108 protein-coding genes, 1 tRNA gene, 1 pseudogene and 1 riboswitch (1 of these 111 cut by a window edge) are annotated in these 111,934 nt (G+C 62.9%); of the genes and pseudogenes, 69 read left to right on the top strand and 41 right to left on the bottom strand.

All coding sequences use genetic code 11. The features are described from left to right. The 4 genes from P3T43_RS24770 to msrQ form a co-directional block, all read left to right on the top strand. Positions 1-1,863, top strand: partial view of a cytochrome c biogenesis protein ResB gene (locus tag P3T43_RS24770; RefSeq protein ID WP_429283682.1) — the 3' portion only. It extends 345 nt beyond the left edge of the window; only the last 1,863 of its 2,208 coding nucleotides appear in the window; its start codon lies beyond the left edge, outside the window; its stop codon occupies positions 1,861-1,863. Positions 1,864-1,867: 4 nt separating this feature from the next. Next, the gene (ccsB, locus tag P3T43_RS24765; protein ID WP_429283681.1) at positions 1,868-3,094 is read left to right on the top strand and encodes a c-type cytochrome biogenesis protein CcsB; all 1,227 of its coding nucleotides are present in this window, start codon (positions 1,868-1,870) and stop codon (positions 3,092-3,094) included. A gap of 271 nt (positions 3,095-3,365) precedes the next feature. Continuing rightward, a complete protein-coding gene (gene msrP / locus P3T43_RS24760; protein WP_429283680.1) occupies positions 3,366-4,361 on the top strand; it encodes a protein-methionine-sulfoxide reductase catalytic subunit MsrP in 996 nt (331 codons plus the stop codon). 12 nt (positions 4,362-4,373) lie between these two features. After that, positions 4,374-5,066: a protein-methionine-sulfoxide reductase heme-binding subunit MsrQ gene (gene msrQ, locus P3T43_RS24755; protein ID WP_429283679.1), complete on the top strand. Its 693-nt coding sequence runs from the start codon at positions 4,374-4,376 to the stop codon at positions 5,064-5,066. A gap of 113 nt (positions 5,067-5,179) precedes the next feature. On the opposite strand, the gene lysA is transcribed toward msrQ, so the two are convergent. Both lysA and lptM read right to left on the bottom strand, forming a co-directional pair. Continuing rightward, entirely contained in the window at positions 5,180-6,442 is a 1,263-nt protein-coding gene (gene lysA, locus P3T43_RS24750) for a diaminopimelate decarboxylase (RefSeq protein ID WP_429283678.1), read from the bottom strand. 9 nt (positions 6,443-6,451) lie between these two features. Further along, positions 6,452-6,796 carry an LPS translocon maturation chaperone LptM gene (lptM, locus tag P3T43_RS24745; protein WP_429283677.1) on the bottom strand — a complete coding sequence of 115 codons (345 nt, stop codon included), beginning with the start codon at positions 6,794-6,796 and terminating at the stop codon, positions 6,452-6,454. 35 nt (positions 6,797-6,831) lie between these two features. On the opposite strand from lptM, the gene cyaY reads away from it, so the two are divergent. Further along, positions 6,832-7,149: an iron donor protein CyaY gene (gene cyaY, locus P3T43_RS24740; RefSeq protein WP_429283676.1), complete on the top strand. Its 318-nt coding sequence runs from the start codon at positions 6,832-6,834 to the stop codon at positions 7,147-7,149. Between the two features lie 86 nt (positions 7,150-7,235). On the opposite strand, the gene P3T43_RS24735 is transcribed toward cyaY, so the two are convergent. After that, complete coding sequence (locus P3T43_RS24735) at positions 7,236-9,653, bottom strand: penicillin-binding protein 1A (RefSeq protein ID WP_429283675.1); 2,418 nt, start codon at positions 9,651-9,653, stop codon at positions 7,236-7,238. A 297-nt stretch (positions 9,654-9,950) separates the two neighbouring features. On the opposite strand from P3T43_RS24735, the gene pilM reads away from it, so the two are divergent. The 7 genes from pilM (at position 9,951) to P3T43_RS24700 (ending at position 17,217) form a co-directional block, all read left to right on the top strand. Then, positions 9,951-10,943, top strand: coding sequence for a pilus assembly protein PilM (gene pilM / locus P3T43_RS24730; RefSeq protein WP_429283674.1), 993 nt, complete (start codon positions 9,951-9,953; stop codon positions 10,941-10,943). A gap of 5 nt (positions 10,944-10,948) precedes the next feature. Beyond that, entirely contained in the window at positions 10,949-11,626 is a 678-nt protein-coding gene (locus P3T43_RS24725) for a fimbrial assembly protein (RefSeq protein WP_429283673.1), read from the top strand. Continuing rightward, on the top strand, positions 11,623-12,531 hold the full coding sequence (locus P3T43_RS24720) for a hypothetical protein (RefSeq protein WP_429283672.1): 909 nt from the start codon (positions 11,623-11,625) through the stop codon (positions 12,529-12,531). Before P3T43_RS24725 ends, P3T43_RS24720 begins: the two co-directional genes overlap by 4 nt. Next, positions 12,528-14,129 (top strand): type IV pilus secretin PilQ, encoded by a 1,602-nt coding sequence (locus tag P3T43_RS24715; protein WP_429283671.1) that lies wholly within the window; start codon positions 12,528-12,530, stop codon positions 14,127-14,129. Before P3T43_RS24720 ends, P3T43_RS24715 begins: the two co-directional genes overlap by 4 nt. Positions 14,130-14,224: 95 nt before the next feature. Next, positions 14,225-14,776 (top strand): shikimate kinase, encoded by a 552-nt coding sequence (locus tag P3T43_RS24710; RefSeq protein ID WP_429283670.1) that lies wholly within the window; start codon positions 14,225-14,227, stop codon positions 14,774-14,776. A 7-nt stretch (positions 14,777-14,783) separates the two neighbouring features. Then, positions 14,784-15,860, top strand: a complete 1,077-nt coding sequence (gene aroB, locus P3T43_RS24705) for a 3-dehydroquinate synthase (protein ID WP_429283669.1) — start codon at positions 14,784-14,786, stop codon at positions 15,858-15,860. 136 nt (positions 15,861-15,996) lie between these two features. Beyond that, positions 15,997-17,217, top strand: coding sequence for a deoxyguanosinetriphosphate triphosphohydrolase (locus P3T43_RS24700; RefSeq protein WP_429283668.1), 1,221 nt, complete (start codon positions 15,997-15,999; stop codon positions 17,215-17,217). Positions 17,218-17,334: 117 nt separating this feature from the next. Here the strand turns inward: P3T43_RS24700 and P3T43_RS24695 are convergent, their stop codons facing one another. Then, entirely contained in the window at positions 17,335-17,712 is a 378-nt protein-coding gene (locus tag P3T43_RS24695) for a DUF883 family protein (protein ID WP_429283667.1), read from the bottom strand. 57 nt (positions 17,713-17,769) lie between these two features. Here P3T43_RS24695 and P3T43_RS24690 point away from each other — a divergent pair, with 57 nt between their 5' ends. Beyond that, positions 17,770-17,931 (top strand): hypothetical protein, encoded by a 162-nt coding sequence (locus P3T43_RS24690; protein ID WP_429283666.1) that lies wholly within the window; start codon positions 17,770-17,772, stop codon positions 17,929-17,931. Between the two features lie 68 nt (positions 17,932-17,999). Here P3T43_RS24690 and P3T43_RS24685 read toward each other — a convergent pair whose 3' ends face one another. Continuing rightward, positions 18,000-18,722 (bottom strand): OmpW/AlkL family protein, encoded by a 723-nt coding sequence (locus P3T43_RS24685; RefSeq protein WP_429283665.1) that lies wholly within the window; start codon positions 18,720-18,722, stop codon positions 18,000-18,002. A 189-nt stretch (positions 18,723-18,911) separates the two neighbouring features. Here P3T43_RS24685 and P3T43_RS24680 point away from each other — a divergent pair, with 189 nt between their 5' ends. The 4 genes from P3T43_RS24680 (at position 18,912) to thpR (ending at position 27,021) form a co-directional block, all read left to right on the top strand. Continuing rightward, positions 18,912-19,619: a transposase gene (locus tag P3T43_RS24680; RefSeq protein ID WP_429283664.1), complete on the top strand. Its 708-nt coding sequence runs from the start codon at positions 18,912-18,914 to the stop codon at positions 19,617-19,619. A gap of 288 nt (positions 19,620-19,907) precedes the next feature. Continuing rightward, entirely contained in the window at positions 19,908-24,611 is a 4,704-nt protein-coding gene (locus P3T43_RS24675) for a glutamate synthase-related protein (protein WP_429283663.1), read from the top strand. A gap of 98 nt (positions 24,612-24,709) precedes the next feature. Further along, entirely contained in the window at positions 24,710-26,176 is a 1,467-nt protein-coding gene (locus tag P3T43_RS24670) for a glutamate synthase subunit beta (protein WP_429283662.1), read from the top strand. Positions 26,177-26,451: 275 nt separating this feature from the next. Then, positions 26,452-27,021: an RNA 2',3'-cyclic phosphodiesterase gene (thpR, locus tag P3T43_RS24665; RefSeq protein ID WP_429283661.1), complete on the top strand. Its 570-nt coding sequence runs from the start codon at positions 26,452-26,454 to the stop codon at positions 27,019-27,021. Positions 27,022-27,137: 116 nt separating this feature from the next. Here thpR and P3T43_RS24660 read toward each other — a convergent pair whose 3' ends face one another. Then, positions 27,138-28,889 (bottom strand): ABC transporter ATP-binding protein/permease, encoded by a 1,752-nt coding sequence (locus P3T43_RS24660; protein ID WP_429283660.1) that lies wholly within the window; start codon positions 28,887-28,889, stop codon positions 27,138-27,140. 348 nt (positions 28,890-29,237) lie between these two features. After that, a riboswitch (TPP riboswitch) is annotated at positions 29,238-29,349 on the top strand. Between the two features lie 215 nt (positions 29,350-29,564). Here P3T43_RS24660 and P3T43_RS24655 point away from each other — a divergent pair. From P3T43_RS24655 to tatC, 29 genes are all read left to right on the top strand, one after another. Further along, positions 29,565-30,713 carry an FAD-dependent oxidoreductase gene (locus tag P3T43_RS24655; RefSeq protein WP_429283659.1) on the top strand — a complete coding sequence of 383 codons (1,149 nt, stop codon included), beginning with the start codon at positions 29,565-29,567 and terminating at the stop codon, positions 30,711-30,713. Between the two features lie 72 nt (positions 30,714-30,785). Beyond that, positions 30,786-30,983 carry a sulfur carrier protein ThiS gene (thiS, locus tag P3T43_RS24650; RefSeq protein ID WP_429283658.1) on the top strand — a complete coding sequence of 66 codons (198 nt, stop codon included), beginning with the start codon at positions 30,786-30,788 and terminating at the stop codon, positions 30,981-30,983. Between the two features lie 63 nt (positions 30,984-31,046). After that, positions 31,047-31,862 (top strand): thiazole synthase, encoded by an 816-nt coding sequence (locus tag P3T43_RS24645; RefSeq protein WP_429283657.1) that lies wholly within the window; start codon positions 31,047-31,049, stop codon positions 31,860-31,862. After that, on the top strand, positions 31,859-32,971 hold the full coding sequence (gene thiE / locus P3T43_RS24640; protein WP_429283656.1) for a thiamine phosphate synthase: 1,113 nt from the start codon (positions 31,859-31,861) through the stop codon (positions 32,969-32,971). Before P3T43_RS24645 ends, thiE begins: the two co-directional genes overlap by 4 nt. 98 nt (positions 32,972-33,069) lie before the next feature. Further along, complete coding sequence (locus P3T43_RS24635) at positions 33,070-33,891, top strand: ABC transporter ATP-binding protein (RefSeq protein ID WP_429283655.1); 822 nt, start codon at positions 33,070-33,072, stop codon at positions 33,889-33,891. Next, positions 33,888-34,655 carry a lipid asymmetry maintenance ABC transporter permease subunit MlaE gene (mlaE, locus tag P3T43_RS24630; protein WP_429283654.1) on the top strand — a complete coding sequence of 256 codons (768 nt, stop codon included), beginning with the start codon at positions 33,888-33,890 and terminating at the stop codon, positions 34,653-34,655. Before P3T43_RS24635 ends, mlaE begins: the two co-directional genes overlap by 4 nt. Before the next feature lie 94 nt (positions 34,656-34,749). Continuing rightward, positions 34,750-35,295 (top strand): outer membrane lipid asymmetry maintenance protein MlaD, encoded by a 546-nt coding sequence (mlaD, locus tag P3T43_RS24625; protein WP_429283653.1) that lies wholly within the window; start codon positions 34,750-34,752, stop codon positions 35,293-35,295. A gap of 11 nt (positions 35,296-35,306) precedes the next feature. Continuing rightward, positions 35,307-36,302: an MlaA family lipoprotein gene (locus P3T43_RS24620; protein ID WP_429283652.1), complete on the top strand. Its 996-nt coding sequence runs from the start codon at positions 35,307-35,309 to the stop codon at positions 36,300-36,302. A 119-nt stretch (positions 36,303-36,421) separates the two neighbouring features. Further along, positions 36,422-37,051 (top strand): MlaC/ttg2D family ABC transporter substrate-binding protein, encoded by a 630-nt coding sequence (locus P3T43_RS24615; RefSeq protein ID WP_429283651.1) that lies wholly within the window; start codon positions 36,422-36,424, stop codon positions 37,049-37,051. Next, positions 37,048-37,350 carry an STAS domain-containing protein gene (locus P3T43_RS24610; protein ID WP_429283650.1) on the top strand — a complete coding sequence of 101 codons (303 nt, stop codon included), beginning with the start codon at positions 37,048-37,050 and terminating at the stop codon, positions 37,348-37,350. Before P3T43_RS24615 ends, P3T43_RS24610 begins: the two co-directional genes overlap by 4 nt. 228 nt (positions 37,351-37,578) lie before the next feature. Beyond that, positions 37,579-38,511 (top strand): ABC transporter ATP-binding protein, encoded by a 933-nt coding sequence (locus tag P3T43_RS24605; protein ID WP_429283649.1) that lies wholly within the window; start codon positions 37,579-37,581, stop codon positions 38,509-38,511. Next, complete coding sequence (locus P3T43_RS24600; RefSeq protein ID WP_429283648.1) at positions 38,508-39,272, top strand: ABC transporter permease; 765 nt, start codon at positions 38,508-38,510, stop codon at positions 39,270-39,272. Before P3T43_RS24605 ends, P3T43_RS24600 begins: the two co-directional genes overlap by 4 nt. Positions 39,273-39,286: 14 nt before the next feature. Continuing rightward, positions 39,287-39,526, top strand: coding sequence for a BolA family protein (locus tag P3T43_RS24595; RefSeq protein WP_074262648.1), 240 nt, complete (start codon positions 39,287-39,289; stop codon positions 39,524-39,526). A 111-nt stretch (positions 39,527-39,637) separates the two neighbouring features. Beyond that, positions 39,638-40,900: a UDP-N-acetylglucosamine 1-carboxyvinyltransferase gene (gene murA, locus P3T43_RS24590; RefSeq protein WP_429283700.1), complete on the top strand. Its 1,263-nt coding sequence runs from the start codon at positions 39,638-39,640 to the stop codon at positions 40,898-40,900. Next, positions 40,897-41,595 carry an ATP phosphoribosyltransferase gene (gene hisG / locus P3T43_RS24585; protein WP_429283647.1) on the top strand — a complete coding sequence of 233 codons (699 nt, stop codon included), beginning with the start codon at positions 40,897-40,899 and terminating at the stop codon, positions 41,593-41,595. The genes murA and hisG overlap by 4 nt, the downstream gene beginning before the upstream one ends. 87 nt (positions 41,596-41,682) lie before the next feature. After that, positions 41,683-43,005, top strand: a complete 1,323-nt coding sequence (hisD, locus tag P3T43_RS24580) for a histidinol dehydrogenase (protein WP_429283646.1) — start codon at positions 41,683-41,685, stop codon at positions 43,003-43,005. Between the two features lie 112 nt (positions 43,006-43,117). After that, the gene (gene hisC / locus P3T43_RS24575; RefSeq protein WP_429283645.1) at positions 43,118-44,188 is read left to right on the top strand and encodes a histidinol-phosphate transaminase; all 1,071 of its coding nucleotides are present in this window, start codon (positions 43,118-43,120) and stop codon (positions 44,186-44,188) included. A gap of 93 nt (positions 44,189-44,281) precedes the next feature. After that, entirely contained in the window at positions 44,282-44,869 is a 588-nt protein-coding gene (gene hisB / locus P3T43_RS24570) for an imidazoleglycerol-phosphate dehydratase HisB (protein WP_429283644.1), read from the top strand. Positions 44,870-44,922: 53 nt separating this feature from the next. Beyond that, the gene (locus P3T43_RS24565; RefSeq protein ID WP_429283643.1) at positions 44,923-45,543 is read left to right on the top strand and encodes a MarC family protein; all 621 of its coding nucleotides are present in this window, start codon (positions 44,923-44,925) and stop codon (positions 45,541-45,543) included. Then, positions 45,540-46,181, top strand: coding sequence for an imidazole glycerol phosphate synthase subunit HisH (gene hisH / locus P3T43_RS24560; RefSeq protein ID WP_429283642.1), 642 nt, complete (start codon positions 45,540-45,542; stop codon positions 46,179-46,181). The genes P3T43_RS24565 and hisH overlap by 4 nt, the downstream gene beginning before the upstream one ends. A gap of 216 nt (positions 46,182-46,397) precedes the next feature. Beyond that, the gene (gene hisA, locus P3T43_RS24555; protein ID WP_429283641.1) at positions 46,398-47,150 is read left to right on the top strand and encodes a 1-(5-phosphoribosyl)-5-[(5-phosphoribosylamino)methylideneamino]imidazole-4-carboxamide isomerase; all 753 of its coding nucleotides are present in this window, start codon (positions 46,398-46,400) and stop codon (positions 47,148-47,150) included. 199 nt (positions 47,151-47,349) lie between these two features. Then, positions 47,350-48,123: an imidazole glycerol phosphate synthase subunit HisF gene (gene hisF, locus P3T43_RS24550; RefSeq protein ID WP_429283640.1), complete on the top strand. Its 774-nt coding sequence runs from the start codon at positions 47,350-47,352 to the stop codon at positions 48,121-48,123. Between the two features lies 1 nt (position 48,124). After that, positions 48,125-48,535: a phosphoribosyl-AMP cyclohydrolase gene (gene hisI, locus P3T43_RS24545; RefSeq protein WP_429283639.1), complete on the top strand. Its 411-nt coding sequence runs from the start codon at positions 48,125-48,127 to the stop codon at positions 48,533-48,535. After that, positions 48,532-48,906, top strand: a complete 375-nt coding sequence (locus P3T43_RS24540; protein ID WP_429283638.1) for a phosphoribosyl-ATP diphosphatase — start codon at positions 48,532-48,534, stop codon at positions 48,904-48,906. Before hisI ends, P3T43_RS24540 begins: the two co-directional genes overlap by 4 nt. Positions 48,907-48,964: 58 nt before the next feature. Further along, a complete protein-coding gene (locus P3T43_RS24535) occupies positions 48,965-49,360 on the top strand; it encodes a DUF4870 family protein (protein ID WP_429283637.1) in 396 nt (131 codons plus the stop codon). A 40-nt stretch (positions 49,361-49,400) separates the two neighbouring features. After that, complete coding sequence (locus P3T43_RS24530) at positions 49,401-49,766, top strand: histidine triad nucleotide-binding protein (RefSeq protein WP_429283636.1); 366 nt, start codon at positions 49,401-49,403, stop codon at positions 49,764-49,766. 271 nt (positions 49,767-50,037) lie between these two features. After that, a complete protein-coding gene (gene tatA, locus P3T43_RS24525; RefSeq protein WP_074301476.1) occupies positions 50,038-50,277 on the top strand; it encodes a Sec-independent protein translocase subunit TatA in 240 nt (79 codons plus the stop codon). A gap of 38 nt (positions 50,278-50,315) precedes the next feature. After that, positions 50,316-50,852, top strand: a complete 537-nt coding sequence (tatB, locus tag P3T43_RS24520; RefSeq protein ID WP_429283635.1) for a Sec-independent protein translocase protein TatB — start codon at positions 50,316-50,318, stop codon at positions 50,850-50,852. 34 nt (positions 50,853-50,886) lie between these two features. Then, positions 50,887-51,666 (top strand): twin-arginine translocase subunit TatC, encoded by a 780-nt coding sequence (tatC, locus tag P3T43_RS24515; RefSeq protein WP_429283634.1) that lies wholly within the window; start codon positions 50,887-50,889, stop codon positions 51,664-51,666. 20 nt (positions 51,667-51,686) lie between these two features. On the opposite strand, the gene P3T43_RS24510 is transcribed toward tatC, so the two are convergent. Further along, positions 51,687-52,904: a Do family serine endopeptidase gene (locus tag P3T43_RS24510; protein ID WP_429283633.1), complete on the bottom strand. Its 1,218-nt coding sequence runs from the start codon at positions 52,902-52,904 to the stop codon at positions 51,687-51,689. Positions 52,905-52,923: 19 nt separating this feature from the next. Between P3T43_RS24510 and P3T43_RS24505 the strand changes: the two genes are divergently transcribed. From P3T43_RS24505 to P3T43_RS24475, 7 genes are all read left to right on the top strand, one after another. Further along, entirely contained in the window at positions 52,924-53,670 is a 747-nt protein-coding gene (locus tag P3T43_RS24505) for a Nif3-like dinuclear metal center hexameric protein (protein ID WP_429283632.1), read from the top strand. 207 nt (positions 53,671-53,877) lie between these two features. Beyond that, complete coding sequence (gene petA / locus P3T43_RS24500; RefSeq protein ID WP_429283699.1) at positions 53,878-54,498, top strand: ubiquinol-cytochrome c reductase iron-sulfur subunit; 621 nt, start codon at positions 53,878-53,880, stop codon at positions 54,496-54,498. Then, on the top strand, positions 54,499-55,878 hold the full coding sequence (locus P3T43_RS24495) for a cytochrome b (protein ID WP_429283631.1): 1,380 nt from the start codon (positions 54,499-54,501) through the stop codon (positions 55,876-55,878). Between the two features lie 23 nt (positions 55,879-55,901). Next, positions 55,902-56,669: a cytochrome c1 gene (locus P3T43_RS24490; RefSeq protein WP_429283630.1), complete on the top strand. Its 768-nt coding sequence runs from the start codon at positions 55,902-55,904 to the stop codon at positions 56,667-56,669. 94 nt (positions 56,670-56,763) lie between these two features. Continuing rightward, positions 56,764-57,375 (top strand): glutathione S-transferase N-terminal domain-containing protein, encoded by a 612-nt coding sequence (locus tag P3T43_RS24485; RefSeq protein ID WP_006052302.1) that lies wholly within the window; start codon positions 56,764-56,766, stop codon positions 57,373-57,375. Between the two features lie 90 nt (positions 57,376-57,465). Further along, positions 57,466-57,993 (top strand): ClpXP protease specificity-enhancing factor, encoded by a 528-nt coding sequence (locus tag P3T43_RS24480; RefSeq protein WP_429283629.1) that lies wholly within the window; start codon positions 57,466-57,468, stop codon positions 57,991-57,993. Between the two features lie 430 nt (positions 57,994-58,423). Beyond that, a complete protein-coding gene (locus P3T43_RS24475; RefSeq protein WP_429283628.1) occupies positions 58,424-59,158 on the top strand; it encodes a GNAT family N-acetyltransferase in 735 nt (244 codons plus the stop codon). Positions 59,159-59,287: 129 nt separating this feature from the next. Here P3T43_RS24475 and P3T43_RS24470 read toward each other — a convergent pair. Continuing rightward, positions 59,288-59,363: transfer RNA gene (locus tag P3T43_RS24470), tRNA-Thr, on the bottom strand. Between the two features lie 116 nt (positions 59,364-59,479). Here P3T43_RS24470 and P3T43_RS24465 point away from each other — a divergent pair. Further along, positions 59,480-60,628, top strand: coding sequence for a methyltransferase (locus P3T43_RS24465; RefSeq protein WP_429283627.1), 1,149 nt, complete (start codon positions 59,480-59,482; stop codon positions 60,626-60,628). 37 nt (positions 60,629-60,665) lie between these two features. On the opposite strand, the gene P3T43_RS24460 is transcribed toward P3T43_RS24465, so the two are convergent. Then, the gene (locus tag P3T43_RS24460; protein ID WP_429283626.1) at positions 60,666-61,937 is read right to left on the bottom strand and encodes a TIGR03862 family flavoprotein; all 1,272 of its coding nucleotides are present in this window, start codon (positions 61,935-61,937) and stop codon (positions 60,666-60,668) included. A gap of 240 nt (positions 61,938-62,177) precedes the next feature. Further along, positions 62,178-62,498 carry a DNA-binding protein gene (locus tag P3T43_RS24455; RefSeq protein WP_429283625.1) on the bottom strand — a complete coding sequence of 107 codons (321 nt, stop codon included), beginning with the start codon at positions 62,496-62,498 and terminating at the stop codon, positions 62,178-62,180. Positions 62,499-62,889: 391 nt separating this feature from the next. Here P3T43_RS24455 and P3T43_RS24450 point away from each other — a divergent pair, with 391 nt between their 5' ends. Then, positions 62,890-63,729: a class I SAM-dependent methyltransferase gene (locus P3T43_RS24450; protein ID WP_429283624.1), complete on the top strand. Its 840-nt coding sequence runs from the start codon at positions 62,890-62,892 to the stop codon at positions 63,727-63,729. A gap of 59 nt (positions 63,730-63,788) precedes the next feature. On the opposite strand, the gene P3T43_RS24445 is transcribed toward P3T43_RS24450, so the two are convergent. Both P3T43_RS24445 and P3T43_RS24440 read right to left on the bottom strand, forming a co-directional pair. After that, a complete protein-coding gene (locus P3T43_RS24445) occupies positions 63,789-64,355 on the bottom strand; it encodes a DUF1415 domain-containing protein (protein ID WP_429283623.1) in 567 nt (188 codons plus the stop codon). A gap of 99 nt (positions 64,356-64,454) precedes the next feature. Continuing rightward, positions 64,455-65,099, bottom strand: a complete 645-nt coding sequence (locus P3T43_RS24440; RefSeq protein ID WP_429283622.1) for a TetR/AcrR family transcriptional regulator — start codon at positions 65,097-65,099, stop codon at positions 64,455-64,457. Positions 65,100-65,257: 158 nt separating this feature from the next. Between P3T43_RS24440 and P3T43_RS24435 the strand changes: the two genes are divergently transcribed. Next, positions 65,258-66,541, top strand: coding sequence for an MFS transporter (locus P3T43_RS24435; protein WP_429283621.1), 1,284 nt, complete (start codon positions 65,258-65,260; stop codon positions 66,539-66,541). A 173-nt stretch (positions 66,542-66,714) separates the two neighbouring features. Then, on the top strand, positions 66,715-67,308 hold the full coding sequence (locus P3T43_RS24430) for a nitroreductase family protein (RefSeq protein WP_429283620.1): 594 nt from the start codon (positions 66,715-66,717) through the stop codon (positions 67,306-67,308). A gap of 100 nt (positions 67,309-67,408) precedes the next feature. On the opposite strand, the gene P3T43_RS24425 is transcribed toward P3T43_RS24430, so the two are convergent. Next, a complete protein-coding gene (locus P3T43_RS24425; protein ID WP_429283619.1) occupies positions 67,409-68,881 on the bottom strand; it encodes an MFS transporter in 1,473 nt (490 codons plus the stop codon). A gap of 225 nt (positions 68,882-69,106) precedes the next feature. Between P3T43_RS24425 and P3T43_RS24420 the strand changes: the two genes are divergently transcribed. Continuing rightward, positions 69,107-70,357 (top strand): Hsp70 family protein, encoded by a 1,251-nt coding sequence (locus P3T43_RS24420; protein ID WP_429283618.1) that lies wholly within the window; start codon positions 69,107-69,109, stop codon positions 70,355-70,357. Between the two features lie 184 nt (positions 70,358-70,541). On the opposite strand, the gene P3T43_RS24415 is transcribed toward P3T43_RS24420, so the two are convergent. Beyond that, complete coding sequence (locus tag P3T43_RS24415; protein WP_007180251.1) at positions 70,542-70,745, bottom strand: cold-shock protein; 204 nt, start codon at positions 70,743-70,745, stop codon at positions 70,542-70,544. A gap of 630 nt (positions 70,746-71,375) precedes the next feature. On the opposite strand from P3T43_RS24415, the gene P3T43_RS24410 reads away from it, so the two are divergent. After that, the gene (locus P3T43_RS24410) at positions 71,376-72,971 is read left to right on the top strand and encodes an APC family permease (protein WP_429283617.1); all 1,596 of its coding nucleotides are present in this window, start codon (positions 71,376-71,378) and stop codon (positions 72,969-72,971) included. Between the two features lie 134 nt (positions 72,972-73,105). On the opposite strand, the gene P3T43_RS24405 is transcribed toward P3T43_RS24410, so the two are convergent. The 7 genes from P3T43_RS24405 to P3T43_RS24375 form a co-directional block, all read right to left on the bottom strand. Further along, positions 73,106-73,891, bottom strand: a complete 786-nt coding sequence (locus P3T43_RS24405; RefSeq protein ID WP_429283616.1) for a DODA-type extradiol aromatic ring-opening family dioxygenase — start codon at positions 73,889-73,891, stop codon at positions 73,106-73,108. Between the two features lie 112 nt (positions 73,892-74,003). Further along, a complete protein-coding gene (locus P3T43_RS24400; RefSeq protein WP_429283615.1) occupies positions 74,004-74,630 on the bottom strand; it encodes a UbiX family flavin prenyltransferase in 627 nt (208 codons plus the stop codon). 33 nt (positions 74,631-74,663) lie between these two features. Beyond that, positions 74,664-74,975 (bottom strand): Grx4 family monothiol glutaredoxin, encoded by a 312-nt coding sequence (gene grxD, locus P3T43_RS24395; RefSeq protein WP_429283614.1) that lies wholly within the window; start codon positions 74,973-74,975, stop codon positions 74,664-74,666. A gap of 85 nt (positions 74,976-75,060) precedes the next feature. Further along, positions 75,061-75,924 (bottom strand): peptide chain release factor N(5)-glutamine methyltransferase, encoded by an 864-nt coding sequence (gene prmC / locus P3T43_RS24390; RefSeq protein ID WP_429283613.1) that lies wholly within the window; start codon positions 75,922-75,924, stop codon positions 75,061-75,063. 32 nt (positions 75,925-75,956) lie between these two features. Continuing rightward, positions 75,957-77,039 (bottom strand): peptide chain release factor 1, encoded by a 1,083-nt coding sequence (prfA, locus tag P3T43_RS24385; protein WP_429283612.1) that lies wholly within the window; start codon positions 77,037-77,039, stop codon positions 75,957-75,959. 120 nt (positions 77,040-77,159) lie between these two features. Continuing rightward, positions 77,160-78,446, bottom strand: a complete 1,287-nt coding sequence (hemA, locus tag P3T43_RS24380; protein WP_429283611.1) for a glutamyl-tRNA reductase — start codon at positions 78,444-78,446, stop codon at positions 77,160-77,162. 65 nt (positions 78,447-78,511) lie between these two features. Continuing rightward, complete coding sequence (locus P3T43_RS24375; RefSeq protein ID WP_429283610.1) at positions 78,512-79,219, bottom strand: response regulator transcription factor; 708 nt, start codon at positions 79,217-79,219, stop codon at positions 78,512-78,514. A gap of 194 nt (positions 79,220-79,413) precedes the next feature. On the opposite strand from P3T43_RS24375, the gene P3T43_RS24370 reads away from it, so the two are divergent. From P3T43_RS24370 to P3T43_RS24360, 3 genes are read left to right on the top strand one after another with little or no spacing between them, the layout of a single operon-like run. After that, entirely contained in the window at positions 79,414-79,668 is a 255-nt protein-coding gene (locus P3T43_RS24370; RefSeq protein WP_429283609.1) for a hypothetical protein, read from the top strand. Positions 79,669-79,687: 19 nt separating this feature from the next. Then, the gene (locus P3T43_RS24365; protein ID WP_429283608.1) at positions 79,688-81,502 is read left to right on the top strand and encodes an aminopeptidase P family protein; all 1,815 of its coding nucleotides are present in this window, start codon (positions 79,688-79,690) and stop codon (positions 81,500-81,502) included. A gap of 55 nt (positions 81,503-81,557) precedes the next feature. After that, positions 81,558-82,181, top strand: coding sequence for an HAD family hydrolase (locus P3T43_RS24360; RefSeq protein ID WP_429283607.1), 624 nt, complete (start codon positions 81,558-81,560; stop codon positions 82,179-82,181). A 103-nt stretch (positions 82,182-82,284) separates the two neighbouring features. Here P3T43_RS24360 and P3T43_RS24355 read toward each other — a convergent pair whose 3' ends face one another. From P3T43_RS24355 to ychF, 7 genes are all read right to left on the bottom strand, one after another. Next, complete coding sequence (locus P3T43_RS24355; protein ID WP_429283606.1) at positions 82,285-83,013, bottom strand: SDR family NAD(P)-dependent oxidoreductase; 729 nt, start codon at positions 83,011-83,013, stop codon at positions 82,285-82,287. 63 nt (positions 83,014-83,076) lie between these two features. Continuing rightward, entirely contained in the window at positions 83,077-84,378 is a 1,302-nt protein-coding gene (locus tag P3T43_RS24350; protein ID WP_429283605.1) for an MFS transporter, read from the bottom strand. 56 nt (positions 84,379-84,434) lie between these two features. Further along, complete coding sequence (locus P3T43_RS24345) at positions 84,435-84,962, bottom strand: 2,4'-dihydroxyacetophenone dioxygenase family protein (RefSeq protein WP_429283604.1); 528 nt, start codon at positions 84,960-84,962, stop codon at positions 84,435-84,437. Between the two features lie 127 nt (positions 84,963-85,089). Continuing rightward, positions 85,090-86,211 carry a DUF748 domain-containing protein gene (locus P3T43_RS24340; RefSeq protein ID WP_429283603.1) on the bottom strand — a complete coding sequence of 374 codons (1,122 nt, stop codon included), beginning with the start codon at positions 86,209-86,211 and terminating at the stop codon, positions 85,090-85,092. Positions 86,212-86,343: 132 nt separating this feature from the next. Beyond that, complete coding sequence (gene ettA, locus P3T43_RS24335) at positions 86,344-88,008, bottom strand: energy-dependent translational throttle protein EttA (protein ID WP_429283602.1); 1,665 nt, start codon at positions 88,006-88,008, stop codon at positions 86,344-86,346. 267 nt (positions 88,009-88,275) lie between these two features. Next, a complete protein-coding gene (locus P3T43_RS24330; protein WP_429283601.1) occupies positions 88,276-89,184 on the bottom strand; it encodes an NAD-dependent epimerase/dehydratase family protein in 909 nt (302 codons plus the stop codon). A 170-nt stretch (positions 89,185-89,354) separates the two neighbouring features. Continuing rightward, a complete protein-coding gene (gene ychF / locus P3T43_RS24325) occupies positions 89,355-90,449 on the bottom strand; it encodes a redox-regulated ATPase YchF (protein WP_429283600.1) in 1,095 nt (364 codons plus the stop codon). Between the two features lie 378 nt (positions 90,450-90,827). Here ychF and P3T43_RS24320 point away from each other — a divergent pair, with 378 nt between their 5' ends. The 4 genes from P3T43_RS24320 (at position 90,828) to P3T43_RS24305 (ending at position 95,495) form a co-directional block, all read left to right on the top strand. Further along, the gene (locus P3T43_RS24320; RefSeq protein ID WP_429283599.1) at positions 90,828-92,000 is read left to right on the top strand and encodes a UbiH/UbiF family hydroxylase; all 1,173 of its coding nucleotides are present in this window, start codon (positions 90,828-90,830) and stop codon (positions 91,998-92,000) included. Positions 92,001-92,133: 133 nt separating this feature from the next. Then, positions 92,134-92,862 carry a DsbC family protein gene (locus P3T43_RS24315; RefSeq protein WP_429283598.1) on the top strand — a complete coding sequence of 243 codons (729 nt, stop codon included), beginning with the start codon at positions 92,134-92,136 and terminating at the stop codon, positions 92,860-92,862. Positions 92,863-92,944: 82 nt separating this feature from the next. Next, the gene (locus P3T43_RS24310; protein ID WP_429283597.1) at positions 92,945-94,735 is read left to right on the top strand and encodes a M61 family metallopeptidase; all 1,791 of its coding nucleotides are present in this window, start codon (positions 92,945-92,947) and stop codon (positions 94,733-94,735) included. Positions 94,736-94,898: 163 nt separating this feature from the next. Then, positions 94,899-95,495, top strand: a complete 597-nt coding sequence (locus tag P3T43_RS24305) for an FMN-dependent NADH-azoreductase (protein WP_429283596.1) — start codon at positions 94,899-94,901, stop codon at positions 95,493-95,495. A gap of 236 nt (positions 95,496-95,731) precedes the next feature. Here the strand turns inward: P3T43_RS24305 and P3T43_RS24300 are convergent, their stop codons facing one another. The 8 genes from P3T43_RS24300 to rpe all read right to left on the bottom strand — a co-directional run bounded on the left by P3T43_RS24300 (position 95,732) and on the right by rpe (position 103,028). Beyond that, the gene (locus P3T43_RS24300; RefSeq protein WP_429283595.1) at positions 95,732-96,475 is read right to left on the bottom strand and encodes a uracil-DNA glycosylase; all 744 of its coding nucleotides are present in this window, start codon (positions 96,473-96,475) and stop codon (positions 95,732-95,734) included. Between the two features lie 136 nt (positions 96,476-96,611). Continuing rightward, positions 96,612-97,238 carry a CYTH domain-containing protein gene (locus P3T43_RS24295; RefSeq protein ID WP_429283594.1) on the bottom strand — a complete coding sequence of 209 codons (627 nt, stop codon included), beginning with the start codon at positions 97,236-97,238 and terminating at the stop codon, positions 96,612-96,614. A 23-nt stretch (positions 97,239-97,261) separates the two neighbouring features. After that, positions 97,262-98,047, bottom strand: coding sequence for an indole-3-glycerol phosphate synthase TrpC (gene trpC / locus P3T43_RS24290; protein WP_429283593.1), 786 nt, complete (start codon positions 98,045-98,047; stop codon positions 97,262-97,264). Between the two features lie 18 nt (positions 98,048-98,065). Next, positions 98,066-99,097, bottom strand: a complete 1,032-nt coding sequence (trpD, locus tag P3T43_RS24285) for an anthranilate phosphoribosyltransferase (protein WP_429283592.1) — start codon at positions 99,095-99,097, stop codon at positions 98,066-98,068. 17 nt (positions 99,098-99,114) lie between these two features. Next, positions 99,115-99,708 carry an aminodeoxychorismate/anthranilate synthase component II gene (locus tag P3T43_RS24280; RefSeq protein WP_429283591.1) on the bottom strand — a complete coding sequence of 198 codons (594 nt, stop codon included), beginning with the start codon at positions 99,706-99,708 and terminating at the stop codon, positions 99,115-99,117. A gap of 13 nt (positions 99,709-99,721) precedes the next feature. Continuing rightward, entirely contained in the window at positions 99,722-101,215 is a 1,494-nt protein-coding gene (gene trpE, locus P3T43_RS24275) for an anthranilate synthase component I (RefSeq protein ID WP_429283590.1), read from the bottom strand. 383 nt (positions 101,216-101,598) lie between these two features. Then, complete coding sequence (locus tag P3T43_RS24270; RefSeq protein WP_429283589.1) at positions 101,599-102,342, bottom strand: phosphoglycolate phosphatase; 744 nt, start codon at positions 102,340-102,342, stop codon at positions 101,599-101,601. Further along, entirely contained in the window at positions 102,339-103,028 is a 690-nt protein-coding gene (rpe, locus tag P3T43_RS24265; RefSeq protein WP_429283698.1) for a ribulose-phosphate 3-epimerase, read from the bottom strand. Before rpe ends, P3T43_RS24270 begins: the two co-directional genes overlap by 4 nt. A gap of 210 nt (positions 103,029-103,238) precedes the next feature. On the opposite strand from rpe, the gene apaG reads away from it, so the two are divergent. Further along, positions 103,239-103,613 carry a Co2+/Mg2+ efflux protein ApaG gene (gene apaG, locus P3T43_RS24260; protein ID WP_429283588.1) on the top strand — a complete coding sequence of 125 codons (375 nt, stop codon included), beginning with the start codon at positions 103,239-103,241 and terminating at the stop codon, positions 103,611-103,613. 88 nt (positions 103,614-103,701) lie between these two features. Beyond that, the gene (gene mltA, locus P3T43_RS24255; RefSeq protein ID WP_429283587.1) at positions 103,702-104,931 is read left to right on the top strand and encodes a murein transglycosylase A; all 1,230 of its coding nucleotides are present in this window, start codon (positions 103,702-103,704) and stop codon (positions 104,929-104,931) included. A gap of 183 nt (positions 104,932-105,114) precedes the next feature. On the opposite strand, the gene paaK is transcribed toward mltA, so the two are convergent. From paaK to paaN, 5 genes and pseudogenes are all read right to left on the bottom strand, one after another. Further along, positions 105,115-106,419, bottom strand: a complete 1,305-nt coding sequence (gene paaK / locus P3T43_RS24250; protein WP_429283586.1) for a phenylacetate--CoA ligase PaaK — start codon at positions 106,417-106,419, stop codon at positions 105,115-105,117. A gap of 78 nt (positions 106,420-106,497) precedes the next feature. Next, positions 106,498-106,890, bottom strand: a complete 393-nt coding sequence (paaI, locus tag P3T43_RS24245; RefSeq protein ID WP_429283697.1) for a hydroxyphenylacetyl-CoA thioesterase PaaI — start codon at positions 106,888-106,890, stop codon at positions 106,498-106,500. A 100-nt stretch (positions 106,891-106,990) separates the two neighbouring features. Further along, on the bottom strand, positions 106,991-107,782 hold the full coding sequence (gene paaG / locus P3T43_RS24240) for a 2-(1,2-epoxy-1,2-dihydrophenyl)acetyl-CoA isomerase PaaG (RefSeq protein WP_429283585.1): 792 nt from the start codon (positions 107,780-107,782) through the stop codon (positions 106,991-106,993). Positions 107,783-107,838: 56 nt separating this feature from the next. Continuing rightward, positions 107,839-109,040 (bottom strand): annotated as a pseudogene (gene pcaF, locus P3T43_RS24235) (3-oxoadipyl-CoA thiolase). A gap of 128 nt (positions 109,041-109,168) precedes the next feature. Next, a complete protein-coding gene (paaN, locus tag P3T43_RS24230; RefSeq protein ID WP_429283584.1) occupies positions 109,169-110,869 on the bottom strand; it encodes a phenylacetic acid degradation protein PaaN in 1,701 nt (566 codons plus the stop codon). 137 nt (positions 110,870-111,006) lie between these two features. Here paaN and P3T43_RS24225 point away from each other — a divergent pair, with 137 nt between their 5' ends. Beyond that, positions 111,007-111,783 (top strand): enoyl-CoA hydratase, encoded by a 777-nt coding sequence (locus P3T43_RS24225; protein WP_429283583.1) that lies wholly within the window; start codon positions 111,007-111,009, stop codon positions 111,781-111,783. Positions 111,784-111,934 lie beyond the last annotated feature (151 nt).

Raw genomic sequence — 111,934 nt, 5'->3', positions numbered from 1 at the left:
CGCGAATCGAGCCTGCGCGCTTTCCATCACAAGGGCGAGTTTGCGGTGAGCGGCACACGTCAGGAGGCGACCGCCACGCTAGCGAAACTGTCGGGCCGGCTCGGCTACAAGTTCGTGACGCGTGAATCGGACGGCGCCACGCTGATCGCCGCCAAGCGCGGCGCGCTCACCAAGCTGGGTTATATCTCCGCTCACCTTGCGATCGTCATCATCTGCCTGGGTGGTCTGCTCGACAGCAATCTGCCGATCAAGCTGCAGATGTGGATGTTCAACAAGACGCCAATCAACAGCAACACGGTCATCAACGACATTCCGCCAGAGCACCGTCTGTCGGAATCGAATCCGACCTTCCGCGGTTATGCGTGGGTGCCGGAAGGCGAGCATGTCTCGACGGCGATTCTCAACCAGCCAAACGGTTCGCTGATTCAGGACCTGCCGTTCTCGATCCAGTTGAACAAGTTCATCGTTGACTATTACTCAACGGGCATGCCGAAGCTGTTCGCGAGCGACATCGTCGTGATCGATCACCGAACCGGCGAGAAGATTCCGGCGCGCGTCGAAGTGAACAAGCCGTTCGAGTACGACGGCGTATCGATCTACCAGTCGAGCTTCCAGGATGGCGGCTCGCAGATGCAGATGACGGCCTATCCGATGACCGGCGTCAGCGCGAAGGCCGCGCCATTCGGCGGCACGATCGGCAACTCGGCGCCGTTGGGCAATGCCGTGCCCGGCGCCGACGGCCAGACCATCGAATTTGCCGACTTCCGCGCCATCAACGTCGAAAATATCTCGAACGGCAGCGGTACGAACGACGCCCGCGGCGTCGCCCATCAGACGCTGAAGGAAGCCTTCGACGAACGGCTCGGTTCGGGTGCCAAAACCTCGAAGCCGCTCGATCTGCATAACGTCGGCCCCTCGGTGCAGTACAAGGTGCGCGGAAAGGACGGCCAGGCGCGCGAATACAACAACTACATGCTGCCGGTCGAGGTGGGCGGTGAGAAGATGTTCCTCGCCGGCATGCGCGTCAATCCGGACGACGCATTCCGCTATCTGCGCATTCCCGCTGACCAGGGCGGCACGGTCAAGGAATGGATGAACCTGCGCGCCACGCTGGAGAATCCGGCCATGCGCACCGCCGCGGCGCACCGTTTTGCGCAGCGCTCGGTGCCGTCGTCCAACGCGGAACTGCAGCAGCACCTCGAGGAGAGCGCGCTGCGTGTGTTGACGCTCTTTGCCGGAGGCGACAGCAGCGTCGGCATGATGCAGGGCGGTCAGAATATCGGCGGCTTCCAGGCCATCGCCGCATTCATTGATCACTCGGTGCCGAAGGGCGAGCAGGAAAAGGCGGCCTCGCTGCTGCTGCGCATGCTCGAAGGGTCGACATGGGACCTGTGGCAATTGGCCCGTGAGCAGGCCGGCGAGCCCGATGTAGCGCCGTCGGCGGACACGAGCCTCTTCATTCAGAGCTCGATTAACGCCATTTCCGACAGCTTTTTGTATGGTTCGCCGGTCTATTTACAACTTGACTCATTCAGGCAGGTGCAAGCTTCGGTATTTCAGTTGACGCGCGCGCCGGGCAAAAAAGTCGTGTATCTTGGCAGCCTGCTCCTCGTATTGGGCATCTTCTCGATGTTCTACGTCCGCGAACGCCGCCTGTGGTTCTGGATTAAAGATACCGGTCACGGTACGAACGTCGTGATGGCAATGTCGAGCGCGCGCAAGACGTTCGACTTCGACAAGGAGTTTGCTCAGACGCGCGATACTGTCGGTGCTACGCTGGGTGCTACTCCCACCGACGCGACCGACAAGGCTGGCGCCTCCGGCGCCGCACCGTCCGCAGGCTCACAGGATTCGACCCGGTAAGATCATGGACTTGACTCAGGTTTCCTCATCCCCATCGCGCGGTAGCGCGCCGGCCAAGAACGCGGCATCGAACGCGGCACCCACCGGGGCGCAGCCGCCGGTGCTGTTCGACGAGCGGCCGTTCTTCAGGCGCCTCGGCGGATTCGACTGGTTGTTTGCTCTGGTGATGGTCGCGGGCGCGGGTTTTGCGCTGTGGCGCTATCACCCGTTCATGAACTACTACGACAAGCTGGTGCTGGTATGTGCCGTGCCGGTTTTCATTACGCTCGGCTGGCGCTGGAAGCCGGTGCGGCTTCTGATCGCGAGTATCGCGGTGCTGTCGCTGTTGGCCATCCAGACCTATCAGGGCGACCTGGCGCGGGCCGATAGCGCGTTCTTCCTCAAATATTTCCTGTCGAGCCAGTCCGCCATTCTGTGGATGAGCGCGCTCTTCGTGCTGGCTACCGTGTTCTACTGGATCAGCTTGCTGACCCGTTCGTCCACGGGCGCGGCGATCGGCTCGAAGATGACGTGGGCAGCGGTGCTGATGGGTTTCGTCGGCCTGATGGTGCGCTGGTACGAGTCGTATCTCATCGGTTCGGACGTTGGTCATATTCCTATCTCGAACCTCTACGAAGTGTTCGTACTGTTTAGCCTGATTACCGCGCTCTTCTACCTGTATTACGAACAGCACTACAACACGCGCGCGCTCGGCGCATTCGTGTTGCTGGTAATTAGCGCCGCGGTCGGCTTCCTGATGTGGTACTCGATTTCGCGTGACGCGCAGCAAATCCAGCCGCTCGTGCCGGCGCTGCAAAGTTGGTGGATGAAGATCCACGTGCCGGCGAACTTCATCGGCTACGGCAGCTTTGCGTTGTCGGCGATGGTCGGTGTCGCCTATCTCGTCAAGGAGCACGGCATGCTGGCTGACCGCCTGCCGCCGCTCGACGTGCTCGACGACCTGATGTACAAGTCGATCGCGGTGGGTTTCGCATTCTTCACCATTGCGACGATCCTCGGCGCGCTGTGGGCAGCGCAAGCCTGGGGCGGCTACTGGAGCTGGGATCCGAAGGAAACCTGGGCGCTGATCGTCTGGCTGAACTACGCGGCCTGGCTGCATATGCGGCTCATGAAGGGGCTGCGTGGCGCCGTCGCCGCATGGTGGGCGCTGACGGGGCTGCTGGTGACCACGTTCGCATTTCTCGGCGTCAATATGTTCCTCTCCGGCCTGCATAGTTACGGCAAGCTGTAATATTCGCCGTTCTGAAGCGACCAAGAACCGCCGGGTGCGTTGCACCGGCGGTTTTTTCTTGGATGCGGGAATATCTGTGCAGCCAGCGTGTTCATCAGAACAGGACCTCTGGATGAACAGTCGAAGCATCATCAATGTGGCCCGCGGGTCAGTAGCAATCAACGTGCATGGGATCCGGGTGGCGTGCTTTGTATGAGGCCCGAGTGGCGCGCTCAAGCGCGAACTCAGACCGACAGCTAAAACGCAAACTCTGGTTGAGAGGAGCAGCATCATGTGGATCAGGCGAAACGACAGGATTGCGCTGCGGGGCGACGATATTGCACGCAGCGAAATCACGCCGCAAGGTGTGTACGAGAACCGGCGGCGCGTGCTGCGCGCTGCCGGCGCGATGGCGGTAGGCAGCCTGTTGGGCGCGAACGGCGAAGCGTTCGCCATGTACACGTCACCCGATGCCAAGGGGCAGAAGCTGGCGGCGAAGACCAATCCGCAGTTTGTCGCGCAGGATAAGGTGAGTCCTTACAAGGACATCAGCACCTACAACAACTTCTACGAGTTCGGCACGGACAAGAGCGACCCGGCACAAAACGCCGGCACGTTGCGGCCGCATCCCTGGCGGGTGAGTGTCGAAGGCGAGGTGAAGAACGCCAAGGTCTACGACATCGACGATCTGCTGAAGATGGCGCCGCTCGAGGAGCGCGTGTACCGGCACCGCTGCGTCGAAGGCTGGTCGATGGTGATGCCCTGGATCGGCTTCCCGCTTTCGGAGCTCATCAAGCGGGCCCAACCCAACGGCAACGCGAAATACGTGCAGTTCATCACGCTTGCCGATCCGTCGCAGATGCCGGGCCTGTCGACGCCGATTCTGGATTGGCCCTACTCCGAAGGGCTGCGGATGGACGAAGCGATGAATCCGCTGACGCTGCTGACGGTGGGCATGTACGGAGACGTGCTGCCCAACCAGAACGGCGCGCCGTTGCGGATCATCGTGCCGTGGAAATACGGTTTCAAGAGCGGCAAGTCGCTGGTGAAGATTCGCTTTGTCGACAAGCAGCCGGCTACGAGCTGGAGTACCTACGCGCCGACCGAATACGGCTTTTACTCGAATGTGAATCCGAACGTCGACCACCCGCGCTGGAGTCAGGCAACCGAGCGGCGCATCGGCGAAGACGGATTCTTCACGCCGAAGCGCAAGACGCTGATGTTCAACGGCTATGGCGATCAGGTGGCCTCGCTGTATCAGGGCATGGACCTGAAGAAGAATTTCTGAGGAGGAATCGCGATGGCCTCGGAAACGCAAACTGTGTCCGATTCCTCCGCGCGGCGCCGGTCGAGCGCGGCGCCGCGTCCGCCGGCAGCGGGCGCGCGCTGGGTCGTGTCCGCGAAGATCGCCGTGTTCGTGGCGGCGTGGTATCCGCTCGCGCGCATCGTGTTGCTCGGCTTGACCGACCGGCTCGGCGCCAATCCGATCGAATTCATTACCCGCTCAACTGGCCTGTGGACGCTGGTGTTCCTGTGCATCACGCTGGCCGTGACGCCGCTGCGCCGGTTGACGGGGGTGAGCGCGCTGGTGCGGTTTCGGCGCATGCTCGGTCTGTATACGTTTTTCTACGCCACGCTGCATTTCACGACCTATCTGTGGTTCGACAAATGGTTCGACGTGGCGGCGATCCTGAAGGACATCGGCAAACGTCCGTTCATCATGGTCGGCTTCGCGGCGTTCGTGCTGCTGATCGCGCTGGCCGTCACCTCGCCGCGCGCCATGGTGCGCAAGCTCGGGCGCCGCTGGCAGACGCTGCATCGCGCAATTTACGCCATCGGCGTGCTCGCGATCCTGCATTTCTGGTGGATGAAGTCCGGCAAGCACGATCTGCTGCTGCCGAAAATTTACGGCGCAATCATGCTGGCGCTGCTCGGATGGCGCCTTCTGGCGTGGTTGCGCGAACGCAGGGCGTTGTCAGTTCGGAAGCGGTGAGCGGGGTTCTACGTGCGCTGTCCGTTACGGACGCCTGCTGCTAACAAAAAAGGCGATGCCACCGTGGCATCGCCTTTCTGATTTTTCCCGCGTAGTGCGTTTGCTTCGCGCGGTCAGGCCGGCAGGATAGATTCGCCCGCGAACAATTGCTTGACCTCTTCGCGCGCGCGGACCACATACGCCTTGTCACCGTCGACCATGATTTCGGCCGCACGCGTACGCGTGTTGTAGTTCGAGCTCATCACGAAGCCGTAAGCGCCGGCCGAACGCACGGCGATCAGATCGCCCGGCTCGATGGCCAGCAGCCGCTCGCGGCCGAGCCAGTCGCCGCTTTCGCAGACCGGGCCAACCACGTCGTACACGTGCGCCGGCACATCACGCCGCACGACCGGCTCCATGCCGTGATACGCCTCATACATGGCGGGGCGCGCGAGATCGTTCATCGCCGCGTCGACGATGGCAAAGTTCTTTTCCGCGCCGGGCTTCAGAAACTCGACGCGCGTAAGCAGAATGCCGGCATTGCCGACCAGCGAGCGGCCCGGCTCGAAATACACTTCGCGATGCCCATGACCGCGTGCTTCGATGCGATCGAGTACCGTGCGCACGAACTCGCCGATGTCCGGCGGGGTCTCGTCGTCGTAAGTGATGCCGAGGCCGCCGCCTACGTCGATGTGGCGAATCGTCAGACCGTCCGCTTCGATCTGTTCGACCAGTTCGAGCACCTTGTCGACCGCATCCAGATACGGCGCGACTTCGGTAATCTGCGAGCCGATATGGCAGTCGATCCCCACCACCTGCAGATGCTTCATGGCCGCGGCGGCACGATAGGTGGCACGCGCTTCATCGAACGCGACACCGAACTTGTTCGACTTCAGGCCGGTGGAGATATAAGGATGCGTTTTCGCGTCGACGTCCGGATTGACGCGCAGCGACACCGGCGCAATCTTGCCCACGGAGGCCGCGACGGCATTCAGGCGATCGAGTTCGGGAATCGATTCGACGTTGAAGCACTTGACGCCTGCTTCGAGCGCTTCGCGCATTTCTGCGGCACTTTTTCCGATACCCGAAAACACGACGTTTTCGGCCTTGCCGCCGGCGGCCAGCACGCGCGCCAGTTCACCACCCGAGACAATATCGAAGCCCGCACCGAGCCGCGCAAACACGTTCAGCACAGCCAGATTGCTGTTCGCCTTGACGGCAGCGTGGACGGTGGCGCGGCGGCCCGCACATGCTCCCGCGTAGGCTTGCCATGCGTTGGTCAACGCCGCGCGTGAATAGACGTACAGCGGCGTGCCGAACTGCTCGGCGAGGGAAACGGCGGACACGTTTTCAACGTGCAATACGCCGTGGACATAGGCAAATGCGGATTGAGTCATGCGAAAGTCTTATTGAGCGGAGGTGCTACCGGAGGCCGGCTGTTGCGGTTCTGAAGCAGCGGAGTCGGGTACGGTACGGAGTTCGGTTTCCGGCGACAGCGACAAGGGCGTGCCGGATGTGTCGGGTACAGCGCCCGATACTGCTTCTGGATCGGGCCTGGCTGCGTCAGGCGACGGCGCCTGGGTTTCGTCGGTGGGTTTGGCCGGCAACGGCGGCACGGTCGGCAAGTAGAGCGCGCCGCGCTGCCCGCAGCCGCCAAGAGCGCAACCTGCGACAATAACCAAAGCCGATACAATCGCGCGGGGCGTCCATACGCTGGGCGCCACTGCGCGCATCCGAGAAACAACTCGCATGACTGTCCCTGAAAAAATGATCGTTGGAGTTTAGCATGTCCGATAGCGAATACCTGACCCGCGCCGAGGCTGCGCTCACGGCCATCGAGCGCACGCTCGACGATATAGAAACCGACATCGAATTCGAGCGCAGCGGCAATGTTCTGACGCTCGAATTCGAGAACGGCACGAAGATCATCGTCAATCTGCAGCCGCCGATGCGCGAAATCTGGATCGCCGCCAAGGCCGGCGGTTTCCATTTCCGTTTCACCGACGATGCATGGCGCGATACGCGCAACGGTACGGAGTTTTTTTCGGCACTATCCGACTACGCGACCCAGCAGGCGGGCGAACCGGTTCACTTCGAAGCGTAAGCGGTGGGTTCGACGCAGCGGCTTGAATGCCACGATCTCGTCAACGCGCCTTGGCTGGTGTTTGAGGCGCGTGACGAATTGGTGGTTTAGTGGCCGCGGAACAGGTTCATGATGTCCTGCTTTTCCTGCTCGCCAACCTGCTCCGGTGCAGGCGCATCGGTCGCGCCAGAGGCCGCGTCGTTCGAGTTCGCGTCGAGATCGGCCTGACTCACGCCAACGGTCGCAACGAAACCGTTACCCGGCGTGAAGTTGTCGAAATACAGCTCGTCGCCTAGCGTGACGACGCCATCGGGCATCGGCATCCTGTATTCCGGCACGCCCTTCAACGCCTTGGCCATATAGTCGATCCACACCGGCAGCGCGAGACCGCCGCCGGTCTCCTTGTCGCCGAGGCTGCGCGGATTGTCATAGCCGATCCACGCGATCGCGGTGAGCGTGTGCTGGTAGCCGGCAAACCAGGCATCCCGTGAGTCGTTGGTCGTGCCGGTTTTACCGGCTAGGTCGGTGCGTTTCAGGACATTGGACTTGGCGCCGGTGCCGCGCTGCGCGACGCTTTGCAGCAGACTGTTCATCACATAGGCATTGCGCGCGTCGATCGCATGCGGCGCGCTTTGTCCGGCCACGAGCGGTTTGGCTTGCGCAACGACGCTGCCGCGCTGATCCGTCACCTCCGCGATCAGGTACGGGTTGATCCGATAACCGCCGTTGGCGAACACCGAAAAGCCGCCCGCCATCTGCAGCGGCGTGACGAGCCCTGCGCCGAGCGCCATCGGCAGATAGGCCGGATGGCGATCTGCATCGAAGCCGAAACGCGTGATGTAGCCCTGAGCGTACTTCGGTCCGATCTGATTCAGGATACGAATCGAGACGAGGTTTTTCGACTTTTGCAGCGCCGTGCGCATCGTCATTGGACCGTCGAAACCGCCGCCATAGTTCTTCGGCTCCCACGCCTGGCCGCCGGTTTCGGCGGCGGTAAAAAAGAGCGGCGCGTCGTTGATCACCGTGGCCGGTCCCAAACCTTTTTCCAGCGACGCCGAATAGATAAACGGCTTGAAGCTGGACCCCGGTTGCCGCCATGCCTGAATGACGTGATTGAACTTGTTCTTGTTGAAATCGAAGCCGCCCACCAGCGCGCGAATCGCGCCGTCCTGCGGCACGACCGAGACGAACGCGCCTTCCACCTGCGGCAACTGCGTAATCGACCAGTTGCCGTCGTCTCCCTTGACGACGCGGATGATTGCGCCCGGACGAATGCGCTGATTCGGTTGCGCGCGCGAGCCGAGCGCAAATGAGGCGAAGCGCAGGCCGTCGCCTTGCAGCGTGGCGACGTTGCCGTCGGCGAGGGTTGCCTGGATCTGCTTCGGCGTTGCGCTGGTCACTACCGCCGCGATGATCTCGCCGTTGTCGGGATGTTCGAGCAAGGCGTCGTCGATCGCCTGTTCACGCTCGTCCGCGTCCGTGGGTAGATCGATGAACGCTTCCGGACCGCGATAGCCGTGACGCCGTTCGTAGTCCATCAGACCTTTGCGCAGCGAGCGGTACGCCACGTCCTGGTCGGCGGAGTCGATTGTCGTCACGACATTCAGGCCGCGCGTGTAGGCCTCTTCGTGAAACTGCGCGTACATCATCTGACGCACCATTTCGGCGACGTACTCGGCGTGTACGCTGAACTCTTTGCCCGCGCCCTTGACGGCAAGCGGCTGTCTGCTTGCCGTGTCGTACTGTTCTTGCGTAATGTAGTGCAACTCGAGCATGCGCGTCAGGATGTACTCCTGACGAACCTTCGCGCGTTTCGGGTTGACGACCGGGTTATAGGCGGAGGGCGCCTTGGGAAGACCGGCGAGCATCGCGGATTCGGCGAGCGTGAGGTCCTTCATATCCTTGCCGAAATACACCCGGGCCGCGCTCGCAAAACCATAGGCCCGCTGGCCCAGATAGATCTGATTCATGTACACCTCGAGAATCTGATCTTTCGTCAGCTTCGACTCGATTTTGTACGCGAGCAACATCTCGTAGATCTTACGTGTGTAGGTTTTTTCGCTCGAAAGAAAGAAGTTTCGCGCCACCTGCATGGTGATCGTGCTGGCGCCTTGCGTGGCATGGCCGTTGGTCAGCGCGACGAAGCCGGCCCGCGCAATGCCGGTCAGATCGACGCCACCGTGATCGTAAAAGCGAGCATCTTCAATGGCGAGCACGGCCTTCTTCAGGCTGTCGGGCACATCCTGGATGTGGACGACGTCGCGCCGTTCTTCACCGAATTCGCCGATCAGCACGTGGTCCGCCGTGTAAATGCGCAGCGGCACCTTGGGACGGTAGTCGGTGAGCGCTGCGAGTGAAGGCAGGTTCGGCGTGGCCACCACGAGCGCGTAGCCGAGCACGAGCCCGGCACACGCGATGCCGGCAAACATCAGACCCACCAGCGCCAGAACGAGCGTTAGCCATAGCGAACGTTTTTTGCGCTTCTGCGGTGCCGGCGGCGGGGACGTAGGGGACGAAGATTGCATATGAACACCAGAAAACAGTCCCGCGATTATAGCCGTCTGGCCCGTTAGCTTTCGGTCTGCTTACGGTTGACCGCTAACTGCCGGACCGCGCAGGGGATGACCTCACTGTAGACGCTTTGATGACGCCTCGGGGAGCCCAGGCGTCACGTTAGCCATTCGGCTGAATATCGCCCGCCGCGGCGACTGCGCACAATTGCCTTCACAGAAAACGCCGGGTTTGGGTAGGCGTCCAGTCATCGCGTTCGCACGGTTCGTCGCGTGTGTCGCAGGATTTGTGTGTGTCTGAAGGGAGGCAGGATGGCGATCAATAGGGCGATCAAAACTACGTTGCTGGTGAAGGTGCGACGTTTTGCTGCGGGAATCGATGTGAGTCGAGAGGCCGTGAGGCTCGTCGTGTTGAGCCAGCGCTTGCGTATGGGTGAGCAGATGCGCGTCGAGTACCTCGCAGCTGTGCCGTTAGCGCCAGGCGCGATGGCTGGCGTAGAGATTGTGGATCGCGCAGCCGTGACGCGTGCCATGCGCGAACTGTTTGCGGACCTGCCGCGCGCATGTGCGTCGCATACGCTGCGTTGCGCGATGGCGCTGCCGGGTTCCGCGACGCTGATGGCGAGCGTGCCGCTTACGCGGTTTGGCGCCGCGTGCGAACTGGCAGTCGCGAACGGCGCGGCGCTCGCGGGGTTGGAGTCGGCGGTGCTGGGCGAAGCCGAGCGAATGGCCGGGATCGAGCGGCATGCATTGGCTGTCGACTGGTTCGTCGACGACGCGCCGCGCAGCGCAGCGTCCGTCACGATCGCAGCGGCAGGGCGCCAGCATCTGGAAGCTCGGATCGAATGCGCGGCGGCCGCGGGCGTGACCCTGACGGCGATCGACGGTGAACCGCATGCAGCGCTACGGGCGCTGCGTCATGCAGCCATGCTCGAACTCGAGCCGCACGAGAGTTATGCCGCGATCTGGATTGGCGCGGACGGCGTGTACGGCTGGCGCATCGTCGATGATGCGATCGCCGCAGAAATGCGCTATCCGGCCCCGGAACACGCGGATCTCGCTGACGCATTGCGCGATCTTGCCGGCGGCGGCGCGCCGGGCTGTGCGTTGCTCGGAGGAGAAATCGACTTGCTCGACGGAGTGGGCTTTTCAGTCGCGGATCTCGGCGACGTGCTGGGCTGCACCGTATTGCCGTTCGAGTGCGTTTCTCTTGGCGACTGTGCACGCCCGTTGCACGCCGAGATGCTGCGCGCGCCCGCCAGCGCGGTAGCGTTCGGCCTCGCATTGCGTGGGGTGATGGAATGACGTGGATGAATTCGCGTATGGGGCCGGCGGGACGACCGATCTGGATCGGCGGATTCAATCTGCTGCCCTACCGGCAACGCAACGCGCGCCTCGCGCGACGGCGCTGTCTGCTCGAATGGGCCGGCGCGGCGTTGTCCGGCTGTGCCGCTGTGCTGGCAGTGGCGGGCTGGCAGGCGTTCGAGCGGGCGCGGCTCGATGCTCATCGCACGTCGCACGAACGCGAACTGGCGCAGCTCGCCGTGCCGCTTGCCGAGCACGCAAGACTCCAGCGCGACGCGCAAGAGTACGGCAAACGGGGCGCGCGTGCACGCGAGTTGTCTGCCCCGTTGACGCGCCTGCTCGACCTGCTCGATACGTTGAGCCGTGTGCCCGCCGATGGCGTCGTGCTGCAACAGTTCAGACAGCATGCCTACGAGACAGAGTTGCTCGCCACTTCCACGGACCCGGTTGCGTCCGCGATCTGGCTCAAGCAGTTGAGCACGATGCGTGGCGTGAAGAGTTCCGAGGTTGCCGATCTGCATCCCTTGGTGCGGCCTGGGCGCGAGGCTTCGGCGACCGGCAGTGGGCCGGTCGAGTTTACGGCCAGGCTGCGGTGGGACGAGCCCTTGAAGGCGATGGTGCAAGCGGCCGCGTCTGCGCGCGCGCATTCACACGACACCGAAAAACCGCGAGGTACACAATGAGCACCCTGTATATCCCGCGCGCCGCAGCGACGGATCAGGTCGCCCGCCTGTCCGGCTGGATGAGCCGTATGCGCTTGCCGCTCGAAGCGTGGAGCGGGCGGCGCCGGCTTCTGGCCGGCTTGCTGATCGCTGCGCTCGTGTTCGCTATCGGCGCGAACGCGTGGATGTCCGCTGATCTGGCCGGCGTGCAGGCCAGTCGTGCGGCGCTCTCGGATGCCCAGCGCCGGCTGGTGCAGGCTAGGCAGGCGCTCGCGCAGTTGCCTGCGTTACGGGGTCATGCTGCGCAGACCGCGAACACCCAGATGCCGGTCCAGTGGACTCCCGCTGATGATGCACGCCTGATGTCGCTGCTTGCGATCCGCAGTGGCGTGACGCTGCTCACGCTCGCGCCGGATGCGGTGCACGACACAGGCTCGGATGCGGTGCGGTCGCTACATCTCACCGTACAGACCGATTTCCTGCACCTGATGGTATTCCTGCGCGGCCTGTCCGACTTGCCGGTGCTGGTCGTGCCTGAAGACGTCACCGTCAAACGCAAACCGGGCGGACTTCTGGTGGGTGCGACGCTGTATGTGTTCGCCGGCTTGAGCCCCGCTGCGGCCAACCCGGAACTCTTTGTCGACGAAGACCTGGACGCGGACGACGAGGATGTCGTGTTCTACGATCCGTTCTCATCGCAGTCGCAAACTGACGGCGACGCGGCGCAAGCGAGCTTGCTGCGCCTCGCCGGTCTGTTGCGTGAACAGACGCGCGGCCTCGCGCTACTCGAAACGGCAGATGGCGCAGCCACGGTCGAGCGCGGTCAGCTCGTGGGTAACGACCGTGTCACGAGCATGGACGCACTCAGCATTACGCTGACGAATCGTCTCGGAACGCGCACGCTTGCGTTGACGGAGGCGTCATGATGAAAAGATCCGAGCCGGTCCGGCATGCCATCGCGTGTGCCTGTCTGATTGCGGGCGCGGCGCACGCGTCGTTGCCGCCGCTTCCCTCCGTCATGCCGTCCGATGACGCGATGGCGCCGTATGACGTACCGCCGCTGCCGCGCAATCAGGCAGCGGACGTGCGCAACCCCTTCCTGCGCCTCGACCCGGCCGAGGAAGCCGTGCCATCCGAAAACGCGGCGAACGTGGCAGCTGACGACCTCGACGGCACGCCGCTTCCAGCGTCTCGCGCAGTGGCAGCGCGCGCTGGACCTGCCGCGGAGACGCTCGAAGGATCGCCGGTGCCGCTCGCTGCGGCGCAGCGCCTGTCCGGCGCGTCAAGTCATACGATCGACGACGGTCTCGCACCGGACAAGCCCATCTCGCTCAATTTCCAGCGCGCGGAACTAGGTGCGGTGCTGAATGCGTTCGCGCAGTTCACGGGCCTGAATATCGTCGCGAGCGACAGAGTGCGCGGCACGGTGTCGCTGCGGCTCGACAAGGTGTCCTGGCGTACGGCATTCGATACCTTGCTCGACGTCAACGGTCTGGCTATGGAGCGGCACGGCAACGTGATCTGGGTTGCACCGCAGGCGGATCTGGCGGCGCGCGAGCGGCAGCGCTTCGAGGCTCACGCACGCGTCGCCGACCTGGAGCCGCTCGCAAGCCGCACCTTCGAGCTGCATTATGCGCACGCCGAAGACGTGCGGCGCCTGCTGGCCGGCTCGGGAAGCCAGCGTGTGCTGTCAAAGCGCGGCGCAGCGATGGCGGATGTGCGCACCAATATGCTGTTCGTCACCGATCTTGACGCGCGTATCGCGCAGATTGCCGAGCTGCTGGCGTCGATCGACCGGCCGTCGCGCCAGGTGCTGATCGAAGCGCGTATCGTCGAAGGAGAGCAGGGCTTTTCGCGTAACCTGGGTGTGCGGCTTTCACTTGCCGCGGCGGCCACGGACGGCGCTACGGCAACCGGGCTGTCCGGCGGCAAGGACGGCGCCGTCTACGATCTTTCGGCGGGTCCGCTGTCCGGGTTCGACGCAGCCACGGCGGGGCTTACGCTATTCGCCGCCCAGGCCACGCGCCTGCTCAATATAGAATTGAGCGCGCTGGAGGCGGAGGGGCACGGGGAAACGGTGTCCAGTCCGCGCGTCGTGACCGCCGACCGCATGAAGGCGATCGTCGAGCAGGGCACCGAGCTGCCGTATCAGGCCAAGGTCGGTCAGGGCGTGTCCGGGGTGCAATTTCGCCGCGCAAGCCTGAAGCTGGAGGTGGAGCCGCAAATTACCCCGGACGGCCGGGTGGTGCTGGACCTCGACATCGCCAAGGACAGCGTCGGCGAGCAGACAGCCTCGGGGCCGGCCATCAACACCAAACACGTGCAGACGCGCGTCGAGGTGGAGGATGGCGGGACCGTGTCGATTGGCGGAATCTACGCCACGGATGACAGGGATGATGTGACGCGGGTGCCACTCCTGGGCAAAATACCCATTTTGGGCGCATTTTTCCGTCATCGGGCACACCGTGACCAGCGCAGTGAGCTGGTCGTTTTTATCACGCCGCGCGTTGTGCAGACGAATTGAACGCCTGCCGCGGCCGCGGCCTGCAGGCTCGACAAGGCAGTCGCTTTGCCAGTAAGCTGCGGCACGAACCATACCGGATTAGCCAGAGGACACCGTTGCAACCGCGGGACGCACACGCCAATGTATTTTTTGTAGGGCTCATGGGGGCAGGCAAGACCACCGTGGGCCGCGCGGTGGCGCGCCGGCTGAATCGTCCGTTTTTCGATTCCGACCACGAAATCGAGGCGCGCACGGGTGCGCGCATCCCGGTCATCTTCGAACTCGAGGGCGAAGCAGGCTTTCGCGACCGCGAAGCGCACGTCATTACCGATCTCACCCTGCAGCAGAATATCGTGCTGGCCACGGGCGGCGGCGCCGTATTGCGGCCGGAAAACCGTCTCGCGCTGCAGAATAACGGTGTTGTCGTGTATTTGCGCGCCAATCCCCACGACCTGTGGCTGCGCACGCGGCGCGACAAGAACCGCCCGCTGCTGCAGACCGAAGACCCCAAGGCGCGGCTGGAAGAGCTCTACGAGGTGCGTGACCCGCTTTACCGCGAGTGCGCGCATTTCGTCATCGAAACCGGCCGGCCATCGGTCAATGGCCTCGTCAACATGGTTTTGATGCAGCTCGAGATGGCCGGCGTCGCCAAACATCCTGCGTCATAATGCAAGCATGATTACCGTCAAAGTCGAACTGGGCGAGCGCGCCTATCCCATCCATATCGGCGCCGAACTGATTGGTCAGACTGCGTTGTTTGCGCCGCATATCGCGGGATCGTCCGTCACCATCGTCACCAATACCACCGTCGATCCGCTTTACGGCGACACGCTGCGTCAGGCCCTGGCGCCGCTTGGCAAGCAGGTGTCCACGGTCGTGCTGCCCGATGGCGAGGCCTATAAGAACTGGGAAACGCTGAATCTGATTTTCGACGCGCTGCTGGGCGCGCGGGCCGACCGCAAGACCACGTTGATCGCGCTGGGCGGCGGGGTGATCGGCGATATGTCCGGATTTGCTGCGGCTTGTTATATGCGCGGCGTGCCCTTCATCCAGGTGCCGACTACGCTGTTGTCGCAGGTGGATTCGTCGGTGGGCGGCAAGACCGGCATCAACCACCCGCTCGGCAAAAACATGATCGGCGCGTTTTATCAGCCGCAGGCCGTCATTGCGGACATCGGCGCGTTACGTACACTGCCGGCGCGTGAACTGGCCGCCGGCGTCGCTGAGGTCATCAAGACCGGTGCCATTGCGGACGCCGCTTTCTTCGACTGGATCGAGGCGAATGTCGAAGCCTTGAACCGTTGCGAGCCGCAAGCGCTCGCTGAGGCAGTCAAGCGCTCGTGCGAGATCAAGGCTTCAGTGGTTGCCGCAGACGAACGCGAAGGCGGTCTGCGTGCCATTCTCAATTTCGGCCACACGTTCGGCCACGCGATCGAAGCCGGCCTCGGCTATGGCGAGTGGCTGCATGGCGAGGCAGTGGGTTGCGGGATGGTGATGGCGGCCGATCTCTCGGTGCGTCTCGGCCATCTCGACGAAGCCGCGCGAGGCCGTCTCGTAGCGGTGATCGAGGCCGCGCATTTGCCCACGCGCGCGCCCGCGCTTGGCGAATCCCGTTACGTCGACCTCATGCGGGTCGACAAAAAGGCCGAGGCGGGCGAGATCAAGTTCATTCTGCTGAAGCGTTTCGGTGAGACGCTGATTGGCCCGGCACCCGACGCCGCGGTCCACGCGACGCTAGCGGCTGCGATCTGAGCGGGGCCCCAAAGCCATCGCGTCGTGCGGCGGGCCCGGTTGATAAAGGGGCTGGGAAAACTTGCGACGACCCAGTGATTTTCTGCGAGCGCCGTGGCGTCTCGTACTGGGTGTGGTGTTTGAATCGGAGAAGCCGGTGAGTGAAACGCGTAGCGAATCCCTGAATGCTGCTTCCGGCACTGCGTGTTCGAGCGCCGCTCAGGCGCTTTCCGTAACCCCCAGCCTCGCCGCACTCGAAGCCCATCTGGCACCTTATGCAGCGCATGCATCGCAATCGCGCGGCCGGCGCCATGCCGAAGCCCCGCCCAACGCGCGCACCGAATTTCAGCGCGATCGCGACCGCATCGTCCACTCGACCGCGTTCCGGCGTCTCGAATACAAGACTCAGGTGTTCGTGAACCACGAGGGCGATCTGTTTCGCACTCGCCTCACGCATAGTCTGGAAGTGGCGCAGATCGCGCGCTCCGTAGCCCGCAACCTGCGGGTCAACGAGGATCTGGTCGAAGCCATTTCGCTCGCCCACGATCTCGGCCATACGCCATTCGGCCATGCCGGCCAGGACGCGCTCAACGAGTGCATGCGCGAACATGATGGCTTCGAGCACAATCTGCAAAGCCTTGCGGTGGTCGACGATCTCGAGGAACACTACGGCGCGTTCAATGGCCTCAACCTCTGTTTCGAAACGCGCGAGGGCATCCTCAAGCATTGCTCACGGGAAAATGCCCGAAAGCTCGGCGCGCTCGGCGAGCGCTTTCTCGAGGGGCGCCAGCCGTCTATCGAGGCGCAGATTGCGAATGTCGCGGATGAAATTGCGTACAACAACCACGACGTCGACGATGGACTACGCTCAGGTCTGCTGACGGTCGGGCAACTGGCCGAGGTAGAATTGTGGCAGGCGCACTACGAGGCGGCGCGGCTCGACCATCCGCACATCGAAGGGCGCCGGTTGATCCACGAGACGGTGCGCCGGATCATCAATACGCTGATCGTCGATCTGATCGAGACGACCTCCCGCAATCTGATCCAGCACGCCCCAGCCTCGCTGGACGCCGTGCGCGCCGCGCCGCCGCTGGTCGCACATAGCGAGGCCGTTGCCGCGCAGGCCGCGGCCCTTAAGCGCTTCCTGTTCAAAAACCTGTACCGCCATTACCGCGTGATGCGCATGGCCAACAAGGCGCGTCGGGTGGTGATTGGGCTCTTCGACGCGTTCAGCGACGATCCGCGGCTGCTGCCGCCCGCGTACCAGTCGCCGGATGCCGCGCTTCAGCCTCGGCTGATCGCCCACTACATCGCGGGCATGACGGATCGCTACGCGCTCAAGGAATACCAGCGGCTGTTTGTTATTGCGGATAATTGACTGCGCGATTGGCGGGGAAGGGTGCGGGTGAACGGCTGCAGGCATCCGCATCCGCAAAACCCTTCACCCAAACATCCCCAAAGAACCCCTCAACCGAGAGGCCCTCTCCCGTCGACCTCAACGGACCCGCGCGAACAAGGCCCCGGCAATCAGGGCAATGCCACCCACGATAGCAACGGTCTGCCACGGGTTCTCATGCACGTAGTCGTCGGCGTCCGCCAGCGCGACTTCGGCGCGTTGGCGCACCGCGTCGCGCGTGTCGTTCAGGCGCGAACGCGCCACATCGAGGCGTTTGCTCAACTGGGCGCGCAACGCCGTAGCGTCGGCCTGTGTGCCATCGGACAGGGTATCTTCGAGTTCCGACATCAGGGAGCGCAATTCGGTGGCAATGTCTTCCGCCGCATGGCGGCTGTGGCGCGCAATACGGCGCGCACGGCGACTTGTCGTCGTCCAGGATTCGCCGAGGGCGTCTCGCGTATTCGGTAGTGCAGTCATGGTCGCTCCGTCGTTGAAGAGTCAGAAAGGCCCCGCTTAAAACGAGCGGGAAACGCCATGTCACGCAACTTCGGTGCCACACGCCGGAGCGCGTCTCAAGCCATTCTGCACACCTTTACGGTGGCACAATTTGCACCGCAGGCACATCTTCGCTGGTCAGATTTACAAAGCGCGATCAACAGCGCGGCGCTTGATGCCCTTTCGACACCTTCCAAATGAAAATGCCGCCATGAATGCATGACGGCATTGTTCAAGCCCCCAAAACTCGTCTACCCTTAGTCTTAGTGTCAGAAGCGATAACCGATGTTGATGTAGCTGACGATCGGGTTCAGCCTGATCTTCGTCTGCGACTGGACGTTGAGTGTGCCGACCGGCGTGCTGGCCTGGGTGTTCAGCTTCGCGGTGGTGCTGAGCGGCAGATACGAGAGCGAGAAGCCGGCAAACCAGTGCTGGTCGATCGCGTACGTGAAGCCCCCATTAAACACCGGCTCCCACGAACTATCCGTAGATACTGAGGTCGGACCATGCAGTACCTGTTGTTCGAACACGCTGTTGGTGATCTCTTCATCGGTGAACGATACATGGGTGACACCGACACCCAGGTAAGGACGGAACCGCGATTGCGGACTCATGAAGTAGTACTTGAACAGCAGGGTGGGGCTCCACTGTTTGGCATCACCAAGCTTGCCGTATGACGAGAAGGCGCCCGTGCCGTCCAGATTGAACTTCGGCGGAACGCCAATCACGAATTCGGTCGCGATGTGGTCGGTGACGAAGTAACCAGCGGTGAAGCCGATGGTGTCGGCGCTATCGAGGCTGGCTCCTGTATTGGGCAGCGTGACATTGACAGGCGAACCGCCAACGCTTGTTTCTTTCAACGGATCACTAGAGGACTGAGGTGCAAGATGCAACCAGCCTGTTGTGACGTAAAAGGTCCCGGCCGATTGCGCGTGGGCTGCCGTCATGCAGGCGAGCGCCGCGATCCCCGTCATGGCCTGTTTTAACTTCATATATGTGCTCCTCCAGAAAAGGCCCGCTCATTATGACCACAACGTTTGAAACAAACCATACGCGGCAATTAGAGTTTTCTCCCTAAGCTCCGCATGGTTTCTGGCTTAGCCGCGCCCCATCGAATCGAACGGGCGTGCGGCTTTTTGGACCTTCGGGTATATACCAACGCGACTATTGGATACTCCAGCATGGCACGGCTCGCACGTCTTTATGTCCCCGACCAGCCGCAACACGTCATCCTGCGCGGACTCGATCAGCAGCCCGCATTTGTCGACGATCAGGATTACGAGCTCTTCATCGATTGTCTGAAGGCGGCTTCCCGCGACCATCACCTGTCGATTCACGCGTACGCGTTGATGCCAGGCGCGGTGCAACTGCTCGTCACGCCGACCGAGGAGTCGAGCTTGCCGAAGGCAATGCAGGCGGTCGGTCGCCGCTACGTCGCCCACTTCAACCGGCGCTATTCGCGGCGCGGCACGTTATGGGAGGGGCGCTACCGGGCGACGGTGATCGAAGGCGAGCGCTACTTCCTGCTGGCGAGCCGGGTGGTCGAGATGTGCCCGGTACGCGGGCAACTGGTCAGCGTGCCCGAGGACTACCGCTGGTCGAGCTACCGGCACCACATTGGCCTGACGCTCGACAGCCTGATCACTGACCATCCGCTGTACTGGTCGCTCGGCAACACGCCGTTCGAACGGCAGCGTGCCTATCGCGAGCTGTGCGAGCAGCCGCTGGACGAACGCGAAGCCAGCCAGTTGCAGCAGGCCACCCTGAAAGGGTGGGTACTCGGCAGCGATTCGTACCGCGAGTGGGCGGCGCGGGCGGCAAATCGCCGCGTATCGCCGCTGCCGCGGGGCCGGCCACGCAAGGTGCGCGAAACGCCGCAGACGCAATAAAGCGTTTCACTTCAAGGGTTTGCGAGAAAGCGGCCGGGTTGTCTGCCGCTTTCTTTTGCACCGATTTTGATATGGCACTATTAAAATAAGAGTGCAATGCACCAATTTGATAATCGGGGCCATACCATCACGTTTTATTTGCTATTCCGTTGATTCGTCGCGTATATTCCGAATTCCGGCAGTTTCGATGCAGATTGCCTTGAAGCCGCCCGCGCAGTTGCAGCACGAACTGCCAGCAATAAAAAATGGTTCAACGGCCTTCCCCGGCCCCCTACAGACGGTGTCCCCATGAACGATCACGAGCAACCGGTCTCCTCGGTTCCCGCCGCGCAAGGTCTCTATGACCCGCAAAACGAGCACGACGCCTGCGGCGTTGGCTTCGTCGCCCACATTAAGGGCAAGAAAAGTCACGAGATCATCCAGCAGGGCCTGAAGATCCTCGAGAATCTCGATCACCGGGGCGCCGTCGGCGCCGATCCGCTGATGGGCGATGGCGCCGGCATCCTGATCCAGGTCCCGGACGGCTTCTATCGCGAGGAAATGGCCAAGCAGGGCGTGACGTTGCCGCCCAACGGCGAATATGGCGTCGGCATGATCTTCCTGCCGAAGGAGCACGCCTCGCGTCTCGCCTGCGAACAGGAACTCGAACGCACGGTGAAGGCCGAGGGGCAGGTGGTGCTGGGCTGGCGCGACGTGCCGGTCGACCATTCCATGCCGATTTCGCCCACCGTCAAGGCGAGCGAGCCGCTGATCCGCCAGATTTTCATCGGTCGCGGCAAGGACATCATGGTGACCGACGCGCTCGAGCGGAAGCTGTACGTGATCCGCAAGACCGCGAGCCACCGCATCCAGGCACTCAAGCTCAAGCACGGCAAGGAATACTTCGTGCCGTCCATGTCGGCGCGCACGGTGGTCTACAAGGGCCTGCTGCTGGCCGGCCAGGTTGGCGTGTACTACCGCGACCTGCAGGACGACCGCACCGTGTCGGCGCTGGCGCTCGTGCACCAACGCTTCTCGACCAACACGTTCCCGGCATGGGAACTGGCTCACCCGTACCGGATGATCGCCCACAACGGCGAAATCAACACGGTGAAGGGCAACGTCAACTGGCTGAACGCCCGTACTGGCGCCATCGCGTCGCACGTGCTCGGCGACGATCTGCCGAAGCTGTGGCCGCTCATCTACCCGGGCCAATCGGACACCGCCTCGTTCGACAACTGTCTCGAACTGCTGGTGATGGCCGGCTACCCGCTCGTCCACGCGATGATGATGATGATCCCGGAAGCCTGGGAACAGCACACGCTGATGGACGACAACCGCCGCGCGTTCTACGAATACCACGCCGCGATGATGGAGCCGTGGGACGGCCCCGCTGCGATCGCCTTCACCGACGGCCGTCAGATCGGCGCCACGCTCGACCGTAACGGCCTGCGTCCGGCGCGCTACATCGTCACGGACGACGACCTCGTCATCATGGCGTCGGAAGCCGGCACGTTGCCGATTCCCGAGTCGAAGATCGTCAAGAAGTGGCGTCTGCAGCCGGGCAAGATGTTCCTGATCGACATGGAACACGGCCGCATCATCGACGACAAGGAACTGAAGGACAACCTCGCCAACGCCAAGCCGTACAAGAGCTGGATTGATGCCGTACGCATCAAGCTCGACGAAATCGAGCCGAAGGCCGAAGACGTCGTGACGGAGCGCCGCGAAGCCGCTGCCCTGCTGGATCGCCAGCAGGCATTCGGCTACACGCAGGAAGACCTCAAGTTCCTGATGGCGCCGATGGCGCAAGCCGGCGAAGAAGCGGTCGGTTCGATGGGCAACGACTCGCCGCTGGCGGTCATGTCCAACAAGAACAAGACGCTCTATCACTACTTCAAGCAGCTGTTCGCCCAGGTGACGAACCCGCCGATCGACCCGATCCGTGAAAACATGGTGATGTCGCTGGTGTCGTTCGTCGGTCCGAAGCCGAACCTGCTCGACACGAACAACATCAACCCGCCGATGCGTCTCGAAGTGTCGCAGCCGGTGCTCGACTTCCGTGACATCGCCAAGATCCGCGCGATCGATCAGTACACGGGCGGCAAGTTCAGCTCCTACGAACTGAACATCTGCTACCCGGTGGCCTGGGGCAAGGAAGGCATCGAAGCGCGCCTCGCGTCGCTGTGCGCGGAAGCCGTCGATGCCGTGAAGTCCGGCTACAACATGCTGATCGTCTCGGACCGCCGCACCGACCGCGACAACGTCGCGATCCCGGCGCTGCTGGCTACGGCCGCTATCCACACGCATCTCGTGCAGCATGGTTTACGCACGAGCGCGGGTCTGGTCGTCGAAACCGGTTCGGCACGTGAGACGCATCACTTCGCGCTGCTGGCGGGCTACGGCGCGGAAGCCGTGCACCCGTACCTCGCAATGGAAACGCTGGGCCAGATGGCCGCCGGCCTGAAGGGCGACCTGTCGGCGGAGAAGGCTGTCTACAACTTCACCAAGGCGGTCGGCAAGGGCCTGCAGAAGGTCATGTCGAAAATGGGCATTTCGACCTACATGTCGTACACCGGCGCGCAGATTTTCGAAGCGGTCGGTCTCGCCGAAGATCTGGTGACCAAGTACTTCAAGGGCACGTCGTCGAAAGTGGGCGGCATTGGCCTGTTCGACGTGGCCGAGGAAGCGATTCGTCTGCACCGCGAAGCGTTCGGCGACAACCCGGTGCTGGCCACCATGCTCGACGCGGGCGGTGAGTACGCGTACCGCGTGCGTGGCGAAGAACATATGTGGACGCCGGATGCGATCGCCAAGCTGCAACATTCGGCGCGCAGCAATTCGTATCAGACGTACAAGGAATATGCGCACCTGATCAACGATCAGACGAAGCGTCACATGACGTTCCGCGGCCTGTTCGAGTTCAAGTTCGATCCGACCCGGGCCATCCCGCTCGACGAAGTCGAATCGGCAAAGGACATCGTCAAGCGTTTTGCAACGGGCGCGATGTCGCTGGGTTCGATCTCGACCGAAGCACATGCGACGCTCGCGGTGGCGATGAACCGCATTGGCGGCAAGTCGAACACCGGTGAGGGTGGCGAAGACGCCAACCGTTATCGCAACGAACTGCGCGGCATTCCGATCAAGAACGGCGACACGATGAAGTCGGTGATCGGCGAAGAAGTCATCGTCGACATTCCGCTGAAGGATGGCGATTCGCTGCGCTCGAAGATCAAGCAGGTGGCATCGGGCCGTTTCGGCGTGACGGCGGAGTATCTGTCGTCGGCCGATCAGATCCAGATCAAGATGGCGCAGGGCGCAAAGCCGGGCGAAGGCGGCCAGTTGCCGGGCCACAAGGTGTCCGACTACATCGGCAAGCTGCGTTATTCGGTGCCGGGTGTCGGCCTGATCTCGCCGCCGCCGCACCATGACATCTATTCGATCGAAGATCTGGCGCAGCTGATCCACGATCTGAAGAACGTGAACTCGTCCTCCAGCATTTCGGTGAAGCTCGTGTCCGAATCGGGCGTCGGCACGGTGGCAGCGGGCGTGGCCAAGGCGAAGGCCGATCACGTCGTGATCGCGGGCCATGACGGCGGTACGGGCGCTTCGCCCCTGTCGTCGCTCAAGCACGCAGGCACGCCGTGGGAACTGGGTCTCGCGGAAACGCAGCAGACCCTGGTGCTCAACCAGTTGCGCGGCCGGATTCGCGTGCAGGCCGACGGTCAGATGAAGACCGGCCGCGACGTGGTGATCGGCGCGTTGCTCGGCGCGGATGAGTTCGGCTTTGCGACGGCGCCGCTCGTCGTCGAAGGCTGCATCATGATGCGCAAGTGCCATCTGAACACCTGCCCAGTCGGCGTGGCGACGCAAGATCCTGTGCTTCGGGCGAAGTTCAAGGGCCAGCCGGAACACGTCGTCAACTTCTTCTTTTTCGTTGCGGAAGAAGCGCGCGAAATCATGGCGCAACTGGGCATTCGCAAGTTCGACGACCTGATCGGCCACGCCGAACTGCTCGACATGAAGAAGGGCATCGAGCACTGGAAGGCGAAGGGTCTGGACTTCTCGCGCGTGTTCCACCTGCCGTCGGTTCCGGCGGAAGTGGCGCGCAAGCACGTCGACGTGCAGGATCACGGTCTCGACCGCGCGCTGGATCACGTGCTGATCGAGAAGGCGAAGGCGGCAATCGAGAAGGGCGAGCATGTTTCGTTCATCCAGCCGGTACGCAACGTGAACCGTACGGTCGGCGCCATGCTGTCCGGCACGATCGCGAAGAAGTATGGCCACGACGGTTTGCCTGACGACACGGTGCACATCCAGCTGAAGGGCACGGCGGGCCAGAGCTTCGGCGCGTTCCTCGCGAGAGGCGTCACGCTGGATCTGGTCGGCGACGGTAACGACTACGTCGGCAAGGGTCTGTCGGGCGGGCGCATCATCATTCGTCCGACTAACGATTTCCGCGGCAAGTCGGAAGAGAACATCATCTGCGGCAACACGGTGATGTACGGCGCGATCGAAGGCGAATCGTTCTTCCGCGGCGTCGCTGGCGAGCGTTTCTGTGTGCGTAACTCGGGCGCGACGGCAGTTGTCGAAGGCACGGGCGACCACGGTTGCGAATACATGACGGGCGGCACGGTGGTCGTGCTCGGCGAAACGGGCCGCAACTTCGCGGCCGGCATGTCGGGCGGTATCGCGTACGTCTTCGATCCGGACAGCACGTTTGCCGGCAAGTGCAACAAGTCGATGGTCGCGCTCGATCCGGTGCTGCAACAGGCCGAGCAGGAACGCACGGTCGACAAGGGCTTGTGGCACGCCAACGAAACCGACGAAGTGCTGCTGAAGGGGCTGATCGAAAGTCACTTCCAGTTCACTGGTTCGCCGCGTGCGAAGGCGTTGCTCGAAAACTGGGATGCGTCGCGCCGTCAGTTCGTGAAGGTCTTCCCGACCGAATATAAGCGCGCACTGGGCGAGATGGCTGCAAAGAAGGCGAACAAGGAAGTCCTCGCCGCTTAATTCAGCTCAAGCTCGTAGATACCCATTAGTTGTGCCCGCCGCCCTCGTGTGCGGCGGGTGTCGATTCCCCCACCTGTACCGATAGATAAGAGAACCACATGGGCAAGGCAACCGGTTTTCTCGAGTTCGAACGTCGCCATGAGACGTACGAAGCTCCGCTCACGCGTGTGAAGCACTACAAGGAATTCGTTGCGGCACTGGCCGACGACGAAGCGAAGATTCAAGGCGCACGTTGCATGGACTGCGGCATTCCGTTCTGCAACAACGGCTGCCCGGTGAACAACATCATCCCGGACTTCAACGACCTGGTGTTTCATCAGGACTGGAAGACCGCGATCGAAGTGCTGCACTCCACGAACAACTTCCCGGAGTTCACGGGCCGCATTTGCCCGGCGCCGTGCGAAGCGGCGTGTACGCTCGGCATCAATGACGACCCGGTCGGCATCAAGTCGATCGAGCACGCGATTATCGACAAGGCGTGGGCCGAGGGCTGGGTCGCGCCGCTGCCGGCGAAGCACAAGACGGGCAAGAAGGTCGCTGTGGTCGGATCGGGCCCCGCGGGCCTCGCGGTTGCGCAGCAACTCGCGCGAGCGGGGCACGATGTCACCGTGTTCGAAAAGAACGATCGCATTGGCGGCCTGCTGCGTTACGGCATCCCCGATTTCAAGCTGGAAAAGTGGCTGATCGACCGCCGCATGCGTCAGATGGAAGCCGAAGGCGTGACGTTCCGCGCGGGCGTGTTCATCGGTAAGGATCCGCTGCCTGGGCACATCGGCAATACGGCAAAAGAGACCATTACGCCGGCCGAACTGAAAGAGCAGTTCGACGCAGTGGTGCTGACGGGCGGTTCAGAAACGCCGCGCGATTTGCCGGTGCCGGGCCGCGAACTGGAAGGCATCCACTACGCGATGGAATTCCTGCCGCAGCAGAACAAGGTCAATGCCGGCGACAAGCTCACCGGCCAGTTGCTCGCCAAGGGCAAGCATGTGGTGGTGATCGGTGGCGGCGACACGGGTTCGGATTGTGTCGGCACCTCCAATCGTCACGGCGCGAAGGGTGTCACGCAGTTCGAATTGCTACCGAAGGCCCCGGACGAAGAGAACAAGCCGCTGGTGTGGCCGTACTGGCCGATCAAGCTGCGCACTTCGTCCTCGCATGAAGAAGGTTGCGAGCGCGATTGGGCCGTGGCGACGAAGCGTTTCGAGGGCAAGAACGGCAAGGTCGAGAAGCTGATTGCCGTGCGCGTCGAATGGAAGGACGGCAAGATGCAGGAAGTGCCGGGTTCCGAATTCGAAATGAAGGCCGACCTGGTGCTGCTGGCGATGGGCTTCACGCAACCGGTTTCGCCGGTGCTGGAAGCGTTCGGCGTCGACAAGGACAACCGCGGCAACGTGCGTGCCTCGACCGAAGGTGAGAAGGCGTACTACACGTCGGTGGACAAGGTGTTTACTGCGGGCGACATGCGCCGCGGCCAGTCGCTGGTCGTGTGGGCGATTCGCGAAGGGCGCCAGTGCGCGCGCTCCGTGGACGCGTACCTGATGGGGCAGTCAGAACTGCCGCGCTAAGTCTTCGGCGAGTATCGCGCCGCGTGGCGGAACTGCAACCGTTTGCAGGACGAGGTGGAGACGACAAGGCAGTACCCAAAGCCGGGCGCCCGTGAGGGCGACCCGGCTTTTTACTTGGCGGGCGAAGGCGATCGGGGGCGCGGATAATATTGCGTTGGGCGAGCTACGCGGTCAAATGCGGCGGTAGGGGCTGCACGTGCAAGCGAGAGTGCCGGGTACGGCGCCCGAAGTCATCTCACGAAAGCACACGTTTCAACCACGGATGGTGACAAACGATGCAATCAACGGATTTACCGGATTCAGCGGCGATCAAGGGATGGCAGCGCTGCTTCATCGCGTTGGCGCCCGATGTCGGGACACGTGATGCGCTCAGCGCTATTCAGGTGTCGGCAAACGCGCGGCGCGTGCCATACGAACAGTTGCATCTGACGGTGACGTTCATTGGCGCGCTGAGTGTCGAGCAGGGCGGCGCACTGGCCGAGGCCTTGAGCGAACATGGCATTCCGCTCACGCCCACACCGGTGATGCACGTCGAACATTGGCCGAGCGCCGCGCATCCGCGCCTGACGGTCGCGACACTGGCGATGACCGATGAGTTCGTGAAACTCGACTGGCGCGTGCGCTCGTTGATGATCGAACAAGGCTTGCCCGTCGACGCCCGGGCCTTCCGGCCGCATATCACGTTGGCACGCTTCGGCCGCGAGGCGGGGCCCGCCGGGCACCCGGCGGACACACCCGTGAATCTGCTGGCGCGCTTTGAGTCGCTGATTCTTTACTCGAGCACGCTGGCCCGGCACGGGGCGCGTTACCGGGCGTTGGCAAGCACGTCGTCGCCAGGCGGGTAGGCCGGAGCGTTACGCCGGGGAACGCCGCATCCGCGAGACTTCAGGTGTGCAAAGTTCTTGCGAGCGGCGTCTGCGCGTTACACGCATCGACGCCACACCGTCGCACGCCCTCGCGCTCATGCCGCGACCGGTTCGCCCGAGCGCTCGACATCGAGCGTTTCTTCGTGGAACGCCGCGAGCGATTCGCGGTGCGCCACGCTGACGATCGCGGCCTTGGGCAGACGCTCGGTGAACAGGTGATAGAGGCGCGCCTCGTTCGCGGCGTCGAGCGCGCTGGTGGCTTCGTCGAGGAACAGGTAGTCGGGCTTGTGCAGCAAGACCCGCGCGGCGGCGAGGCGTTGCTGTTCACCCGGCGACAGAACACGCGCCCAGTGGCCCGATTCGTCCAGGCGGTCCGCATAGTCTGCAAGGTGGCACACGCGCAGCGCTTCGCGGCATTCGTCCTCGGTGTAGGCGTCGGCGGAGGACGGGTAGCAGAGCGCGCCTTTCAAGGTGCCGATCGGCATGTAGCTCTGCTGCGGAATAAACATCATGCGCGCATTGACCGGCGCGTCGATCGCGCCGTCGCCGAACGGCCACAGCCCGGCCAGCGCGCGCATCAAGGTGCTCTTGCCCGAGCCGGACGGGCCGCGTACCAGCCAGCGCGAACCGGGCTGGATGGTGATGTCGCGGATCTGCGAGAGGGCCGTGCCGTTCGGCAAGCAGAGCGACAGGCGGTCGGTGGAGAGCTTGTCCTCGTCGACGTAGTGCAGATTGATGCCGCCATGCGCGGTGGCCGGCGAGGTGGTCTCTTTCAGATGCGAGGCGCGGATGACGCGATTGAATTCGCGCAGACGATTCACCGTAGCCCGCCAATCGACAAGGCTGCCGTAACTGTTGATGAACCAGGAGAACGAATCGCTCACGGTGCCGAACGAGTTCTGGATCTGCATCAGCACGCCGAATGTGAATGCTCCGGCAAAGTACCGCGGCGCGGCAACTGCGATCGGAAAGATAATCGCAATCTGGGCATAGAAGCTCAGTACGAAGCTCAGGCGCTTGGTGTACTTCATCACGCGCCACCAGTTATCGCGAATGCGCTGGAAGACATTTCCCGCGGTGGCCCGTTCGGTCGCTTCCCCATCGTAAAACGCGATCTGTTCAGCGTTTTCGCGCACCCGGATCAGGCCGAAACGGAAATCTGCCTCGACCTTCTGTTGCTGGTAGGTAATCGAAACGAGCGGGTGGCCGAGCTTGTAGATCATGTACGAGCCACCCAGCGCATAGAGCGCGGCGACCCACACCATGTAACCGGGAATGACGAGCGGCACGCCGCCGAGCGTCACGCTTAGCGAACCGGCCAGTCCCCAGAGGATGGTGACGAACGTAATGAGCGTAACGACCGTCGACAGAAGATCGAGTGTCAGCGTGAGCGTGCTGGTGGCAAATGACTGCAGGTCGTCGCTGATACGTTGGTCAGGGTTGTCGGCAAGGCGGTCGCGCTCGATCCGATAGAAGGCGGCGTCGCCGAGCCACTCTTCAAGGTACCGGTGCGTCAGCCACTGGCGCCAGCGGAAACCGAGCATCTGACGCAAGTACCGGCCATACACGAACAGGATAATCATCGCGAACACGATGACCGAGAAGACCACCATCAGGTGCGGGAAGTCGTGAACGTTCTTGGCCTGCAAAGCGTTATAGAAGTCGCCGTTCCAGGTGTTGAACTTCACACTTAACCACACGTTGGCGAGGTTGATCGCGATGATCGTAATCAGCAGTCCCCACGCGATCTTCCATTCTTCAGAGACCCAGTAGGGCTTGATCAGACTCCACGCCGAGACTTTGTCGTCGGGCTCTAGCGGGCGGGCAGAAGAAGTATTGGGTGTCATGACCATCCTGAAGTAATGCTGGCTCAACTTGGGCTGGCTCACCACGACCGGGCCCAGATGGCTCGGTGAATAGTGAGTCCGCGCCACGGCGAAATTGCGATTGCGGCTGGATCTTGCCGCCGGATACCCGTCGCCCGATTCTGGCGCGAACGGCTTAAGCGAAAATTAATCGCGTAAAACCCGGGCAAGCGACGACCGCGCGTGAGGTGCAAGACGCCGCACCCACGGCGGGGGCGTCCGATCGTTGCATTGTGCCAGAGCGTCGGGCGTGGCTGCAGCAATCGGCGGTCCTCGCGCCTGCGCTGCCCTCGGTTTGCGGCCGTCGCGCCTTTTATGGTCTAATGACTCTCGACGAAACAGGGGTGCTTTGCGCGCGGGCAACACGCCGCGGTGAGGCTGAGAGAGACCCTTCGCACCCGATCCGGGTAATACCGGCGCGGGAAGTTTCCGGAAGTCAGCGTTTCTTCCAGCTTCGCTTCCATTCTCCCGCCGGGCAGCGTCCTTCACACTGGGCGCGCCATTTGCCCGGCCGGCCTCGCCCGCCGGTTTCGTCCTTGGGTACGTGCGCCTGATGCCGTACGGAAAGGATACGATGACCGCTCATTCTTCAGTTTATTGCTTCGTTCGCCCCCTCGCGGCCTATGCCGCCGCTCTGTACGTGCCGGTAGTCTGGCGATGAAGCAGCTTGCTCAACCGGATTTCGCCGTGATCGGCGGTGGTCTGTGCGGCCGGCTGGTCGCATGGCGCCTGGCCGGTGCGGGACACCGCGTTGTGTTGTACGAGCGGGGCGACGCTGCCGGCTCGCAAGCCGCCGCGTGGGTGGCGGCGGCCATGCTCGCGCCGCTTGCCGAAGCGGCGAGCGCGGAATTGCTCATCACGCGCCTCGGCGCTGCCTCGCTCGACAGCTGGCCGAAGCTGCTGGCCGAGTTGCCCGAACCCGTGTTCTTTCAACGCAATGGCACGCTGGTGGTCTGGCATCACGCCGACCGCACGGAAGCGCCGCTGTTCGAACGCCGCGTGCGCTCGAACGCGCCTGCGGATCTGCTGGATGGCGGTTTTGTCACGCTGTCGGGCAACCAGGTCGGCGCCGCGGAACCGGCGCTGGCGGGCCGCTTCACGCAAGGCTGGCTGTTGCCGCATGAAGGCCAGCTCGACAATCGTCAGGTGCTCAGCGCTTTGGCTGCTGGGCTTGCGGAGCGTGGTGTCGAGACACACTGGAACACGCCGGTTTTCGATCACGCCATGCCGCCGGCGCGCGTGACCATCGATTGCCGCGGGCTCGGCGCCAAGACGGTATTGCCCACCTTGCGCGGCATCCGCGGTGAAGTGGCCCGCGTGCATGCGCCCGGGATCGGACTGACGCGGCCAGTGCGCCTGTTGCATCCGCGTTACCCGCTGTATATCGCGCCGAAGCAGGACGATCTCTACGTGATCGGCGCCACCGAAGTGGAAGGCGAGGACATGTCGCCCGTCAGCGTGCGCTCCGCGCTGGAATTGCTCAGCGCGGCGTTTTCGGTGCATCCGGGCTTTGGCGAGGCGCGCATACTCGAATTGAACTCGCAGTGCCGCCCGACCTTGCCGGACCACCGTCCGGCGCTGGTGTGGGATGGCGCGCAGACCTTGCGCGTGAACGGCCTGTACCGCCACGGCTACATGATCGTGCCGGAAGTCGCGGACGAGGCCGTCCGCTTCGCGACCGCGCTGCTCGAAGGCCGGGTCGGCGATGCCGATGCTTTTGCCGGCTGGCAGCGCAATGCCCGCTGGAGCGAGCTGTTTCAGCTTGCCCGGCTCGACCCACAGGATTGCTCGCAGGAGCCGGCATGAGCGTTGCGGCTGCTTGCGCAGCCGCCGCCGGGCTAGTTATTTGCGCTATCGATTGAACCGTATCTGAACACCATGGACATTCATATCAATCAGAAGCCGTTGTCGCTCCCGGATGGGGCGACCGTCGCCGACGCGCTCGCCGCCTTCGGCGCGCGCCCACCGTTCGCCGTTGCGTTGAACGGCGATTTCGTGGCCCGCACCCAGCACGCTGCACGCGCGCTGCAGGCGGGCGACAAGCTCGACATCGTGCAACCCGTCGCCGGCGGCTAGCTGAACGCCTGCGCGAACGCCTCGGCCAGACGGCCGTGCATCGCCAGAGACAAGGATTTTTAGATGACTTCTCCCACTCCCGCCGACGCGCTCACGCTGTACGGCGAAACCTTCGCAAGCCGTGTGCTGCTCGGCACCTCACGCTATCCGTCGCTGCAGTCGCTCTCGGATTCGATCGATGCCGCGAAGCCCGGCATGATTACCGTCGCCCTGCGCCGTCAGATGAACGAAGGCGGCGCCGAAGCCGGCTTCTTCGACCTGCTTAAGCGGCATGGCGTACCGCTCCTTCCGAACACAGCCGGCTGCCAGAGCGTCGGTGAAGCGGTCACGACCGCCCATATGGCGCGCGAAGTGTTCGAAACCGACTGGATCAAGCTGGAACTGATCGGCGACGACTACACGCTGCAACCCGATCCGGTCGGCCTGATCGAAGCGGCTGCGCGACTGGTGAAGGACGGCTTCAAGGTGCTGCCGTATTGCACCGAAGATCTGGTGATCGGCCGCCGTCTGCTCGACGCCGGCTGCGAGGCGCTGATGCCGTGGGGAGCGCCGATCGGCACCGGCAAGGGCGTCATCAATCCGTACGGCCTGCGGGTGCTGCGCGAGCGCTTGCCGGACGTGCCGCTGATCGTCGACGCGGGGCTCGGCGTGCCGTCGCATGCGGCGCAGGTGATGGAGTGGGGCTTCGACGGCGTGCTGCTGAACACGGCCGTCTCGCAGGCGACCCATCCTGACGCCATGGCCCGCGCCTTCGCGCTGGGCGTCGAAGCGGGGCGCGAGGCGTATCTGGCGGGGCCGATGGCCGAACGCGAAACCGCCCATGCGAGCACGCCGGTGGTCGGCATGCCGTTCTGGCATCAGGACGGGAGCGCAGCATGAACCTGACTTTCACGCCGACCTCACCGCTCGGCGGCCGCGAGTTGTTCTGGCCGCCCGCTGACGAACTGACCGAAGCCGCTGAGCGTATCCGCGCCCGGCTGGGCGTCTGGCCGCCTACCCACGCGCCGTGGCGTATTTGCCTCGCTGCGCCGGACGACGCGAACGGCGGCGATCTGATCGTCGTCGCCGATGCCCAGCAGCATGGCGAGCAGGTGGCGCGCTGGCAGGTGCAGGGCGCAGGCGTGATCGAAGCGGCTGCGGGCCGTGCGACGCTTCATCTCGGCGGCGAGCGCTATCCGCTGGAAGGGCATCTGGCCGAAGACTGGATTCCCGCGCTGGCGGCCTTTCTCGATTGCGGCTTCGCACCGCACGACGCGCTGGTGCTCGCGCTCGCCTGGCGCGACGGCGACGAAACCTCGTCCGACGACGCGTGGCCCACGGATCTGTCCCGTTTCCCGCGCGTGATGGGCTTGCCGGCGGCTCCGCAGCAGGCGTTCGCGCGCTGCCCGGAGCGCCTTGGACTGTATCCGGTGCTGCCGACGGCCGACTGGGTCGAGCGGGTGGTCGGGTTTGGGGTGAAGACGGTGCAGTTGCGTCGCAAGACGGCCGAGCCGGGCGAACTGGCGCAGGACATTGCCCGTTGCGTCGCAGCGGGCCGCGCGCACGATGCCCAGGTGTTCATCAACGATCACTGGCAACTTGCACTCGCTGCGGGTGCGTATGGCGTTCACCTCGGTCAGGAAGATCTGCACAAGGCCGACCTTGACGGGCTCGCCGCTGCGGGCCTGCGCCTCGGCCTTTCGACGCACGGCTACTACGAGATCCTCACCGCGCTGCACTTCCGGCCTAGCTATGTTGCGCTCGGCGCGGTGTTCGCGACCACCACCAAGGTGATGCCTACGGCACCTCAGGGACTCGCGCGGCTCGCCCGTTACGTGCGCCTGCTCGAGGGCGTCGTACCGCTGGTGGCGATCGGCGGAATCGACCAGCAGGTGCTGCCGCAAGTGCTGGCGACAGGCGTCGGTTGCGCGGCCGTTGTACGTGCCGTGACGGAGGCGGCCGATCCCGCTGCATCCGTCGCTGCGATGCAGCGCGGGTTTACGCCATAATCGCGTGGTCCCTGCCTATCGGGGACAGGGCGCGTCACGGCAGCTTCTGCATGATGGCCCTATAATCCGGCCTTCTGTGTAAAAGGATCGTCAGCTTCGTGCCTTCCTCCTCCGAGACCCTTCTCGAGCTTCGCGACGTCGACTTCGGTTATGGCGACCGGCTCGTCCTGTCGAACCTGAACCTGCGCTTCAAGCGCGGCCAGGTCGTTGCGGTCATGGGCGGCTCGGGGTGCGGCAAGACCACGGTACTGCGGCTGATCGGCGGCCTCGTGCGCGCCCAGCGCGGGCAGATCCTGTTCCAGCAGCAGGACATCGGCGCACAGACGCGCGACGGCCTGTACGCGCTGCGTCGCAAGATGGGCATGCTGTTCCAGTTCGGCGCGCTGTTTACGGATATGTCGGTGTTCGAAAACGTGGCGTTCACGTTGCGCGAACACACCGATCTGCCCGAAGAACTGATCCGCGACCTCGTGTTGATGAAGCTCAACGCGGTGGGGCTGCGCGGCGCGCGCGATCTCTCCCCGGCGGAGATTTCCGGCGGCATGGCGCGACGCGTGGCGCTCGCCCGGGCCATCGCGCTCGACCCCGAACTGATGATGTACGACGAGCCGTTTGCCGGCCTCGATCCTATCTCGCTCGGTATTACGGCGAACCTGATCCGCGCGCTGAATCAGGCGCTCGGCGCCACCTCCATTCTGGTGACGCACGACGTGCCGGAATCGTTCGCGATTGCCGACTACGTGTATTTTCTGGCCAACGGCGGCGTGCACGCCGAAGGCACGCCCGCCGAATTGCGGGCCTCGAGCGATCCCACGGTGCGTCAGTTCATCGACGGCGCGCCGGACGGTCCGTTCAAATTCCACTATCCCAGCAATACGCCGCTTGCGGCAGATTTCGGCATCGGCGGGGGACAGGCATGATCAGTGCGCTCGGACGTTCGGTGGTCGGCGGGCTCGAGACCGCCGGTTACGCGACGCGGCTCTTCTTCCGCCTCGTGCTGGAATTCTTTCCGTTACTGCGCCGTCCACGTCTTGTCACGAAGCAGATCCACTTCGTGGGTAATTATTCGCTGGTGATCATTGCGGTGTCGGGGCTGTTCGTCGGTTTCGTGCTGGGGTTGCAGGGCTACAACACCCTCAACCGCTACGGTTCGGAGCAGGCGCTCGGGCTGCTGGTGGCGCTCTCGCTGGTGCGCGAGCTGGGGCCGGTGGTCACCGCGTTGCTGTTCGCGGGCCGCGCCGGCACGTCGCTCACCGCTGAAATCGGTTTGATGAAAGCCGGCGAGCAACTGACGGCCATGGAAATGATGGCGGTCGATCCGATCAAGATCGTGGTCGCGCCGCGCTTGTGGGCGGGCATTATCTCCATGCCGATTCTCGCGGCGATTTTCAGCGCGGTCGGGATCGGCGGCGGCTACGTGGTGGGCGTGCTGATGATTGGTGTGGACGCCGGCTCGTTCTGGTCGCAGATGCAGGGCGGCGTGGACGTCTGGGCCGACGTCGGCAACGGCGTGATCAAGAGTATCGTGTTTGGCTTTGCGGTGACGTTCATTGCGCTCTTCCAGGGCTACGAAGCCAAACCAACCCCGGAAGGTGTTTCACGGGCGACCACCAAGACGGTTGTGTACGGCTCGCTGGCCGTGCTTGGCCTCGATTTCCTGCTGACCGCGTTGATGTTCAGCTAAAAAAACCGCGCGACGTGCCTCCCGCCGCGGGCATTGGATTGCCCGCGCCGCGCGGAAGGTGTGGCCGACGCGATGGATTCTCTTTGGGATGACGATGAAAAAGACTGCTCTCGACTTCTGGGTCGGCCTGTTCGTGGTGCTGGGTTTCGTAGCGCTGCTGTTCCTGGCGTTGAAGGCCGGCAACATGAGCTCGTTGTCATTTCAGGCAACTTACCCGGTCAAGCTCAAGTTCGACAATATCGGCGGCCTGAAGGCGCGCGCGCCGGTGAAGAGCGCGGGCGTAACGGTCGGCCGGGTCGACTCGATCGGCTTCGACAGCAATTCGTACCAGGCCGTGGTGACGATCGATCTGGACAAGCAATACCCGTTTCCGAAGGACACCTCCGCCAAGATCCTGACCGCTGGCCTGCTCGGTGAGCAGTACATCGGCCTCGAACCCGGCGGCGATAGCGAAATGCTGAAAGCAGGCGACACGATCTCGATGACCCAGTCGGCCATCGTGCTCGAAAACCTGATCGGACAATTCCTCTACAGCAAGGCGGCAGACTCGGGTGCCTCCAAGTCTGGCGCAGCCGCTGCGGCCCCCGCGCCGGCGGCACCGGCACCGGCCGTGCCCGCGTCGGGCGCGTCGGGTCAATAAGGAGAACAACAATGCAGACCATGCGCGTCCGACTCTCGGCGCTGGCGTTCGGTGCAGCGATGCTGGCCGGTTGTGCGACCGTTCAGACCCCCACGAAGGGCGATCCGCTCGAAGGGCTGAACCGCACCGTCTTCAAGTTCAACGACAAGGTCGACCAGTACGCGTTGAAGCCGGTCGCCAAGGGTTACGTGTACGTCATGCCGCAGCCGGTGCGTGACAGCGTGACCAACTTCTTCTCGAACATCGGCGACGTCTACATTGCCGCGAACAACCTGCTGCAGTTGAAGATTACCGATGGTGTCGAAGACATCATGCGGATCGTCATCAACACCACGTTCGGCGTGGGCGGTCTGTTCGACGTGGCAACGCTTGCGAAGCTGCCGAAGCACGACAACGACCTTGGCCTCACGCTTGGTCACTATGGTGTGCCGGCCGGCCCGTACCTCGTGCTGCCGCTGTTCGGACCGAGCACCGTGCGCGACGCGGTGGGCTCGATTGGCGCCTATTACGTCAATCCGTTGTCTTACATTCATCCGGATGGCCTGAGCTGGGCGCTGTACGGCGTCAACATCGTCAACACGCGGGCGAACCTGCTGAGCGCGAGCGATGTGCTGGAAGGCGCGGCGCTCGACAAGTATTCGTTTGTGCGTAACGCCTATCTGCAACGCCGGACTTACTTGCTGTCGCAAGGCAAGGCGGGTGGCAATGCTGCACTCCCGGACTATGGCGACAACGCGGCGCTGCCCAAGTACGACGACGTGGAGGGGAGCGCAGCGGCACCGGCTGCAGGCACGACGGCAGCCTCCGCACCGGGGGCGGCATCCGCGCCGGCCAACGCAACGGCACCTGAAAGCGCTTCGGGCGGCACCGCCGCAACTGCGGCGCCGGCCTCCGATACCTCCGGCTCGCCGCCGCTGGATCTGAACGGCGGCCCGGAGAACGACCAGGTGCCTGCCGATCAGGTCGTGCCGCCGCGGCTTAATTTCCCATCATTCAGATTACGTTGAGGGCGCAGCCGTAACACCTCGAAACGACTCTCGCAGTTTCCGCGTGGATCGCGGATGAACTCGCGTGTTATTGTCGGCTCCAAGGTTTGCACTGCACTATTCTTTCTGTCAGGCTCAATATGAAAAAATTCTTCCTTATTTCGTTTTTTGCTGCACTGTTTTCGTTTAATAGTGCGGCATTCGCGCAAGCGGTCGACAGCAGCGCGCCAGATGCGCTGGTCAAGACCGTGACCCAGCAGGTGGTGGACGCCGTCCGTAACGACAAGTCGATCCAGCAGGGGAACATTTCCCACATTTCCCAGCTCGTCAACGAGAAAATCCTGCCGTACACGGACTTCCGCCGTACGACCCAACTGGCGATGGGCCGCAACTGGCGCACCGCCACGCCCGACCAGCAGAACGCCGTGGTCGAGCAGTTCAAGATGCTGCTGATCCGCACGTATTCGGGCGCGCTGGCGCAGGTCAAAGACCAGGAGATCCAGTACAAGCCGTTCCGCATGAACCCGGACGACACCGACACGGTGGTGCGTTCGGTGGTGATGAACAACGGCTCGCCGGTGGAGCTCGACTACCGTCTGTACAAGACGCCGCAAGGCTGGCGCGTGTACGACATCAACGTGCTCGGCGCATGGCTGATCCAGGCGTACCAGCAACAGTTCAACGAGCAGATCCAGCAGCACGGCGTCGATGGGCTGATCCAGTTCCTCACGCAGCGTAACCAGCAACTCGCCGCGGGCAAGCAGTCGTGAGCCCAGCGGTGAACGGCGGGGTCCGCTCACAGGCGGACCGTTTCGAAACCGGTACGACACTGACCCACGCGAGCGCGAAAGCCGCGCTTGAAGCCGGGCTGCAGCGTATCGCGGCGGGCGCATCCGGTGTCGATTGCGCGCCGCTCGCGCAATTCGATTCGTCGGCGCTCGCCGTGTTGATCGCATGGCAGCGCGCCGCTCAGGCGCGCGGCGCCGCGCTCGAAGTCGTCAATCTGCCGGCTGGCCTTGCCAGTCTGGCGCACGCCTACGGCGTCGATAACCTGCTGGGGCGCGCGTAGCGGGCGCTTTGGCGCGACTTCGGTGCCATGCAACCGGGTCGTGTGTCGAGAGATTGACGTTCTACTGACGCTTCCGGCGTCACCTCTCCGTTTCCCCTGGCAAAGTCGAGGTTCCCGACTTTTGCCCTATAATCAAACGTTTTTTGGGGCTTTCAATGAGCCCCAATTTCGTTCCCTCCAGCATTGTGCGCACCTATCAGGCGCCGTGATCCAAAGCGGCGCACAGTCATGCCAGCCATAGAAATTCGTAACGTCAAGAAGCGCTACAAAGATCTTCAGGCGCTCAAGGGCGTCAGCCTCACGGTGGAAGAAGGCGAGTTTTTCGGACTGCTCGGTCCGAACGGCGCGGGCAAGACGACGCTCATCAGCATTCTTGCCGGCCTCGCGCGCGCCGATGAAGGCACCATCGCCGTACGCGGCCACGACGTCGTCGCCGACTTCCGCGATGCCCGCCGGGCGCTCGGCGTCGTGCCGCAAGAACTCGTGTTCGACCCGTTCTTCACGGTGCGCGAAACCTTGCGCATCCAGTCCGGTTATTACGGACTGCGCCGCAACGACGCGTGGATCGACGAGGTGATGGCCAACCTCGATCTCACCGAAAAAGCCGACGCCAATATGCGCGCGCTGTCGGGCGGCATGAAGCGCCGCGTGCTGGTCGCGCAGGCGCTGGTGCATCGTCCGCCGGTGATCGTGCTCGATGAGCCAACCGCGGGTGTCGACGTCGAGCTGCGTCAAACTCTGTGGAAATTCATCTCGCGCCTGAATCGCGAGGGCCACACGATTGTCCTGACCACGCACTATCTGGAAGAAGCGGAATCGCTGTGCGACCGGATTGCGATGTTGCGACGCGGCGAAGTAGTGGCGCTCGAGCGCACCAGCACGCTGCTGCAACGCTTCGCCGGCATGCAGCTGTTTCTGCGCTTTACCGAGGGCGTGCTACCGGCCGAATTGCGACCGCTCGAAGTCGAGTCCGGCGCGGGCAGCGGCAACGGCCGGCACTATCTGTTGCGGCTGGCGAGCTATGACGACGTCGAGCGAATTCTCGCGCAATGCCGCAACGCAGGTTGCAAGCTGGAAGAAGTCGAGGTGCGCAAAGCCGACCTCGAAGACGTGTTTGTTCAGGTGATGAACGGTCCGGAAGTGATCGAGGGGCTTGCATGAGCGGCTTTGGTGGATTTCGCACGCTGTTTTACAAGGAAATTCTGCGTTTCTGGAAGGTGGCGTTCCAGACGGTCCTCGCACCGGTGATTACCGCGCTGCTGTACCTGACGATTTTCGGCCACGCGCTGCGCGGTCACGTGCAGGTCTATCCGGGCGTCGAGTACACGAGCTTCCTGATTCCGGGGCTGGTGATGATGAGCGTTTTGCAGAACGCGTTCGCCAACAGTTCGTCGTCCCTGATCCAGTCGAAAATCACTGGCAATCTGGTGTTCGTGCTGCTGCCGCCGTTGTCCCACTATGAGATGTACTGCGCCTACGTGCTGGCTTCGGTGGTGCGCGGTCTCGCGGTCGGGTTCGGCGTGTTTATCGTGACAATCTGGTTCGTGCCGCTCAGCTTCAGCGCACCATTGATCATCGTCGCGTTTGCCGTGCTGGGCGCGGGGATTCTCGGCACGCTCGGCCTGATCGCCGGGATCTGGGCCGAAAAATTCGATCAGCTCGCCGCCTTCCAGAATTTTCTGATCATGCCGCTCACGTTCCTCTCGGGCGTGTTCTACTCGACGCATACGTTGCCGCCGGTGTGGCGCGAAGTGTCGCGGCTCAATCCTTTTTTCTACATGATCGACGGCTTTCGCTACGGTTTCTTCGGGGTTTCGGATATCGATCCGCTCGTGAGCCTGGCCATCGTCGCCGGTTTCTTTGTGGTGCTGGCCGTGGTGGCGATGCGCATGCTCGCCTCCGGTTTCAAACTGCGCCACTGACGAGGAGCTTTCTCATGTTGCCGACTCCCGAACAGGTCAAGCAATACATCGCAGTTGGACTCGCTTGCGAGCATCTCGAAGTCGAAGGCGACGGTCAGCATTTCTTTGCGACCATCGTGTCTCCGAGCTTCGAAGGCAAGCGTCTGATCCAACGCCATCAACTCGTGTACGCGGCGCTCGGCGACCGCATGCGCGAGGAAATCCACGCGCTCAGCATGAAGACGCTGACGCCCGCCGAATGGCAAAACGCGTAATCTGGAACGTTAGTGCGAATTACTCAAGACAGCCGTGAGGCCGGTAGCGGCGCCGCCGCGGACAGCAATGCAGCCCCGGTACAGCGCCGGGTAGATCAGGAACTGACAGGTATGGACAAACTCGTCATTGAAGGCGGTCAGCGGCTGGCCGGTGAGATCGTCGTGTCGGGGGCGAAGAACGCCGCATTGCCGATCCTGTGCGCCGGCTTGCTGAGCGCGGAACCGGTGCATCTCGAGAACGTGCCGGATCTGCAGGATGTGCGTACCACGCTCAAGCTGCTCAACCAGATGGGTGTGCGTACCGAAGCGGCCGCATGCCGGGTGTCGCTCGACGCATCGAAGGTCGACAACCTCGTGGCGCCCTACGAGCTGGTGAAGACGATGCGCGCCTCGATCCTCGTGCTCGGGCCGCTGCTCGCGCGCTTCGGCGAGGCCAGGGTGTCGCTGCCGGGCGGTTGCGCCATCGGCGCGCGGCCGGTCGACCAGCACATCAAGGGCCTGCAGGCAATGGGCGCGGAAATCACGATCGAGCACGGCTTTATCGAAGCGCGCGCCAAGCGTCTGAAAGGCGCGCGCATCGTGACCGACATGATTACCGTCACCGGCACCGAGAATCTGCTGATGGCAGCCGTGCTCGCCGAGGGCGAGACGGTGATCGAGAACGCCGCGCGGGAGCCGGAAGTGGGCGACCTCGCGCACCTGCTCGTCGCCATGGGCGCGCAGATCGAAGGCATTGGCACCGACCGCCTGGTGATCCAGGGCGTCGACAAGCTGCACGGCGCAAAGCATACGGTGATTCCGGATCGTATCGAGGCCGGCACCTTCCTGTGCGCGGTCGCGGCCGCGGGCGGCGACGTGATCCTGCGCCACGTGCGCCCGCTGATCCTCGAAGCCGTGACGGAAAAGCTGCGCGAAGCCGGCGTGACGATCGAGGAAGGCGACGACTGGATGCGCGTGCGCATGGACCAGCGTCCGCATGCCGTGGGCGTGCGCACGTCCGAGTACCCAGCGTTCCCCACCGACATGCAGGCGCAGTTCATGGCGCTCAACACGATCGCGAGCGGCACGTCGCAAGTGGTCGAGACGATCTTCGAGAACCGCTTCATGCACGTGCAGGAGCTGAACCGTCTTGGCGCCAACATCACGATCGACGGCAATACCGCGCTCGTGAACGGCGTCGACAAGCTGTCGGGCGCCAAGGTCATGGCCACCGACCTGCGCGCATCGGCGAGCCTCGTGATTGCCGGCCTGTGTGCCGACGGTGAGACGTTGATCGACCGTATCTATCACCTCGATCGCGGCTACGACCAGATGGAGTCGAAGCTGACGGCCGTTGGCGCCAAGGTGCGCCGCATTGCCGGGGGCGCCGTATGAGCGCACTGCCGCAAACTTCGTCCTCGACGGCGGCGAGCGCGCCGCTCACGCTCGCGCTGTCAAAAGGGCGTATCTTCGAAGAGACATTGCCGCTGCTCGAAGCAGCCGGCGTGCAGGTCGCCGAAGATCCGGAAACCTCGCGCAAGCTGATCCTGCCGACCACTGACACGAATCTGCGCGTGATCATCGTGCGCGCCACCGATGTGCCAACCTACGTCGAATACGGCGCCGCCGACTTCGGCGTAGCCGGCAAGGACGTGCTGCTGGAGCATGGCGGCAGCGGCCTGTATCAGCCGGTGGACCTCGATATCGCGCGTTGCCGGATGTCGGTCGCCGTGGCGGCGGGCTTCGATTATGAAAACGCGGTGCGCCAGGGCGCGCGGCTGCGGGTTGCCACCAAATACGTGGAAACCGCGCGCCAGCATTTCGCGGCAAAGGGCGTGCACGTCGACCTGATCAAGCTGTACGGTTCGATGGAACTTGCTCCGCTGGTGGGCCTCGCCGACGCGATCGTCGACCTTGTCAGCTCAGGCGGAACCTTGCGAGCCAACAATCTTGTCGAGGTGGAAGAGATCATGCAGATCTCGTCGCGCCTCGTCGTGAACCAGGCGGCGCTCAAGCTCAAGCGCGCCGCGTTGCGGCCGTTCCTCGACGCGTTCGAACGCGCGTCGCGGCGCGCCGACGCGGCGGCCTGACAACGCCTGACGGTGCCCTGATGCCGCCTGAGGCTGTTCTGAAGGCCTGAAGGGCATCAGGTGCGCCTTACCGAAACGGATACCAGCATGTCTATCAACATTCGCAAACTCGACTCCAGCGCTCCCGGATTCCAGAAGGCGTTGCACGCGGTGCTCGCGTTCGAGGCAAGCGAGGACGAAGCCATTGAGCAGTCGGTCGCGCAGATTCTGGCCGACGTGAAGGCTCGCGGCGATGCGGCTGTGCTCGAATATACCCAGCGCTTCGACCGCGTCGCGGCATCGAGCGTCGCCGCACTCGAATTGCCCATGTCGGAACTCGAAGCCGCGCTGGAAGGGCTCGATCCGCGCCGCCGCGCTGCACTCGAAGCCGCCGCCGCGCGCGTGCGTGGGTATCACGAGAAGCAGAAGATCGAATGCGGCAGCCATAGCTGGCAGTACACCGAATCGGACGGCACCGTGCTGGGCCAGAAGGTCACGCCTCTGGACCGCGCCGGGATCTATGTGCCGGGTGGCAAGGCCGCGTATCCGTCGTCGGTGCTGATGAACGCCATTCCGGCACGGGTAGCCGGCGTGCGCGAAATCGTCATGGTCGTGCCCACGCCGGACGGCGCGAAGAATCCGCTGGTGCTGGCGGCCGCGCTGCTGGGCGGGGTGGACCGCGTGTTCACCATTGGCGGCGCACAGGCAGTCGGCGCACTGGCTTACGGCACCGCGACGGTGCCGGCGGTCGACAAGATCTGTGGTCCCGGCAACGCGTATGTCGCATCGGCCAAGCGCCGTGTCTTCGGCACGGTCGGCATCGACATGATTGCGGGTCCTTCGGAGATTCTGGTGCTGTGCGACGGCACCACTGATCCGCGCTGGGTGGCCATGGACCTGTTCTCGCAGGCCGAGCACGACGAGCTCGCCCAATCCATCCTGCTGTGCCCGGACGACGCCTTCATCGCGCGCGTGCATGACGCCATCAACGAACTGCTGCACAGCCTGCCGCGCCGCGACGTGATCCGCGCTTCGCTGGAAGGACGCGGCGCGCTGATCAAGGTGCGCGACATGGCGGAAGCCTGCGCGATCGCCAACGACATTGCGCCGGAACACCTCGAAATCTCCGCGCTGGAGCCGCATCAATGGAGCAAGCTGATCCGTCATGCGGGCGCGATCTTCCTTGGCCGCTATACCAGCGAAAGCCTCGGCGACTACTGCGCGGGGCCGAATCACGTGCTGCCTACGTCGCGTACCGCACGGTTCTCCTCACCACTCGGCGTCTATGATTTCTTCAAGCGTTCGAGCCTGATCGAGGTCAGCGCGGAAGGCGCGCAGACGCTCGGTGAGATTGCGGCGGAACTGGCGTACGGCGAAGGCCTGCAGGCGCATGCCCGCAGCGCCGAATACCGCATGAAGCAAAACGGCTGAGCGCATCGGTCAGGCGTGAAACAGCCGGCGCATCACCTACATTGACCAACCGGAGCGGCTCTCGCGCCGCCCCTGCATGACCGGCCTGCATTGCGGGCCGGTCCGCCTATTCATGACGACACCTCAAGACATTATTCGCCGCGACGTGCTCGCGATGACGAGCTATCCCGTTCCGGACGCGACGGGCTTCGTGAAGCTCGACGCGATGGAAAATCCGTTCGCCTTGCCGGCGCCGCTCGCGGCACAACTCGGCGAACGTCTCGCCGGTGTCGCGCTGAACCGTTATCCGGCGCCGCGTCCGGAAGCGCTGCTCGAAAAGATCAAACGCGTGATGGGCGTGCCCGCCAACTGCGAAGTGCTGCTTGGCAACGGCTCGGACGAGATTATCAGCATGATCTCGATGGCCTGCGCGAGGCCTGGCGCCAAGGTGCTCGCACCGGTACCGGGTTTCGTGATGTACCAGTTGTCGGCGAAGCTGGCGAATCTGGAATTCATCGGCGTGCCGCTCAAGTCCGATTTCACGCTCGACACCGAAGCCATGCTCGCGGCCATCGCCGAGCATCAGCCCGCTATCGTGTACCTCGCATACCCCAACAATCCGACCGGCACGCTGTACGAAGATGCGGACATGGAGCGCATCATCCGTGCCGCGGACCAGAGCCTGGTCGTGATCGACGAGGCGTATCAGCCGTTCGCGCAACAAAGCTGGCTGCCGCGTGCCGACGCGTTCGACAACGTGGTCGTCATGCGCACAGTCTCGAAGCTGGGTCTCGCGGGCATTCGCCTCGGCTATCTGGTCGGACGCGCGGCCTGGCTGACCGAGTTCGACAAGGTGCGCCCGCCGTACAACATCAATGTGCTGACTCAGGCCACCGCCGATTTCCTGCTCGATCACCTCGACGTGCTCGACGCCCAGGCGGCGCAATTGCGCGAAGAACGCACGAAGCTGGCTCAGGCCGTCGGTCACCTGCCGGGTGCCGAAGTGTTCCCGAGCGCCGGTAACTTCCTGCTGGTGCGCGTGCCGGATGCATCCGTTATGTTCGAAACGCTGCTTACTGCGCGGGTTTTGATCAAAAACGTGAGTAAAATGCATCCATTGCTGGCAAATTGTGTACGCCTGACAGTCGGTTCCCCTGACGAAAACGCACAGCTGCTGGCCGCACTGAAACTCGTGCTGCATTGACCGGCGTGCCGGTGCGCTACGTTCCGTTTGACGGGCGCGGCGGCCGGCGTTCCCCCACTCTCCATCTTTCACCGTCAGATTCGAGGAATTACCATGCGCCAGGCGGAAGTCGTTCGCGACACTAGCGAAACGCAGATCCGTATCAAGATCAATCTGGACGGCACCGGCAAGCAAAAGCTCGCCACCGGTGTGCCGTTCCTCGACCACATGCTCGACCAGATCGCGCGGCATGGGTTGATCGATCTCGACATCGAAGCGCATGGCGACACGCATATCGACGACCATCACACGGTCGAAGACGTGGGCATCACGCTGGGTCAGGCGGTGGCGAAGGCCGTCGGCGACAAGAAGGGCATCCGTCGCTATGGGCATTCCTATGTGCCGCTGGACGAGGCGCTGTCCCGGGTCGTGATCGATCTTTCCGGACGCCCGGGGCTCGAGTTCCACGTGCCGTTCACGCGCGCGCGCATCGGGACGTTCGATGTGGATCTCTCCATCGAATTTTTCCGCGGCTTTGTGAATCACGCCGGCGTGACGCTCCATATCGACAACCTGCGCGGCCTGAACGCCCATCATCAGATGGAAACGGTGTTCAAGGCCTTCGGACGTGCCTTGCGCATGGCAGTCGAACTGGACGAACGCGCGGCGGGGCAGATTCCGTCAACCAAAGGCAGCCTCTAGAGCACGCAGGACTAACCGGACCCGGCGCGCGCTTTGCGCGAGCCCGGCTTGCGATGGATATCCTCAAGTCGTTCATCTCGCTGCTGGCGCTGATCAATCCGGTCGGCGCCATTCCGTTCTTCATGAGCCTCACGGCGCAGCAGTCGGACGGCGAGCGGCGCAGGACGATCCGGGTTGCGACGGTATCGGTGTTCTGCGTGATTGCGGTGACGACGCTGCTGGGGCAGCAGATCATCAGCTTCTTCGGCATCTCGGTCGGCTCGTTGCAGGTGGGCGGCGGCATCATCATGCTGCTGATGGCGATCAACATGCTGAATGCGCAGATCGGCAACAGCCGTTCAACGCCGGAAGAGCGTCACGAGGCCGAGCAGAAGGATAACGTCGCGGTGGTGCCGCTTGCGATTCCGTTGTTGACGGGGCCGGGCGCCATCAGCACGGTGATTATCTATGCGGCGCATTCGCCGCATTGGTACGACCGGATCAGTCTGATTGGTATCGGCGCCGTGCTGGCGGCGATCTGTTTTTTTTCGCTGCGGCTCGCTGAACCGATCGCCCGCTGGGTGGGGCAAACCGGTATCAATATCGGCACGCGGCTCATGGGTTTGATGTTGTCGGCGCTGGCGGTGGAATTCATCGTCGACGGTCTGAAGGCGTTACTGCCTAACTTGAAATGAAAACTTCGATTGCGATTGTGGATTACGGAATGGGCAACCTGCGTTCGGTCGCCCAGGCGTTGAGGAAGGCCGCGCCGGACGCGGACGTGGCGATCGTCGACCGGCCGGAAGCGATCCGCGCGGCCGACCGCGTCGTGCTGCCAGGCCAGGGCGCGATGCCCGATTGCATGCGCAGCCTCGGCGCATCGGGCCTGCAGGAAGCGGTGGTCGAAGCCTCCCGCAACAAGCCGCTGATGGGCGTGTGCGTGGGCGAGCAGATGCTGTTCGACTGGAGCGCCGAGGGCGATACGCCGGGTCTCGGCCTGTTGCCCGGCAAGGTGCTGCGCTTCGAACTGGAAGGCCAGCTGCAGGACGACGGCTCGCGCTTCAAGGTGCCGCAGATGGGCTGGAACCGGGTCCGCCAGACCCTGGCGCATCCGCTGTGGGATGGCGTCGCGGACGGCAGCTTCTTCTACTTCGTTCACAGCTACTATGTCCAGCCGGACAACGCGGCGCACACGTCGGGCGAGACCGTGTACGGCGTACCCTTTACCTCGGCGGTGGCGCGGGATAACATCTTTGCAACCCAATTCCACCCGGAAAAGAGCGCCGAAGCGGGCCTGCGTGTATATCGAAACTTCGTACACTGGAACCCGTGAGCGCCTCCCGTCTTTTGCTCCGTTCTGCCACGTGCCGCCCGACTCGTAGCGGGGCGCTGGCCGGTGCTGCATCTTCGTTCGTGTCTTTGTGCATGCTACGCATGCGCAGGGCTCCTGAAAGAGTTGTACTAAACTAGCGGAACGGTGCGCGAGCAGGCTGATGGCTTCTCGGCGCCGCCCGTCACTCAACCTTTTCCCTGACTACACCCGATTGCTATGCTGCTGATTCCCGCCATCGACCTGAAAGATGGTCAGTGTGTACGCCTCAAACAGGGCGACATGGACCAGGCGACGATTTTCTCCGAGGAACCGGCGGCGATGGCCCGACATTGGGTCGACCGCGGTGCCCGGCGCCTGCATCTCGTCGATCTTAATGGAGCATTTGCCGGTAAGCCGAAGAACGAAGACGCGATTCGCGCGATCATCGAGGAAGTCGGCGGCGAGATTCCCGTCCAGCTGGGCGGCGGCATCCGTGACCTGAATACGATCGAGCGCTACCTGGACGACGGTTTGTCCTACGTCATCATCGGCACGGCGGCGGTGAAAAATCCGGGCTTCCTGCAGGATGCCTGCACGGCGTTCGGCGGCCATATCATCGTCGGACTCGACGCGAAGGACGGCAAGGTCGCCACCGACGGCTGGAGCAAGCTGACCGGCCACGAAGTGGCGGACCTCGCGCGCAAGTTCGAGGATTACGGTTGCGAATCGATCATCTATACCGACATCGGCCGCGACGGCATGCTGCAGGGTATCAACATCGAAGCGACGGTACGACTGGCGCGTTCGGTAAAGATTCCGGTGATCGCGAGCGGCGGTCTGTCGAATCTGACCGACATCGAAGCGTTGTGCGAAGTCGAAGTCGAAGGCATCGAAGGCGTGATCTGCGGTCGCGCCATCTATTCGGGCGATCTCGATTTTGCGGCCGCCCAGACGCTCGCCGACAAGCTGCGCGAGTCGGACGACGCCTGACGGGTTGTCAGCGCGAAGCGCAAGCGCCAGGTGACGCGCGGGGGCTTCGGCTTTACGCTGCAGGCGGCGCTGGCCGGACGGTCCGGCGAAGCTGGCGCGCCCCAGCCCATGTCAAGCCCGGCCCGGCAACGCGCGCCGGCATTGCGCCGCTCCGGTACGAGCGGTCTCATCAGCGGTATTGGCAAGAATTTGCACGATCATGGCTCTAGCTAAACGCATCATTCCCTGTCTCGACGTCACGGCTGGCCGCGTGGTCAAGGGCGTCAACTTCGTCGAACTGCGCGACGCCGGCGATCCGGTCGAAATCGCGCGTCGCTACGACGAACAGGGCGCCGACGAACTCACCTTTCTCGACATTACCGCCACCTCCGATCAACGCGATCTGATCCTGCCGATCATCGAGGCGGTAGCGTCGCAGGTGTTCATTCCGCTGACGGTCGGCGGCGGCGTGCGCGCCGTCGAAGACGTGCGGCGCCTGCTGAACGCCGGCGCGGACAAGATCAGCATGAACTCGTCGGCGGTCGCCAACCCGCAACTGGTGCGCGACGCGACGGACAAATACGGCTCACAATGCATCGTGGTCGCGATCGACGCCAAGCGGGTTTCCGCCGACGGCGAAACGCCGCGCTGGGAAGTCTTCACGCATGGTGGACGCAAGGCGACCGGGCTGGAAGCGGTCGAATGGGCGCGCAAGATGGCCGAACTCGGTGCCGGCGAAATCCTGCTGACCAGCATGGACCGCGACGGCACCAAGAGCGGTTTCGATCTGGCGCTTACCCGCGCGGTATCGGACGCCGTGTCGGTTCCGGTGATCGCCTCGGGCGGTGTCGGCTCGCTGCAGCATCTGGCGGACGGCATCAGGGACGGTCACGCGGACGCCGTGCTGGCGGCCAGCATTTTTCACTACGGCGAGCACACCGTGGGCGAGGCCAAGCGCTTCATGGCCGATCAAGGCATTTCGGTGAGGTTGTGACGTGGTGAATCCCGCAGCGGTGAGTTGGCTCGACAAGGTGAAGTGGGACGCGAACGGCCTCGTGCCGGTCATCGCGCAGGAAGCGTCGAGCAACGACGTGCTGATGTTCGCGTGGATGAACCGCGAGGCGCTCGCCCGGACGGTCGAGACGGGCCGCGCGGTGTATTTCTCGCGCTCGCGTCAGCGGCTGTGGTTCAAGGGCGAAGAGTCCGGCCACGTGCAGCACGTGCAGGAAGTGCGGCTCGATTGCGACGAAGACGTCGTGCTGCTGAAGATCGAGCAGGTGTCGGGCATTGCCTGCCATACCGGCCGCCACTCATGCTTTTTCCAGAAATTCGAAGGGACGATCGACGACGGCGAATGGACCGCAGTCGATCCCGTCCTGAAAGATCCCGAACAGATCTACAAATGACGCAAAACCCGCAATCGACGAACGATACCCTCCTGCGCCTCGCCGCGGTGATCGACGGCCGCAAGGGCGGCGACCCCGACGTCTCGTATGTGTCGCGCCTGTTCCACAAGGGCGACGACGCGGTCCTGAAGAAGATCGGCGAAGAAGCGACCGAAGTCGTGCTCGCCGCCAAGGACGTGCGCCAGGGCGGCGCGCCCACCGCGCTGGTCGGCGAAGTGGCCGATCTCTGGTTCCACTGCCTCGTGATGCTGTCGCATTTCGATCTGAGCCCGGCCGACGTGCTGGCCGAACTCGAGCGCCGCGAAGGTCTGTCGGGGATCGAAGAGAAAGCGTTGCGCAAGAGCCGCGAGCGCGAACAGAAGGGCGACTGAACGCCGACTCGGTGAGAGCCCAGCGCCAACCGAACGCCACCCGCAAGGAGGACGCAACATGGAACAGTCGCAAGGCGAATACCCGCCGCCGTCTTACCGTCATGCCCTCGAAACCGATCGCGAACGCAGCCTGCGCACGCTGACGCACGTGCTGTATGCGCTCTACGCGGTCTACTGGCTGACCGGCGGTATCTCGGTGCTGATCGCCATCATCATCAATTATGTGAAGCGGCCTGACGTCGCGGGCACACCGTACGAAGCGCATTTCCAGTGGCAGATGCGCACATTCTGGTGGTGCATGCTCGGCTACCTGATTGGCGCCCTGCTGTTTTTCGTCGTGATCGGCATTCCGATCCTGTGGGCTGTCGGGATCTGGATGTTGTACCGTATTATCAAGGGCTGGCTGTATTTGTACGACAACAAGCCGCTGCTGAATCCGCGGGCGTGGTTCTGACGCCCATTCCTCGCCCGCCCGTTTGCGCTTCAGGACACCCATGAGCCACGATTCAAACTGCCTTTTCTGCAAGATCGCCGCGGGCGAAATCCCCTCCACCAAAGTTCACGAGGACGAGGAGTTTCTCGCCTTCCGCGACATCCGTCCGGCGGCGGAGACCCATGTGCTGGTGATTCCGCGCAAGCACATCGAAACCCTGTCGCACTGCAACGAAAGCGATGCGCCACTGCTTGGTAGAATGCTTATATTGGTGGCGCGTCTTGCCGATCAGCTCGGCGTGGCCTACACCGGCGGCGAGACCGGCTTTCGCACGGTCATCAACACCGGGCCGGGCGGCGGGCAGGAGGTGTACCACCTGCATGCGCATATTCTGGCGGGTCCGCGTCCGTGGCAACGGATGGGCTAAACGCCGGAGCGCCGCCAACGTAGACAATTCTGGCGCATTCAGCGGGCCGATTTAACTGCGTATGATGGTGAGCGGCGGGCAAAGGCGTTTTTCTCGTTGCGACGTAATAACGCCGTCGCGATTGCGCGGACACAATCACGCGCACGGCCGCTGCTGGAATCTGAAACAGCGGCGGCAACGTATAGATGAGGCGTACGCGCTTCGATTCGGGCCGTAAAGGCACAGATGTTCGACGCGTGCAAACGCGATGTCGGGGTTAAGGAGAGTAGTCATGGGTTCGTTGAGTATTTGGCATTGGCTGATTGTTTTGTTGATCGTGGCACTGGTATTTGGCACGAAGAAGTTGCGCAATATCGGCACTGATCTGGGCGGCGCGGTGAAGGGCTTCAAGGAAGGCATGAAAGAAGCGGAGACACCGGCCGGCGACGCACAACAGCGCGAGCTGCCGCGCACCGACACCGTCGACGTCGACGCAAAAGAAAAAACCCCGCGCTCGAGCGACTACCGCTAAGCCGCGGTCCATCCGCGTACTGACGGGAACCTTACTTCATGCTGGACCTCGGTCTAACCAAGATGGCGCTGATCGGCGTCGTCGCGCTGGTCGTACTCGGGCCGGAGCGGCTTCCGCGCGTGGCTCGCACGGCGGGGGCGCTGTTCGGTCGCGCGCAGCGTTATATCAACGACGTGAAGTCCGAAGTCACGCGTGAGATCGAACTCGACGAATTGCGTCGCATGAAAACCGAGTTCGAAACGGCGGCGAGCAATGTCGAAACCAACGTTCACGACAATCTGCGCAAGCATGAAAGCGAATTGAACGAAGCGTGGAACTCGGGTTCGTCGGTGAGCCCAAGCATTGCCGGCGGTGCACTGGAAAGTGCAGCGGCAAGCGGCGGCACGTCCAGTTCGACGTCCTGGCGCAGCACGCCCGCCGCCGCGCCCAAACGCAGGAACTGGCGCGTCAGGCAAACAGCCATGCCAACCTGGTATAAGCGCGCCACTGCCCGCCGTACGCGCGTGCAGTCGGGCGCAGCGCGCGTGGCGCGTCATACGCCGGTCAGTCTGCGCCGGCCGACGCGCTTCTTCTGATGATCCTAGCGATAATCTCCTACCGAGGGCCGGTGTGAGCGACCCCCAAACCCAGAGCGAAGGCGCTGAAGAGACCTTCATCTCGCATCTCGTCGAACTGCGCGACCGCATCATCCGCGCCGGCATTGCTGTCATCGTGGTGTTTCTCGGGCTCGTCTACTGGGCGCCGGACATCTTCAGGCTGCTCGCGCGGCCTTTGATGATGAATCTGCCGAAGGACGGCAAGCTGATCGTGACGGACGTCACCGGCTCGTTCTTCGTGCCGATGAAAGTGACCATGATGGTGGCGCTCGTGATTGCGCTGCCTGTCGTGCTGTATCAGATCTGGGCGTTTGTCGCGCCAGGGCTTTATCAGCATGAAAAGAAACTGGTCGTGCCGCTGGTGGGCAGCAGCTACATCCTGTTTCTGTGCGGCATGGCGTTCGCCTACTTCGTCGTGTTCCCGACCATCTTCCGCGTGATGGCGCATTACAACGCACCGCTTGGCGCGGCGATGAACACAGATATCGACAACTATCTGAGTTTCGTGCTGACCATGTTCCTCGCGTTCGGCGTGACCTTCGAAGTCCCGATCGTTGTCGTGCTATTGGTCCGGATGAATATTCTGACGATCAAGAAGCTGCGGCAGATTCGCCCGTACGTGATCGTCGGGGCGTTCGTGGTGTCCGCTGTGGTCACTCCGCCTGACGTGTTTTCGCAGCTGATTCTCGCGGTGCCCCTGATCGTGCTGTACGAAGCGGGGATCATCGCGGCGCGGTTGATCGTCGGCAAGCAGAAGGAAGTGACCGAGGACGAGGGGCAGGCGCCGAGTTGAGCGCGACGGGAGCTTAACGCTCAACCGCCGTCGTCATCGTTCTGATTGTTGCTGTCGTCGGCGGGCTGCTTCGGCGGCGGCGGGCGCTTGCCGATCATCACATCCAGATCCAGTTCGCGATTCTTGCGCACGAGGTGGATCTTCGCGTTGGAGCCCGGCTTGATCTGGGCGATGAGATTCAGAAGGCGTGTCGTATCCGTGATGTCCTGGCCGTCCACGCTGACCAGAATGTCGCCAGGCTTGATGCCGGCGCGGTCGGCCGGGCCGTTCTTCAGCACGCCGGCGACGATTGCCCCCGACTTCTGTTCGAGCCCGAACGACTCCGCGATCTCCGGCGTCACATCCTGCGGTTCCACGCCGATCCACCCGCGCGTCACCGAGCCGGTCGTGATGATGCTCTCCAGCACGCTACGCGCCGTCGAGACGGGGATGGCAAAGCCGATGCCCAGCGAGCCGCCCGAGCGTGAGTAGATGGCGGTGTTGATGCCGAGCAGATTGCCGTTCACGTCGACCAGCGCGCCGCCCGAGTTGCCGGGGTTGATGGCGGCGTCGGTCTGAATGAAGTTTTCGAAGGTATTGATGCCGAGGTGATTGCGGCCGAGCGCGCTGACAATGCCCATGGTCACCGTCTGGCCGACGCCGAACGGGTTGCCGATCGCCAGCACCACGTCGCCCACGCGCGTCTGGTCCATGCGGCCGAGCGTGATGGTAGGCAGATTGGTGAGGTTGACCTTGAGAACCGCCAGATCCGTCTCCGGATCGACGCCGATCACCTTCGCGGTGGTCGTGCGGCCGTCGGCGAGCGCGATTTCGATCTGATCCGCGCCGTCGACCACGTGCTGGTTCGTTAGAATGTAACCTTCCGAACTCACTATGACACCCGAGCCGAGATTGGCGGCCGGTTGCTCCTGCTGTTTGTTGTTGTTCTTGTTGCCGAAGAAATACCGAAACAGCGGGTCTTTCGCCCGAGGGTCGGGCGGCAGAGACCCGTCCTTGCTGGAGAACACATTGACGACCGCGGGCGACGCCTTCTGCGCGGCTTCGGCATAGGAAGCCTGAGCGGGACCACTACCGATGCCAGGCGCTACCTCCCGCAGGGCGACGATCGGTTCGGCGAGCTGCTTGCCGAATTGCCCTTGTCGCTGCAGCCATTGCGGTTTGAGGGTCGCAATGATGAACATCAGCGCCAACAGCACGGTCACCGCTTGGGCAAAGAACAGCCAAAAGCGTCTAAGCATCTGAAGATTAGAGGTTTATATGGATCGGATCGAACTTGAATTGTACTTGAACAAAGTCCTTGAAACCGGGCGCTTCAAGGACTACTGCCCGAACGGCCTGCAGGTCGAGGGGCGGCGCCGGGTCAACAAACTTGCCACCGGCGTGACGGCGTCCGTGGCGTTCCTGGAAGCGGCGCTCGACTGGGGCGCCGACGCCGTGCTGGTCCACCACGGTTACTTCTGGCGCAATGAACCGCCGCAAATTACCGGTCGCAAATATGCGCGTCTGAAACTGCTGCTCGCCAACGACCTGAACCTGTTCGCTTACCATTTGCCGCTCGACGACCACCCCGAGTTCGGCAATAACGCGCAGATCGGCGCGAAGATGGGCTGGATTGCCGACGCGCGCTTTGGTGAGAACGACATCGGCTGGATCGCCACGCTGCCCATGCCGGTCACGCTCGCGCACTTCACCGCGCAGGTGGAAGAGTCGCTCGGCCGCACGCCGCTCGTGTTCGGCGATCCGGATGTCGAACTGCGGCGCGTCGCCTGGTGCACGGGCGGCGCACAAGGTTATTTCGACGCGGCGATCGAAGCCGGCGCCGATGTCTATCTCACCGGCGAAGTGTCCGAACAGAGCATGCACACCGCGGCGGAGAGCGGCGTGGCGTTTCTCGCCGCCGGTCATCATGCGACCGAGCGTTTCGGGGTGCAGGCATTGGGTGCGCATCTGTCGGAATCATTCGATATCGAACACCTGTTTATCGATATCCACAATCCGGTCTGATAGCCGAACTAAAACACACGAAATACACAGGGATCACTTAAAAGAAACGACTAAAAAGTTTCGAATTGGTGCGGGGAAACCCTTGGATATCAAAGACTTCGCATGGTTTTTGGCATTCGGGCCTTGTAAATGACAACTCCATTCGAGCAAACTAGCGTCGGTAGAAGCGACGTGAAGGAAAAATCCAACTCAGAAGTGGGGCGTGTGATGCGAGACAAAGAAGAGGAGCTCGTCGATGGCGGCCGCCGTACGTGGCTGATAGCGACGACCGTAGCAGGTGGCATTGGAGGTGTGGCCACTGTCGTACCCTTTGTGAGTTCGTTTGCACCATCTGAAAAGGCCAAGGCAGCCGGCGCGCCAGTCGAGGCCGATATTAGCAATCTGAAGCCTGGCGAAATGATGACCGTCGCCTGGCGCGGCAAGCCCGTCTGGATCCTCAACCGCACTGACCGGATGCTGGCCGACGTCCAGAAAGCCGATAACGAAGTAGCCGATCCCCATACCGAACATCCCTTTTCGATGCCGTTGCCGGAGTACTGCAACAACGAATTCCGCTCGCGCACCGATCACAAGAACCTGTTGGTCACTGTCGCCGTGTGCACGCATCTGGGCTGCACGCCGACACCGCGCTTCCAGGAAGGCGCGCAGCCCAATCTTCCGGACGACTGGCCAGGCGGCTTTCTGTGCCCTTGCCACGGCTCGACCTATGACCTGGCCGGCCGCGTCTTCAAGAACAAACCTGCGCCGCAGAACCTGGACATTCCGCCCTATATGTTCACGTCGGCTACCCAGCTCGTGATCGGCAAGGACGAGAAAGGAGAAGCGTAAATGGCGAGCGATCACGAAGTAGAGACGACCGGGCTGGTCGGCTGGATCGACCGCCGCTTTCCGATGACCTCGACGTGGAAGAAGCACGTCTCCGAGTACTACGCGCCGAAAAACTTCAACTTCTGGTATTTCTTCGGCTCGCTGGCGATGCTGGTGCTGGTCAACCAGATCGTCACCGGCATCTTCCTCACCATGAATTACAAGCCCGATGCGACGCTCGCGTTCGCCTCGGTCGAGTACATCATGCGCGAGGTGCCGTGGGGCTGGCTGATCCGCTACATGCACTCGACCGGCGCGTCGATGTTCTTCGTGGTGGTCTATCTGCACATGTTCCGCGGGCTGATGTACGGCTCGTACCGCAAGCCGCGCGAACTGGTGTGGATCTTCGGCTGCGCGATCTTCCTGTGCCTGATGGCCGAGGCGTTCTTCGGCTACCTGTTGCCGTGGGGCCAGATGTCGTTCTGGGGCGCGCAGGTGATCGTCAACCTGTTTTCGGCGATTCCCTTTATCGGTCCGGACCTGTCACTGTGGATTCGCGGCGATTACGTGGTGTCGGACGTCACGCTGAACCGCTTTTTCGCGTTTCACGTGATCGCGATTCCGCTGGTGCTGATCGGGCTGGTGGTAGCGCACCTGGTGGCGTTGCACGAAGTGGGCTCGAACAATCCGGACGGTGTCGAGATCAAGGCGAAGAAGGACGCGAATGGCATTCCGCTCGACGGCATTCCGTTCCACCCGTACTACTCCGTGCATGACTTCATGGGCGTCACGGTGTTCTTGCTGATCTTCGCGGCGATCATCTTCTTTGCACCGGAGATGGGCGGGTACTTCCTCGAGGCGAACAACTTCGTCCCGGCCAATCCGCTGCAGACGCCGCCGGAGATCGCGCCGGTGTGGTACTTCACCGCGTTCTATGCGATGCTGCGCGCCACCACGGATCCGTTCAAGATCGTGCTGATGATCGTGATCGCGCTGCTCGGGCTGTTCGCACTGGTGCGCGCCCGCGGCAAGTGGAAACTGGGACTGCCGGTGCTGGCGGTGCTGTTGATCCTGGCCATGTATTTCACCCAATCGAAGTTCTGGGGCGTGGTGGTCATGGGCGGCGCGGTGATTTCGCTGTTCTTTCTGCCGTGGCTCGATCGTTCGCCGGTGAAGTCGATCCGTTACCGGCCGTTCTTCCATAAGGTCTTCTACGGGATTTTCGTACTGGTCTTTCTGACACTGGCATTTCTCGGGACCAAGCCGCCGTCGCCCGTCGCGACCCTGATTGCGCAGGTCTGCGCGCTGGTCTATTTCGCGTTCTTCCTAGGCATGCCCTTCTGGACGCCGCTTGGCAAGTTCAAGCAGCCACCCGAGCGGGTGCGGTTCAAGCCTCACTAATCGCGGGCCAAGGAGACACGAAGATGAGAAAAATGCTTTCGAGGCTCGCCGTAATAGGGGCTGCGTCACTCACGTTGGCGCTGACGCTGCTGGTCGCGCCGGCTTATGCGGACGAGAATTTCCCGCTCGACCGCGCGCCGGATAACGCGGACAATTTTGCTTCTTTGCAGCATGGCGCCAAATTGTTTGTAAACTACTGCCTGAATTGCCATAGTGCGAACCTGATGCGGTACAGCGCATTGACCAGTTTAGGCATTTCACCGCAGGAAATTCAGACAAACCTGCTTTTCACCACCGATAAAATCGGCAACACGATGTCGGTGGCCATGAAACCCGACGACGCGAAAGCGTGGTTCGGCACGGCGCCGCCGGATTTGTCGGTGGAGGCGCGGGCGCGCGGCCGCGATTGGCTCTACACGTATCTGCGCAGCTTTTATCGCGACGATACGCGGCCAACCGGCTGGAACAATCTGGTGTATGAAAACGTGAGCATGCCCCATGTGTTGTGGCAGCTTCAGGGGCAGCGCACGGCGAAGTTCGACGACGTGATCGACGAAAGGAGCGGGGAAACAGTCCATAAATTCGTCGGTTACCAGCAGGTCACGCCGGGGACGTTGTCCGCGGTGGATTATGATTCGGATGTGGCCGACCTCGTGTCGTACCTGTCCTGGATGTCCGAACCGACACAGCAAACCCGCCACCGTCTCGGTGTGTGGGTGCTGTTGTTCCTCGGCGTCCTGAGCTTTTTCGCCTGGCGATTGAACGCTGCGTACTGGAAAGATATCAAATAATCACGCCATCACTGGCGTGGGGCCGGCGCAAGGAAAAACCTGCTGGACGGTTTTTCGGCGTGCTGGCCCTTCAGCTTTTTGAGGAAACGTAAACATGATGGTTCTGTATTCCGGCACAACTTGCCCCTTCTCCCAGCGCTGCCGGCTGGTGTTGTTTGAGAAAGGCATGGACTTCGAGATCCGCGACGTCGACCTGTTCAACAAACCGGAAGACATCGCTGTGATGAATCCGTATGGTCAGGTGCCGATCCTCGTCGAACGGGACCTGATTCTGTACGAATCGAACATCATCAACGAATATATCGACGAACGCTTCCCGCATCCGCAACTGATGCCGGCCGACCCGGTGCAACGCGCCCGCGCGCGCCTGTTCCTGCTCAACTTCGAGAAGGAACTGTTCGTGCACGTCGGCACGCTCGAAAACGAGAAGGGCAAGGCGGCCGAGAAGAATCACGAGAAGGCACGCCTCGCGATCCGCGATCGCCTGACGCAGCTCGCGCCGATCTTCCTGAAGAACAAGTACATGCTCGGTGAAGAGTTCTCGATGCTCGACGTCGCGATCGCACCGCTGCTGTGGCGTCTGGATCACTACGGCATCGAACTGTCGAAGAATGCCGCGCCGCTGATGAAGTACGCCGAACGGATTTTCAGCCGCCCGGCCTATATCGAAGCGCTGACGCCGTCGGAAAAGGTGATGCGTCGTTGAGTATGGCTTGAGGGTAGGGGCGTCGCGCGCTGCTCGTGAGTGTGAATAGCGCGTGAGAGTGCGACGTCTTGCCCGGTAAGAGGACTGTTGATGCAAGAGATTTCCACGAAACCCTACCTGCTGCGCGCGCTTTACGAGTGGTGCACGGATAACGGCTATACGCCGCACATCGCGGTACGGGTCGACAATCAGACGCGGGTGCCTCGCCAGTTCGTGCGGGACAATGAAATCGTGTTGAACATCAGTTTCGAGGCGACCAGCCAGTTACAGATGGGCAACGAGTGGGTCGAGTTCAGCGCGCGGTTTTCGGGCAAGTCGCACAAGATCGAAGTGCCGGTCGCCAATGTGCTGGCGATCTACGCGCGTGAGAACGGCCAGGGCATGGCGTTCCCGGTTGATTCGGCGGGTGGCGAGGCGACGGATTCCGGCGCGGATGCCGTAGAAGCCGATGAGCTGCCGCCAGTGAAGCCGGCTGGCAGCGGCCCGCGGGCGGTCGAGTCTGAGCCTGCGCCTGCACCGCAGGCGAAAGCCGACGAGACTGACCCGGACGGCACGCCGGGTCCGGATGACGATGGCTCGAAGGGCGGCGGTCGCGGCCATTTAAAGGTCGTCAAGTGAAGTAAAGTGAGTATTGCTGCCGGCGGGTTGAGCGCTTCTATAAGACTGGACCCGTCGCAGTTTCCTTTGGCCCGTTCGCGGCCGCCAGTTTCTCCGAATATCGAAACGGTAATCAGCGACATCATCACGCACGCAATCATGTACCGGATCGGGGCCACGGCATGGCCGTCGCATTCACACGTAGCGCCACCATCTGCTGCAGCGTCCCGCCAGATCGCGCGACCATGCAGCAATTAGACTGCACACTGAACGATTGACGTAAACGACGCCAAAATTGTCATTTGCGACACTGGTGCGCACGCCGCTTCCCGCTTAAAGTGATGTCAATCCGAACGCATTCGGCCCGCGTGGTCCGGATGGCATTTCAATCAATGTTTGCAAGTGGCGTTGCCATGCAGGCCATGGCGGCTGGCACTCTGAAGAGGACCTCATGAATCGTTCACCGCAACCAGGCCTCGATCACCCCATCTGGACGGCGCTGACCACGAGGCAAGCCCATCTTGGGCAGGGAAATTCTCTCGCCCGTCGATACCACGCCGACGTGGCGCCTTTTGCCGCCTTGTCAGCCGAGACCCCGGCGGCCTACGAGGCGCTTCATCAACTCCTGCAACCTCACGAAACGGTTGCGTTGCTATTGCCGGCGCCCGTCAGTCCAATTGACGCGTTGCAATTGACGCATCTGGGCGATCTCCACCAAATGGTCGCCACGCGCTACGAAGCCGGTCACGTAGACGGAAGCCTGGACGATCGGGATGTGATCGCGCTGAGTCATGTCGATGCGAACGATATGCTCGAGCTGGTCCAGAAAGCCAAGCCGGGTCCGTTCGGCACACGAACGCACGAGATGGGCAAGTACATTGGGATCCGCGAGCAGGGGCGTCTCATTGCCATGGCCGGCGAACGGATGTGCCTCGACGGATACGTTGAGATAAGTGCTGTCTGCGTCGACGACGAGTGGCGTGGGCGGGGACTTGCGGGTCGGCTCGTGAGCCTGTTGCGAAGCCAGATCGAGCAACGGGGGCAGACGCCGTTCCTGCACGTGATCAGTGGCAACCAATCCGCGATCGGATTGTATGAACGTCTTGGGTTCGAAATACGTCGCACGTTCCTGCTTGCCCGGATCGGACATGCTGATCCAGCCTCGGCTGCCGCGTCGAACGGTTGACCCTGAGAAACCCGTGACCCGGAGTTGAAAGTCCGGATCGAGGCGGCGCCCAAACCCTTCGCGGGTGTGCACAAGGGCCAAAAAGCAAAAAGCCCGGTCACGAGGACCGGGCTAAGTGCTTGAATCTATTGGTGCCCCCTGTCTGATTCGAACAGACCACCTCATGATTACAAGTCAAGTGCTCTACCAAATGAGCTAAGGGGGCTAACGCAGCGCGCTATTATAAGCCAAGACAAACCAGCCCGCTACTAGGTGAGTGGCATCAGTTACCATGTAGGTCTATTCGATATCCCTGTCATATCGGATCCCCCACCTCGCTCAATGACCCAACACCCCTCGCAGCACCCTTCGCAAGTCCCCACCATTACGTGGCCTGAAGCAGATGGCCCGCGTACCGCCCGCTGGCGCTCCGAAGCGGCAGTGCCGCCGCCCAAACGCGTGGTCGTAGCCGATGACCGCACCACCGCGGACACGGCCTACCGGCTTGCCTGCGAAGGCACGGCCTTGCTCTGGCAAGGCGATTTCCAGAATGCACGGCAGCTGTTGCAGGCGGTAACGCGGCGCCTCGAGCGCAAGCCGCGCAAGCAGGCCGAGACGCTGCTCGACGCGTTCAATTTCCACCGTCAGGCGCAGTCGCAGCGCGCGCGCACGCTTGGCATGCTGCTGATCCCGCTCGACGCCGCCTATGCCATCCCGCTGCGCCGTGCCCCCGAGGTGCAGCAAGCCTGTGTCGAAACCTACGGACCGGCGACCGACGAAGCGTCCGTCGTTTCGCTGCGTGAACTGCTTGGTTTGATCGGCGCGCACGAATGGCGCAAGAAGGGCGTGGAGATTCCCGTGCTCGGCGAGCGTATTCATCCGCACTACGGCGTGTTCTCGCCGGTGCGTGGCGAATACGTCGATCTGGTGGCGCGCACGCCGCTGCCGTCGTTGAACAAGGCGTTCGATATCGGCACCGGCACCGGCGTGCTCGCTGCGTTGCTCGCCAAACGGGGCGTGAAGAAGATTGTCGCCACGGACTCGGACCCACGTGCGCTGGCGTGCGCCCGCGAGAATCTCGCACGGCTGGGCTATGCCCAGCAGGTCGACGTGATCGAGGCCGATCTGTTCCCCGAAGGCCGCGCGCCGCTCGTCGTCTGCAATCCGCCCTGGGTGCCGGCGCGGCCAGCGTCGCCGATCGAATACGCCATCTACGATATGGAGAGCCGGATGTTGCTCGGCTTCCTGAATGGGCTGGCGGAGCATTTGTCGCCCGGTGGCGAAGCCTGGCTGATCCTCTCGGACTTCGCGGAGCATCTCGGCTTGCGCAGCCGCGAGTTTTTGCTCGCGGCGATCGAAAAGGCCGGGCTGACGGTTGTTGGCCGGGAGGATATCCGTCCGCGGCATCCGAAGTCATCCGATGAAAACGATCCGTTGCATGCCGCGCGTATGGCGGAAGTGACGTCGCTGTGGCGTTTGAAGGCGCGATAGAAGTCTGGGCGTCGGCCTGTGTTCGAAGCTGACGTCCTCAGCTTCCTGTCCCAGCCAGATAGGCCAGCGCGCCGCGTCCCGCCACCAGCCCGCTTGCGAAGCATGCGGTCAGCAGATACCCGCCAGTCGGCGCCTCCCAATCGAGCATTTCGCCGGCACAGAACACGCCGGGCAAGTGTCCGATCATCAAACGCGCATCCAGCGTCTCAAACGGAATGCCGCCCGCACTGCTGATAGCCTCTTCAATGGGCCGAGGGCGCACGAGCTTCAACGGCAATGCCTTGATCGTATGAGCGAGGCGCGTCGCATCGCCGAATGCGTCTTTCGAGAGCGCTTCATGCAGCAATCCGAGCTTGACCCCGGTGAGACCAATGCGTCCATGCAGATGACTCGACATCGAACGTGAGCCGCGCGGCCGGGTGACTTCGTCCAGCACGCGCTGCGCACTGAACGCCGGGAGCAGATCGAGCGTGATCGTCGCCTCGGCATCAACCCGCAGACGCTCTCGGATCGGCGCGGACAGCGCGTACACCAGACTGCCCTCGATACCCGTCCCGGTCACGACGAACTCACCTTGCCGCTGATGGACGTTGCCATCCACATCGGTTAGCGTGATGGCCACCGGTTTGACCGGCTGGCCCGCGAAGCGCTCGCGGAAGTAGTCGCTCCAGGTCGCGTCGAAGCCGCAGTTCGCCGGGCGCAGCGGCTCGACCGGCACGTCGCGCGCGTTCATCAGTGGAACCCACGTCGCATCCGACCCGAGGCGCGGCCAGCTCGCCCCGCCCAGCGCCAGCACGACGGCGTCGGCGCGCACCTGCTGCTCGCCTGTGGGCGTCATGAAGCGGAGCGAGGTAGGGCGGGTGGCGTTCGAGGCGTCATCATCGCCCCATCCCACCCATTTGTGCCGCATGTGAAACCGCACGCCAGCCTCTTCCAGACGACGCCGCCAGGCGCGCAGCATGGGTGCCGCTTTCATGTCGGTGGGAAACACGCGTCCCGAACTGCCGACGAAGGTTTCGACGCCGAGCTCATGCAGCCATGTGCGAAGCGCGTCCGGGCCGAATGCCGCGAGCAGCGGGGCAATCTGCGGCTGCCTCGCGCCGTAGCGCCCGAGAAACGGTTCGAGCGGCTCCGAATGCGTGATGTTCATGCCGCCTTTGCCCGCCATCAGGAATTTACGCCCAACCGACGGCATCGCATCGTACACGTGGACGCGCACCCCGCCTTGGGCGAGCGCCTCGGCGGCCATCAGCCCGGCGGGGCCGCCGCCGATGACGGCGACACAAGGGGAATCAGGCAATGTGGACATGCGGTGCGTTCAGGTGAGGGGGAGCGGGACAAACACGGTGTGCACGGCCAGCTTGCCGCGGCTGGCGGTCAAAGCCCGCTATTTTCACACGGCGCCCGCAACCCACTGCAGCGCAATCTGAATCTGCCTGTTTTAATGTTTATAGGCACCTGCCGATCCAGCACAAGCGTTGAACCCGGCCGCGCGCTGCTGCGAGTGCGGCCGTGGTGACAGTGCTCACCTGTCCAGCGCTAACCGGGCTTAGCCGGGATATTCCTCGTCCACCTTGAGACCAGCCAGCTTGAAGATCACACGCAGTGTTTGCGGCTTGATATCGCGCCGTGATGCGAGCGTCGTCATCACGAAGTCGAGGACCTTCGCGTACTTGAGCATGATCAGACAGGTTTCGAGATCGACGCTGCCGTCGCGCATCAACTCGGCGAGGCGCAGCATCTCAACCGAAATGTCGCGCGCCATTTCCAATTCGATCTGTTGTTTCTCTGACCACGCGGGTGTCGCCATCAGCTTGGTCAACATTTCCTGAAACTTCTGCTCGGCGTTGCCGTTGGGTATCGTATCCATTGCCGCCTCATTTTTTTCTGAGCGCGCTTCCCGTTGAGATCGCGGCGCACTGCAGGTTACGTAACGTTCGTCCCCATGTTTCGGGTCCGACCTCCCCCCACACATGCCGTTCGCCTGAACCATCCGGCAACTGGCTGCGTGTCGTTGTTCTTCATGCGGCCTGCCGCAGGGGCTTTGGGCCGCTCGCTTCGCTTGCTGCGCGTTTCACGTCGTGTCTTGCCTGCTTCGCGTACCCTTTTAGAGCAGGAAGTGTTCCAGGAATACGTGCTTCGCGCGTCGTTGGCGGCATCGAATCGGTGGGTGTGCCGCACTTTGGGTAAACTGGCAGCAACTTTTCTCTTTTTCCGTCGCCTGTCGCACGTTCGCCGTGCAATCGATAGTGGTCCGTACGATGTCCAGCAAAACTCACGAAATTCGCCCCAACCAATCCGTCGAACTGCTAAAGGAACTGCACATCCTCACGCGCGACGGCAAGATGAATCAGGACAGCCGTCGCAAGCTGAAGCAGGTGTATCACCTGTTCCAGTTCATCGAGCCGCTTCTGAAAGATCTGAAAGAAACCCGCGGCAATCTGACCCTCGTCGATCACGGCGCCGGCAAGTCCTACCTTGGTTTTATCCTGTACGACCTGTTTTTCAAGGAGCAACAGGATAATTCGCACATCTACGGTATCGAGACGCGCGAAGAACTCGTGACGAGTTCCGAGGCGCTGGCGGCCCGGCTCGGGTTCAAAGGGATGTCGTTTCTGAATCTTTCGGTGGCGGACTCGATTACCTCCGAGCGTCTGCCGCCCACCGTCGATATCGTCACGGCGCTACACGCATGCAATACCGCGACGGACGACGCCATCCGCTTCGCGTTGCAGAAACACGCGAAGTACATCGTGGTGGTGCCGTGCTGTCAGGCCGAAGTGGCCGGCGTGCTGCGTCAGAACAAGAGCAAGTCGCTCGGCAATGCGTTGACGGAAATCTGGCGCCATCCGCTACACACGCGCGAATTCGGCAGTCAGATCACCAACGTGCTGCGCTGTCTGCAGCTCGAGGCGCACGGTTATCAGGTGAGCGTGACCGAGCTGGTGGGCTGGGAGCATTCGATGAAGAATGAACTGATCATTGCCCAATACAAGGACTTGCCGCGCCGCCGCCCGACGGAGCGCCTCAACGAGGTGATGGAAACGCTTGGACTGGCAGATCTGCGCGAGCGGTTTTTTGTCGAGGCTGAGAACGCGTAAGGACGACTGAGGATATCTGCGGCGGCAAGGTCAGTTCATTGACCGCGAAGCGCCGCGGCTCATTCGTCAGCGGGCGCGCTCATCCACTGTTTCCAGCCGTCCAGGCCCAGACGGCGCAGGGTTTCCTGATTGCGCTCGTAGATGTCCGCGGCGTCGGGAAACGCATCCACCGCGCGTTCGATGCTCGCTTCCCGCAGCAGGTGCAGGATCGGATAAGGGGCCCGATTCGTGTAGTTCTCGATATCGTCCTCCGCGCTGCCTTCGAACTGATAGTGCGGGTGAAAACTCGCGATCTGTATTTCGCCTTCCAGGCGCAATTGCTTGAGCAAGCGCTCGGCGAAAAACAGGCAGTCGTTGTACTCGATGAAGTCGGCGAGCGCGTGCGGCAGGATCAGCAGCGTGGTATCCACTTCGGTCGGGTCAGCCTGGGTGAGGGCCTGCAACTCGGTTTCGAGATCGGTCAGGACACCTTCCAGATTGGTCGCCTCGCTGATCGCATAGCGGATCTGCTTCTTCACATGTACGGCCTTGGCGAATGGGCACAGGTTCAGGCCGATGACCGCGCGGGTCAGCCAGTGGCGAGTGGCCGCGAGAACGGTGGCGTGGGCGTCGGTGGATGAGGGCATGGCGGAGCAACGGGCTGAAAGCGCCATTTTACCGGCGGCGTGAGTAACGACTCTCCATCGCGCGGATGTCGGGCGGGGCGTTGGGCGTGGCGAAATTTTCTAGGCCGCTGCGACCGCCTTCGAACAAGCCGCGGCGATCAACTGCGCCGCGACGCGCGGTGCGGCCATAATCGGTCCACAACCCGGCCCGTAGGTCTGGCTCGCCGCATACACCCCTTCGATCAGCAGGCCGAGCGCATTGGCCAGTGCCACGGGGTCGTCGGCGCCAGTCTCGCAGGCGAGGGTGGTGATCCGCGCCATCAGACGGGCCTTGTTGTCGGCAACAAAGCGCCGGGCTGCGTGCGAGGCGTCCGGAAACTCCACGGCGACATTCACAAACGGGCAGCCGCGATAACCTTCTGCTGACGCGCGGACAGCCAGGTCCTCGAAATACTGCACCAGCTGTTTGGCGGGGTCACCGGGATGTTTGTCGAAGCTGGCCTCGACGTAGGCAAAGAACCGCATGTCCTGACGATCGAGATAAGCGAGCACGAGCTCATCCTTCGAGGAAAACTGGCGGTACAGACTCATCTTGTTGACGCCGGCGCGCTCGACGACCGCATCGACACCCACCGCGCGCACGCCTTCCTCATAGAACAACTCGCTCGCCGCCTTGAGCAAATGCTCTTGTGCTTGCGGCCCGGCGGTCTGGGTACGGGCGCGGCGGGCTGCCTTGTCGGGTGTTGAGCTTTCGCTCTGTGACATGGTGACCCCACAGTCGGTGGTAGATACCTTGACATGTTACCGAGCGGTAACTAAGATCGCAACACAATTGTGACTGATCTGTCACAAGTCCTTTACAAAAGCGGTAACACAATGCGAGGCGGCGGCGTCCGACGGACGGCGCGCCGACTGGAGATCCGATGAACTGGGCGGCGAAAATGATTGGCGGGCGCTTCCACTACGGTTGGCTAACCGTGGCGGTGGTGTTTCTGGTGTTGCTGGCTGCGGCGGGAACGCGCGCGACCCCCAGCGTGATGATGGTCCCGCTCGAGCAGCAGTTCGGCTGGAGCCGGGCGACGATCTCGCTCGCGATCTCGGTCAATATCGCGCTGTACGGCCTGATGGGGCCGTTTGCAGCGGCGGCCATGCAGCGGTTTGGCGTCCGTCCGACGGTGCTGATCGCCCTCGGCACGATGGCCGGTGGCGTGGCGCTGTCCTCGCTGATGACGCATCCGTGGCAGATGATCCTGATCTGGGGCGTGATGGTGGGCGGCTCGACCGGCGTGGCGGCGTTGTCGTTGTCGGCGACGGTGGTGAATCGCTGGTTCACGACGCATCGCGGCCTGGTGATGGGTATCCTCACCGCCAGTTCGGCGACTGGGCAACTCGTCTTCCTGCCCATGCTCGCGGCGATTGCCGAGCATCACGGCTGGCGTCCGGTGGTGTGGGTGGTCGCCGGTGCCGCGGCAATCGTGTTGCCGCTGGTCGCTTTCCTGCTGCCCGAGCGCCCCGCCGATCTGACGCTGCGCCCGTTCGGCGACGCCGCCGACGCGCCCCTGAATACCCAGATCACCCGGCAAAATCCACTGGCCATCGCCTTCGGCACGCTCGCAATGGCCAGCAAGACGCGCGATTTCTGGCTGCTGTTTTTCAGCTTCTTCATTTGCGGCGCGAGCACGAACGGCTACGTCGGCACCCATCTGATCGCCATGTGCAGCGACCACGGCCTGACCGAAGTGCAGGGCGCGTCGCTGCTGGCGGCCATGGGCGTTTTCGATCTGTTCGGCACGACGCTGTCGGGCTGGTTGTCGGACCGCTTCAATAGCCGCGTGCTGCTGTTCTGGTATTACGGACTGCGAGGCTTGTCGTTGATGTATCTGCCGCACGCGTTCGGCATCGATTTCTTCGGTCTGCCGATTTTCGCGTTGTTCTACGGTCTCGACTGGATCGCCACGGTCCCGCCAACCGTGCGCCTTGCGACCGATGTCTACGGCAAAGAGGCGGCGCCGGTCGTATTCGGCTGGGTGGTGGCCGGGCATCAGCTCGGCGCGGCCTTCGCAGCGCTTGGCGCCGGGCTGCTGCGCGCGAGCCTCGGCACGTACACCGTGGCGTCGATGATCTCGGGCGGCCTGTGCCTGGTCGCATCGGTGATCGTGCTGCGGATCAACCGCGGCGAACGTCCGGTATTGCCGCAGCCGGCGTAGGGACGGGCGCGGGGCGCCGTCGCCAGGCCCGTGTTTAAGGTCAGATGAATTCGCGCGACCGCCTTTGGATACGCTTTATCAGTCCGTCTTGAGCCACGCGTGGCAAAGCCCGGTTATGCTATGTGGCCCCGGGCAGCCGCCCGACGTTCATGTATTTCGACTGAGAGAAGCGCATGGCCAACAAACCCGCCCCAACCGCAGTTCCCCTTCATGAACTGATTGCAGGTCGCTGGAGCCCGCGCGCGTATTCGAGCGAGCCGGTCAGCCGCGACCATCTGCATGCGGTTCTTGAAGCGGCCCGCTGGGCGCCTTCGTCGTATAACTCGCAGCCGTGGCGTTTCGTGGTGTTCGATCGCAGCACGGACGAAGTGTCGTTCAAGCGCGCATTCGCCACGTTGGTGCCGTTCAACCAGGGCTGGAACGGCCCGGCGCCGGTACTGATTGCCGTGACCACGCATACGCTCAACAGCAAGGGTGAAGTGAACCGCTGCGCATCCTACGATGCCGGCGCCGCCGCGATGGCACTGGTGTTGCAAGCCCACGCGCTGGGGCTCGCCGCCCACCAGATGAGCGGCTTCGACGTCCCGGCATTTCGCAAGGCGTTCGCCATTCCCGACGATATCGACGTGATCTCCATGATTTCAGTCGGCCACTACGGCGAAGTCGAAAAGCTCGACCCGGTGCTGCGCGAGCGTGAGAAGTCGGTGCGTACGCGTTTGCCGCTCGGCGAGATCGCTTACAACGGCGTGTGGAAGAAAGCGTTCTAAGTGCTTTGACCGAGGTGACGCGCCATGCCGGCTTTCATGGCATAGCGAGTCAGAGGACGAGAAACGCGCGGTCTGTTCACTCAGACCGCGCGTTTTTTGTTCACTCGCCGTCGGCCAGCGCCGATAGCGGTGCCGCGACGCTTTCGAGCGATTTCCGCTCGGCATCGACGCCCCAGATCGCCGCCACCACTGCCGCGCCCACCATGAGCGCCGAGCCGACCAGATAACCCGTGAAGACCTCGCTGCGTTGATGGGTATCGATCAGTCGTCCGAAGAATGCGGGGCCGGCAATGCCGCCGAGCGCGGTACCGAACGCGTAGAACACGGCAATCGCCAGCGCGCGGATCTCCAGCGGAAATGATTCGCTCACGGTCAGATAAGCCGAACTGGCTGCCGCCGAGGCGAAGAAGAAAACCACCATCCACGCGGCGGTTTGCGTCACGACAGTGAGCAGATTCTGTTCGAACAGATAACCGCTAAGGGTGAGCAGAATTCCGGAAAGCGCGTAGGTTGTCGCGATCATCGTGCGCCGGCCGATGACATCGAAGAGGCGCCCCAACAGCAGCGGCCCGAGAAAATTCCCCAGCGCGAACGGCAGCAGATACCAGCCAATATGATCGCCCGGCACGTGATAGAAATCGGTGAGCACCAGCGCATAGGTGAAGAAGATCGCGTTGTAGAAGAACGCCTGCGCGGTCATCATCGAAAGTCCGACCAGCGCGCGGCGCCGGTGCAACGTGAAAATCACGTGGAAGACTTCGCCAAGCGGCGTGTGGTCCCGTATGCGCAGGCGCAGGCGGGTGAGCGGCTGATCCGTCAACCGATGTCCGGCGCGGCGAAAGCGCGCCTCGATATCTTCGACGATCGTTGTTGCCTCACGCGCCGCGCCATGCGTGAGCAGCCAGCGGGGGCTTTCGGGGACCCAGGCTCGCATCGGCAGAATGGCCAGCGCCAGCACCGCGCCGATGAAGAAGCACGCACGCCAGCCCCAGTCGGAGGGCAGCAGGTGCGGATCGAGCAGCACCAGCGAGCCGGTCGCGCCCAGCGCGGCGCCCACCCAGAACGTGCCGTTGATGCCCAGATCGGTCCAGCCGCGGACGCGCGCCGGGGTGAATTCCTGGATCGTCGAGTTGATGGCGGTGTACTCGCCGCCAATACCGGCACCGGTGAGGAAGCGAAACAGCAGGAAGCTCGCCAGATTCCACGACAGCGCCGTGGCCGCTGTGGCGGCCAGATAGAGCGTCAGCGTGATAAAGAACAGCTTGCGCCGGCCGAGCCGGTCGGTAAGCCAGCCGAAGCCTAGCGCGCCGAGCACCGCCCCGGCGATATAGGCGCTTCCGGTCAGGCCGACTTCACTGTTGGTAAAGTGCAGCGTCGGGCTGCCCTTCAGGGCGCTTGCCACCGCGCCTGCCAACGTCACCTCGAGACCGTCGAGCAGCCACGTCACTCCAAGGGCGACTACGATCAGCGAATGGAATTGCCCCCAAGGCAGACGGTCGAGTCGCGACGGCAGGTCGGTTTCGATCACGGTGCGGGGATTTTCCTGCACCGCTGCGGCAGGCAGTTCGGTCATTGCATCAAGTCTCCCGACGTTAGGTAATTTGAATGGCGTATCCTGTGCGAATGAGCAATTTTCGTTCCCCTGAACGCGCGCACGTTTGCGTATCCCTCCACCGGCAGAACCCGGGTCCGTCCCGCGTTTTGCCGCTTTCTGTTGCAGTTGATACGCGCCGCATTTTCGTGATACAAAGCCCGTCCCCTTTCTGTCCGCGCCAGCCGTGAGCGGCGATTTCCTGCCATGACCTATTGCGCGATTGACTTCGGCACCTCGAATTCGGCAGTCGCCGTGCCAGACGGCACAGCGTTGCGGCTTGCGCCAGTCGAGGGCGCCTACACGACGCTGCCCACCGCCGTCTTCTTCAACACCGACGATAACTCTCGCGGCTTCGGCCGCGCTGCGCTCGAAGCCTATATCGACGGCTTCGACGGGCGGCTGATGCGCTCGATGAAGAGCATCCTCGGCTCGCCGCTGGCGGAAAACTCCACCGACCTGGGCGACGGCTCGGCGATCAAGTACACCGAAGTGATCGCGATTTTCGTCGATCACCTGAAGCGCTCGGCGGAAGCCCGCGCCGGTGGCCCGATCAGCCGCGCGGTGCTGGGCCGCCCGGTGTTCTTCGTTGACGATGATCCGCGCGCCGACCAGCTCGCGCAACAGCAACTGGAAGCGGCCGCGCGCTCGGTGGGCTTGAAGGAGATTCACTTCCAGTACGAGCCGATTGCCGCCGCGTTCGACTACGAGTCGCACTTGACCGAAGAAGGGCTGGTGCTGGTGGCCGATATTGGTGGCGGCACCTCGGACTTCTCGCTAGTGCGGGTCGGGCCGGAGCGCGTCAAACGCGTCGAACGCAAGGACGACGTGCTGGCGCATCACGGCGTGCACGTGGCCGGCACGGACTTCGACCGCCGCGTCGAACTCGCCACCATCCTGCGGGAACTCGGCTATCAGACGCTGGATCCGGAAGGGCGCGAGATTCCGAACCGGGTCTATTTCGACCTTGCCACGTGGCATCTGATCAACACGGTTTACGCCCCTAAGCGGGTGAGCGAACTGGCGTTGATGCGGCATCTGTTTACTAACACGCGCCACCACGATCGCCTGATCCGGGTGGTCGACCGGCGTTTGGGCCACGCGCTCGCGGCGCACGCCGAAGAAGCGAAGATTGGCGTCGCGGCGGGCGGCGAGACGATGATCGATCTGGAACTGGTGGAAGAGGATCTGCGTCTCGCGTTCGACGAAGCGCAATTGATCAAGGCAGGTGGCGACGAGACGCTGCGCATCGTGCAGGCAGCGCGGGATACGGTACAGGCGGCAGGTGTGGCGTCGCGCGACGTGGGCGCGATCTACTTCACCGGCGGCTCGACTGGACTTGCGTTTCTATCGGGTGCGCTGTCCGCTGCGTTTCCGGATGCGCGGCCGGTGTTTGGCGATCGCCTCGCGAGCGTTGCCACGGGCCTGGGCATTCACGCGCGGCGTGTATTCGGATAAGAAGCGGTTAAGCGGCTTGCGTGGGGCGTCTCAACCGGCGCGTCGCGCTACCGGAGACATTATGGTCAAGTGATTTCAATATCACTTCGCTTCACCTAAAGCGCTTTCCACGCCATTTACATCAGACATAAAAAAACCCCGCGGCGAGGCGGGGTTTTTCGCGTCCAGAGAAGGAAGCGCGCGCTTACACCGGCTTGATGTTAGCTGCTTGCTTGCCCTTCGGGCCCGTCTTCACTTCAAACGTGACCTTTTGGTTCTCTTGCAGCGTCTTGAAGCCTTCCGTGCGGATTTCCGAGAAATGCGCGAACAGATCTTCACCGCCGCCGTCGGGAGTGATGAAGCCAAAGCCCTTTGCGTCATTGAACCACTTGACGGTACCGGTTTCCATATTACTTGTTCCTAAAGATGGTAAATAAGGCCGAAGCCCGTTGGGTGCATGAAAATCAAGGAAGGGGGTAATGGGACCAACCGGAGTACCGTTGATGGGCGAACTACGAAAGACCGATTCACTCGCCGCTTGAAATCCTGCCCGAACGTTATACGGCGATTTTGAGAGAAGGTCAACAGTCTCTGCACATCTTTACAAGGTTTTTAGAGATGGACACCGTGGGTGCCTGTAAATCTTGCAACTATCCTGATTTTTTGCTAGGGATAACCCTAGCCTTCGCTGCAATCTGGCGGTGCAACCGTTAAACTACGCGCCGCGCGCTTGGGTTGCACCTGATGTCAGGTAACCCCCTTCGGCGCATCATGGCCGTCACCCCGTCTCCAGCGTTACAAGCAATGCCGCGGTGCCGACATGTTTCTGACGCAAGTTGCATGGATCGGAGTCAGTGCCTGCACACGACCCGAGTCACGGGCTTTGCATGGAACCAGAGTGCGGCTCTTCGCATGGGACCCGAGTCGCGAGCTAACGCGCGAATTCGGGCCGACAGCCGAGTGCAAACCCCTGGTCGCCAAGCAAGCGCGAACTTGGAGCGAGGGCTAAAGTGCTAACTCCGGCCAACAAGGAGAAGACGTGAAAAGTTCTATTCAACGGAACATAGGTCCGTTCGCGCTGCTGCTCACCGGTCTTGGCTCGATCATCGGATCGGGCTGGCTGTTCGGAGCGTGGAAGGCGGCAAAAATCGCGGGCCCCGCAGCCGTTTGTGCCTGGGTTATCGGCGCAGTGGTGATTCTGGCGATTGCACTCACATACGCGGAACTTGGCGCGATGTTTCCCGAGTCGGGCGGCATGGTGCGCTATGCGCGTTATTCGCACGGCGCGTTGGTCGGGTTCATTAGCGCATGGGCAAACTGGATCGCCATCGTCTCGGTGATTCCAATTGAAGCAGAAGCTTCGATTCAATACATGAGTACCTGGCCATATCTATGGGCGCATGCATTGTTCGTCGACGGGTCATTAACCACGAATGGGTTATTACTCTCGGCGATCCTCGTGATTATCTATTTCATGCTGAACTATTGGGGTGTGAAGCTGTTTGCACGCGCCAATTCGACGATCACGATCTTCAAGTTTGTGATTCCCGCAGCGACGATTGCCGGTTTGATGGCCACCGGTTTTCACCACGAGAACTTCGGCGAGGCGAGCACGTTCGCTCCGTACGGCTGGTCGGCGGTGTTTACGGCGGTTGCGACGAGCGGCATCGTATTCGCGTTCAACGGTTTCCAAAGCCCGGTCAACCTGGCTGGCGAAGCGCGTAATCCGTCGCGTAGCGTGCCGTTTGCGGTAATCGGCTCGATCCTGCTCGCGCTGGTGATCTACGTGTTGCTGCAGATTGCGTATATCGGCGCGGTCAATCCGGCTGACGTGGCGAAGGGCTGGAGTCATCTGACCTTCGCGTCGCCGTTCGCTGAACTGGCGATCGCACTGAACCTGAACTGGCTGGCGTTTCTGTTGTACGTGGACGCGTTCGTTAGCCCGAGTGGCACGGGCACCACCTACATGGCGACGACGAGCCGCATGATCTACGCCATGGAGCGCAATAACACCATGCCGAAAATGTTCGGCAACGTGCACCCGCTCTACGGCGTGCCGCGCCAGGCGATGTGGTTCAACCTGCTGGTGTCGTTCATCTTCCTGTTCTTCTTCCGCGGCTGGAGCTCGCTGGCGGCCGTGATTTCGGTGGCGACGGTGATTTCGTACCTGACGGGTCCGATCAGCCTGATGGCGCTGCGCCGTGCGGCAGCGGATCTGGATCATCCGCTGCGTATCGCCGGGATGAAGGTCATCGCGCCGTTCGCGTTCGTCTGTGCGTCGATGGTGCTGTTCTGGGCGAAGTGGCCGCTGACCGGCGAAATCATTCTGCTGATGATCGTCGCGCTGCCGGTATATCTGTACTTCCAGGCCAAGTCGGGCTTCAGCGGTTACTCGCGCGACCTGAAAGCTGCCTGGTGGCTGGTGGCATACCTGCCGGTCATGGCGGTCCTGTCGCTGATTGGTAGCAAGCAGTTCGGCGGCCACGGTGTTCTGCCGTACGGCTGGGACATGCTGGTCGTCGCGCTGGTCGCACTGGTCTTTTATTACTGGGGCGTTCACTCCGGTTACCGCAGCGATTACCTCGACGAGCGTGACGTCCACGACGAAGTGCTCGAAGGAATGGGCGCGCACTGATTGCAAGCGCGCCGCTGAACGTAGTCCCGGAGGCTGCGTACGGGATGCAAAAAAGCCCGCCTGAATGAAGTCAGGCGGGCTTTTTGTTTTCTCGGCGCGGCATGGAGCCGGCGGCGTGCCTTGTGCGCGTGGGCTTACACCGTGCCGAACACGTAGTTCGTCATGGCCAGCGCTTTCTGGAACGTCCCAAGCGACTGAATCCCCAAGGTGTAGTCGTCGTCCGCCGCGCCGAGTGCGGCAAATACCGGCAGCAGATGCTCGTCGGTCGGGTGCATCAGCACGGCGTGCGGCGCTTGCCGACGATAGTCGAGGAGCGCATCGGTATCGTGCGCGGTTAGCTTCGCTTCGAACCAGTCGGTGAATTCGACGACACGTGGATCGGCGTCTTCCGGTCGCGCGGAAAAGTCGGCAGCGCGCAGATTGTGGGTGATCTGGCCGGAGCCGATCACCATCACGCCGTCGTCGCGCAGCGCCCGCAGCGCGCGGCCGATCCGAAAGTGGTGAGCGGCATCCATGTGCGGCTGGATCGATAGTTGTGCCACCGGCACGTCCGCGTGCGGGAACATCAACAGCATCGGCACCCACGCGCCGTGATCGAGACCGTGCGTCTGCGTGTCGGCCGTGAAACCGTGCTCGTTGAGCATGGCGGCGGCTCTGCGCGCGACCTCCGGTGCGCCCGGTGCCGGGTATTGGATCTCGTATAGCTGGCGCGGGAAGCCGTAAAAATCGTGAATCGTTTCCGGCTGGGCGGCGGTGCTCGCCAGCGGCTGGACAGTGCCCCAGTGAGCCGACAGCATCAGGACGGCTTCAGGGCGCGGCACCTGGGTGGACAGCGCAGCGAATTCGGCCCGCGGCATGGAGGGGTCGATCGGCAGCGTCGGGGCGCCGTGGGACAGGAACAGCGAGGGTAAGCGGATCATGGCAGCAAACTCCGCAGCGAGTGCGGCTCGTAAGTTGGGTTGCCATGAATATACGGCCGCACTGTCGTTTGATAAACAGGCGAAACCAGAATTGATTGCGTCGCTGCGGTTGTTAATCGGTAGACGGTGCCGCGCCTTGTTCGGCCGACACGTTGCGCAGCCCCGGCCACGCGGGCGCGAGTGCCGGTCCTAAGGCGAACAGATCCAGCACGCGCGCGACGGAGTGATCGATCATCTCGTCGATCGAGGCGGGCCGGTTATAGAACGCGGGCAGCGGCGGAAAGATAATGCCGCCCATTTCGGTGACGGCGGTCATGTTGCGCAGATGCGCGAGGTTAAACGGCGCTTCGCGCACCATCAGGACGAGGCGGCGGCGCTCCTTGAGCGTGACGTCGGCGGCGCGGGTGATCAGATTGTCCGAGAGACCGTGGGCGACGCTGGCCAGCGTTTTCATCGAACAGGGCGCGATTATCATGCCGTCGGTCGCAAACGAGCCAGATGCGATGCTCGCGCCCACGTCGCGCACTGAATGCACGACATCTGCGAGCGCATGCAGGTCTTCTTTGCTTTGCTGGAGTTCGTGCTGGATGTTGAGCCAGCCGGCGCTGGAGATCAGCAGGTGGGTTTCCACGCCGCCCAGCCTGCGCAACGTTTCGAGCAAGCGGACGCCGTAAATGGCGCCGGTCGCACCGGTCATCGCGATGATCAGCCGGCGCGGCGCCGCAGCGCGTGTTTCCATGACGTGCGGCACCTGGTCTTGTCTACTGGACGATCAGACCGCGGCGAACAGTTGTTGCAGTTCGCCGTTCTGATACATCTCCATCATGATGTCCGAGCCGCCGATGAACTCGCCCTTCACGTAGAGCTGCGGAATGGTCGGCCAGTTGGAGAAGGATTTGATGCCCTGGCGGACTTCGTCGTCCTCGAGGACGTTGACGGTCTTCGGCGCGTCGACGCCGCATGCCTTCAGGATCTGAATGGCGCGGCCCGAAAAGCCGCACATCGGGAACTGCGCGGTGCCCTTCATAAAGAGGACGACGGCGTTCTCGTCGACGATTTGCTTGATGCGTTGTTGCGTATCCATGACTGACCTTGCGGTTCCGGAATAAGGTGGTGAATGGTTGAAATGATAGCGGATTTCGCCCGCTCAGGCGGGCGGCGCGCCAGTGTTACGTCTGCGCGGGCCATGTACCGCCGCTGATCCGTTCGATGCCGGCCAGATCGCGCTCGGAGCGCACCGCTGCAAAGCCCGCCGCGTCGAGCAGCGCGCGGACCGCGGCGGCCTGATCGTAGCCGTGTTCGAGCCAGAGCACGCCGCCACGCGGCGCGAATCGCGAGGGCGCATCGGCGATGATGGCGCGGATCGCGCTGAGCCCGTCTGCCTCGTCGGTCAACGCGCCGCGCGGTTCGAAGCGCAAGTCGCCTTCGGCCAGATGCGGGTCGCCACTGGCGATATACGGTGGATTGCTGACGATCACGTCAAAGCGCAGCGCGGGATCGAGCGCCGCGTACCAGTCGCTGCGCGTCATTTGCAGCGCGCCGCCGTGGCGCGATCCATCCAGCAGCCGGGCGGCGTTGCGGGCCGCGACGGCGAGCGCTTCAGCCGAACGGTCGAGCGCCCAAACCTGCGCGTCCGGCCTGACCGACGCAATCGCAATCGCAATCGCGCCGGTGCCGGTGCCGAGGTCGAGCACCGTTGGCCGCGCCATGCCCTCCAGCGCGGCAAGCGCGGTTTCGACCAGCAACTCGGTTTCCGGCCGCGGGATCAGCACCGCCGGCGTGACTTCGAAATCGAGCCCGAAGAACTCCCGCACACCGACCAGTTGTGCAACCGGCTCACCCGCCACACGCCGCGCCTCCAGCGCCTGATAGCGCGCCACCAGCGCGGCGTCGAGCGGTTCGTCGCTGCGCGTGATCAACTCGGTGCGGCGCCAGCCGAGCACGTGCCCGAGCAGGATGCGCGCTTCGAGCGGCGGCAAGGCGGAGGCGCGCAACAGGGTGGTGGCGTTATCCATGGCGGCTTGATGGGGCATGGGTTGCAAGTGCGTGCGGCGAGCGGCGGCGCCTAGTCCGCGTCGCCGAGCGAGGCTAGCAATTCGGCCTGATGCTCGGTCACCAGCGCGGCGATCAGTTCGTCGAGATCGCCGTCCATGATCGATTCGAGGCGATACAGCGTGAGGTTGATGCGGTGATCGGTGAGCCGCCCCTGCGGGAAGTTGTAGGTGCGGATGCGCTCCGAGCGGTCGCCCGAGCCGATCAGACTCTTGCGGGTCGCGGCTTCCTTGGCGTGCTGCTCGTGATACTGCTTGTCCTTGATGCGCGCGGCGAGCACCTTCAACGCGCGATCCTTGTTCTTGTGCTGCGAGCGGTCGTCCTGGCATTCGACGACGATGCCGGTGGGCAAGTGCGTCACGCGCACGGCCGAATCGGTCTTGTTGATGTGCTGGCCGCCCGCGCCGGACGCGCGAAACGTATCGATGCGCAGATCGGCCGGATTGATCTCGACCTCGCCGATTTCATCCGCCTCCGGCATGACCGCGACGGTGCACGCGGAGGTGTGGATCCGGCCTTGCGTTTCAGTTGCCGGCACGCGCTGGACCCGATGACCGCCGGATTCGAACTTGAGCTTCGAATACGCCGCCACGCCCGCGATCCGCACGATCACTTCCTTGTAGCCGCCCAGATCGGATTCGCTGGCCGACATCATTTCGACCTGCCAGCGATTGCGCTCGGCGAAGCGCAGATACATTCGCAACAGATCGCCCGCAAACAGCGCCGACTCGTCGCCGCCCGTCCCCGCGCGGATTTCGACGAAGATGTTGCGGTCGTCGTTGGGGTCTTTCGGCAACAGCATGGTCTGCAGTTCGGCGCCGAGCTTGTCCATCCGTTCGCGTGCCGCGCGGATTTCGTCTTCGGCGAAATCGCGCATCGACGCGTCGGCCAGCAGCTCTTGTGCAGTCAGTGCGTCGTTGCTCGCCTGGCGCCACAGCGCGTAATGCTCGACCACCGGGCCGAGCTCCGCGTGTTCACGCGTGAGCTTGCGGTATTGATCGAGATTCGCGGTGATGTCCTCGCGGCTCAACAGGTCGTTCAGTTCGGCCAGCCGGGTGGTGAGCTGGTCGAGCTTGCTTTGCATGCTCGTTTTCATCGGACGGTACGGAGCGGGCTCCGGAAAGGACGGCGTAACTGGGGAGGCGGGCGTGGACCCTGAAGATTGGCGCCGCCCTGCCGAAACCACATGGCGAGGCTGCGCGCGGCGGCAGCGCCGCTAACGTTCCGAAGAATCGGAGTGTTTGTAGAACCCGCCCATCAGTTCGATGAGCTTATCGCGATTCTCGCTGCTGGCGCGATTGAGCGCGTGCGTCGGACCATGAATCAGCTTGTTGGTCAGCGCCTGCGACAGCGCTTCGAGCACCGCGGCGGGATCTTCGCCGCGGGCCAGCATCTTTTGCGCGCGTTCGACTTCGGCGCGGCGCAACAGATCGGCCTGGGTGTGCATGTGGCGGATCACCGGCACGATGCTGCGCGCGTCGAGCCACTGCATGAAGTTCTGCACGCGCGTCTCGATGATGGCTTCGGCCTGGGCGACCGCCGCCTGACGCGACGCATTGCCTTCGCGCACGATGGCGCCAAGGTCGTCGACGGTATACAGAAACACGTCTTCCAGCTTGCCGACTTCCGGTTCGATGTCGCGCGGCACCGCCAGATCGACCATGAAAATGGGCCGGTGACGGCGCGCTTTCACGGCCCGCTCGACAGCGCCCAAGCCGATGATCGGCAACGTGGAGGCCGTGCACGACACGATGATGTCGAACTCGTGCATGCGGGTCGGCAATTCGGCTAGCGGAATCGCGCGGCCGTTGAAGCGTTCGGCGAGCCGCGCGCCGCGCTCGGCGGTGCGGTTCGCCACCACCAGCTCACGCGGCTTCTGGGCCGCGAAGTGGGTAGCGCACAGTTCGATCATCTCGCCCGCGCCGATGAACAGCACGCGCTGGTTCGCCACCTTGTCGAAGATGCGCTGCGCGAGACGCACGGCCGCAGCGGCCATCGAAACCGATTGCGAACCGATCTCCGTGTTACTGCGCACTTCCTTCGCCACCGCGAAGGTGCGCTGGAACAGCTGGTTCAGATAGGTGCCGAGTGCGCCGGCTTCTGACGCGGTACGCACCGCATCCTTCATTTGTCCGACGATTTGCGTTTCGCCCAGCACCATGGAATCGAGCCCCGAGGCGACCCGGAATGCGTGACGCACCGCTTCCGATTGCGGCAACGCGTACACATGCGGCGCGAGTTCGCTGACCGGCAGGTTGTGCGAGCGCGAGAACCACTGGATAGCGGCTTCGCGAACCGCATGGTCGTCGGTCGCGCAATAGAGCTCGGTGCGGTTGCAGGTGGAGAGAATCGCGGCTTCAGGGGCCGTCCGGGCGCTGGGGCCGAGCCAGATTTCCTTGAAGGTCGCCAGTGCAGGTTTGATCTGTTCGAGCGGAAATGCCACGCGTTCGCGCAAGGCGACGGGCGCGGTGTGGTGATTGATTCCGATCGTTAGAAGCTGCATATGCGGGGCTATGGTTTAGCGCAATATTATAGCGTTTTCGCAGTTCTTTCAGATTGCGCACCGCCTCAGGCCCCGGCGCCGGCCTCCAGCGGGATCGCGTCGAGCTGGTAACCGTAGCCGTAGAGCGGCGTCAGACAGTAGCCGTGCTCGGGTCGCAACTGCAATTTGGTGCGCACCCGCGACGCATGCGTATCCAGCGTGCGCGACCTTACGTCACGCCGGCGCGCCCACACTGTTTCAAGGATATGCGCGCGCGACACCGGTCGCGCCACATTGTTGAACAGCAGCAGCGCAAAGCGGAACTCCTTGGGGGTTAGTGCCACTGTCTGCCCGTGAAATGTAACGGTAAAGTTCGCAGCGTCGAACACATAGCCGCCGAACACATCGCAGCGGCGATTGGACGGACGGCGCAGACCGGCGCGGCGCAAGAGGGCTTCGACGCGGGCGAGCATTTCGGGGCCGCGCACCGGTTTCGTCAGGCAATCGTCGGCACCGGCGTTCAATGCTGCAACAATCTCGCTTTCGCGCGGGGAAGACATGAGCATGATGACCGGCAGACCGGGGAGAATACTGCGGGCGCGGGGAATGACGTCTTCGGCGGGGCGATCGCCGGCCCAGCTTTCGGTCAGCAGCAGATCGAAGAACTGGCTGGGTGCGCTTGCGAGAAACGGTGTGCTGGCGATGAAATGCTGACAGGCGTGGCCGCCGGCAAAAATCAGTTTGTCGACGAGTTCGGCGTGACGTACGTCAGGTTCGATGAGGGCGATTCGCATGGGACGCGCTTTTCAGCGTGGCGGGCGCGGGCGGCGAACCTTACGGCTTGCCTAAATATGACCCCGGCCCCTAAACTCAACCGCTACGCGGAAAGCGCCGTGCTGACCTTTATAGTTAACGAGACAAAAATGCTAGCTGTCCTAACGCCTGGAGCCTATGAGAGGAGTCTGAAAGTGAGGGAGGTTCCACACTGATGGGTTGGCCCGGTATCGTGTTGCTGGGTGCGGTGATTGGCCTCGCGGGCTGGTGGCTGCATCCGCTGCGGCGGACCAGCCGCACACGTTTCTGGGTGGCGTTGCTGGCTGGTGTGCTGGGCGCAGCGTTCGCCTGCCTGGCCGGCAACGTAGTGGGTCTTTTCCATGACGGCGATACGCTTGAATGGCCGGTCTGTACGGCTGTCTCGCTAATCGCCGTTGCCGTGACGGTCGGCTTGTTCTCCCGTCGATGAACATATGCAGGTGAATCCGATGAATGCCCGACTTCCCGAAACCTCTTCTATTCCTGAGCGTATCGCTCACCTGCGCGGCGCAATGGCGCGCGAAGGCATCTCCGCGTATCTGGTCCCGTCTGCTGATCCGCATCTGTCCGAGTATTTGCCCGGACGTTGGCAGGGGCGGCAATGGCTCTCCGGTTTTACCGGCTCGGCCGGCACGTTGATCGTCACGGACGGCTTTGCCGGCGTGTGGACCGATAGCCGTTACTGGGAGCAGGCCGAAGCGCAATTGGCCGGCACCGGAGTCCAATTGATGAAGATGCTGGCGGGCCAGCAATCGCAACCGCACTTCGAATGGCTCGCGCAGAACGTGGCGGCCGGCGGCACGGTCGGCGTCGACGGCGCGGTGCTTGGCGTGGCCGCAGCCCGCTCGCTGAGCTCGGCGTTGGGCGCGTACGGTGTGAAACTGCGCACGGACATCGATCTGTTCGACGCGATCTGGCCGCAGCGTCCCTCGCTGCCCACCGAACCGGTGTTCGAACACGCCGCTCCGCATGCAACGGTCTCCCGGCTGGAAAAGCTCGGCCAGATTCGCCGCGCCATGCAGGAAAAAGGCGCGCAGTGGCACTTCGTTTCGACGCTCGACGATCTCGCGTGGCTGTTCAATCTGCGCGGCGCCGATGTCAGCTACAACCCGGTGTTCGTCGCCCATGCGCTGATCGGGCTGGAGCGCGTTTCGCTGTTCGTGGCCGAAGGCAAGGTGCCGCGGGCGCTCGCTGAAGCGCTGGCGCGCGACGGCATCCATGTCGAAGCGTATGGGCAGGCGGCCAACGCGCTCGCCGCGTTGCCGGGCGGCTCGGCCCTGTTGATCGATCCGCGCCGGATCACCTTTGGTCTGCTGCAATCGGTGCCCTCGACGGTGAAGATCGTCGAAACGGTGAATCCGTCAACGTTCCTCAAGTCGCAGAAAAGCGCGGCCGACGCCGAATACGTGCGGGCCACGATGGACCAGGACGGCGCCGCGCTGGCCGAATTCTTCGCATGGTTCGAAGGTGCACTGGGCCGCGAGACGATTACCGAACTCACCATCGACGAACGCCTCACGGCTGCGCGTACACGGCGTCCGGACTATATCTCGCTGAGCTTTGCGACGATCGCCGGCTTCAACGCGAACGGCGCCATGCCGCACTACCGCGCCACCGCCGCCGCGCACTCCACTATCGAAGGTAACGGGCTGTTGCTGATCGACTCGGGCGCGCAATACCTGACGGGCACGACCGACATCACCCGTGTCATGCCTATCGGCACGCTGAGCGACGCGCAACGGCGCGACTGCACGCTGGTGCTGAAAGGCATGATGGCGCTTTCGCGTGCGAAGTTTCCGCGCGGCATCCGTTCCCCGATGCTGGACTCGATCGCGCGGGCGCCGATCTGGGAAGCCGGAGCCGATTACGGCCATGGCACGGGCCACGGCGTCGGCTATTTCCTGAACGTGCATGAAGGCCCGCAGATCATTTCTCACTACGCGCCGGCTGACCCGTGGACGGCGATGGAAGAGGGCATGATCACCTCGGTCGAGCCGGGCATTTACCGGCCGGGCAAGTGGGGCGTGCGGATCGAAAATCTGGTGCTGAACCGCGCTGCGGAGAAGACCGAATTCGGCGATTTCCTCAATTTCGAGACGCTCACGATGTGCCCGATCGACGCACGCTGCTTCGACCTGTCGATGCTGCGCGAAGACGAGCGCGCATGGCTGAACGCGTATCACGAGACGGTGCGCACGCGCCTCGCGCCGCATGTCGCGGGTGAGGCGAAGGCCTGGCTGGAAACGCGGACGCAGGCAATTTAACGCGAGGAGTGCGACAGATGGCAGACGTGGCGGATGTGCTGGCTACGGAGTTCGCATGAGCATCAAAGCCGTGGTGTTCGATTTCGGCGGGGTGCTGATCGACTGGAGCCCCGAGTATCTCTTTCGCGAACTGATTCCGGACGAGACGGAGCGTCGATGGTTTCTGACGCATGTCTGCTCGATGGAGTGGGTGATCCGTCAGGACGGCGGCCAGCCGATCGCGGAAGGCACCGCCGAGCTGGTCGCGCGGTTTCCGGAGCACGAGCCACTCATCCGGGCGTTCTACGAGCGCTGGCACGAGATGGTTCGTGGCGTACTCGAAGACGGCGTGTCGACGCTCGACAAGCTCGACGCGGCGGGCGTCCCGCTGTTCGGTCTCACCAACTGGTCCGACGAGACGTTTCCATACGCGTGGGAGCACTTCCCGGTGTTGCGGCGCTTTCGCGATATCGTCGTGTCGGGCCGGGTCAAAATGGTGAAGCCGGATCCGGCGATTTTTGCCGAAATGCGCCAGCGTATCGAGGTGCAACTGCCCGGCATCGAGGCGCACGAGCTCGTGTTCATCGACGATAACCTCAAGAACGCCGAGGCCGCGACCGCGCTCGGCTGGCATGGCGTGCATCACACGTCTGCGGCGCAAACCGAGGCGAAGTTGCGCGAACTGGGCCTGCCGGTTTAAGCCGGAGGACGATCCGCAGCAGGCGGGTTGCACCGGACACGTGGCGACGTGGCTTGCGTACTGTGCGTTGTGAGTCGCAGGTTTCTGGCGCGCGCCGTGCCTTTCACGCCACCAGATAGCCGCCATCCACCGGCACGATCGTGCCGGTGATAAACGCCGCAGCCGGCGAGCACAAAAACACCACCGCCTGCGCGACATCGTCCGGTTCACCCCAGCGGCCAAGTGGCGTGCGTTCGAGAATCGCCCGCGAACGGCCGTCGTCGTCCTGCAGTGCCTGGGTGAGCGGCGTCGCAATCCAGCCCGGCGCGACCGCATTCACGCGGATTCCGTCCTGCGCGTAGGCGAGCGCAAGCGACTTGGTCAGTTGCGCGACGCCGCCCTTGCTCGCGCTGTACGCCGGGACGAGGCCGCCACCGAAAAAACTCAGCATCGATGCCGTATTGACGATCGTGCCGCGGCTGTTTCGCAACAGCCCGCGCGCCGCCGAACAGGCGCGCATCGTCCCCGTGAGGTTGACGTCGATCACCTGCTCGAAGACATCGATCTCGTGCTCGGCGGCACGGCGGATCACACCCGCGCAGTTCACGAGCATGTCGAGCGCGGCGAGCGAGTTGAACAGCGCGGTGACCTCGTCGTTCGAAGCGACGTCGAGCGCGGCGACCTCGATCTGCGGTCCGAGCGCGCTGCGTTGCGCGTCGGTGGGCGGGAGGCCCGCGGCGATCACCCGTGCGCCAAGCGCGGCGAACTGGCGCGCAATCCCGGCACCGATACCTTGCGTGCCGCCGGTCACGACGGCGGTCTTGCCTTTGAAGAGATCGTGCTGGAACGTCATGGCGAGTCCCCGTGCAAATAGATGGAGGGCCGAACCGGCGAAGCGCCGGATGACATCGGGCGATCACGCCAGCGTGGCGGCTGCCGCGGTGTCCGGGCGCTCGGCAATCGGCGCGCGCACCACGAAAATGTAGATCAGCGCCGCCGCGAACGACACGCCCGCGCTGATCAGAAAAGCATCCACGAACGAGTGCGTCTGCTCGACCACCACCCCTGTGATGAACGGCGCGAACGACCCGCCGAAGTAACCGCCGAAGTTCTGGATGCTGCCAAGCGAGGCCACCAGATGCCGTGGCGCTGCGACGCTGACGAGCGCCCATGCGCCGCCGCTCGCCATGTTGATGAAATACATCGCAAGCGACAGATAGACGATAGCGAGCGTGGTATTCGGCGTGTAGGCAGCGGGCACCGTGAAGACAGCCGCGAAGATCAGGCCGGTGCAGATCGGCCACTTGCGGCTGCGGATCGGCGAGACGCCACGCTCCATCAGTCCGTCGGCGACGAATCCGCTCGACAGCATGCCGAGCGTGCCGAACAGATACGGAATCGACACGATCCAGCCGGTCCTCGCGATCGACAGATGCCGTTCGTGTTCGAGGTACGCCGGCAGCCACGTGAGATAGAGCCAGACCATGTAGATCACGCCCATGAAGCCGAAGATCATGCCCCACGTGGTCCGCGAGGCGAACAGGCCGCGCCATTCCGCGCCGGTCATGCGGCGCTCGGCGCGGGCGTGGGGCTCTTCTTCGGTGAGATGGGTGAGCTCTTCCGGAGCGAGCGCGATTTCGCGCCGGTTGCGATAGACGAGGTACCAGCCGATCGCCACCGCAATGCCTAGCACGCCCATGACGATGAACATCCAGCGCCAACCGAACGCGAGCAGCAGCCCGGTCAGAATGGGCGGGGCGAGGGCCGGGCCGATGGTCGAAGAGGTGATGAAGATGCCGGTCGGCCGTCCGCGCTCGCGCAGCGAATACCATTCGCTCACGACCTTGGCGCCGGCGGGAAACTGCGGCGCTTCGCCGATCCCGAGAAAGATCCGCGCATAGAGGAATTGCTGCAGGGTCTGCACGAAGCCGCCGAACAACTGCGCCACCGACCAGACCAACATGCCGACACCGAGCATAATGCGCGCGCCGAAGCGGTCGAGCAGTGCGCCCATCGGCAATTGCGCGAAAGCGTACGAAAACGAGAATGCGGACAACAGCAGACCCATTTGCGAGGCAGACAGGCCTAGCTCGCCACTCACCGAATGATTGGCGATCGACAGCGTGCTGCGATCGAGGTAGTTGACGATGCCCGCGAGTGTCAAGAACGTCAGCGCGATCCACTGGATGCGCCGTAAGCGCGGTGTCTTGGCCTGCATGGTGGTTGTCTCCTCCGACGCTCTTTTGAGCCTATTGGATGGAATGCGGTGCGGCGCTATCTCACGAACTGATCGACGTAACTGGCGCCGAGCCCGACGTTTTCGAAGTGCTCGCGGCACATCTCGAGCTTCGTGAAGACGTCTTCATAGCCGGTGAAATTACCGTATGGATCGCAGTAGTACATCACGCCGTTCACCTGGAAGTAGGTGATCATTTCTTCGACGTCCTCGGGGACGTAGAGCGTGTGCGTCTCGCCCGGCGGCTCGAAGACGTAGCTGCCTTCGGTGGCCATCCAGTCGTGTTCGAGATAGCGCCATTTACCTTTGAGCACCAGGCCGTGCACGGCGGCTGGATGCCGATGGCGGCTCAGCACACCGGACTTGCGTACGCGCAGCAGATTCATCCAGTAGCCGGTCGAAACGTTCAGGCATAGCGGCCGGAACCAGACGTTTTCGGCTTGTGGCACCCATAGACGTTCGTCTTGAGGAATGGCCGATTCAACCACGATCTCGCGCAACGCTTCGGGCGGGTTGGCGAGCTGATACGGTGTCATCGCATCGTCGCCAGCAGAGGGAGCTGACATCGCGTCTCCTTGTCTGTCTACTATGTGGATATTTAAATCACATGATGGACAAATCGTCTGACTTTCTAGATGGGGTGTCAAGACGTGCAGACCCGGCCCGGCCTGGCGAGGTCGCCCTGCGCGGCGACTACTGCCCCAGCAGGTTTTTCAGTGCGTTGCCCAAGCCCTTGACGGTTTCCCCTGTGCCCTTGGCCACGCCTTCGACGCTCACGCCCATCATCTGCGCGAAACCGGTGCCGAGCTTGTTCAGCAGATTCTCGTTCACCGAGAATTTTGGATCGCGCAAATTGCCCTCGAGTACGAAGTGCACGGTGATGTCGCCATTGCGCGACTTCAGGGCCGCGACGGCGGCCTTGGTGGGAATCGACAGAAACGTGTCGAGCGGATTGCCGCTGTCGGCCAGCTGCAGGTGATGCAAGGTCAGCGTGCCCGGCGCGTGCAGGTGATAGTTGCTCACCGTCGATTCGACCGTCATGTCGGCCGTCCCGCCGGTGACCTGGGCTTTGGCGCCGGCCTTCTTCAGGAGGTAGGGGTCGAGCATCACGATATCGACACCCCGCAGCGTGCTGGTGGTCTGCGAATCCTTGCTGGCAATCTTCATCCAGCCGCCGAACGACACGGTGCCGGTATGCGATGGACCGACGATGTCTCCATTCACCGCGACCGTGGTGGGTTCCGTAAGCTCAGGCAGATGCAGATGGTCGACGCTTGCGTTGGCGTGGGTAACGGCCACCTTGTACGCCGGTTTGCGCACGGTGTAGTCGTAGAACTCGAAGGTGCCTTGTTCGAACGCGACGTGATCGATGAGTTTGTCCGCCGGCAGCGGCGTCTCGCCGGCAACCGCACTGCCCTCTGGACGGTTCAGCGACTCCCTGAGATTGGGCAGCAGATTGAGCGTGCCATCCGCCTCGCGCACCAATGAGAGATCAAAGCCGCTCACCACGACCGAGCGGATATGCACGCGGTTCTGGAGCAGTTCGCGGACGTCGGGGATGACGGTGATCTGGTCCGCGCTTAGCGTGTCGGGGGTGGGCCAGTCGGCTGCCCCTTTGAGGCGAACATGGGTCAGCCGCACGGAGGTAAAACCGACGTCGATGCTTTCCGCGCTGCCGAGCGGCCCGAGCGCGGCGATCACCCGTTGTTTGACCTTGTATTGCGCGAGATAGAGACCTCCGACAGCGACGACAACCAGCGCCAGCACGATGCCGGCGACGACAATGGCCACACGTCTTCCGGTCGACATCGCCATGCTTGCCTCCTCGTAGCCGCGTCGTGCGCGGCTGGCCGTTGATAGCGGAGCAAACCTCGTGCCGCATCGCCGCGTTCCGGACCATGGATCGCGCCTGTCGTGGCGCGGTCCATGGTCCGGCAAACGCGTTGCTTAACGCGCGATCGGCTTGTAGCGCAGACGCTTCGGCCGGGCGGCTTCTTCGCCGAGGCGATTGCGCTTGTCCGCTTCGTATTCCTGGTAATTGCCGTCGAAGAACGTCACTTGCGAATCGCCTTCGAACGCGAGGATGTGCGTGGCGATACGGTCGAGGAACCAGCGATCGTGCGAGATCACCATCACCGAGCCGGCGAATTCGAGCAGGGCGTCTTCCAGCGCGCGCAGCGTTTCCACGTCGAGGTCGTTTGACGGTTCGTCGAGCAGCAGAACGTTGCCGCCCGCGATCAGCGTCTTGGCGAGGTGCAGACGACCGCGTTCACCGCCCGAGAGGTTCGAGACGATCTTCTGCTGGTCGCCGCCCTTGAAGTTGAAGCGGCCAATGTACGCGCGCGACGGCGTTTCGTACTTGCCCACCGTCAGCACGTCGGCGCCGTTGGAAATTTCTTCGAACACCGTCTTCGTGCCGTTGAGCGCGTCGCGGCTTTGGTCCACATACGCGAGCTTGACCGTCGGCCCTTGCACGATCTCGCCCGAATCCGGCTGTTCCTTGCCCGTCAGCATGCGGAACAGCGTGGATTTACCCGCGCCGTTCGGCCCGATGATGCCGACGATCGCGCCCGCCGGAATCTTGAAGCTGACGTTGTCGAGCAACAGACGATCGCCGTATGCCTTCGAAACGTTCTTGAATTCGATCACTTCATTGCCGAGGCGGTCGCCGACCGGAATGAAGATTTCCGAGGTTTCGTTGCGCTTCTGGTAGTCCTGGCTGTTCAGTTCCTCGAAGCGGGCGATACGCGCCTTCGACTTCGCCTGACGGCCCTTCGGGTTCTGGCGCACCCACTCCAGTTCCTTCTTGATCGCCTTCTGGCGTGCCGATTCCGACGCCTCTTCCTGCTTCAGGCGCTCTTCCTTCTGGTCGAGCCAGCTGCTGTAGTTGCCCTTCCATGGAATGCCGTGGCCGCGGTCGAGTTCGAGAATCCACTCGGCGGCGTTGTCGAGGAAGTAACGATCGTGGGTGACTGCGACCACGGTGCCGGGGAAGCGGGTCAGGAACTGTTCGAGCCAGTCGACCGATTCCGCGTCAAGGTGGTTGGTCGGTTCGTCGAGCAGCAGCATGTCCGGCTTTTCGAGCAGCAGCTTGCACAGCGCGACGCGGCGCTTTTCACCGCCCGACAGATGCTCGATTTTCGCGTCCCACGCCGGCAGACGAAGGGCGTCAGCAGCGATTTCGATCTGCTGCTCGGCGCTTCCGTCGGCAGTGGCGAGGATCGCTTCGTACTTGGCCTGTTCCGCGGCGAGCGCGTCGAAATCCGCGTCGGGTTCGGCGTAGGCGGCGTAAATCTCGTCGAGTTTCTTCTGCGCGCCGAACACTTCGCCGAGGCCTTCTTCCACCGCTTCACGCACGGTTTTTTGCGGATCGAGTTGCGGTTCCTGCGGCAGATAGCCGATATTCAGATTCGGCATCGGCGTGGCTTCGCCTTCGATGTCCTTGTCGACGCCCGCCATGATGCGGATCAGCGTGGACTTGCCCGAGCCGTTCAGGCCGAGCAGACCGATCTTCGCGCCGGGGAAGAACGACAGGGAGATGTCTTTCAGGATTTGACGCTTGGGCGGCACGATCTTGCCGACCCGGTTCATGGTGAAGACGTATTGGGCCATTTTGCTTGCAATAGGGCGTTGACGCCGCCGGCCGCGCTGAGGGCGGGCGGTCGTGGGTGGATGGGAATTCGGTGATGCCGCGAGATTGCCGCGGGTTTGCTGCGATCTTGCCAGTCTCCGGCCGGTGGCGGCGCGAGGTCGAAGCGATCAGGGCTTTCGACGCGGCGCCGCGCGTGGCGGAAGAGGTGACATTGTACTTCGGGGCGCGGCGTGGGAGTCGGTCTGGCGTGAGACTGGCCGCCGCATTCACGCCGCGGCCAGTCCCGCTCATCCGTGGCTGCGTGACGTGCCGACCTGTTCCCGCCAGCGATATTGCTGCTGCCAGCCGAGCAACCGTTTGAGCTTCTCATTGCTCAACAGCGTTTCGAATTCGCCGAGCGGCTTCTTGACCGGCACATCCGGATAGAAACGCTTGAGCAGTTCCGCCGTTGGCAGATCCGATGAAACGTCGTCCGCGGCCACGTTCATCACCTCGAAGCCGAGGCCATCTTTCTCGATGGCGAGGCGGCACGCGCTCGCCAGATCGCGGCCGTCGATATAGCTCCATGCAATGCGCTTACGCAGGCCAGGATCTTTCAGCCACGTCGGGAATTTCGCGTAGTCGGATGGCTCCAGCACATTGCCGATCCGGAAGCAGTAGACGTCCGCGCCAGTCCGCGCATGAAACGCCTTGCCGGTCACCTCGTTGATGACTTTCGAAGTCGCGTAGCTGTCCATCGGATCGACCGGATACGTTTCATCCAGCGGGAAATAGGCCGGATCGCGATGACGATGCGCGAACACCACGCCATAGGTCGTTTCGCTCGAAGCGAGGATCACCTTCTTGATACCGTACTTCGACGCCGCATCGAGCACGTTATACGTCCCCATCACATTGACGCGGAACACTTCGTTGTCCGGCGTGATGAGAATGCGCGGGATGGCGGCAAAGTGCACGATGGCGTCGATCGGCTTCGGCTCGATGTCCGCTTCGAACTCCTTCTGCGCGGTGCTCGATGCCAGCGCGTTGAAAACCTGTCCTGCGTCGGTGAGGTCGGTAATCAGGGTGCGGGCGGTTTGTTTCGCCATCGGCACGCGGTCGAGGTTGAGGACTTCGTAACCATGCGCGACCAGATCTTCGACGACCCACTTGCCTGCCAGTCCACTGCCGCCGGTGACAATCACTCGCTTCGTCATCTGCCTTGCTCCTTGTGAGGTGTGCTGCCCGATGTCATGCGGTTCATTCTACACAGCGCATTGTTACGTCGTCGGCGCGGCTGCGGTCGTCAAAAAGCCCCGCGCTCGCGAGGAGGCACGGGGCTTGTTGGCACAGCAAGGCTGGCGCGCCAGGCCGCGCGCAGACGTTTTCAGACGTTGAAGAGGAAATTCATGACGTCGCCATCGTGCACGACGTACTCCTTACCTTCCGCGCGCATCTTGCCGGCTTCCTTCGCGCCCTGTTCGCCCTTGTAGGTCACGTAGTCGTTGAACGCGATGGTTTGCGCACGAATGAAGCCACGCTCGAAGTCCGTGTGAATCGCGCCCGCAGCCTGCGGTGCCGTGTCGCCAATGTGAATCGTCCAGGCGCGCACTTCCTTCACGCCTGCCGTGAAGTACGTTTGCAGACCGAGCAACTTGAAGCCCGCGCGGATCACGCGGTTCAAGCCCGGCTCTTCCATGCCGAGGTCGGCGAGGAATTCCTGCTTGTCTGCGTCGTCAAGATCGGCGATTTCCGCTTCGATGGCCGCGCATACGGCAATCACCGGTGCGTTCTCGGCGTCTGCGAACTTGCGCACGGCATCCAGATGCGGGTTGTTCTCGAAACCGTCTTCCTTCACGTTGGCGACGTACATGGTCGGCTTGGCGGTGATCAGGCAGAACGGCTTCAGGAGCACCTTTTCTTCATCAGACAGATCGAGCGCACGCACCGGCCTGGCCTGGTCGAGCTGCGCGCGGACCTTTTCCAGCACGGCGGCAAGCTTGATGGCTTCCTTGTCGTTGCCGGACTTGGCGGCCTTCGCGTAACGCGAGAGCGATTTTTCGACGGTGGCCAGATCGGCGAGCGCCAGTTCGGTGTTGATGACTTCGATGTCCGACAGCGGATCGACCTTGCCCGCGACGTGAATCACGTTCTCGTCTTCGAAGCAGCGCACCACATGCGTGATGGCGTCGGTTTCGCGGATGTTGGCGAGAAACTGGTTGCCGAGCCCTTCACCCTTGCTCGCGCCGGCGACCAGCCCGGCGATATCGACGAATTCCACCACGGCCGGCAGGATGCGCTCGGGCTTGACGATCTCGGCGAGCGCGTTCAGGCGCGCGTCCGGCACTTCGACGATGCCGACGTTCGGCTCGATGGTGCAGAACGGATAGTTTTCGGCGGCAATGCCCGCCTTGGTCAGCGCGTTGAACAGGGTGGACTTGCCGACGTTAGGCAGGCCGACGATGCCGCATTTGAGGCTCATGGGGTTTCTCTAGAAATCAGGTGGTGACGTGCTTTTTCGACCGGGGCGCACGGACAGCCCCTGTGGCTCGGCCTCGCGCGCCGGGCAGTGTCCACGCGACGGGCTGGACGCCAGCGGATATCGCAGCGCAGGCGGCACGTCGTGGGTATGACGTGGATCACCGAAAACCGCAATTGTAACCCTGTCCGCCGCCGCCTTCGCGCGCCAGGCGCGTGGCGGCCCTGACGTAACGCCGTGCGGGCGCCGCCGAGGCGTCGGGGCCGAGGCGTCCGCGCGCGGCGGCGTGCCGCTCAACGTCCTGACAAACCGCCGCCGGCACACCCAAAAAGCGCGGTCTCCGATCCGGCCCCGGCATCCCGCCGCGGCTATAATCCGTGCATGACTGCTCACCTTCAGAATTACGATGTCGCTGTAATCGGCGGCGGCCTCGTCGGCAAGACGGCGGCGCTTGCGTTGACGCAAGGCGGCCTGCGCGTGGCGCTGCTCGCGCAACCGTGCGCACCGCTGCCCGCCGGCGCGGCGTTCGACGCGCGGGTCTACGCGTTGTCCGCCAGTTCAGAGGCGCTGCTGGAGCGTTTGCGGGTCTGGCAGGCGCTCGATACCTCGCGGCTCGGGCCCGTCTACGACATGCGCGTGTACGGCGACGCCCACGCGGAGCTGCATTTCTCGGCGTTTCAGGCGTCCGTGCCGCAACTGGCGTGGATTGCGGAGTCATCGCTGATCGAGCGTGCGCTCGATGCCGCGCTGCGCTTCCAACCCAGTCTGGAGTGGATCGACACCCGCGCGCAAGGGCTCGACGTGAAGCCGGAGGGCGCGACCATCGGTCTTGCCAACGGCAAGGTGCTCGGCGCGGATCTGGTGGTCGGCGCGGACGGCGCCCATTCGTGGGTGCGGGTGCAGATCGGCTCGAAGGTGATTCGGCGCGACTATAAACAGACCGGCGTGGTCGCCAATTTCAAGGCCGAAAAGCCCCACGGCGAGACCGCTTACCAATGGTTCAGGGACGGCGAGATCATTGCGTTGCTGCCGCTGCCCGACGGACATGTCTCGCTCGTCTGGTCGGCGCGCACCGAGCACGCGGAGCAACTGCTCGCGCTCGATCCGGCGCAGCTTGCCGCGGAAGTGGAGCGCGTGAGCGGCGGCCAGTTGGGCGCGCTCGACTGCGTGACGCCCGCCAAGGGTTTTCCGCTGGCGCTGCAAACCGTGGATCGCCTGGTGGCGCCGCGTGTCGCACTGGTGGGCGACGCGGCGCATCTGATCCATCCGCTCGCAGGCCAGGGCATGAACCTTGGACTGCGCGATGTCGCGGCGCTGGCCGACACGATCGCCGGCAAGGAAGCGTTCCGCGATCTCGGCGACACCGTCTTGCTGCGTCGTTACGAACGGTCGCGCCGTGAGGACATCCGCGCGTTGATGGTCGCCACCGACGGGCTGCAAAAGCTGTTCGCGGTGCCCGGCCCGGTTGCCCGTGTATTGCGCAACACCGGCATGGCGTTCGTCGGGGCGCAACCGCTGCTTAAACGCTGGCTCGTCTCGGCGGCGCTGGGGTAGGGCGTGTGCCGGCACGGCCCGCCGCGTCAGGCTGGCGGGGCACGAGTATGATGAACGGTTGGGCCGCACGCCTGTCCGAGACGTACAGATCGAAGACGCGTGACGCGTGTTCGAATGAACCAGGGAATTCAGTATGAAAAAGCATTTCCGTATCGCTGCGCTCGCATTGACCGTGGCCATTGCGACACTTGGCTGCTCCGCGCAAGCCGATCAGGTCACCGACAAACTCAAGGAAACTATCCAGGCACGCCTCGGCGACCAGGCGACCGTCAAGGGCGTGGCGAAGTCGCCGATTGCCGGCTTGTACGAGGTGAACCTCGGCACGCAGATCGTGTATAGCGACGCGGACGGCAACTATCTGGTGCTCGGCGATATCGTCGATGCGAAGACCCGCAAGAACCTGACCGAAGCGCGTCTGTCCGAAACCAATCGGATCGACTTCGCGAGCCTGCCGTTTGCGAACGCCGTGAAAGTGGTGAAGGGCAACGGCAGCCGCAAGATCGCCGTGTTCTCGGATCCGAACTGCCCGTATTGCAAGCAGCTCGAAACCACCTTGAAGTCGGTCGACAACATCACGGTGTACACCTTCCTGTATCCGGTGCTGTCGCCGGATTCGGCGGTGAAATCCAAGTCGATCTGGTGTTCGGCCGATCGCGCCAAGGCGTGGGAAGCCTGGATGCAGGATCGGCAGGCGCCGACCGCCGCCGGCACTTGCGACACCGCCGCTATCGACAAGAATCTCTCCCTCGGCCATGCCATGAACGTGGACGGCACGCCTACCGTATTCCTCGCCGACGGCCGCCGCCTGCCGGGCGCGGTGCCGGCCGACCGGCTGGACAAGGAGCTCGCCGCGGTGCATTAAGTCCCGCGTATCCTCAGGCAGGAGGCGCACTGGGCGCCTCCTGCCGTTTCGGGCCTCCCCATTCTTCTCACTCCCCTCGCAGATGAAGCCGATCCGCTACAGCATCGTTCCGAAACAACCCGCTGCCCATCTGTTTGAAGTCACCGTTACTGTCGCCGATCCCGATCCGGCCGGTCAGCGTTTCATGCTGCCGGTGTGGATTCCCGGCAGTTACATGGTGCGCGAATTCGCCCGCAATATCGTGACGCTGCGCGCGTTCAACGAAGCCGGCCGCAAGGTGCGCATTGAAAAGACCGACAAGCACACCTGGCAGGCAGCGCCCAGCCATGGCGCGCTGACGCTGCGCTATGAGGTGTACGCGTGGGACATGTCGGTGCGGGCTGCGCATCTGGACGACACAACCGGCTTTTTCAACGGCACCAGCGTGTTTCTCGCCGCAGTGGGCCACGAAGCGGCGCCGTGTCTGGTGGATATCCAGAAGCCCGCCGGCGTGGCTTACCGGAGCTGGCGCGTCGCGACGGCGTTGTCCGAGGCGCGCGGCACCAAACGCTACGGCTTCGGCGAGTACAGCGCGCAAAACTACGATGAGCTGGTCGACCACCCTGTCACGCTCGGTGAATTCGCGCTCGCAACCTTCAAGGCGCATGGCGTGCCGCACGACATCGTGATTGCCGGCCGCGTGGTTGCACTCGACATGGCGCGTCTCGCCGCCGACCTGAAGCGCATCTGCGAAGCACAGATCGCGCTCTTCGAACCGAAGTCGAAGAAGGCCCCGCTCGAGCGCTACGTATTCATGACCCAGGCCGTGAGCGACGGCTATGGCGGTCTCGAACACCGCGCGTCGACCGCGCTGATCTGCAACCGTTCCGACCTGCCGGTGGAAGGCCGCCCGCAGACCACGGAAGGCTATCGGACCTATCTCGGCCTGTGCAGCCATGAGTATTTCCACACCTGGAACGTGAAGCGCATCAAGCCGGCCGCCTTCGCACCGTACGACCTGACGCGCGAAAATTACACCTCGCTGCTGTGGCTGTTCGAGGGCTTCACGTCCTATTACGACGACCTGATCCTCGTGCGCAGCGGCCTCATCAAGCCGGAAGAATATTTCGGGCTGCTTGGTAAGGTGGTAGGCGGCGTGCTGCGCGGCAGCGGCCGCCTGAAGCAGACGGTGGCCGAAAGTTCGTTCGACGCGTGGGTCAAGTACTACCGGCAAGACGAGAACGCGCCGAACGCCATCGTCAGCTACTACACGAAGGGCTCGCTCGTCGCGCTGGCGTTCGATCTGACGATTCGCGCGCAGACCGGCAACCGCAAGTCGCTCGACGACGTGATGCGCCTGCTGTGGCAGCGTTTCGGACGCGACTTTTATCGCGGCAAGCCGGTTGGCGTGGCGGAAGACGAAGTCGAGGCCATTTTCACCGAAGCCACCGGAGTCGAACTCGGCGCGCTGTTCGAGCAGGCGGTGCGCAGCACCCGTGATCTGCCGCTCGAGACGTTGCTCGAACCGTTCGGCATGGCGCTCACGCCGGAGGGGGACAGGAACGGCAAACCGTCGCTCGGTGCGCGGCTGCGCGGCGGCGCGGATTGCACGCTCGCCGCTGTGCATGACGGCAGCGCGGCGCAGAAGGCGGGGCTGTCGGCGGGTGACGTGCTGGTGGCGATCGACGGTCTGCGTGTCACGGGCGCGAATCTTGACGCGCTGCTTTCACGCTACCTGCCGGACGCGAAAGTCGAAGTGCACGCGTTCCGCCGGGATGAGTTGCGCACCGCGCAAGTCAAGCTGGACGGCCCAGAAGTATCGCGTTACTCGCTCAGCGTGACCGACAAACGGGCGACAACCCGCAACTGGCGCGAGCGCTGGCTGGCCGGGTGATAGCGGCTGGGTCCGGTTGACCTTTGCCCGGAAGCCGGAGTTCGATGGCGGATTGTTCTATCTGTGCAACAATCCGTCGCTGCGGGATGGCTTTTTCGCGGACAGGTAAATCAACACAATGGCTCCATTCGCGCAACACTGCGCGCCCCAACTGGAGTCAACCATGACCACGATCCTGCAAATCAACTCGGCAGCCCGCTCGCAAGGCGCTCAATCGACCCTGCTCGTCAACGAGCTGACCGAAAAGCTGCAACAATCGAATCCGGGCGCGCAAGTCGTCGTCCGCAATCTGCAAGCTGAACCGCTGCCCCACCTGGACGACGCCGTCCTCGGCGCGTTCTTCACGCCGGCTGATCAACGCACCGCGGAACAAGCTGCCATCGCCGCGCGCAGCGAAGCACTGATCGCCGAACTGCAAGCCGCTGACGTGATCGTGATCGGCGCACCGATGTACAACTTTGGCATCTCGTCGCAACTGAAGACGTACTTCGACTTCATCGCGCGTGCCGGCATCACGTTCCAGTACACGGCGAATGGTCCGGAAGGTCTCGTGAAGGGCAAGAAGGTGTTCGTGGTTTCGGCACGCGGTGGCAAGTATCTCGGCACGCCGCACGACAGCCAGACGCCGTACCTGAAGTCCTTCCTCGGTTTCCTCGGCATGACGGACGTGAACTTCATCTACGCTGAAGGCCTGAACATGGGTCCGGACGCAGCGACGGCCGCTCTCGTCGGCGCACGCGAAGCAATCGCTGCTGCTTAAGGATGGGATGGTGGAGGTCCGCGTTGCGGATCTCTGCTGTCAGCCCCGGCCGTGCTGTGCCTCAAGAGGGCGGCGTACTGGTTGCGGGGCATAAAGAACGCCACGGGATGAGCTTCCGTGGCGTTTTTGCTTTTCCGCTAGCCAGGCGCTACCGCTGCTGGTACCGGTGCCAGTGCTGGTTGCGCGGCGGTTGCCGCGGATGACCGGATGATCAGGCCGAACTGCGCACGGCGGCGTTAAGCCAGCGTCTGCGCTTCGTCGGGCAGGCGCCAGTCGATCGGCTGGCGCTGGTGCTTGCTCAGGAACTCATTGGCGAGCGCAAAGTGTCCGCAACCGAGAAAGCCTCGGTGCGCCGACAGCGGCGACGGATGCGGCGCCTCCAGCACGTAATGCGATTTGCCGCCAACGAGCGCCCGCTTGGCCTGCGCGTGCGCGCCCCACAGCATGAACACAAGGCCGTCGTGACGCTGAGCCAGTTCGTGGATCAGCGTGTCGGTGCACTTTTCCCAGCCGCGTTTCGCGTGACTTGCGGCCGCGTCGCGCTCGACGGTCAGCACGGTGTTCAGCAGCAGCACCCCTTGCCTGGCCCACGCATCGAGGCAGCCGTGACGCGGCGGCTCATGACCAAGGCTGGCGGCGATTTCCTTGAAGATGTTGCGTAGCGACGGCGGCGGACGCACCGCTGGCGGCACGGAGAACGCCAGCCCATGCGCCTGCGGCGTACCGCGATCCTCGCCGTGGTACGGGTCCTGGCCGAGGATCACCACTTTGACCTCGTCCGGGCTGGTGAGACGCAGGGCGCGGAACACGTCGGTGGGATACACCGTCTTGCCCGCGGCACGCTCGCCGTCGACGAAGCGGCACAGCGGCGCATAGGCGTCACTGTCCGAGAACGGTCGCAGATGCGTGCGCCACGCGGGTGGCAGCGCCTCGAACTGGGCTTCGAGCGAAGGCAGCGGTGTCGACAACGTGGATTGCATGGGTTGCGGGGCTTGTGGCGATAGCGCTTGCGTGGGAGCAAGCTTGTCAGACGGTTCGTCGCCAAACAGAGAGGCTTGTTGCGACGATGGAGAGCGGGTGCGGGAGGCGGAGGTCATGACGCGTAATGGGTGCCCTTTATTGCTCGCGCAGCTTGTATCCGCGCTGGGCTTTGCTGATGTCATCCGGCGCGAGGCCGTGCACCTGTGCACCGAGCTCGTCTGCCAATGCATGCAGCGCGGCCTCGTCACCGCTCTTCAACTCCAGTTCGACCTCGAGAATTGGCGCGCGGCGGGTTTCACCGTTGACGTCGGCAATCACCTCGCCCTGATCGATCGCCGCTTCAATCGTGGCGCCATGGGCCGCCACTTGCCATAGCGTGCGCGTGAAGTTGGTGCGAAACAGCTCGATCAGGCCCGGCGCAGCCCCGCGCAACGCCGCGGCTACGGTAGGTTCGTCGCAGGCCTGCAGCAAGGTCTCGATTTCCAGCGCCTCGCCCGCGACCGGCATTTCCCACTCGTGCCGGCTGTGCATCCCGGCGCTGGCGTTGCCGGCTGTCTTGAAGGTCTGCAGCCAGCCATCCGGCGTGTGCCGCAAACGCAGTGCGCTTTTCGAGCGCGCCAGCGTCAAGTCCGGTGTGTCGAAATAGATATTCGCCAGCGCGACCGGATGCCCCGCGGCGCCGGTGCGCGCGACGAACCAGCGGGTCGCCGCGCTCAACTCGTCAGCCGGCAGCGCCAGCTTGATTTCACGTTCCATGGCCATGGCGATGTTTTCCCGCAGTCCGATCAGAAAAACATCCGCGCAAGTTCCGCACCCGGTTCTTCCGCGCGCATGAACGCTTCGCCTACGAGGAACGTATGGACGTCCATCGCACGCAACCGCTCCACGTCCACGCGCGACAGGATGCCCGACTCGGTGACGACGATGCGATCGTCCGGAATCGATTCGAGCATGCCGAGCGTGGTCTCGAGCGAGGTTTCGAAGGTACGCAGATTGCGATTGTTGATGCCGATCAACGGCGTCTTCAACGTCAGCGCTTCCATCAGTTCGTCTTTGTCATGCACTTCGACGAGCACGGCGAGTCCGAGCGAATGCGCAAACGCTTCGAGGTCCTGCATCTGCGAGGTTTCGAGCGCGGCGGCGATGAGCAGGATCGCGTCGGCGCCCATCGCGCGCGCTTCGACGATCTGGTACGGATCGATGATGAAGTCTTTGCGCAGTACCGGCAGGTCGCAGGCGGCGCGCGCCTCTTCCAGGTAGGCCGCGCTGCCCTGGAAGAATTGCACGTCGGTGAGGACCGACAGGCAGGCCGCGCCGTGTCCCGCGTACGAACGGGCAATCTCAGCCGGCACGAAATGCTCGCGCAGCACGCCTTTGGACGGGCTCGCCTTCTTCACTTCGGCGATCACCGCGGCATGACCGGCGGCATGCTTCGCGCGCAACGCGCCGACAAAATCGCGCTTGTCACGCGCCGAGGCTTCGAGGCGCAGTTCCTCGAGCGGTGCGCTTAGTTGCGCCGCGCGAACTTCCTGGCGCTTGACGTCGATGATGCGTTCCAGAATGTCGCTCATAGATTTCTCAATACAGAATTAGTGCTTGAATTGCTGGGTGAAGCGAACCAGATCGTCGACCTTCGCACGGGCCTTGCCGCTCGCGATCGCTTCGCGCGCCAGTCCGATACCGTCAGCGATCGAGGCTGCCACATTCGCCGAATAGAGCGCCGTGCCCGCGTTCAACGTGACGATTTCACGTGCCACGCCGGGCTTGTTGTCGAGCGCTTCGAGCAACATGCGCCTCGACTCGTCGGCGTCGGCCACTTTCAGCGAGCGGTTCGAGACCATCTGCATGCCGAAGTCTTCAGGGTGAATCTCGTACTCGCGAACTTCGCCGTCGCGCAATTCGCCGACCTGCGTGGCCGCCCCTAGCGAGACCTCGTCCATGCCGTCCATGCCGTAGACGACCAGCACGTGTTTGGCGCCGAGACGCTGCATCACGCGTACCTGAATACCGACGAGGTCGCCGTGGAATACGCCCATCAACTGGTTCGGCGCGCCGGCCGGATTGGTGAGCGGCCCGAGAATATTGAAGAGGGTCCGCACGCCGAGTTCGCGGCGTACCGGCGCGATGTTCTTCATTGCCGGATGATGGTTCGGCGCGAACATGAAGCCCATGCCGGTTTCGGCAATGGACGCGGCCACCTGTTCGGGCTGCAGATCAATGTTGACGCCGAGCGCTTCGAGCACATCCGCGCTGCCCGACTTGCTGGAGACGCTGCGCCCGCCATGTTTCGCGACCTTTGCACCGGCCGCGGCCGTGACGAACATCGTGGCCGTCGAGATGTTGAAGGTGTGCGCGCCGTCGCCGCCGGTGCCGACGATATCGACAAAGTTCGAGTTGTCCGGCACGTGGACTTGCCGGGCAAACTCACGCATCACAGTGGCGGCCGCCGTGATTTCGCCGATGGTCTCTTTTTTGACGCGCAAACCCGTAATGATTGCCGCCGCCATCACCGGCGACAGTTCGCCACGCATGATGAGCCGCATCAGATGCAGCATTTCGTCGTGGAAAATCTCGCGGTGCTCGATCGTGCGCTGCAACGCTTCCTGAGGAGTGATTGTCATGATGTCGCCTCGGGTGATCAAGCGTTGCGTCTGGCCAGCGCGGCCTTCGACTGCTTCACGAAGTTCTCGAGCAGTGCGTGGCCGTGTTCGGACAGGATGGATTCCGGGTGGAACTGCACACCTTCCACGTCGAGCTCCTTATGGCGCACACCCATGATCTCGCCGTCATCGGTCCATGCGGACACTTCGAGGCAATCGGGCAGCGACTCGCGTTCGATCGCGAGCGAGTGATAACGCGTCACCACGAAGTGCTTCGGCAGGTCGGCGAAGACGCCTTTGCAGTCGGTTTCGATGGTGCTGACCTTGCCGTGCATGATGCTCTGTGCGCGCACGACACGACCGCCGAAGGCTTCGCCGATGGCCTGATGGCCAAGGCACACGCCGAGAATCGGCATTTTGCCGGAGAACTCGCGCAGCACGTCGAGCGTGATGCCTGCGTGTTGCGGATTGCTCGGTCCCGGCGACAGGCAGATCCGCTCGGGGTTGAGCTTCGCAATTTCGTCGAGCGTGATTTCGTCGTTGCGATAGGTCCGTACGTCTTCGCCGAGTTCGCCGAAGTACTGGACCAGGTTGTAGGTGAATGAGTCGTAGTTGTCGATCATCAGCAGCATGGTCTGTCTCCGGTCAAAAGTCGCTATCGAGGCCGTCTTGCACCTGCTCGGCGGCGCGCAGCACGGCGCGCGCCTTGTTTTCGGTCTCTTGCCATTCGGATTCAGGCACCGAATCGGCGACGATACCCGCTGCCGCCTGCACATACAGATTGCCGTTGCTAATGACGCCCGTGCGGATCGTGATGGCCAGATCCATCTCGCCGGTGAACGACAGGTAGCCGACCGCGCCGCCATACAGGCCGCGCTTCACCGGTTCGAGTTCGTCGATCAGTTCCATGGCGCGGACCTTCGGCGCGCCGGACAGCGTGCCCGCCGGGAAGGTGGCGCGCAGCACGTCGAAATTGGTGGTGCCGGGTTTCAGCTTGCCTTCGACCGAACTCACGATGTGCTGCACGTGCGAGTACTTTTCGATCACCATCTTGTCGGTCACGACCACTGAACCGATCTGTGCGATGCGGCCCACGTCGTTGCGCGCGAGGTCGATCAGCATCACGTGCTCGGCGATTTCCTTCGGGTCGTTCAGCAGCTCGGTGGCGAGTTCGGCATCGCGTTCCGGCGTGTTGCCGCGCGGACGGGTGCCGGCCAGCGGGCGGATCGTGACGATGCGGTCTTCGCCGCGCTTTTCCTGCCGGACCAGAATTTCCGGCGACGCGCCCACCACGTGGAAGTCGCCGAAGTTGTAGTAGTACATATACGGCGACGGGTTCAGCGAACGCAGCGCGCGATACAGCGAAAGCGGATTGTCGCGATACGGTTTCGTCAGACGTTGACCGACCTGTACCTGCATCAGTTCGCCAGCGGCGATGTATTCCTTCGCCTTGCGCACGGCGGCTAGGTAATCGTCTTTGGCGAACTCGCGGTAGGTCTCGGTGCGCACGCTGGCCGACGTGACGGGTGGCTGCACGGTCGTGCGCAGACGCTGACGCAGGTCGCGCAGGCGCTGTTTGGCGCGGGTGTAAGCCTCGGGCGTGGTCGGATCGGCGTAGACCACCAGGTACAGCTTGCCCGCGAGGTTGTCGATGACCGCGACTTCTTCGGTCAGCAGCAACTGGATGTCGGGCAGATTCAGATCGTCCGGCGGCGCCGTGTGCGCGAGCTTTTTCTCGATGTAGCGCACCGCGTCATACCCGAAGTAGCCAGCAAGACCGCCCGCGAAGCGCGGCAGTCCGGGACGCTGTGCCACTTTGAAGCGACCTTGGAACTGCTGGATAAATTCAAGCGGATCGCCTTCGTGCGTTTCCACGACATTGCCGTCTCTTACCACTTCCGACACACCATTGCGGGTGCGCAGCAGGGTGCGAGCCGGCAGGCCGATAAAGGAATAGCGGCCGAACCGCTCACCGCCCACCACGGATTCCAGCAGAAACGAGTTGGCGCCATTGCGCTCGGGCTGGGCGAGCTTCAGGTACAGCGAGAGCGGCGTTTCGAGGTCCGCGAGCGCTTCGGCGATCAGCGGGATGCGGTTGTAGCCCTCGTTGGTGAGGGACTGGAATTCGAGTTCGGTCATGTTCCGATCCTGTTCATAGGTCCGGGCGCGGCGTGCGCCGGACAAAGCGGGGCGATGCGCTGTCTACGTGGCCGGGTGAGCGAAGCCTTGCCTGTCGTGATCGTCTTAAGGACAAGATTAGGCCAACCGGCGCGAGCTTTCCCGGGAAGCGTGCAAGGCATGGCGTGCCGCGGTACCTGTCGTACACGACGGCCGCATGAACCGATGCGACTAAAACTGCTGGGAAAGGCGCGTGAGCGCAGCGAAGCAAAAAACGGTGCCGAAGACAAGCTTCAGCGTACCTCAGGAGAGGTTAGCGCGACCAGCGACGCCAGGGCCAGGCTCCCCGGTCGATGCTGCTCAGACTCCGTTTTTTGTTCAGAAACATGAGGATGAAGGACTTATTAGGTCGATGTAGGGTGAACTGCGTGGTGCGCTGCGATGACCTTGGCGGCATCAAACAGCGAGGCAACTATACCATCCGATTTTATTGTTTGTACAGCCTGGCCATGGTTGTAGCCGTAGGGGACGGTGAGCGTTGCCATGCCTGCCGCACGGCCAGCCAGGGCGTCGTTTTCCGAATCGCCGATTGCCACAGCGGCCTCTGGCGCAACCTGCAACTGGGCGCAGGCGGTCAGCATGGGCAGCGGGTCTGGCTTCTTTTTCGGCAGGCTGTCGCCGCCGATCACGATGCTGAAATAGTCGATCAATCCGTATTGCTGCAGCAATTCCACGGCAAAACGATGCGGCTTGTTGGTGACGCAGGCGAGTTTGAGCCCGGCGTCACGCATGGCGCGCAGGCCGGCCTCGACGTCGGGATACAGCCGCGTATGGCGGCCGCTGATCTGGGCGTACTCTTCCAGATAGATCGCGAGCGCCTCGTCGAAACGGTCCTGCGCGTGGGGCGCCTCGAAGCGCGGCGCGAGCACGCTGCGAATCAGGTGCTCGGAGCCCTTGCCGACATACCGCACCACTTCCTCGCGCGACGTTTCTGCTGCGTCCAGTTGGGCGAGCATGCCGTTCAGGCCGGCAGTGAAGTCGTCGGCGGTGTCGATCATCGTGCCGTCGAGGTCGATGATCGCCGCGAGGATCCGCGGACCGCTGAATGCTGGCGCGGGAAACGGCGGTGTGGTCGCGCGGGTTGTCATGACGGTTGTCCGACTTTCGCCAGTTCGGCGCGCATCTCGGCGATGACCGTCTTGTAGTCGTGGTGGCCGAAGATGGCCGAGCCGGCCACGAAGGTGTCCGCACCGGCGGCCGCGATCTGGGCGATGTTCTCGATCTTCACGCCGCCGTCCACTTCGAGATGGATCTCGCGACCGGTCTTCTCGATGTACGCGTCGATGCGCCTGCGGGCTTCGCGCAACTTGACGAGCGCCTCGGGGATGAACGACTGGCCGCCGAAACCGGGGTTCACCGACATGATCAACACCAGATCGACCTTGTCCATGACGTGATCGAGGTAGCTCAGCGAAGTGGCCGGATTGAACACGAGGCCCGCCTTGCAGCCGTGATCGCGGATCAGCGACAGCGTGCGGTCGATGTGGTCCGAGCCTTCGGGGTGAAAGCTGATGACGTTGGCGCCGGCTTTGGCGAAGTCGGGCACGATGCGGTCGACGGGGCGCACCATCAGATGCACGTCAATCGGCACGTCGACGTGCGGGCGCAGCGCTTCGCACACCAGCGGGCCGATGGTCAGGTTCGGCACATAATGGTTGTCCATCACGTCGAAGTGAATCCAGTCGGCGCCGGCGGCGACGACATTGCGAACTTCTTCGCCGAGTCGCGAGAAGTCGGCCGACAGAATGCTGGGGGAAATGCGAAATTGCGTCATGGCAGGGGCCGGGGCGGTAGGCAGAAACGTCATTTTACCGCCTTGGAGGCTTCGCAGCCTTGTCCGGATGGGATTGTCCGGTTGCGGGCATGCCGTGCATGGGCCAGAATGCGAAACCACAATAGAGCGCTTTGGCGGCGCGCCTGAAAGCATTGGCGCCCGGGCCTCTCGCAGACTTTCACGAGATTGTTTCACCAGACCGGAATCAGGATGAGCCAGTACGAATTCAGCGTAGCGGCGCAGGTCCAGTACCTGCCCGACGAGTCGGACCCGGAGCGCCGTCAGTATGCGTTCGCCTATACGCTGACCATCCGCAATAGCGGTCAGGTGCCGGCGCAACTGATTGCGCGCCATTGGGTGATCACCGATAGCGACAAACTCGAGCAGGAAGTCAAAGGCCTCGGCGTGGTCGGTCATCAGCCGCTGCTCAAACCCGGCGAGCAATTCGAATATACGAGTTGGGCGGTGATTGCGACGCCGGTCGGCACCATGCGAGGGGAGTATTTCTGCGTCGCCGAAGACGGCGAACGTTTCGAAGCACCCGTGCCCGAGTTCGTCCTGCGCATGCCGCGCACCCTGCATTGAACTGGCGGGGCGAAACGCGGTCTTTAAACGGCTTTAACGTTGTTTGTCGCGGTTTGCTTTTTTCTTGCCGGACGACATATATACAACGATGAAGACGAGCACGAAAAGCGCTACCAGCAATTCCGGCACGAGCATGAGCAGCGGGTATTCGTCGAACAGATCAGACATGGCGGTTTCCATCAACAACGAACATTGTATGCGGTTTGCCGGCAAGGTCACCGGCTGGCTGGGGGCGCTTTCCATCGCGGTGTTGCTGGCTTCGTGCGGGGGTGGCGGCGTTGTACGGACTTCCGCGCCGCCCACTGGCGCTGCGATCCTTCCCGGGCAGATTGCGTCCACGCGACTCACCGCAGTTGCCTGGCAACAGGTGCCGGGTTGGCAGGACGATTCGCTGATTGGCGCAACTGCTGCGCTACGGCAGAACTGCCTGCGGGTCGCCCGTCAACCGAACTGGCAACGCGCTTGCGCGGCGGCCGCACAGATCGACGATCTGGACCTGACCAGCGCGCGAGTCTTTTTCGAAACCTATTTCACCCCGTATCAGTTCGCCAATACCGACGGCACGCTCGACGGTCTGGTGACCGGCTATTACGAACCGTTGTTGCGCGGCTCACGGACCCGGCATGGTGTCTACCAGACGGCGCTGTACCGCTGGCCGACGGGGTATCGTCCCGGCGGCGAAATACCGAGCCGTGCGCAACTCGAACGTTCGGGCGCACTCGACGGTAACGAACTGGTCTGGGTCGACGATCCGATTGAAGCGTTTTTCCTGCAGGTGCAAGGTTCAGGGCGCATCGTGATGGAGGACGGCAGTGTCATGCGCCTCGGTTTTGGCGGCACCAATAACCAGCCCTATAAGTCGATTGGGCGGTGGTTGCTGGATCGCGGTGAACTGACGCCCGCTCAGGCAACGATGCAGGGCATCAAGGCATGGGCACGTGCTAACCCGACACGCGTCGACGCGTTGCTGGATACCAATCCGCGCTTTGTTTTCTTCCGGGAAATGCCTTCGACTGACAGCCTGCCGAGCGGTGGTGCTGACGGTCCGATCGGTGCGCTAGGCGTGCCGCTTACGCCGGAGCGCTCGATCGCGGTGGACCCGTCTTCGATCCCGTTGGGAACGCCGGTGTTTCTGCAGACAACCCGCCCGTTGACCAATTCACCGATGAACCGTCTGGTCTTCGCGCAGGATACGGGATCGGCGATCAAGGGCGGCGTGCGGGCCGACTACTTCTGGGGCCTTGGCGACGACGCGGGTGACCTCGCCGGCAAGATGAAGCAGGCCGGCCGCATGTGGTTGCTGTTGCCGAATTCCTGATCGTGCGGGGGCGCGGAGGGCGCTTGAGCCTTAACCGGCTCAGGCGGGTTCATGGGGGCCAAACTGGCGCCCAGGCGGATTCAAGCGCGCTCAGACCGGTTCAAACCGGCTGAAACCGGCTGAAACCGGCTGAATCCGGCCCAAGTGGGTTCAGGCGGGCTCAAGCAGCACCCGCCCGCGCGCTCAGGCACTGACCTTACGCTTGTCTATCACGCGTCGCGCCTTTCCCACCGAACGCTCGATACCATTCACCGCCAGCACGTTCACCACGGCGCTGATGCCGATCAGGGCCTTGATGTCGTACGTGAGCGCCTGTTTTGCGGTGCTCAGGGCGGATGTGTCCGGTGCGGTTTCGGGGCACGGTTCAACGTTCAGTGTCAGCACATCCAGCGGACCTTCTTTCGTCAGCACGATCTGATAATGCGGCGCGAGGACGTGCTGTTTTAGCAGCAGTTCCTCGATCTGCGTCGGGAACACGTTCACGCCGCGTACGATCATCATGTCGTCCGACCGGCCGGTGATCTTCTCCATCCGGCGCATGGTGCGCGCGGTGCCGGGCAGCAAACGCGTGAGATCGCGTGTGCGGTAGCGGATGATCGGCAGCGCTTCTTTTGTCAGCGACGTAAACACCAGTTCGCCCAATTCGCCATCCGGCAGCACTTCGCCGGTGTCCGGGTCGATGATCTCAGGGTAGAAATGATCTTCCCAGATGGTCGGGCCGTCCTTTGTCTCGGCGCATTCCGAGGCCACGCCTGGACCCATTACCTCGGACAGCCCATAGATATCCACCGCATCGATGCCCATGCGTTTTTCGATCGCGCTGCGCATGTCGTTGGTCCACGGCTCCGCCCCGAAGATTCCGATGCGCAGCGAAGACTGCGCGGGGTCGAGCCCTTGCCTTTCCAGCTCGTCGGCGATGGACAGCATGTAGCTCGGCGTCACCATGATGATGTCAGGCTGGAAATCCTGGATGAGCTGAACCTGCTTTTCGGTCTGGCCGCCGCCAAATGGGATCACGGTGAGACCCGCGCGCTCCGCGCCGTAGTGGGCGCCCAACCCGCCTGTGAAGAGACCATAGCCGTAACTCACATGCACCTTGTCGCCGCGCCGTGCGCCAGCGGCGCGGATCGAGCGGGCGACCACGTTGGCCCACGTGTCGATATCTCGCGCCGTGTAGCCGACCACGGTCGGCTTTCCCGTCGTACCCGAGGACGCATGAATCCGCGACACCTGCTCCTGCGGCACGGCGAACATCCCGAACGGGTAGTTGTCGCGCAGGTCCTTCTTGGAAGTGAACGGGAAATGCGATAAGTCCGCGAGCGTTTTCACCTCACCTGGATGGACCCCGGCTTCGTCGAACTTGCGGCGGTAGACCGGCGAATTCTCGTAAGCATGCGTGAGGGACCATTTCAGCCGTTCGAGCTGGAGTGCGGCGAGTTCGTCGCGGCTCGCCGTTTCGATCGGCTCGAGCGGGAGCGTGGTGTTCATCGAGTGTCTCCTTGCTTCTTCAGAATGGATTGCAGCGCACGCGGCCAGCTTGGGGCGGGCACTGCGTGAACTGCTGGATCAGCTTTCGGTCGGGACTACGGTGCCTTTGATTTGCGCCGATTTACCGCGAAACATTGCCACGGTTTCGCCGGCGCGATTCGTTACGCGAATGTCGTAAATGCCGGTGCGCCCGCTCAACGTCTGCTCGACGCCTTCAGCGGTCAGCACATCGCCGCCTTGCACAGGGCGCAAAAATTCGATCGAGCAACCGGATGCCACCGTATTGATGTTGTAGCTATTGCAGGCAAACGCGAAGGTGGAGTCGGCAAGCGTGAAGATCAGGCCGCCGTGGCAGATCTGATGGCCGTTGAGGAAATCGGCGCGTACAGTCATGCTCAGGCGCGCGTAACCGGGCCGGACTTCCTGCAGCTCGAATCCCAGCGCACGACTGCAGGCATCGGCGGCATACATGGCGTCAGCGGTGGCGCGGGCCAGCTCGTCGGGCGACAGCGCGGCGTGCCCATCGGGTGTGGCCGTGAGGTTGGCGGCATGTTCGGATTGTGTGGACATTTCAACGGCCCTCGAAACGCGGTGCACGTTTTTCCATGAAGGCTTGCACGCCTTCCTTGTAGTCGTGAGATGCACCTAGCTCACCTTGCAGATCGCGCTCGAGGTCGAGTTGCTGATCGAGTGTCTGGGTGGCACTCGCGCGCATCGCGTGCTTGATGGCGGCGATTGCGCGGGTGGGTTGCTGGGCCAGTTGGGCCGCGAGTTTGCCCGCCGCAGCGGCGAGATCCGCGTCTTCGACTACCTGCCACACGAGTCCCCAGCTTTCCGCCTTCTCCGCACCCAGTTTGTCGCCGGTGATGGCGAGGCCAAGCGCGCGGGCCATGCCGACGCGCTGCGGCAGGAACCATGTGCCGCCTGAATCGGGTACGAGACCGATTTTCACGAATGCCTGGATGAAGCTGGCCGAGCGAGCTGCGAGCACGAGGTCGCAAGCTAATGCGAGGTTGGCACCGGCGCCTGCCGCCGTGCCATTCACCGCGGCGATCACTGGCAAGGGCAACGCCTGAAGCCGGCGAATCAACGGATTGAAGTGCTCGTCGATCAACTCGCCTAGATCGGTCATTGCACCTCGCGTGAAGTCGAGATCGGCGAGGTCCTGGCCTGTGCAAAAGCCACGCCCAGCGCCCGTCAGCACGAGCGCGCGTGCGCCTGCAACAACGATTTCGTCGAGCGCGGCGCTGAGCTCGCCGTGCATTGCCCGAGTGAAGCTGTTGAGCTTGTCGGGCCGGTTCAGCGTCACGGTAGCGACGTGGCTCGAAGCGTCGAAGTCGACGCGGATCGCTTCATATGACATCGGTTGTCTCCTCCTGGCTATTTGATAGCCCTTGAGCGAAATACAGTTTGGCTGCCTCAGACCCGCTCGATGGCGAGCGCAATACCCTGACCCACGCCAATGCACATCGTGCACAGGGCGAAACGGCCGTTAATGCGTTCGAGTTGATAGAGCGCGGTCGTGATGAGTCGTGCGCCCGACGCGCCGAGCGGATGACCGAGGGCAATCGCCCCACCATTCGGATGACGCGCGGATCGTCGTCGCGCAAGGCGAGCATACGGAGCACGGCCAGCCCCTGGGAGGCGAAGGCTTCATTCAGCTCGATGACGTCGAATTGCTCCAGCGACATGCCAAGCTGCTTCAGCAACTTTTGTGTGGCCGGAGCAGGCCCGATGCCCATGATGCGTGGCTCGCCGCCGACCGTCGCCATGCCGATGATGCGCGCCCGGCGGCGCAGTCCATATTGCTCGGCCGCGGACTGATTGGCGAGCAGCAGCGCACAGGCGCCGTCATTGACGCCCGACGCATTGCCCGCGGTCACGCTGCCGTCGGGCCGCACAATGCCCTTGAGCTTGCCGAGCACCTCCAGCGAAGTTTCGCGGGGATGCTCGTCCAGCGTGACACGAATCGGCTCGCCTTTCTTCTGCGGGATCTCAACGGCGACGATTTCTTCGGCGAGCGTGCCGTCGTGTTGTGCCCGCGCGGCTCTTTGCTGACTGCGCAGAGCGAACGCGTCCTGATCCGCGCGGCTCACGCTGAACTCGACGGCAACGTTCTCGGCCGTTTCGGGCATTGAATCGACGCCGAAGTCGCGCTTCATTAATGCGTTGACGAAGCGCCAGCCGATGGTCGTGTCATGAATTTCCGCTTGCCGCGAGTAAGCGCTGGTTGCCTTGCCCATCACGAAGGGCGCGCGCGTCATGCTTTCGACACCGCCTGCAATCATCAGGCGTGCTTCGCCTGCCTTGATGGCACGCGCGGCGGTGCCGACAGCGTCCATGCCGGAACCGCAAAGCCGGTTGATGGTGGTGCCGGGCGCCTCGATGGGTAAGCCGGCGAGCAGGCCTGCCATTCGGGCGACATTCCGGTTGTCTTCGCCGGCCTGATTTGCGCAGCCGTAGATCACGTCGTCGAGCGCGCGCCAGTCAACGCCGGGATTGCGTGCGATCAACGCCTTGATGGGCACCGCACCGAGGTCGTCGGCGCGGACATCTTTGAGGGCGCCGCCGTAGCGGCCGAACGGGGTGCGAATCGCGTCGCAGATGAAAGCGTCGTTCATTCCGGATTCCTGCAGATGGCGAACCGGGGTGGAATTCCGGTTTCGTGTTTCATGTTAGTTCGCGCGGGTCGGGCGTTCCATTCGGCCAAACGGCCTAAGACGCATCGACCCTTTCCGTCCTATGTCTTTCAGCCGACTGCCACGGGTGCCGCTTTCGGTTCAACATGAGCGCGACTCTGAACCACACGGAAGCGGTTCGCCACGAACGCCGCATCGGCAAGCGCGGCGTTGGCGGCCGGGTTTGCGCCGGTACCGTGGAAATCGGAGAAGGCGGCCGACTGGTTGACGAACACGCCACCGGTCAGGTTGATGGAAAGCGCAACACCGCCGCGGATCGAGGCTTCGTGGGCGGCTTCGATAACGGCGTCGTCATTGCTGTACACCGAGAACGTCAGCGCGCCATGTTCGGCCGCGAGCTTGCCGGCGAGCTCGAGCGATTGTGCGGTCGAATCGGTTGCGATGACGAACGAGATCGGCCCGAACCATTCCTTGGTGAATTTTGCGGAGTCGGTAGACGCGTCAAGCTGCAGGACGAGCGGCGTGCGTACCCGCGCGCCTGCAAACGCCGGGTGTTCGAGCGACTGGCTTTCTACCAGCACACGGCCCAGCTTGCGGGCTTCCTCGATGCGCTGCACGACGCCTTCATTCTGGATTGCGCCGAGCAGTTCGACGGCGCGAGCGGGGTCTGCAACCAGCTTCTGCACGGCTTCGGCGAGTGCTTGCGCAACTGCATCGAAGCTGAGCGTACCTTCGGCGGTGCGGATGCCGTCACGCGGGATGTAGATGTTTTGGGGCGCGGTACACATCTGACCGGAATAGAGCGCCAGCGAGAAAGCGATGTTTCGCGCGACGGCTTTGATATCGGCCGCCGAGTCGATCACGATCTGGTTGACGCCGGCCTTTTCCGTATAGACCTGCGCCTGATGAGCATGGTGCTCGAGCCAGGTGCCGTTTTGCGTGCTGCCGGTGAAGTCGATCAGTTTGATCTCGGGGCGTAGCGCGAGATCCTGGACGAGCGCGCCGTCGTTCGGGTTGGTGGCGAGGAGCGTGACGACGTTGGGATCGAAACCGGCTTCGCGCAGAACGTCGCGGGCGATGCGGACGGTAATGGCCAGCGGCAAGATAGCGCCCGGATGGGGTTTGACGATGACTGTGTTGCCGGTTGCCAGATCGGCGAAGAGGCCGGGATAACTATTCCACGTGGGGAACGTGCAGCAGCCGAGTACCAGCCCGGTGCCGCGCGGTACAACCGTGTAGCGTTTGTGCATGGCGAGCGGCGGGTTCTTGCCTTGCGGCTTTTCCCAGTGCGCGTCAGCGGGAATGCGGCGCAACTGATCCCACGCGTAGACGACCGCTTCGAGCGCGCGATCCTGGGCGTGCGGTCCGCCCGCCTGGAATGCCATCATGAACGCCTGACCGGTGGTGTGCATGACGCTATAGCCGATCTCGAAGCTCGCCCGGTTCACGCGCGCCAGAATTTCCAGGCTCACCCCGATCCACGCCTGTGGGCCAGCGCCGCGCCAACTTGCCTGTGCGGAGGCCGCGGCGGCAAGCAGGGTATCAGGGGCGGCTTCCGGGTAGCGGATGCCAAGCGGGACGCCGAACGGCGAAACCTCGACCCCAATGGTTTTCCCGGTGGTGGGTTGGTCGAGTTCGAAGGTCTGATTCAGGTGCGCCTTGAATGCCGCCTCACCATCTGCATTGGCTGTTTCCCCGTACACTTTAGGACTGGGCATCTCGACGAACGGGCTCCAGTAGCCGCGCGTCTCGATGGCGGCGAGCGCTTTTTGCAGCGTGTCTTCGTGCTTGGAAAATAGCGGATGTGTCATGGTGAAGTGAGGGGCTAGGGGTTGGGAGAAATCTGGTTGAATAATTAACCGACCGGTTGGTTGGTGAATGTTAGCATTATTAGGACGACGGCGCGAAGCGTTTTCGCACGGCTCATTCTTCACACAAAGGAGGCTGCATGGCTTACGAGAATATTCTGGTCGAGACCCGCGGACGGGTCGGTCTTGTCACGCTGAATCGCCCGAAAGCGCTGAATGCGCTGAACGATGCGCTAATGGATGAGTTGGGCGCGGCCTTGAAGGAATTCGATGCGGACGATGGAATTGGGGCGATCGTCATTACGGGCAGCGAGAAGGCTTTTGCCGCTGGCGCCGATATCGGCATGATGGCGACCTATTCCTATATGGACGTCTACAAGGGCGACTACATCACGCGCAACTGGGAAACGGTGCGTTCAATCCGCAAGCCGATAATTGCGGCCGTCGCAGGCTTTGCGCTTGGCGGTGGATGCGAACTGGCAATGATGTGCGACATCATTCTGGCGGCAGATACGGCCAGATTCGGCCAACCCGAAATCAAGCTCGGCATCATGCCCGGTGCTGGTGGTACTCAACGGTTGCCGCGTGCGGTCTCGAAAGCGAAGGCCATGGATCTCTGTTTGACGGCGCGCTTTATGGATGCCGCCGAGGCGGAGCGTGCTGGATTGGTGTCACGGGTCGTGCCGGCCGCGGCGTTGATCGATGAGGCGGTTGCTGCTGCGACGACGATTGCTGAATTCCCTTTGCCTGCAGTCATGATGGTCAAGGAATCCGTGAATCGTGCATACGAAACTACGCTCGCGGAGGGCGTTCATTTTGAGCGGCGGCTGTTCCATTCTCTATTCGCGACTGAAGATCAGAAGGAGGGGATGGCAGCCTTCGTGGAGAAGCGCAAACCAGTGTTCAAGCATCGGTAATGGGTCGGTCAAAATAACGCTTGCAAGGCCCGGATGGGGTCGCTAGAATCTCGTTCTTCGCGTTCCGGACAACGGGGCGCGGGGAACGGGAGAGCCAGCAGTGGCAAGGCTTTCGGCGGGGTGGGCAGGTTCAGGAAGTTAAAAAACCCTG

The sequence above is a fragment of the Paraburkholderia sp. GAS41 genome (assembly GCF_050436545.1).
In the GTDB taxonomy this organism is placed as follows: domain Bacteria; phylum Pseudomonadota; class Gammaproteobacteria; order Burkholderiales; family Burkholderiaceae; genus Paraburkholderia.
The sequence above is the reverse complement of the archived record's forward strand: the minus strand, read 5'-3'. Positions and strand labels throughout refer to the sequence as shown.

What these genes read in the sequence shown, in the direction of transcription:
- paaI (WP_429283697.1), bottom strand. Translation starts at nt 106,890, where the DNA reads ATGTATGCCGCCGATGCCTGCAGTCGTGCGCTGGGATTCGAGCTGCAG.
- tatB (WP_429283635.1), top strand. Translation starts at nt 50,316, where the DNA reads ATGCTGGACCTCGGTCTAACCAAGATGGCGCTGATCGGCGTCGTCGCG.
- rpe (WP_429283698.1), bottom strand. Translation starts at nt 103,028, where the DNA reads ATGACGCAATTTCGCATTTCCCCCAGCATTCTGTCGGCCGACTTCTCG.
- mlaD (WP_429283653.1), top strand. Translation starts at nt 34,750, where the DNA reads ATGAAAAAGACTGCTCTCGACTTCTGGGTCGGCCTGTTCGTGGTGCTG.
- P3T43_RS24375 (WP_429283610.1), bottom strand. Translation starts at nt 79,219, where the DNA reads ATGCGAATCGCCCTCATCGAACCTGACGTACGTCACGCCGAACTCGTC.
- mlaE (WP_429283654.1), top strand. Translation starts at nt 33,888, where the DNA reads ATGATCAGTGCGCTCGGACGTTCGGTGGTCGGCGGGCTCGAGACCGCC.
- P3T43_RS24715 (WP_429283671.1), top strand. Translation starts at nt 12,528, where the DNA reads ATGATGAAAAGATCCGAGCCGGTCCGGCATGCCATCGCGTGTGCCTGT.
- P3T43_RS24690 (WP_429283666.1), top strand. Translation starts at nt 17,770, where the DNA reads ATGTCACGCAACTTCGGTGCCACACGCCGGAGCGCGTCTCAAGCCATT.
- tatA (WP_074301476.1), top strand. Translation starts at nt 50,038, where the DNA reads ATGGGTTCGTTGAGTATTTGGCATTGGCTGATTGTTTTGTTGATCGTG.
- P3T43_RS24425 (WP_429283619.1), bottom strand. Translation starts at nt 68,881, where the DNA reads ATGACCGAACTGCCTGCCGCAGCGGTGCAGGAAAATCCCCGCACCGTG.
- P3T43_RS24450 (WP_429283624.1), top strand. Translation starts at nt 62,890, where the DNA reads ATGTCCAGCAAAACTCACGAAATTCGCCCCAACCAATCCGTCGAACTG.
- P3T43_RS24280 (WP_429283591.1), bottom strand. Translation starts at nt 99,708, where the DNA reads ATGCTGCTGATGATCGACAACTACGACTCATTCACCTACAACCTGGTC.
- P3T43_RS24460 (WP_429283626.1), bottom strand. Translation starts at nt 61,937, where the DNA reads ATGTCCACATTGCCTGATTCCCCTTGTGTCGCCGTCATCGGCGGCGGC.
- P3T43_RS24465 (WP_429283627.1), top strand. Translation starts at nt 59,480, where the DNA reads ATGACCCAACACCCCTCGCAGCACCCTTCGCAAGTCCCCACCATTACG.
- P3T43_RS24270 (WP_429283589.1), bottom strand. Translation starts at nt 102,342, where the DNA reads ATGACAACCCGCGCGACCACACCGCCGTTTCCCGCGCCAGCATTCAGC.
- P3T43_RS24355 (WP_429283606.1), bottom strand. Translation starts at nt 83,013, where the DNA reads ATGACGTTCCAGCACGATCTCTTCAAAGGCAAGACCGCCGTCGTGACC.
- trpD (WP_429283592.1), bottom strand. Translation starts at nt 99,097, where the DNA reads ATGACAATCACTCCTCAGGAAGCGTTGCAGCGCACGATCGAGCACCGC.
- apaG (WP_429283588.1), top strand. Translation starts at nt 103,239, where the DNA reads ATGAGCCAGTACGAATTCAGCGTAGCGGCGCAGGTCCAGTACCTGCCC.
- P3T43_RS24435 (WP_429283621.1), top strand. Translation starts at nt 65,258, where the DNA reads ATGAACTGGGCGGCGAAAATGATTGGCGGGCGCTTCCACTACGGTTGG.
- P3T43_RS24605 (WP_429283649.1), top strand. Translation starts at nt 37,579, where the DNA reads ATGCCAGCCATAGAAATTCGTAACGTCAAGAAGCGCTACAAAGATCTT.
- P3T43_RS24600 (WP_429283648.1), top strand. Translation starts at nt 38,508, where the DNA reads ATGAGCGGCTTTGGTGGATTTCGCACGCTGTTTTACAAGGAAATTCTG.
- thpR (WP_429283661.1), top strand. Translation starts at nt 26,452, where the DNA reads ATGCAATCAACGGATTTACCGGATTCAGCGGCGATCAAGGGATGGCAG.
- P3T43_RS24340 (WP_429283603.1), bottom strand. Translation starts at nt 86,211, where the DNA reads ATGGCGATGTCGACCGGAAGACGTGTGGCCATTGTCGTCGCCGGCATC.
- P3T43_RS24365 (WP_429283608.1), top strand. Translation starts at nt 79,688, where the DNA reads ATGAATGCCCGACTTCCCGAAACCTCTTCTATTCCTGAGCGTATCGCT.
- P3T43_RS24345 (WP_429283604.1), bottom strand. Translation starts at nt 84,962, where the DNA reads ATGTCAGCTCCCTCTGCTGGCGACGATGCGATGACACCGTATCAGCTC.
- P3T43_RS24530 (WP_429283636.1), top strand. Translation starts at nt 49,401, where the DNA reads ATGAGCCACGATTCAAACTGCCTTTTCTGCAAGATCGCCGCGGGCGAA.
- hemA (WP_429283611.1), bottom strand. Translation starts at nt 78,446, where the DNA reads ATGCAGCTTCTAACGATCGGAATCAATCACCACACCGCGCCCGTCGCC.
- P3T43_RS24685 (WP_429283665.1), bottom strand. Translation starts at nt 18,722, where the DNA reads ATGAAGTTAAAACAGGCCATGACGGGGATCGCGGCGCTCGCCTGCATG.
- P3T43_RS24725 (WP_429283673.1), top strand. Translation starts at nt 10,949, where the DNA reads ATGAATTCGCGTATGGGGCCGGCGGGACGACCGATCTGGATCGGCGGA.
- P3T43_RS24415 (WP_007180251.1), bottom strand. Translation starts at nt 70,745, where the DNA reads ATGGAAACCGGTACCGTCAAGTGGTTCAATGACGCAAAGGGCTTTGGC.
- P3T43_RS24480 (WP_429283629.1), top strand. Translation starts at nt 57,466, where the DNA reads ATGCAAGAGATTTCCACGAAACCCTACCTGCTGCGCGCGCTTTACGAG.
- P3T43_RS24510 (WP_429283633.1), bottom strand. Translation starts at nt 52,904, where the DNA reads ATGCTTAGACGCTTTTGGCTGTTCTTTGCCCAAGCGGTGACCGTGCTG.
- P3T43_RS24320 (WP_429283599.1), top strand. Translation starts at nt 90,828, where the DNA reads ATGACTGCTCACCTTCAGAATTACGATGTCGCTGTAATCGGCGGCGGC.
- paaG (WP_429283585.1), bottom strand. Translation starts at nt 107,782, where the DNA reads ATGTCATATGAAGCGATCCGCGTCGACTTCGACGCTTCGAGCCACGTC.
- paaK (WP_429283586.1), bottom strand. Translation starts at nt 106,419, where the DNA reads ATGAACACCACGCTCCCGCTCGAGCCGATCGAAACGGCGAGCCGCGAC.
- P3T43_RS24485 (WP_006052302.1), top strand. Translation starts at nt 56,764, where the DNA reads ATGATGGTTCTGTATTCCGGCACAACTTGCCCCTTCTCCCAGCGCTGC.
- hisD (WP_429283646.1), top strand. Translation starts at nt 41,683, where the DNA reads ATGTCTATCAACATTCGCAAACTCGACTCCAGCGCTCCCGGATTCCAG.
- P3T43_RS24300 (WP_429283595.1), bottom strand. Translation starts at nt 96,475, where the DNA reads ATGCAATCCACGTTGTCGACACCGCTGCCTTCGCTCGAAGCCCAGTTC.
- murA (WP_429283700.1), top strand. Translation starts at nt 39,638, where the DNA reads ATGGACAAACTCGTCATTGAAGGCGGTCAGCGGCTGGCCGGTGAGATC.
- lptM (WP_429283677.1), bottom strand. Translation starts at nt 6,796, where the DNA reads ATGCGAGTTGTTTCTCGGATGCGCGCAGTGGCGCCCAGCGTATGGACG.
- P3T43_RS24675 (WP_429283663.1), top strand. Translation starts at nt 19,908, where the DNA reads ATGAACGATCACGAGCAACCGGTCTCCTCGGTTCCCGCCGCGCAAGGT.
- P3T43_RS24445 (WP_429283623.1), bottom strand. Translation starts at nt 64,355, where the DNA reads ATGCCCTCATCCACCGACGCCCACGCCACCGTTCTCGCGGCCACTCGC.
- paaN (WP_429283584.1), bottom strand. Translation starts at nt 110,869, where the DNA reads ATGACACATCCGCTATTTTCCAAGCACGAAGACACGCTGCAAAAAGCG.
- aroB (WP_429283669.1), top strand. Translation starts at nt 14,784, where the DNA reads ATGATTACCGTCAAAGTCGAACTGGGCGAGCGCGCCTATCCCATCCAT.
- P3T43_RS24720 (WP_429283672.1), top strand. Translation starts at nt 11,623, where the DNA reads ATGAGCACCCTGTATATCCCGCGCGCCGCAGCGACGGATCAGGTCGCC.
- P3T43_RS24350 (WP_429283605.1), bottom strand. Translation starts at nt 84,378, where the DNA reads ATGCAGGCCAAGACACCGCGCTTACGGCGCATCCAGTGGATCGCGCTG.
- P3T43_RS24475 (WP_429283628.1), top strand. Translation starts at nt 58,424, where the DNA reads ATGAATCGTTCACCGCAACCAGGCCTCGATCACCCCATCTGGACGGCG.
- P3T43_RS24535 (WP_429283637.1), top strand. Translation starts at nt 48,965, where the DNA reads ATGGAACAGTCGCAAGGCGAATACCCGCCGCCGTCTTACCGTCATGCC.
- P3T43_RS24330 (WP_429283601.1), bottom strand. Translation starts at nt 89,184, where the DNA reads ATGACGAAGCGAGTGATTGTCACCGGCGGCAGTGGACTGGCAGGCAAG.
- ychF (WP_429283600.1), bottom strand. Translation starts at nt 90,449, where the DNA reads ATGAGCCTCAAATGCGGCATCGTCGGCCTGCCTAACGTCGGCAAGTCC.
- prmC (WP_429283613.1), bottom strand. Translation starts at nt 75,924, where the DNA reads ATGCCCCATCAAGCCGCCATGGATAACGCCACCACCCTGTTGCGCGCC.
- thiE (WP_429283656.1), top strand. Translation starts at nt 31,859, where the DNA reads ATGAACCTGACTTTCACGCCGACCTCACCGCTCGGCGGCCGCGAGTTG.
- P3T43_RS24540 (WP_429283638.1), top strand. Translation starts at nt 48,532, where the DNA reads ATGACGCAAAACCCGCAATCGACGAACGATACCCTCCTGCGCCTCGCC.
- P3T43_RS24405 (WP_429283616.1), bottom strand. Translation starts at nt 73,891, where the DNA reads ATGATCCGCTTACCCTCGCTGTTCCTGTCCCACGGCGCCCCGACGCTG.
- msrQ (WP_429283679.1), top strand. Translation starts at nt 4,374, where the DNA reads ATGGCCTCGGAAACGCAAACTGTGTCCGATTCCTCCGCGCGGCGCCGG.
- P3T43_RS24615 (WP_429283651.1), top strand. Translation starts at nt 36,422, where the DNA reads ATGAAAAAATTCTTCCTTATTTCGTTTTTTGCTGCACTGTTTTCGTTT.
- hisH (WP_429283642.1), top strand. Translation starts at nt 45,540, where the DNA reads ATGAAAACTTCGATTGCGATTGTGGATTACGGAATGGGCAACCTGCGT.
- P3T43_RS24645 (WP_429283657.1), top strand. Translation starts at nt 31,047, where the DNA reads ATGACTTCTCCCACTCCCGCCGACGCGCTCACGCTGTACGGCGAAACC.
- P3T43_RS24455 (WP_429283625.1), bottom strand. Translation starts at nt 62,498, where the DNA reads ATGGATACGATACCCAACGGCAACGCCGAGCAGAAGTTTCAGGAAATG.
- P3T43_RS24360 (WP_429283607.1), top strand. Translation starts at nt 81,558, where the DNA reads ATGAGCATCAAAGCCGTGGTGTTCGATTTCGGCGGGGTGCTGATCGAC.
- P3T43_RS24400 (WP_429283615.1), bottom strand. Translation starts at nt 74,630, where the DNA reads ATGGAAACACGCGCTGCGGCGCCGCGCCGGCTGATCATCGCGATGACC.
- hisG (WP_429283647.1), top strand. Translation starts at nt 40,897, where the DNA reads ATGAGCGCACTGCCGCAAACTTCGTCCTCGACGGCGGCGAGCGCGCCG.
- hisA (WP_429283641.1), top strand. Translation starts at nt 46,398, where the DNA reads ATGCTGCTGATTCCCGCCATCGACCTGAAAGATGGTCAGTGTGTACGC.
- P3T43_RS24495 (WP_429283631.1), top strand. Translation starts at nt 54,499, where the DNA reads ATGGCGAGCGATCACGAAGTAGAGACGACCGGGCTGGTCGGCTGGATC.
- trpC (WP_429283593.1), bottom strand. Translation starts at nt 98,047, where the DNA reads ATGAGCGACATTCTGGAACGCATCATCGACGTCAAGCGCCAGGAAGTT.
- mltA (WP_429283587.1), top strand. Translation starts at nt 103,702, where the DNA reads ATGAAGACGAGCACGAAAAGCGCTACCAGCAATTCCGGCACGAGCATG.
- ccsB (WP_429283681.1), top strand. Translation starts at nt 1,868, where the DNA reads ATGGACTTGACTCAGGTTTCCTCATCCCCATCGCGCGGTAGCGCGCCG.
- trpE (WP_429283590.1), bottom strand. Translation starts at nt 101,215, where the DNA reads ATGACCGAACTCGAATTCCAGTCCCTCACCAACGAGGGCTACAACCGC.
- hisF (WP_429283640.1), top strand. Translation starts at nt 47,350, where the DNA reads ATGGCTCTAGCTAAACGCATCATTCCCTGTCTCGACGTCACGGCTGGC.
- pilM (WP_429283674.1), top strand. Translation starts at nt 9,951, where the DNA reads ATGGCGATCAATAGGGCGATCAAAACTACGTTGCTGGTGAAGGTGCGA.
- P3T43_RS24310 (WP_429283597.1), top strand. Translation starts at nt 92,945, where the DNA reads ATGAAGCCGATCCGCTACAGCATCGTTCCGAAACAACCCGCTGCCCAT.
- P3T43_RS24660 (WP_429283660.1), bottom strand. Translation starts at nt 28,889, where the DNA reads ATGACACCCAATACTTCTTCTGCCCGCCCGCTAGAGCCCGACGACAAA.
- hisB (WP_429283644.1), top strand. Translation starts at nt 44,282, where the DNA reads ATGCGCCAGGCGGAAGTCGTTCGCGACACTAGCGAAACGCAGATCCGT.
- thiS (WP_429283658.1), top strand. Translation starts at nt 30,786, where the DNA reads ATGGACATTCATATCAATCAGAAGCCGTTGTCGCTCCCGGATGGGGCG.
- P3T43_RS24420 (WP_429283618.1), top strand. Translation starts at nt 69,107, where the DNA reads ATGACCTATTGCGCGATTGACTTCGGCACCTCGAATTCGGCAGTCGCC.
- P3T43_RS24620 (WP_429283652.1), top strand. Translation starts at nt 35,307, where the DNA reads ATGCAGACCATGCGCGTCCGACTCTCGGCGCTGGCGTTCGGTGCAGCG.
- P3T43_RS24315 (WP_429283598.1), top strand. Translation starts at nt 92,134, where the DNA reads ATGAAAAAGCATTTCCGTATCGCTGCGCTCGCATTGACCGTGGCCATT.
- P3T43_RS24505 (WP_429283632.1), top strand. Translation starts at nt 52,924, where the DNA reads ATGGATCGGATCGAACTTGAATTGTACTTGAACAAAGTCCTTGAAACC.
- P3T43_RS24490 (WP_429283630.1), top strand. Translation starts at nt 55,902, where the DNA reads ATGAGAAAAATGCTTTCGAGGCTCGCCGTAATAGGGGCTGCGTCACTC.
- ettA (WP_429283602.1), bottom strand. Translation starts at nt 88,008, where the DNA reads ATGGCCCAATACGTCTTCACCATGAACCGGGTCGGCAAGATCGTGCCG.
- P3T43_RS24370 (WP_429283609.1), top strand. Translation starts at nt 79,414, where the DNA reads ATGGGTTGGCCCGGTATCGTGTTGCTGGGTGCGGTGATTGGCCTCGCG.
- P3T43_RS24565 (WP_429283643.1), top strand. Translation starts at nt 44,923, where the DNA reads ATGGATATCCTCAAGTCGTTCATCTCGCTGCTGGCGCTGATCAATCCG.
- P3T43_RS24295 (WP_429283594.1), bottom strand. Translation starts at nt 97,238, where the DNA reads ATGGCCATGGAACGTGAAATCAAGCTGGCGCTGCCGGCTGACGAGTTG.
- P3T43_RS24305 (WP_429283596.1), top strand. Translation starts at nt 94,899, where the DNA reads ATGACCACGATCCTGCAAATCAACTCGGCAGCCCGCTCGCAAGGCGCT.
- P3T43_RS24695 (WP_429283667.1), bottom strand. Translation starts at nt 17,712, where the DNA reads ATGACTGCACTACCGAATACGCGAGACGCCCTCGGCGAATCCTGGACG.
- P3T43_RS24430 (WP_429283620.1), top strand. Translation starts at nt 66,715, where the DNA reads ATGGCCAACAAACCCGCCCCAACCGCAGTTCCCCTTCATGAACTGATT.
- P3T43_RS24680 (WP_429283664.1), top strand. Translation starts at nt 18,912, where the DNA reads ATGGCACGGCTCGCACGTCTTTATGTCCCCGACCAGCCGCAACACGTC.
- hisC (WP_429283645.1), top strand. Translation starts at nt 43,118, where the DNA reads ATGACGACACCTCAAGACATTATTCGCCGCGACGTGCTCGCGATGACG.
- P3T43_RS24595 (WP_074262648.1), top strand. Translation starts at nt 39,287, where the DNA reads ATGTTGCCGACTCCCGAACAGGTCAAGCAATACATCGCAGTTGGACTC.
- petA (WP_429283699.1), top strand. Translation starts at nt 53,878, where the DNA reads ATGCGAGACAAAGAAGAGGAGCTCGTCGATGGCGGCCGCCGTACGTGG.
- P3T43_RS24225 (WP_429283583.1), top strand. Translation starts at nt 111,007, where the DNA reads ATGGCTTACGAGAATATTCTGGTCGAGACCCGCGGACGGGTCGGTCTT.
- P3T43_RS24440 (WP_429283622.1), bottom strand. Translation starts at nt 65,099, where the DNA reads ATGTCACAGAGCGAAAGCTCAACACCCGACAAGGCAGCCCGCCGCGCC.
- P3T43_RS24670 (WP_429283662.1), top strand. Translation starts at nt 24,710, where the DNA reads ATGGGCAAGGCAACCGGTTTTCTCGAGTTCGAACGTCGCCATGAGACG.
- lysA (WP_429283678.1), bottom strand. Translation starts at nt 6,442, where the DNA reads ATGACTCAATCCGCATTTGCCTATGTCCACGGCGTATTGCACGTTGAA.
- P3T43_RS24735 (WP_429283675.1), bottom strand. Translation starts at nt 9,653, where the DNA reads ATGCAATCTTCGTCCCCTACGTCCCCGCCGCCGGCACCGCAGAAGCGC.
- P3T43_RS24655 (WP_429283659.1), top strand. Translation starts at nt 29,565, where the DNA reads ATGAAGCAGCTTGCTCAACCGGATTTCGCCGTGATCGGCGGTGGTCTG.
- prfA (WP_429283612.1), bottom strand. Translation starts at nt 77,039, where the DNA reads ATGAAAACGAGCATGCAAAGCAAGCTCGACCAGCTCACCACCCGGCTG.
- cyaY (WP_429283676.1), top strand. Translation starts at nt 6,832, where the DNA reads ATGTCCGATAGCGAATACCTGACCCGCGCCGAGGCTGCGCTCACGGCC.
- msrP (WP_429283680.1), top strand. Translation starts at nt 3,366, where the DNA reads ATGTGGATCAGGCGAAACGACAGGATTGCGCTGCGGGGCGACGATATT.
- grxD (WP_429283614.1), bottom strand. Translation starts at nt 74,975, where the DNA reads ATGGATACGCAACAACGCATCAAGCAAATCGTCGACGAGAACGCCGTC.